This window comes from Frankia casuarinae, assembly GCF_000013345.1.
Classification (GTDB): Bacteria; Actinomycetota; Actinomycetes; order Frankiales; family Frankiaceae; genus Frankia; species Frankia casuarinae.
The window spans coordinates 230,687-343,903 of sequence record NC_007777.1; the positions used below are offsets into that span (position 1 = coordinate 230,687).

Sequence of the window (113,217 nt, forward strand, 5' to 3'; positions counted from 1 at the left end):
AGCTCTCCGGGGTCACCGCCGTGCAGACGCTCTCCCGGCTCAACCGCACCCACCGCACCGCGGGCGGGGAGATCAAGCGCACGACGTTCGTCCTCGACTTCGTGAACACGCCCGACGACATCCGGGCCGCGTTCGAGCCGTACTTCACCGGTGCGACCCTGGAGACCGAGACCGACCCGTACGTCGTCGCCCACCTCGCCGCCAAGCTCGCCCAGACGGGGATCTACACCGCCGACCAGGTACGGAACGTCGCCGAGTTGTGGGTGAAGCGGAAGGGTAACAACGCGCTCTCGGCCGCGATCGCTCCGGCGAAGCACGAGTTCGCGAGCCGCTACGCCGCCGCGATCGAGGCCGATGACAAGGTCACGCTCAGCACCCTCGACCTGTTCCGTCAGGACGTCTCCACCTACGTCCGGCTCTACGACTTCATGAGCCAGATCGTCGACTACGGCGACCCGCACCTGGAGATGCTCTCCATCTTCCTACGCCTCCTGGAGAAGGTCATCGCCGACTCCTCCTGGGCCGCCGAGGTCGACCTCTCCGACGTCGTCCTGGTCGGGGTCAGACACGAGAAGCGGATCGCCGTCGACATCTCGCTGACCGGCGACGGCGAGCTCAAGGGAATCAGCGCCGCCGGAACCGGCGCCCGCAAGGAGCCCAGGTACGTCGCGCTCCAGGTCGTGATCGACAAGATGAACGACCTCTTCGGCGCCGAGTCCTTCACCGAGTCGCAGATCCGCGAGTTCGTCGACGGCCTGGTCCAGCGACTCCTCGCCTACCCCGACCTCGTCAGGCAGACCCAGGTCAACTCGAAGAAGCAGTTCATGGACTCCGACGACTTCAAGGCCGTCGTCACCGAGGCCGTCCTCGACAACCAGGAAGCCCACAACACCATGGCCGACTACTTCTTCAGCGACGGCCCTGGGATCAACAGCGTCATCCTTGCCCTCGCGGACGCCTTCTACGAGGTCGCCACGTCACAGGAGACCGACTGACAGAATGTCCGGTCAGGGGCGCTTTCGTCCCTCGGGAAATCGGCCTGCTCCGAGCCACCGGCATCAGTCGGGTCACGGCGTCCAAAGCGTCGGCATGGCCGTCGCGAGATGACCGAACGCCGCCTACAGAAACCCGATCACCGGATCCTGGCCCTCTGCCTCCGAAGACCGTGACCTACCGAAACCGGTCCCTCACCGCGCCAGTATAGCGGCGCTCCAGAGCCCATAGGCGCGGGTCTCGCGCCGGATCCGCCAGCACCCGTCGTGACCGGCCACCGAGCCCTGGGCGCGCTGCGTCGATCATGCGTGCCTGAGCAAGGGCGTACTCGGCGGGGCGCCACCGGAACCGGTCATGTTCAGCCCGAGGCCGAGCTCGCCTTGCCCGGCCGAGAGTGGTTGGTCCGTGACGGGGCAGGGCGCTGGCTTGGACCATCTCAGGGTGGGTAGGAGACTCATGCCAGCGTGATGGCTACTCAAGATCCACGGTCACGCGGCGCAGGCGCTCGGGTGTGCACCTCGTGAACCCGGACGACGAACCAGCACCCGGCAGCCGCCGGCACCCCGGGACACACAGAGTGCCCGTGACCTGCACGAACACACACATGACGGCACTATGCGATACTAGACGGCAGGCTGTCCTACGGGCTTTTAACCGGCGGGTTTCCCGCCCTGCAGCTGCCGCGAACCTTGAACGATATTGGTTTGGCCTGCATCGTTCGAAAAATTGACCCTCCGGCGCGGGTCCGTCGGGCCGCGCGTGTGCTCGATGTGTGCTCATTGTGTCGTCACCCGCTAAACGATCTCCGTTTGTCGCGCTGCGTCGCGGGCGAACCCGGCCGCCGGGAGAGGCGGGCTCGCGGCGATGTACCAGATGATTTTGATCGCTATGGCGGGCCAGTGCTGCTATGTCGGAGATCAACAAGCCGAGAAGTCCTGATATCTGACTATGCCTGCGGTCGCGCGGTCGGCTCCGACGCACGAGTCTTGTCAACGGTTTCCGAAAACTGGATCTGGATCTGGCTCAGCCACCCCGGGCGCGCTGGACGCCCCGGCCCCCGGCACCGCCACCGCCCCCACCCGCGCCGAACAGCCCGCCCCCGCCGCTCAGAGCTCCGCCTCTGGTGGACGATGAGTTCGTGCGTGCCGACGGCAGCGCCGCGTGCAGGTCGGCGAGGATGACCTGGTTACCGGCGGTGAGGCCGGACGTCACCTCGGTCCGGTCGGCCCCCACCGCCCCGGTGGTCACCCGGACGGTCACCGCCTTGCCCTTCCGCAGGACCGAGACCGTGCTCAGCCCGCCGACCCGGTGCACCGCCGAGGTCGGCACGGTCAGCATGTTCCGGACCTCCCGTACCACGATCGACACGGTCGCGCCGGTGCCGTCGAAGAGCTTCGTCCGCGTCGCCGCCAGTGCGATCTTGACGGGGTAGGTCGTGGTCGACCCGGTTGTGCTGTTCAGGACGCCGATCGAGGAGACGGTGCCGGTCAGCGGCGTCGACACGCCGTCGACGGTGACGTCGGCCCGGTCGCCGGGCCGCACCAGGTCCACGGCGGACAGCGGGACCGTGGTGACGACCTGCTTGCCACCGGCGCCGAGCACGGTGATGGCGTTGGTGCTGGAGAACGCGCCGACGGTCATCCCGGGTGAGATCGAGACGGCGGCCACCGTCCCGGTGACGGGGCTGGTCAGGGTCGTCTCCGCCAGGTTCTGCTGGGCCAGCGCCACCTGCGCGACAGCCGCGTCGATGGCGGCCTGGTCGGCCGCGAGCTGCTCGGCGGTGACGACCCTGGCCGCCCGGCTGGACGTACCGCCGCTGGACGTACCGCCGCTGGACGTACCGCCGCTGGACGTACCGCCGCCCACGCTGCGGGACGATCCCGCCGAGCTTCCGGAGCGGACGGTCGATCCTCCACCGGAGGAGCTGGGGGCGGGACCGTGGCTGGGGGCGGGAGCCGGCCCACCCGTCGCACCTGGCACCCACGGGGCCGGCGCGCTCAGCGGACGGGCGCTCGAAGTGGCTGGTTGGGTTGGTTGGGTTGGTTGGGTTGGTTGGGCTGGTTCGGTCGGGATGGCCGAGGCGGCCGGAGCTGTCGGAACGCCGGCTGTCGGAACGCCGGCCGTGCCGAGGTCGCGGACCGCAGCGTCCAGGTTCAGTTTGGCGGCGGCGAGTTGGGACACCAGCGTGGCCAGGTCCGACGGCTGTGACGGCCCTGGCGATGTGCTGTACCTGGCGACGAGGGCACCGATCGCGTGCTGGCACTGGAGGGCGTCAACGGAACCGGTCGGGTCGGGATCCTCGATCTTCACCGTGTACGGCGTGCCCGCGTCTAGACCGGTGAAGGCATAGGAACCGGTCACGGAGGCGACCACGGCGCCGTCCCGGAGCAGAGTGATCGCGTCGTCGGCGCCGGCGGTCCCGCTGATCTTCCCGGTGGCGTCCGACGGGGCGGCGAGGACCGGCGTCGTCGTGTACGTGATCGGCGCGCGGGGCGGCCCGGCGACCACCACGCAGCCTCCGCCGGGGGACGTCAGCTTCCCGAGATCGGCGCCGAGGCCGGCCAGCACGCTGTCGAGGGACGACTGGGCATTCTCGACGTCCTGCTGCGCTGTGGTGACCGCCGTCAGGAGGGTGCCCGGCTCCGTCGTCCCGTTGTCCGTCGTCCCGGCTGGAGCCGCCGCCGGGGTCGGCGCCGGGGAGCGTCCGGTCGAGGAACTGATCAGTTCGATGCCGGCGGACGACGAGCCGCCCCGGAACGAGCTGCCCGTCACGTCTGCCAGGGAGGTGGCCACGGCCCCCGCCGCTGTGAACGTGCCCGGGCCCGTCCCCGAAGCGGTCGCCGACGAGGTCTGGCCCGACTCGTCCGCGGTCAGTGCCAGCCGCGCGTTCGCCAGCGTCGCGTTCGCCGCGTCCAGGGCTCGCCGCAGCGGCCCCGGGTCCAGGCCGGCCAGCGTCTGCCCGGCCGTGACCTGGTCACCGATCGCCACCGGCACGGCGGTCACCGTTCCGGCGACCGGAAACGCCAGTGTCGCCTTGTTGACTGTGGCCACCGTTCCGACCGAGGTGAGGGCCTGGGTCACCGACGCCATGCTGGCGGTGGCCAGCCGGTAGGAGGGCCCCGGGCCCGCCGTGACCGCGAGCCCCGTTCCGACGCCGGTACCAGCCAACAGCACCGCTGCCGTGCCGCCCACCACGACCTTGCGGGGCCGACCCAACCGGCGGCGCGACGGCCGCGGCTTCTCCTCAGGCGCTGCCTTCTCGGACACTGCCCCTTCAGGCATTTGTGGACCCGGTGCGACCGGAGCCGGTGGCGCCGGAGCCCGCACTGCCGCCCCCCTGGCCGCCGAAGCCGCCGCCGCCGAAGCCGCCGCCGCCGAAGCCGCCGCCGCCGAAGCCGCCGCCGCCGAAGCCGGCGGTGCAGCGGCCGTTCGTCTTCGGGCTCAGCGTGATGTGGGTCGCCGTGACGGCGCCAGTGTCGTCGGTCTGGCCGTTCGCGGTCGCGCACTGCCCGACGGCCAGTGCCTTGGCCGCCGCGGTGACCGACTGGGTGTACCTGGTGTCCCCGTTGACCTGCGCAGTGTAGGTGATGGCTGCCCCGCTGCCGCTGCCGCTGCCGCTGCCGCTGCCGGTGACGGTGATGGTCGAGCCGGACACCGAGGCCACCTTGCCCTCCGCGCGCGCGCCGAATTCGTCTCGGAAGCCTCCCGGCCCTCGGGTGCCCAGCGAGCGCGGACGCGGGCTGCCGCTCGGCCGGGGCTGGCCGGTCGGCCGTCGCCCGGCGGTCGGCTGTGTGCAGGCGTCCCCGACCGGCTGGCTGATCAGCACCGTCGTGGCGGTGAACGAGGTGGGCCTCGGCCTGGGGCTGGGCGCCGCCGAGTCCGGCGTGCCACCGGTGCCGCCCGCGCCGCCGGCCGGCGAACCGGATGCCCCGTTCCCGGTCGGCACGTCGGCGGCGAAGACGCACACCCCTGGCCTGACGTCGGCGAGGGTCGCGGCGATGATCTGGGTGAACGTGGTCGTCCCGGTGAACTTCACCGTCACCTGCCCCGACGGCTGGCTCTGGACCTCGATGCTGCCGGAGCTGGCGCTGGCGGCGTCGACCTCGGCGATGGTGCCGAACGCGGCCGGGCCGCCGGCGCCGGATCCACGGCCCCCCTGACTGGGCGGGCCGCCCGGCTGGCCGGTGCTCGGACTGCCCTGTGCCGACGCCGCGGTCGAAGAGCCACCGCAGCCGGCGAGCGCCGCGACCAGCATGGTCGTGGCGGCGGCGAGGGCGAGCCGCGTCGGGCGGCCGCCGGTCAGGGACCTGGTGAGCGGTGCTTGACCAGTCAAGATCTCGATCCTCGTCCTGGGATGGCTACTCGCTGCGGAGTGCGTCGATGGGAGCCAGCCGGGCGGCCCGGCTAGCGGGGTAGACGCCGAAGGCGATACCGATGGCGACGGCCACGGCGATCGCGCCGAGCACCGCCCACCACACGATCGCCACCGGGTTGTCGATGAAGTGCGGCAGCACCAGGGCGCCGGTGATGCCCAACAGCGCGCCGACCACCCCGCCGGCGAAGCTGAGCACGGACGCCTCGGCCAGGAACTGGCGTCGGATCGCCGCCGGTGGTGCGCCCAACGCCTTGCGCAGCCCGATCTCGCGGGTGCGCTCGGTCACCGAGACCAGCATGATGTTCATCACGCCGATCCCGCCGACCAGCAGGGACAGTGCCGCGATGCCGGCCAGCAGCACGGTGAGGGTCTTGCTCACCGAGGTCGCGGTGTCCAGCAGCGACTGCTGGCTGATGATCGTGAAGTCGGCGCTGGCCGGGTTGGCGATGCCGTGCTGGTTCAGCAGCAGGTCGGTCGCCTCCTGATAGGCCGCTGAGAGCGTGGACGACGAACGTGCCTCGATGTAGATCGAGGAGACCGAGGTGCGGGTCGTCCCGCCGAACAGTCGGCTCGCCGCGGTGGACAGCGGCACGACCGCCTGGTCGTCGAGGTTGCTCGTGGTGTTCGAACCGGCCGGATCGAGCACCCCGACCACCGTGAACGGAATGTTGTTGATCGTCACGCTCTGGTCGACCGGGTCGCGTCGGCCGAACAACTGCTCGGCGGTGTCCGAGGCGAGGACGGTCACCGCCGCCGACTGGGCGTCGTCCGTGGTGGTGAGGAAACGGCCCTCGGCGAGGGTGCGGTTGCGCACCGGGCGCCAGGCCGCAGTCGTGCCGACCACCGTCGTCGTCCAGTTCGTGGCCCCGTTCACCAGCGTCAGTTGGCCCTGCTTGACCGGGGCGACCCCGACGATGTCCGGTGTGGAGACCGGTGACGACAATGCGGCCGCGTCCGTCATGGTCAGCGTCGAGGCGGAGCCGAACCCGCCGCGCAGGCCGGTGGTGGGGCTCGTCGAGCTGCCTGGCGAGACGATGAGCAGGTTGCTGCCCAGGGCACTGATCTGCGATCCGACCTTGTTCTGCGTGCCGACGCCGAGGCCCACGGTGAGCACCACCGCGGCGATCCCGATCAGGATGCCCAGCACAGTCAGCCCGGAGCGCAGCCGGTGCGTGCGGATCGCGTCCCACCCGGTGCGCAGCGTCTCCAGCCAGCCCATCAGGATGCCGCCGTGTCGGACTCGACCAGGCCGTCCCGGATCCGCACGACCCGGTGCGCCCGGGCCGCCACGTCCAGCTCATGAGTGATCAGGACGATCGTCCGGCCCTGCTGGTGCAGCTCGTCGAGGAGGTCCAGCACGTCACCGGTGGCGGTGGAGTCCAGGTTTCCGGTCGGCTCGTCGGCCAGGATGAGCGACGGGTCGCCGACCAGCGCCCGGGCCATCGCGACGCGTTGCTGCTGGCCGCCGGACAGCTCGCCCGGCCGGTGCTCAACCCGGTCGGCGAGGCCGACCCGGTCGAGTGCCGCGACGGCCCGCGCCCGGCGGACCTCGCGGCGCATCCCCCGGTAGGTCAGGGGCAGCTCGACGTTGCGCCACGCGGACAGCGACGGCAACAGGTTGAACTGCTGGAACACGAAGCCGATCCGGCGGTTGCGGATCTCGGCCAGGTCGGCCTCGCTCATCCCGCCGACGTCCTCCCCAGAGAGCCGGTAGCTGCCCGAGGTGAGCACGTCGAGGCAGCCGATGATGTGCATCAGCGTCGACTTCCCGGACCCGGACGGCCCGACGATCGCGACGTACTCGCCGGTTCCGATCCGGGCCGAGACACCACGCAGCGCCGTGACGTCCAGCGATCCCGCCCGGTAGGACTTGGTCACCTGGTCCAGCTCGATGACAGGGGCGTTGACGACGAGGGTGTCGTTGTCCGAATACGGCGGGAGCGGCGTCGCCGGACCCGCCGTCCCTCCCGACCTTGCCTGCTCTTGCCCTGCCTGCTCTTGCCCTGCCTGCTCTTGTCCTGTCTGCTCTTGTCCTGCCGGTTCCTCCGGCGTCCAGGCCAGTTCGTTTTCCGTTGTCCCGACCACCTCAGCCACCCCCGCCGAAGCCGCCGCCCCGACCAGCGGAGCCGCCACCCCCGCCTCCGGGGAAACCGCCTCCGCCGCCGAACCCGGCACCGCCCCCGAACCTGCCCGTACCGCCCTGGCCCGTGGCCCGGCCCGGGCCGGTTCCGGACCCGCTCCGGGTGGCCACCTGCGGGGTGTCGACCACGACCTTGTCGCCTTCCGACAGCCCGGAGACGACCTGCGTGAAGCCGCCTCCGGTGGGTCCGGTCGTCACGGTCGTGGCGGTCTTCCTGCCGTTGGACAGGACGTAGACCGTGGGCTTGCCGTCGGCCTGAGTGATCGCCGCTGTCGGGACGACCAGAACGTCGCCGAGCTGCTTGTAGGTCAACGAGACTGTCGCGGTGTCACCCGCGTGCATCCCGCCGGGGCTGCCGGTCACCTTGATCATAACCGGGAAGGCTGCCGTCCCTCCGGAGCTCGACGCGATGAGGCCGACCGACGACATCGTCCCGTAGACCGTGTTCCTGCCGGCGTCGGAGGTGCCCGCACCGCCCTGGCTCGCGGGACCGGAACCGGCTCCCGGCCCGCCGCTACCGCCAGTTCCACCGCCACCGCCGCCACCGCCGCCACCGGGGAGCCGGCCGATCGGCACGCCTCCGGTGCCACCCGTGCCCGGCACGATCGTCGCCTGGTCGCCCTTCGCGATCAGACCGACCCCGCTGGAGTCCACGGTGGCGTTTACGATCCACGAGTCGGTGCTGATCACCAGGATCTGTGCGCCGGACGACGAGCCGGACGAGCCCGACCCCGAGCCCGACCCCGAGCCCGACCCCGACCCGGCGGCCGACCCCAGGCCGGACGAGGCGGCGCCGCCCGATCCGGACCCGCCTGCCGAGCTCGCGGATCCGCCGGACTGGCCTGATCCGCTCCCGCCGGAGGATGCCGCCACCTGCTGGCCGACCACCAGGGACAGGCTCGCCACGACACCCTTGACCGGTGCGGTGAGAGTCGCGCCGTCCAGCGCGGCCTGCGCGGTCGACACCCCGTCGGTCGCGGTCGTCACCGAGGCCTGATCGACGGCGAGCTGTGTGCTGGACGCCCCGGAGTCCTGGTCGGAGGCTAGCTTGGCCTGGCTGTTCGCCAGCGTTAGCTTGGCTTGGACGAGACTCGCGGTCAACGACGCCGAGTCGATGGTCGCCAGCGGCTGGCCGGCGTTCACCGGGTCGCCCTCGCCCACCAGGACGCTGGTGACCTTCCCCGCCGCCGTGAAGTTCAGGGCTGCCTCGGTGGCTGGTTCGATCGTTCCGGTCGTCGTGATCGACTGTTTGATGGTCCCGATGCTGGCGGCGACGGTCCGCGACGAGGGGGCGGCCGGCCCGGACGAACCGCCGCGGGTGAACACGTAGGTCGTGACCGCCGCGGCGACGACGACTGCCGTGACCGTGGCGACCACCCACCGGTGGCGCGCGATCAGCCGGACTGGAGAGATCATGAGCCGCCGTTCGCGGATGGCAACTGATTCTGCACGGCGGCAAGCATCGCGGGGATAGCTGAACCTGGCCTTTACGGCACCTGTGCGTCAGCTATGAGTTCACCGGCCCATCGTCGCGGTTGGCGGTCGGGTCGAATGCTGGTGATTGATTGATGTGAATCCGGGGTTTGTGTTGTCGTGCCGTTCCGGCGGTGGTTCGCTGCCGGTGCCATTGCTGCTGGAGGCGATGGTCGACGCGCTGCTGGCCGGAGTGACGTCAGACCTCGACGAGCGCCAGCCCTGGCACGACCAGGTCGCCCAACTCGCTCATCGTCTGCACGAGGCACGGCTGTCTCGCCGCGACGGTGCTCGGCTGTTCGCGGGCGTCTTCTTTCCCCTGCCCGACGCGCTGGCGTACGGCGAACAATTGGTCTCCGCTCTCCGCGTGGGGGGACTGTCCAGCCGAGATGCCGCGTGGTCGACGGACACGATCACTTACTACGTGGTCAGTCACAGCACTGAGGAACAACTGAGGAACAACTCGCCGCCGCTCTGCCCGATCCGTCCGCGAGCGCCGCACGGCTCATTGGCCCGGTCGGTCCACGACGTCACCCGCAGCTGTTCGCTGCGCTCGACCATCTCCCTGCTCCGCACCAGAAGGAGCACTTCGACTTCGGCCTGCGTCTTGTCATCGGCGGCATCCGCCGTGCCGTCGGGTAAACAGGATCATGGGCGGCCGGTGCCTACCCGCGGCGATCCGAGTACCGTCGCCCAGGCCATGAGATGGCCCTCGGCCACGCGCCACGCGCCACGCGCAAGCCGTCCAACACGATCGCGATCCGCGTGGTGCGGTGCTCCCTGCTGGCGGTCGGATTGGCAGACCTGACGGCCTGCTGCTATTGGGAGATCAGGGTATCTGTCATTGGTAGAGTAGAGACACGGTCGACGCCGGCTCGCCGGCCGGTCATTTCATCATCGCGGGCAGCTCCGCACCGCGAGGGGCAGTGGTCCACTCGGGCGCGGGACGTATCGTGCCGCTGCGGACGCGCCCGCTGAGCATGGCCGAGCAGGACGTCGACAAGCCGACTGTGAGCCTCGCCGCGCCACGCCCCCGACGATGTGGCGCTGCAGGAGCAGGCAGAACACGAAGACCGGCAGGCAGGCCAGGTCGCTGCCGGCCCCCAGGCCGCGGCGATCCCGAGCACCGTCGGCACGAAGCCGATGGTGATCCGCACCTGGATGCACAGAGGGATGGCCTTGCTCGGGTGGTAGGCGGCCCGGGTGAGGCCGGTGACCACAGTAGTCGTTGGGGACGGGGCTTCTCGTAGGTCAACTCCTGTACCGGTGTGCCGGAATTTCCTAGAAACCGCGGTCCGTCGCCACCACGATGGTCCCATGATCTTGATTACTGGTGCGACCGGCACCGTCGGTCGCGAGGTGCTGCGCCTCCTAGTCGGCCGGGGCGCCCGGATTCGGGCGATGACGCGAGAACCAGCCCGTCTCCGTCTTCCTGATGGCGCGCTGATCGATGTCGTGCAGGCCGACTTCGAACGTGCTGACTCGCTCCACAGCGCGGTCGCTGGTGTGGACAGCGTCTTCCTGCTGACCGCTCCGAGCCCCACCGGCTCGGTCGCCGAGCATGACCTGGCCATGATTCAGGCGGCCCGTGCCTACGGCGTCCGGAAGGTTGTCAAGCTGTCCGCCATCGGCGGGAAAGCCGATGACGCCGACAATCTGCCCTCGCCCAGGCACCGTGCCGGCGAACAGGCGCTGGTCGCCAGCGGACTGACCTGGTCCGCGCCGGATTCGATCCGTCCATCGCGGACTCCGCCGTCGACGGCTACCAGCTCGTCCGGGACGGCGGTAACGCAGTCATCACCGACGATGTCGACCTGTTCGATATCAGGCCCCCGGCCAGCGCGGCTTCGTACGCGCCGAGTCCTGATGCGCCCAGCGGGCCGGCTCGGGCAGGGCAGATCCCGCCGGATCGGAACCGGGCCATGGCGAGGGCGGCGGCGCTTGAGGATCGGCTGTTCGCGACCGCGCCGCCACCGACGCGGGGCCGGGAACATGGTGCCTTCGGCCGGACCGTGCGCGGGGAGTGGGTGACCGCGGATCTGGTCGGCCCTTCCAACCTGCGCCTTTTCCTCGGCGTCCTCGACCGGCCGCTGGAACCCGCGCAGCTGGGCGCCTACCGCCGGCAGCGTGGCGCCGCCAGCCGCGACTTCGATCGGCTCCAGGTTGCCGTCGGGCGGCGGTTGATGGTCGTCGTGGCCCGTGGCACGGACCGTGAGCCCGACTGGGTGGAAGTGACCGGCCATCTCGGGCCCCCGCAGGCTGGCGAGGTCTGACGCCGGGACCCATCGACGAAGTCTCCCTACGGCGGCGCGCACGGCGACGCTAGAAGGTGTCACAGGGCGGACCCTGAGCGTAGGAGCCGGGGATGGTCAGGGCGTAGCCGATCAAGGTGATGGGCGGGACCGAGGACGGCTTGCCGGGCGGCAGTCGCGAGGATGGCCTGTGCGCGGGCGGGGAGGCCGAGCCGGTTCCAGTGGAAGATCACGTGTAGTGCGATGATGGCACGTATCCAACGGGTAAGCTGGCCCTCTTCGCGGAGCTTCCGGAGCGTTCCGCCCGCGTCCTCGAACGCGTCGAGCCAGCTGCCGAGGAGGTCTGCGCGGGCTTCGCCGACGAGGAGACGGTGGACGTCGCCTGTGAAGGAGGCCCAGACCTGCGGGTCCGACGGCGGGTTGGCGAAGACCGAGCGCTGCTCTGCGATCCGTGCCCAGACATCTCCTTGCTCGTTGAAGTCGAGTCCTGCGGTGCGCATGAGCGCCGTGCACAGCACGAGGGAGTGTTCGCGCCGGTCGGTCGGGTTGGTGGCGAGGAACGACAGCAGGTGGTTGCTGTCGTGGTGGAACAGCTCGTGGGCGGCCGTTCATGCTGGCGGGGCCGCCGAAGGCGTGGACCTCTGGCTCGTAGATGTCGGCGGTCCAGCGGACTCCATCGGTGAGCAGCGCGTGGGGGCGGTCGGTGGTCGTGTCGTACTGGCCGTCCGTGTCCTGCGCGGTCAGGTAGCGGATGCGCCAGGCGCCCTTGCGGATGAAGAACCAGGAGGTGATGAGCCCGTCCGCCTCGGCGCGGGGCAGGATGCGCGCCAGGTGACCGATGGCTTGGTCTTCCCGCCCGCGGGGCTGCGGGCCGGGGTAGCGGATGTTCAGCTGTTTCCATGGGGTCTCGTGCATGTCGGGCCTTCCGGTCAGCAAAGCAGGAGGCAGGCGTCCCAAGACGTCGTGGTCCCGGCCACGGCGAGCTCGGCCCCGGCCGACCCGTCGAGGAAGCCAGGGGATGCGTCCGCCGCAGCGGCGGTGTCCTGGTGCAGACGCAGCAGCGGTGCGAGGGCGATAGGGGTTCGCGCGTCGGCCGCGATCCGGCGTGCGGTGGCGAGTAGCCCGGCGGTCCCGTGGCAGAGGCCGGGTTCAGTGAGCCGGGCCAGTTGGGCCGGGTCGCGGATGCAGGCGGCGAACGCCGTTTCAGCGAGGTGCTCGCGGGTGGTGTCGCCGAGGGCGCGGGCGGCGAGCTGTTGGGTGCGGGCGATACCCGGAGCGCCGTAGCACCACGATGGCCGCAGCGGGCCGCGTTGGCGGGGCTCGCCGCAGTCGAGGTCGTCGAGCGTGACGAACTCCGGCCACCACGATCCTTCGCTGGCTGGCCGCCGCCAGGTATCGAGCCACTGGCAGATCGTCCTGAGCGCCTGTTCCTGTCCGTCGACTCGGACGCCGTCGAGCAGGGCGAGGGCCAGAAGCGCGGCGGGGCCCGTGATGCCGTGGGCGATCCCGTGGTTGCCATGCCCACCGGGCGGGCCGGCCTTCGTGCGGCTGGGGCCGTGGGGGCACCACCAGCCGGGCAGGCCGTCGATCGGCTCCGTGAGAAGCACCAGGTAGGCGAGGACCTCGCGGAGCAGGTCAAGATCGTCGAGGCGGCGGGCTACGACGCCGAGCCCGGTCACCCCGCCGGGCCGGGCGGCCACATGACGGCGCCCGCAGCCGCACACGACCCGGTAGAGATCATGCTGGGTCACGGTCGACCCGGGCCGGTTCGACATCGTGGGACTGGTGCGAACGGGCGACCCCCGCCGGCCTCGCCCCGGCCAGCGACACCCCACAGTCACACACCCCGACCGGAAAATGCGCCTCGACCCGGTCCGGGTCCTCCCGCCAAGCCAGCGTCCACCCGTCCTGCCCGGCTGCTTACCACGTTTCTTCTTCCCGCCCCCGGCGGCACGGCGCTCAGCCCGGTTCGGCCCCACCCGGCCCGGCAGCACCCCGTCCGACGACGGCGGCAACGACGGGTTCCCCGAGTTCCGCGAGCCCGCCCGCCTCAACCGGTCGACCTCCGCCGCCAGCTCCTCGACCCGACGTTCCTGCCCAGCCAGCCGCTCCTCCCGCTCGGCGATCCCGGCCCGCAGCTGTTCGATCAGCCCCGCCCGCGCCACCACGAGAGCAACCAGCTCCTCACGCGACATCTCCTCCGGCGGCGGCACCCCACCACATCACCACACGCACCAGATCCGATGCGCCACACATCAGCCAACAGTCGGACCCGGAACGAGCGCCAACCACTCACAGCAACATCAACAATGAAGCTGAATGTTTACGACGGGCCATGGTGCGGATCATGGCCCAGTGGACGAAGGTGGCAGAGCTGGCCGGGTCGCGTTCGTAGTCCCGAGCGAGGCGGCGGTGGCCGGCGATCCAGGCCAGGGTGCGGTTCCACCACCCACCGCTTCGGAAGCGGCTGGAAGCCTTTCTGTCCTTCCTTCTTCCGGACGATCTCCACGGTGGTCTTCATGACGGTGGCGGCCCAGGTCACGAACCGGCCGGCGAACCCGCCGTATGCTCGGACTACTACGAGACCTCCGTCCCGCTCCACGGCCCTCGGCCGGCCACGAACCTGCCCGCCACCAGACAGGACAGAGGTTGTCGAGGAACGTGAGCAGGCTGTCCGGTGGCCGGTAGCGTTGGGCCTACGACTCTCGGACGCGAAGACCCGCGTACGTCAGGACTGCTCCCGCCCTTCCCGGCATGCCCCGGTCAAGGCTGTCCTCAGCTACGTCGTCCACGAACAGGAACCGGCAGCTGGGGGCGGTGAAGTAGTGGTCGACCAGCAGTTGGCGGGCGCCGTCGCGGTCCTGACGGTTCGTTCGTTCGGGCGCTGACGCATGGTCGGCGGCCGGTGGCGATCACCACCGATAAGGCACCTGTCTACCCGAGGCTCCTCGACGAGCTGTTGCCTGGGATGCCTGCCATGTCGACGCCGCCCGGGAGAACAACCGGATCGAAGCCGACCACGGCCGACTCAAAGCACGACGCCGCGCGGGCTGAAATGGCTGCGCTCGGTCCAAACTCTCAGCGCCGGACACGCCTTAGTCCAGAACGTCCGCCGCGGCCACTTCCGAACTCGGGATCGACAGCAACCCACAGCTGAGGCTGGCCGCCGCGTTCACCGAACTCGCTACCGCTATCTGACCGACAGACGCCCCGGCCCGCTGGCATGCCCAGCTTCCCCGTAACGCAACAGAGCCCCCGGGGATCACCCTCGGCTTGCTGGCAGGCGGACACGTCGCCGACGGCCACGTCCGCGCCGGCGCCGCCGTCAGTCCTTTCCGAACAGGCCGAGATAGCGGCGGGAGCTGTTCGGGCTCAGGTTCGGGTTGTGCAGGGAGGATTGCACGTTGTCAGCTTCCGCGTTGTTGTAGTAGGCCTCGTAGGCGAGGAGTCCGGCGTTCGCCGCGAAGAACTCGTGCATCTTCTCGATGTAGAACGGGTTGTCGCCGCCACCGCCGGTCGAGCGCACCAGTCCCCATTCGGGGACGGCGAACCGCTTGCCGTGGGCGCGGGCGAAGGCGGCGACGGTGCACAGCCCGGAACGCTGCTGGCATTGCCGGGTCCAGACCTGCTCCGTCGTGGACGCCGGATAGGAGTCGTAGGAGTCGATGCTGACGACGTCGACGTAGGCGTCGCCGGGGTAGGCGGACCAGACGTCCGCGCCGCTGCCGGGCAGGCTGTCGCGGTGCGCGGTCATGTTCCAGTCGATCTTCACGTGCGGAGCGGTCGACCGGATCGCGGTGGCGGCGTGTTGGAAGCAGCTTTTCCACGCCTGCGGATCCCGGACGTGCCACCAGAACCAGTCCCCGTTGAACTCCCAGCCGAGGCGCACGTAGGCGTCGCCGCGGCCGTACTTCGACAGAGTCTGCCCGAACTGGGCCCAGTAGCCGTCGTACTCACCGCGAGCGCACGCCTGTTCATTGCCGTTCTGCGGGTACAGCGGTTGCGCCACCGACAGCTCCCCGGGAAAGGCTGCCCGGGTGAACGCCCCGACCGGCCAGGACGCCGTGGTGATGCTCGGCCAGTTGGCGCGGTCCGTGAAAACGATCGCGAGGTCGACGGGACGGCGGGTCCACGCCGCCCACGCGGTCACGTCTGCCGGGAAGTTTCCATTGGCGCCGGATACCCAGCCCAGCCCGGACGGTGCCGGCTCCACGGCGGAGGGGGGCGTGGTGGTTGGTGACGGCCGCGGAGCGCGGGGACGCTCGGGCTGATCCGAGCAGGCCGCCACGCCCAGCACAACAGCCATCACCATCGTCAGTGCGGTCAGCGGCATCCATAACGGCCTGCCCGGGCGAGCCCGGTACCCGGCCCGACCTCGCTGCCGGGCCGTCACGCTGCACGTTCCATCGGGTCCCTCGGTCCTTCCTGGCGCTCCGGTACCACGAAAACCAACCATACCGTTACGTCAGTGTCGTATCGGACAGTCGTCGCGGATGTGGCGGGCGAGCCCAGGATCGATCATGCTGGCAGGTCGGTCGATCGCGGCGATCAGATGCCGGAGAACACCGAGCCCCCGCGGGTACTGCTCCACGGGGACACCTGGACCTGCTTGACTTCGATAAGAGTGGCGGCGTGCCGCCATATTTGCTCAGTTGACGGCACGCAGGCTGGTACCGCCCCTCCTGCGCAACCGGTTCAACGTGTCGGCGGTCGTGTCGTCGGCGGGAAGGAATACCACCAGCTGCTGAGCATCGGCGGGTGGGAGCTCCAGGACCTCGCGGTCAAGCCGCAGTTCACCAACCACGGGGTGTGTCCACCGCAGCGGACCGCGCCGTGGTAGCGCGTGCCGGTTCAGTCGCTGGGTGAAGTCGTCGCCGGCGACCGGAGCGAGTTCCGCCCTGAATTGGGCCGAGCGCTCGGCCGACGGGCCGTGCCACAGGTCGAAGGCTCGTTCGTCGGCGATCTGATCCCATTCCGGGAAGACCTCGCGGGCGCGCCTGTCGGTGAAGACGAAGCGCGTGAGGTTGGGCCTGTCGGTATCGAGCAGCCCCGACGGTCGGGCGACCAGGTCGAAGCCACTGGTGTACGCGAGGATGTCACCCAGGCGGTTGGTGACCAGTGCGATCCCTGGCTCGAGCTGGTCGAGCAGCTTGAGCACTGTCTGCCTGACCTCCAGCCGAGGTTGGGTGAGCGGGCCGATACACACGCCAGCGGCGATCTTGGCCAGGTAGCGCAGGTGCTCCCGCTCGGAGACGTCGAGGCGCAGCGCGTCGGCGAGCGCGTTGACGACGGAGGCCGATGGGTTGCGGTCGCTCCCCTGCTCGATCCGGACGAGATACTCAACGCTGATTCCTGCCAGCGAAGCCAGCTCCGACCGCCGTAGCCCCGGGACGCGGCGCCGGGGGCCTGCCGGCAGGCCGAGCGTCTCGGGCCGGGTGGCATCGCGCCTGGCGCGGAGGAAGTCACCCAGCGGCGTACTCACGCTCTTCACTGTAAGACCGGCACGGCCTCGGTACGCCGTCCGAGGCTGGCCCTATCAGGGCCAGCCTGCGCTCGGTCTGGCTGCCGCTGCCGGCGCGACCGAACATGTGACGCATGAGCGAAACCAGCAAACTTGTCATCGTCGTCGGCAGCGTGCGCGAGGCGAGGTTCGGACCGGTCGTGGCCTCATGGGTCGCCGAACAGGCCTCCGCGCATGGGAGCTTCGACGTAGAGGTCGTCGACCTCGCCGACTTTGAGATCCCCCTATCCCTGCCCGCCGCGTCGCCGAAGTACGCCGGAGACTCATACCCGCGCCCGGCGGGCATGGCACCCCTGACCGCGCGACTCGACGCCGCGGACGCGTTCGTCCTAGTAACCCCCGAATACAACCATAGTTACCCGGCGTCACTGAAGGCTGCCATCGACTGGCACTTCACCCAGTGGACCGCGAAGCCGGTCGCTTTTGTCAGCTACGGCGGCGCGGCGGGTGGTCGGCACGCGGTCCTGCACCTGGAGAACGTCCTCACCGAGCTGCACGCGGTGACCATTCGCGACGGGCTGGCATTCCCGAACTACTTCGTGAACTGGGATGCTGGCCGGCCAGCTGATCCCGACGCTCCCGGCTACGCCAAGACGTTGTTCAACCAGCTTGCCTGGTGGGCCGCCGCACTCCAGAAGGCACGCGCCGAGGTGCCCTACCCTGACTAGTGTCTCGTGATGATGGGCCCGCAGGCCCCCTCCTCGCGCAGCTGATCGGTGAGCTGTCGACAACGGACCCCGCGGGCGTGCCGTCGGGCAGGCCGACCGCGGCGCTGTGGACGTTGACGTGCATGACCCGGTTGGCCCCGTTCGGTGTTACCGGCCGCCCGCGGCGCCGCGGCGGGCGAACTCCTCCTGGGTGAGGTGTTCCGGGCAGTCGACCCGGATGTCGGACGGTCCGAGGCGGTAGTCGAAGAACGCGCAGCGGTGAACAGTGGGTTGGGCGTGGCGGGCGGGTCGGGCGTGGCGGGGTGCGGGTTCGAAGTGCCGGCAGGTGGTGCACGCGCGCGTCACGCTGATCAGATGTTCGGCGTGCAGGCATTCCAGCAGGTCCAGGAGGGTTGCGAGCAGGTGCTCGCCGTCCGGGCGGGGGATCCTGGAGGTCGCTACCTCGACCGGGGCGGTCCACCGGGAGACCGCGTGCGCGGTCCGTTGGCCGTCGGCGGTGAGGTGTAGCCGGTAGTGACGCCGGTCGGCGGGGTCCTGCTGGCGGCCTACGAGCCCTTTGCGGCGCAGGGCCGCCACGGCGTCGCTGACGGTGGGGTCGGCCACGTCGAGTTCACGTGCCAGCGCGCTGGTTCGGGCCGGCGGGGGTGGTCCCGCATAGATGCGGGCGAGGACCCGAAGCTGGGTGGGGGACAGGTCGTGCGCCTCGGCCAGGCGGCGGGCGAGCACCTGCAGGGCCTCGCCGATCCGGTCGAGGGCGGCCACGATCTTCGCGTCGAGTCCGGGGTGGCGTTCCTCGGGGGTGCCGGGCGGTCTCACGCGCACGGTCCGAACGCCGCGTGTATCGCCAGCACCGCTGCCTCCTGCCGTTGGGACTTTCCCGGGTTCGCGACGGCCGACCCGCCGCGAGGGTCGTAACGGGGAAGGTCGGAACCCGCGAGTGGACCTTAGCAATCCGATCCGCCCGGACCGGATCGTTAGGAGTCCTTGACATCAAAGGTCGTCCCGCACATAGTTCTCCTTGTCGACTGAAATTGTCGAGATAGCGGCCGATGCCGGGTTGGGCCGTGCGGCGCGGGAGCGTCGCCGGACCGGGCGGGTTCGGTCCGCGTCCGTGGGGGAACACCAAGGAGGCGAGCATGCCGAAGCTTGCCCGCAGTGACTGGTACGACCTTGCCCGCGACACCAACTGGTCGTTTGGCTATGTGTCCGAGCAGGACGTCTTCCCAGAGGAGCTGTCGGGGACGGGCCGGGTCCCAGCCGAGGGGTGGCTGGCCTGGGACGAGCCATACAAGATCACTTATCGGGAGTACGTGCACAACCAGGTGACGAAGGACACCACGACGTACTCGGTCAAGAACGCGATCGCCCGCTCGGCGCTGTTCGAGAAGCTCGACCCGGGATGGAAGTCGGTGATCCTGGCGCACTACGGCGCGATCACGATGCCGGAGTACCTCGCCTCCATCGGTGAGGCGCGGATGGGCCGGTTCGGGCGGGCGGCGGCGTGGCGCAATACGGCGACGTTCGGCACGCTCGACGAGGTCCGGCACGGCCAGATCCAGGCGTTCTTCCCCTATGGGTTGATCGGGAAGGAGCCGCGGGCCGACTGGGCGCTCAAGGCGTTCCACACGAACGACTGGATCGTGCTCGCGGTCCGGCAGCTGTTCGACGACATGTTCGTCGCCAACGACGCGCTGTCGATCGCGCTGCAGCTCACCTTCACCCTTGAGACCGGTTTCACGAACCTGCAGTTCCTCGGCATGGCGGCCGACGCGATCAAGGTGGGCGACCTGGAGTTCGGATCGCTGATCTCCAGTATCCAGACGGACGAGGCCCGCCATGCCCAGCAGGGCGAGCCGACCATCAAGATCCTTGCCGAGGGCGGCCACAAGGACTGGGGCCAGTTCCTCATCGATCACATGTTCTGGCGGTCATGGCGGGTGTTCGCGCTGCTGACCGGCCTGTCGATGGACTACTACACCCCGCTCGAGCATCGGACGATGTCGTTCAAGGAATTCATCGAAGAGTGGGTGATCAAGCAGTTCTCCGACCAGTTCCGGGACTTTGGCCTGGAGTATCCGTGGTACTGGGAGGAGTTCGTCAACGAACTCACCTGGTACCACCACGCGATTCACCTCGGGGTGTGGAACTGGCGGCCGACGGTCTGGTGGAACCCGGACGCCGGCGTCTCGGCGGACGAGCGGGTGTGGCTGGAGGAGAAGTACCCGGGCTGGAACCGCACGTTCGGCAAGTACTGGGATGCCATCGGCGACAACATCCGCGCGGGGAAGGTCGAGGCCACCTTCCCGGAGACGCTGCCGTTGGTGTGCAATCTGTGCCAGCTGCCGATCGTGCGGGCCGCCGGCGTGGAGGCCGGCGCGCTGGCCTCGGCCGCTCCGCTGCGCCACACCCACGGGGGCCGTGACTACCTGTTCTGCTCGGAACCCTGCAAGTGGATCTTCGCGCGGCGTCCGGAGCGGTTCGCCGGGCACCGGTCGCTGGTGGACCGGTTCCTCGCCGGCGAGATCAGCCCGCCCGACCTCGGCGGCGTGCTCGCCTACATGGGGCTGTCGCCGGCCGAGCAGGGACAGGATGCCACCGGCTACGCCTGGGCGCAGGCCGCGGCGGCGGGCGCAACCGGCGCCAGGGCGGCACGGCGATGACGTCTTGGGCACAGGTGACCCCCGGAGCGCGGGAGCACTGCCACGAGTACGTCCACGAGTACGTCCACGAGTACGTCCACGAGTACGTCCACGAGCACTCCGAGGGGGCCCGATGGCTCTGCTGCCGCTGAGCGCGGTTTTCGAACACGACTTCGTGTCGCTGCTGGTGGCGGTGGACGACGCCGACACCGTCGAGGTCGTCGGCCAAAAGATCGCTCACCACGTTGTGGGCCGGCGTCTGCCGGCCAGCGACGCGCCGGTGGGGATCCGCCACAACGGTCAGGTGCTCGCCCGCGAGGCGCGCATCGGCGAGGCCGGCGTCGGCCCGCTCGACCATGTCGAAGCCTTCTTCGATGAGTAGCGCGTCGGCGGGTGGTGCGTCGGCGGGTGGCACCACAGTGGCGTGGACCGACGTCGCCTCGCTGGACGAGGTGTGGGAAGGCGATGTGCTCGAGGTGACCGCGGGCGCCGAGCAGGTGCTGCTGGCACACCTGCCCGGCGGGGCGCTACGGGCGTACCAGGCGGTGTGCCCGCACTCGCGGTTCCCGCTGGTCAACGGCGCCGTCGAGGACGGGGTGCTCACCTGCGCCGCGCATCATTGGGAGTTCGACCTGGCGACCGGCGAGAGCCTCAACCCGAGCGACTGCCGGCTGTACAGCTTCCCGGTGCGCGCCGACGGCGAGCGGATCATTGTCGGGATCCCACCCGACGGCCGACGTCACTACCACCGCTGCCGTGGCGATGCGACCGCGGCCCCGACGGGGAGACGATTTTCATGACCGCCGACTCCAGCCGCCTGGTAGGCCCCATCGTCCGCGGATTCGATCCGGACGTCGTCGAGGCACTGCACGCCGCGATCGAGAAGGACAACCCCGACCAGACGCTGGTCGTGGAGGACCGCAACGGCTACGTGCGCATCAACGCGCCCCGCTTCCTGCGGGTCACCCGCACCAGCCTGGAGGAGGCCGCCGGCCGGTCCGTCCCGCTCGCCACCCTCGAACCCGCCCTCGCCGGCTTTGCCGGGCGGATGCGGTACGTGAGCGACGACGAACTCGTCTGGTACCTGGACCGGAAGGACTGAGGATGACCACCTCCCCCACGGCGAGGCCTCTGCGCACCTGGAGTGTGTTCGACGGGGCCCGCCGCAAGCCCAACGAGTACGAGACCGTCACCGGCCACTTCCACTACCACTTCGGGCGGCAGCCGGCCCCGTTCGACCTTGATCCCAACAGTCCGATCAACCGGTGGTACCTGCGCTACCGCGAGGGCTCGCCGCTGCGGGGCGTGGACTGGGAGGAGTTCCGCGACCCCGCCCAGCTCAACTACCGCCGCTACATCGCCCTGCAGCACGACCGGGAGATCTACGCCGAAGGTGTCGTCGACCACTTCGAGGCCCTCGATGCGGATGCCGGCCTGGACCCGGTCTGGGTGGGCGTCCTCGCGCGGCTTTACCTGCCCGCCCGCTACCTGTTCCACGTGCTGCAGATCACCAGCCTGTACGTCGGCCAACTCGGACCCAGCGCCTACGTCAGCAACGCCGCGTTCTTCCAGGCCGCCGACGAACTGCGCGCTCTGCAGTGGATCGCCTACCGGGCCAAGGCGCTGTCGTTGGTCCACGGCGCCGACCTCGCCGACAGCCGGGTCACCCGACGGTTCTGGGAAGACGACCCGGCCTGGCAACCCGCCCGAGAGGCGCTGGAGCGGTTGCTGGTCGCCTACGACTGGGCGGAGGCCTTCACGGCACTGAACCTCGTCGTCAAGCCGGCGCTCGACACCCTGCTCAAGACCGCCCTCGCCGATCTCGCGGACGCCAACGGCGACGGCCTGACCGCCCAGCTGCTGCGCGAGTCCGGCGTCGACGGCGCCCGCAGCCGGGCGTGGAGCGCGGCCCTGGCCCGCCACGCCATCGCCGGACGCCCCGACAACGCCGCGGTTCTCGCCGCCTGGGAAGAAAACTGGCGCCCCCGCGCGGAGAAGGCCGTCGCGGGCTTGGCGGCCCTGTTCGACAATGCCCCGAACCCGGCCAGCCCGGCCGAGGTCGCCACCACCGTCGCCGCGACCACCGCGGCGTTCCGTGCCTCCTGGACCGGCACGGCGGATCCTGCCTGAACCGGCGGATCCCGCCTGAACCTCCGGCCTCCACCACCGATCCGCCCCCGGGAAGGACCCATGTCCGTCACCGACGACTACCTGACCAACAACGCCGCCTACGCGAAGACCTTCGCCGGGCCGCTTCCGCTGCCGCCGTCCAAGCACATCGCCGCCGTCGCCTGCATGGACGCACGGCTCAACGTCTACGCGATCCTTGGCCTGGGCGACGGCGAGGCTCACGTCATCCGCAACGCCGGCGGCGTCGTCACCGACGACGAGATCCGTTCCCTCGCGATCAGCCAGCGCCTGCTCGGCACCCGCGAGATCATCCTGATCCACCACACCGACTGCGGCATGCTGACCTTCACCGACGACGATTTTAAACGCTCGATCCAGGACGAGACCGGGATCAAACCAGAATGGGCCGTGGAGTCGTTTACCGACCTGGCCGAAGACATACGCCAGTCGATTGCGCGGATCAAGGCGAGCCCGTTCATCCCGCATACCGACGCCATCCGCGGCTTCATCTTCGATGTTGCCACCGGACTGCTCACCGAAGTCGCGTGATATCCGCCTGCCGCACCCTGCTGTTCAGCGCCTTCGAGTATCGACTCACCATTACCGGCATCATCATCGGTTCTTTCTGACGGCACCGTATTTCTGACGATGCCGTATTTCTGGCGGCACCGGGCTTCGCCCGCCGTCGGGGTGCTTCGGGGATCCGTACCGTCGATCCGCGAAGCACCCTGGGGGCCAGGTGGGTGGGGTCGGTGGGCGGCACCGGAGCCGGTGATTCCCACCGGCCCGACCCACCGGCCCCACCCGTCACCTGGTCAGTGGGTCAGCCGCGCTTGCGGCCGGACTCACCGAGAGTGATCTGGTCGCCGTTGACGATGCCGGCCCGGCGCAGCGCCTCGGCGATCGCGCCGTCCGGCACGCTGGATCCACCGCGGCCACCGGAACCGTTCCTGCCACCGGCACCGCGCCCGCCGGCACCACCGGCACCGCGCCCGCCGGCACCACCGCGTTCGCCACTCGCGGTGCCCCGGCCGCCATTCCGCCGATCACCATGATCACGGCTTCCGCCGCGTCCGGCGCCCGCACTCGCGGTGCCCCGGCCGCCATTCCGCCGATCACCATGATCACGGCTTCCGCCGCGTCCGGCGCCCGCACCCGCGGCTCCCCGCCGGTCACCCTCGCCGTCCCGGCGGCCCGGGCCCCCGGCACCGGCCTCGTCGTCCAGCCGCAGCGTCAGCGAGATCCGCTTGCGGGGGATGTCGACGTCGAGAACCTTCACCGTCACGATGTCGCCGGGCTTGACGACCTCGCGCGGATCGCTGACGAAGTTCTTCGACATCGCCGACACGTGCACCAGGCCGTCCTGGTGAACGCCGATGTCGACGAAGGCCCCGAACGCGGCGACGTTCGTGACGGTCCCCTCCAGGGTCATGCCGGGGACCAGGTCCGCGAGCGTCTCGATCCCCTCGGTGAATGCCGCCGTCCTGAAGGCCGGCCGCGGGTCACGGCCGGGCTTCTCCAACTCGGCGAGGATGTCGGTGACGGTCGGCAGGCCGAAGGTGTCGTCGACGAACTCGCTCGGCTTCAGGGCTCGCAGGACCGCCCCGTTGCCGATGAGGGAGCCGAGGTCGCCGCTGGTCGCCGCGAGGATGCGCCGCACCACCGGGTAGGACTCGGGGTGCACGCTGGAGGCATCCAGCGGGTCGTCCCCGTCGGGGATGCGCAGGAAGCCGGCGCACTGCTCGAACGCCTTCGGCCCGAGGCGGGGGACGTCCTTCAGGGCGGCCCTGGTCTGGAACGGCCCGTGCGTGTCGCGGTGGCGCACCACGCTCTCCGCGAGGCTCGCCCCGATTCCGGACACCCGGGTCAGCAGCGGGGCGGACGCGGTGTTGACGTCCACCCCCACCGCGTTCACGCAGTCCTCGACCACCGCGTCCAGGGACGACGACAGCCGGGACTCGGACAGGTCGTGCTGGTACTGCCCAACCCCGATCGATTTCGGGTCGATCTTCACCAGCTCCGCGAGCGGGTCCTGCAGCCGCCGGGCGATCGACACGGCCCCGCGCAGTGAGACGTCGAGCCCCGGAAGCTCCGCCGCGGCGTAGGCGGACGCCGAGTACACCGACGCCCCCGCCTCCGAGACCGTCACCTTCGTCAGCGACAGCTCCGAGTGCCGGCGGATGAGGTCCTCGGCGAGCTTGTCGGTCTCCCGGGAGGCCGTCCCGTTCCCGATCGAGATCAGGTCGACGCGATGCTCCCGGGCGAGCCGGGCCAGGGTGGCGATCGACTCGTCCCACCGCCGCGCCGGGACGTGCGGATGAATGGTGTCGGTGGCGACCACCTTGCCGGTCGGGTCGACCACGGCGACCTTCACTCCGGTGCGGTACCCCGGGTCGAGACCCATGGTCGCCCGGGTTCCGGCCGGCGCCGCGAGCAGCAGGTCACGCAGGTTCGCCGCGAACACCCGCACGGCGGTGTCCTCGGCGGCCGTCCACAGCCGCATCCGTAGATCGATGCCGAGGTGCACGAGGATGCGGGTGCGCCAGGCCCAGCGGACCGTGTCGAGGAGCCACCGGTCCGCCGGTCGGCCCGCGTCGGAGATCCCGAACGCCTCGGCGATCCGCGTCTCGTAGTCGGTCGGCCCGGGCGGCGGGGCGGCGTCCGGCTCCGCCGGCACGTCCGGTTCGAGGGTCAGGTCGAGGATCTCCTCCTTTTCCCCCCGGAACGCCGCGAGGATGCGGTGCGACGGCAACGAGGTGAACGGCTCCGAGAAGTCGAAGTAGTCCGAGAACTTCGCCCCCGCCTCCTCCTTGCCCTCCCGGACCCGGGATACCAGGACACCACGCGACCACATCCGCTCGCGCAGCGTGCCGATCAGGTCGGCGTCCTCGGCGAACCGTTCGACGAGGATCGCCCGCGCCCCCTCCAGCGCGGCACCCGCGTCGGCCACACCCTTCTCCGGATCGACGTAGGCCGTCGCCGTGGCGTACGGGTCGAGCGAGGGGTCGCCCAGCAGGCTCTCCGCCAGCGGTTCGAGGCCGGCCTCCCGGGCGATCTGCGCCCTGGTCCGCCGCTTCGGCTTGAAGGGCAGGTAGATGTCCTCCAACCGGGCCTTGGAGTCGGCGGCGAGGATCTGCGCCTCCAGGGCGTCGTCCAGCTTGCCCTGCGACCGGATCGATTCGAGGATCGCGGCGCGCCGATCCTCCAGCTCCCGCAGGTAACGCAGCCGTTCCTCCAGCGTGCGCAGCTGCGTGTCGTCGAGGGTGCCGGTCGCCTCCTTGCGGTAGCGGGCGATGAAGGGCACGGTGGCACCACCGTCGAGCAGGTCGACCGCCGCCGTCACCTGCCCCTGGCGCACGCCGAGCTCCTCGGCGATCCGCTGATGGATGGAACGCTGCGGGACAGATGTCGTCGTCACAATCCCTGATCCGCCTTCTCGTCGATCTTCGGTCGCCGGGCCGGGGTCGGCCGCGTCGTCGCTCGGGCGCCGCGCGGTGAGACCCGCGCCGACGCCCTGACTGCGAGACTACGGGTGATCACGAGGTTTTCCGCCCGCGGGCGGCGGTCCCGGTGCGCGTTCCCGCGTTCCCGCGTTCCCGCGGCCTCCTGGTCTCGAGCGCCGGCCTCCTGGTCTCGGGCATCGTCCCCGCGTGGCGCGGTCACGGCGGCGACCGGCCCGGCCCGGCGTGGTCCGCCCGGCCGGAGAACCGGTTCCGGGCTGGTCGGGTCGTTTCCGCTACCAGCTCTGACGAGCTGGGCGGTCTGATTGCGTTGCGGGGTATATCCCATTGGTTCGGCATGACCTACGATGTGCCCGTGCACACTGGGGACGGGGCTGCCGGCGCGGGCCGCGTGTATTCTCGGCATTCCGCCGCCGAGGTCGCGGTGAGTGGGCGGGTGGGTTCCCACGGGGGCGACCCGCGTTTTGCCGCGCCGGGGTGTGAAGTGAGCCACGGGAGCACCCTGGGCTCCATCTGTGGCCCGGTCACCGGTGGAAGTGGGGCCGACGGGATTCGGCACGAGGCTTTCCTGTATCAGGGCGACGCCGGTTTCCTCAGCGCAACGCGCGATTTCGTGCTCGCCGGACTCGCGGTCGACGAGGCCGTCCTGGTAGCCGTGACACAGCCGCGGATACGCCAGTTACGCGCAGCCCTCGGTCGGGCCGCGCAGCGCGTCTCTTTTCTCGATATGGCCGAGCTTGGTCGTAACCCGGCCCGGGTTATTCCGGCCTGGCAGGATTTTCTGGATCTCGGTGTCGAGCGCGGTCGGCTGGTACGGGGGATCGGCGAGCCGACATGGCTGGCCCGGTCCGGCCCGGAGCGGCGGGAATCCATGCTGCACGAGGCGTTGCTCAACGAGGCGTTCGCCGCGCCGCCGGCGTGGCGGCTGCGGTGCCTCTATGACGTGGGCCAGATCGGCCCGGCGCTCGTTGACGAGATCTGGCGCACCCATCCCGCGGTGGTGGAGGGCGGGCTGGGCCGGATCAGTTCCCGGTATCGACCGCCCGGGTCCGCCGTCGCGAGTCCGGGCCCCGACCCGCTGGCCGAGGCCCTGCCGGACCTCGGCGTTCCCCGCGTCGAGTTCGCCTTCGGCCCGCGCGACTTGGGGCACGTCCGCGCCGAGGTGATCCGGGTCGCCCTGGCCTGGGGCCTGGGCGCCGAGCGGACCGGCGAGTTCGAGCTGGCCGTGCACGAGGTCGCCACGAACAGCGTGCACCACGGCGGGGGCCACGGAGCGGTCCGCCTCTGGACGGACGACGCCTGCCTGATCTGCGAGGTCCGCGACGGCGGCCGGCTGTACGACCGGTTGGCCGGACGCCGCCGCCCGGACCTGTCCCTGGGCGGCGGCCGCGGGCTGTGGCTCGTCAACCAGCTGTGCGATCTCGTCCAGCTCCGGTCGACCCGGGTTGGCACGACCGTGCGGATGTACATGTACGTCTAACGGGGCTTCGCCCCAGCCCGGCCGGGTCCGGCTCGCCGGCCGGGTTCGGTGGGCCGGGCAGGTTTGATGGGCCGGGCAGGTTTGATGGCGGCGGGGCCGACGCGGGAAGTATGGCCGACCCTGCACCGCTCGGCGGCCGGATCCTAGCCCCCGGACTGTCCGGCAACCTTGTCCAGGACCGCGGTGTGCAGCTTGCGGACGCCGATGGGGGCGAACGCGCGCTCGAAGAAGCCGCCGACACCGCCCGCACCGTCCCAGGTCGTCGTCGCCGTGACCAGGCTCTGGTCCGGCCCGGAGCCGTGGACGATGTGCCAGCGGGTGCACAGCGAGGAGTTCTGGTCCGCCTCGACGAGAGTGCTCGCATCGGGGACGGAGACGGTCGCGTCGATCTGACGCACCCGCTTGCGGGTTGCCTGGAGCCGATAGGCGATGCGGGTCCCGGCACCGTGGCCCCCCGCCAACACCCGGTACTCGGAAACGTTCTCTGGCCAGGCTCGGGCGCGGGCGCCCTGGTAGTCTGCGAGCTTCGCGACAACCTGCTCGGGGGTGCCCGGCACGACCCGCCTGACGACGACCTCGATCTGTCCCACCAGCTCCTCCTTCCTCGCTCCGGCCGGCTCTCGGCCGAAGTCCGCGTTCCTCCCGGCAGCCGTGCTCGTCCGGGAGGGAACCCGTGGCGCCACGGGCGGGCCGCCAGGCTCGCGTGCCCCTGACCGTCTCATCTGACCCGTAGTCCGTCGCCCTCGCCCGTCGCGCTTCCCGGCTTGACGGGCGCCGAGCGGCGCAGTTGATTACTTGGAGTTACAGTCGGCGAGCAGGTGGACGCCCACCAGAGCGGCCAGATCGCGCGCCGCCGGGCCGAGTGTGGCGAGCGCCGCCGAGAGCGTCGGGGACCGCTACCCCGGGTCGATCCCGCAATGCCGCCGGAGCCGGAGGATGAACAGCAGAATCACGAGCAGAGCCGCCAGCCCGGCGGCGGACCCCGCCGCCCGCGGGTTGTCGGCGGCCTTCTGCCGGCCGGCCGTGAGGGCGCTGCCCGCGGTGTCGCGCACCTGGCCGGCCTTCGCCGCCACCTGCGGGTGCGCCTCGAGCTGCTTGTGCACGGTCTGCGTGGCCGTACCCGCGGCGCTGCCGGCCGTCGCGCGGGCCTTCTGTGCGGTCACGGCGAGCTGCGGGTGGGCGTCAAGCTGCCGGCGTACGGTGGCCTTCGCCTGATCCGCCGTGTCCCGGGCCTTTTCGGCCGCGATCTCCGTCGTCGCCGCGACCTTCGGGCGGACCGCCTCGGTCGCCGTGGTCACCCGGCGTTTGATGTCCTGTGCGGTGCGACCGGCGACCTTCTGCGGGCTGACCCGGTCGGAGAGCTGGTCGAGGTCGCTGCCGAGCCGCGCCCGGGTCGCCTCGATGTCGGACCGGATCTTATCCGGACTCGTGCTTGTCACTGCGAACCTGACCTTTCTGATGCTTCTGCCGGTGGTTCCGCGGAAACACGGGGTGGTGGGCGGCACGGGAGTGGCGACACGGGGTGGTGGGCGGGTGGACGAACCCGAGGGTGGTGGGGGACGAACTACCCGCGGCGGCCCTGCGCCCACTGGACGTCCTCGCGCAGCGTCTCCACGGTCTGCGCCGGAGTGGGGTGGACCGTGCGCACGGTGGAACGACCCCTCATGGCCAGCACGGCCGCGACGACGCCGAGGACGACAGTGATGATGAGGGCGGCCCAGCCCAGCGCCATCACCTCCCCCAAGCCGAACATGACGGCCAACAAGGCGAAAAGCAGGGTGAAGTAACCGGCGCCGCCCGCTACGGCGAACATGCGGGCGCCCTTGCCGGCCTTCTCCACCTCCTCGCGCATCTCGGCCTTGGCGAGGGCGAGCTCCTGGCGGAACAGTGTGGAGATGTCCGAGACGACGTCGGACACCAGCTCCCCGGTTGATTCGTGGTTGCCGGTTGATTCGCGGTCACCGGTCGATCCGTGGTTGCCGGTCGATCCGTGGTTGCCGGTCGATCCGCGGTCCCCGCTCGTGCTCCCGGCAGCCGGCGGGCCCGGCGCGGCCCGGAGAGCCTGGGTGGCATCCGATGAGGTCCGCACCCGTGCACCAGCCACGTATGGGGCGCTATCGTCCGGGTAGGGAATACCGATCGTTCCCGACTGCCGCCGGTGCGCACTCCTCATGGGTTCTCCTTGCGGCTTCTCCTGGCGGGGCGTCCGCGTAGCCGTACCCGCGGAACAACGTACGATCTGCGGATTCCCTAGGATCGGCGGCTTAACCCCGGCAGTCGCGCCACCTGGGACGAATTACCGTCTCGTCCGCTTTCCGCCGGGCTCCCGCGCCCGCGGCCGGCGCACCCGGTCGTCAGTCCACCCGTTCCTGCGGGGAGGAGTGCTCCCAGTCGGCGAGGATCGTCCGGATCCCGGTGACCAGTAGCAACGGCTGATCGAGCATGACGTGATGGCCGGCGAGCGGGATCTCGATCACCGGTGCCACCCGCCCGAGCAGGTTGTACATCTGGACACCGATGTCGGGGGTGAGCAGGCCCTTCTCGGCCCGAAAGAGCGCGACCCGGCAGTGCACCTTGCGTAGTACCTCGGGCGACGGGGTCCGGTTGCCGAACACCTTCGGGTCGAACTTCCACGTCCAGCCGCCCTGGACCGACCCGATCGAACCCCGGGCGACGTGATCGATGATGAACGGCAGCACGTAGGGCTGCTCCGGCACCGCCCGGAACCGGGCCAGCGCGTCGGTCGCTGTCGGATACACCCGCAGCGGGCCGAACGCCGTCCGGTCCCGGGCCGCCCGTTCCTCCGGGGTGAACTCCTGCACGGGGGAGTCGACGACGACGATGCCGGCGACCCGGTCCGGGTACTGGGCTGCGGTGGTGATCGTCACCCAGCCGCCCATGCTGTGCCCGATGATGATCGGGGGCGAGGCGACCTTGGCGTGGTCGATGACACCGATCACCTCGGCCGCCCAGGTACTGAGCGAGTAGTCCTCGCGCCGGTCGCTGTCACCGTGGCCGGACAGATCCAGTGCGATGACGCGGTACTCCCGCGGAATCATCGGCGCGATGTGGTCCCACCAGCCCGCGTGGGCGGCACCACCGTGGACCAGCACGATCGCCGGCCGGCCGCCCCTGCCCCAGCAGCGGTAACTGATAGTCGCGCCCGCCACCTCGGTCTCGTGCCGCTCCGGTCGGTGGTCAAGGGCGGCCTCGAACCAGGCCGGTGCTTCGTCATCCATCCCAGGTCTCTGCCGTTCGGTTCGTCGGGCGGGTGGTTCCATCGTCGCCGGCCGCGGCGACGTGTCCCACCCCTGATACAACACCGCCAGGCCTGCGTTCAGGCCGTTCGCGGCCGTGTTGTCGGATTGGCGATGAGACGGCCACCGCGGGGCGGCGATCATGTAATGCTGGACCGGCCTGCGTAGATGCGTCGGCGGTCGACCCGCCTCGGCCGATGCGCAGGACGCCCGACGCCGCCGGGTGCGAACAGCGCGTGTGCACTCGGTCCGGCGAGGTGACCGGTCCGGTACCGGAGCCCGGCGGCCCCGTGCGGCGTCACACCCGTTCCCGGGAATACGCGTCGTGTGCCACGGGCATCCCACCGCCGCGGATATTCCCGTGACCGCCGCCACTCCCTTCGCCGCACGGGGTGCAGCGAAGCATTCTGATGTTTCCCATGTGCAACAGAACCGGTAATCTAGCCCGAAATTTCGACCTTTCGGGGACTGCCGTCCGGCCCGGGCGAGCCGCCCGCCCCGTTGCCGACCCCGCCGGCCCTGGTGCCCGAGTCGTCCGTCTCCGGAGGTGCGGGGGACGTCGCCAGAACCCTGGCGATCAAAATCGGGCTGGCGTGGAGGCGGCCGTCCCACTGGCCGCCCTACGGCACACGCCGGTGCAAGATCGGTTTCCGGGAGACGGCATCGTGACCATTCTCGCCCCACGAGGCACACTGCGGCGCTCTTTGGCAAGAGTCGAGGGTGCGGAAACCGTTAGGGACCTTGGTCCCGTCGCGCCCGACAGATGGGGGTCGTACACTTTCACCAAGTCCCGACGAGGCCGTATACCTGCGTTCCCCCCGTACGTTGGGTGAGATGGTCTCGTCGGGACTACTTGTGTCCGGTTGCATCCAGACCGTTCCCGAGCGAACGGCCCTGGTTCGACCGTTGAGGATCTTTTCCTGGTCGCCCACTCCGACCGGGTGATTTCTCGACAGCCGGTCAGCCCCGGCCGGCCGCGTCATCCATCCGGTTCATCCGTCTTCAACTGATCGTCGTCCGCGTGCCCACGGGCGTGGTTCGCGTGGCGATCAGTGTCTGCCGCAGTGTCTGCTCGTTCCCGCCCTGCGTCCTCGGTCGAGGTCGCGGTTCATCGACAGGAACGGACAGCGGGGTGGCGTCCGCTGCCTCCGTGGCTACCTGGGAGAGTATTACTCGGAGTGATTGAGCGTTGCGCTGGGTATCGGAGGCGCGACGATGCAGGTCTCCCGGCCTTGGCCGTGCCCGGGAAGCGGCTGGTCGGGACCGGTGTCGTAACGGCGGTGCCGTAACGGCGGTGCCGTAACGACGAGGTCCGGACGGCTGCGGTGCTGGAGGAGCAGGTCTGGGTCGCCGTGGGCGGCCCCGTGGTCGTCGCGGTGAGTGGCGTCGCCGTCGATCACCACGTGTTGCGGGTTGGCGGTTTTTAGTGACGGATGCCTTTCCCCTCTTGCGGGAATATCGCCTTGCTGACAGGTCTGGCTACGTTCGGACAGATATGAGATGTTTCGTGGGGAGTGGCCATGGGCTGCGGACATGCCGGCGATCGGGATCGATAGCCTGTTTTGGGCATGTACCGACAAAGCCGATGGTTGCCTCCGTAGGGGTCGGAGGGAGCGCGGTAGGTCGCTGGCGGGAGGCCGGCGGAATTCGGAGTCGGTGATGCCGCGAAGGCCGCGGCTCGTCCCGACCGGGTCCTTCGTCGCGGCGCAGCCGCTATGGGGGCTGGCCGGCTCGCTCGCACGGGAATGACTCGGAAGGTAGGGGTGAACAGGTGCATGTCCCTGCGGCGCGTATCGTCTTCTCACCGGAGGATCGCGCGGAGATCGCATCGGCCGCGACCGAGATCCTGGCCACCGGTGCGCTGACCTTGGGCGTCCATACCGCTGAATTCGAGGCGGCATTCGCCGCGGCTCACGAGGCCCCGTTCGCGGTCGCCGTGAGCAGTGGAACAGCCGCATTGGAGATCATCCTTCGCAGTCACGGTGTCGAAGGCGCGGATGTCGTCGTGCCGACGAACACGTTTGCGGCGACCGCTTTCGCGGTGCTGCGGGCCGGTGCCATGCCGGTTTTCGCGGATGTGAGTTCGGACACCTTTGCCCTGACCGCCCGCAGTGTCGAGGCCGCGGTGACGCCGCGGACCCGCGCCGTTGTCCTGGTCCATATCGGTGGGCTGATCCCGCCGGACGTGGCCGAGTTGCGGGCCTTCTGTGACGATCGAGGCATCGCGCTGGTCGAGGACGCGGCACATGCCCACGGCAGCCGCCACGGCGACGGCCACGCTGGGTCGTTCGGGATCGCGGGAGCGTTCTCGTTCTATCCAACCAAGGTCATCACGAGCGGTGAGGGCGGAATGATCCTCACGTCCGATCCCGCCATTCACGAAGCCGCTCGGATCTATCGTGACCAGGGCAAAGCCGGTTTTCTCGGGAACGTCCATATCAAGCAGGGGTACGCCTGGCGGCTCAGCGAGATTCATGCGGTCACCGGCCGGGTGCATCTGCGGCATCTCGCTGACTTCCTGGCGACCCGCGCCGCCGTAGCCGCGCGGTACGACGCCGCGCTGGACACCCTGGGTACCGTCACCCGCCTGCAGGTGCCGCCGGATGGTCTCTGCAACTACTACAAGTACATCGTCCTGCCCCGCCCCGGAATCGACCGCGGCCGGCTGAAGAAGGAGCTGAAGGAACGCCACGGCGTCTCCCTGAGCGGTGAGGTTTACGAGTCGCCGCTGCACCGGCAGCCGGTCTTCGGCGACTATGCGCTCCGGTCCCTTCCGGTCGCCGAGGACATCTGCGCCCGGCACGTGTGCCTGCCCATCCATTCGGACATGACCGAGGCGGAGGCCGACCATGTGGTCGCGTCCTTCGCCGCCGCGCTGCAGAGCCTGAGCCTGGACGGATGACGATGAAGATCGCGGTAACCGGAGGGTCGGGTTTCATCGGCAGCCATGTGGTCGACCGTCTGCTTGACGCCGGTCACGACGTTCTCTCACTGGACGTCGAACACCGGCCGGTCGACCCCCGGGCTAGTTACCAGCACCTCGACGTGCTTGATCTGCCGGCGGTCACCGCCGCGCTGAGGGGCGTCGAGGCCGTCTTCCACATCGCGGGGATGTCCAATGTGGACTTCGCGTTCGCCGACCCGGTGCGCACCGTGCGGCTCAACGTCGAGGGCACCGGGAACATCTGCGAGGCGGCGCGGCAGGTCGGGGTTCGCCGGGTGCTGTTCGCCAGCACCGTCTGGGTGTACGGGGCGGTCGGTGACCGGGCCGGTTCGGCGCCGCTGACGGAGGACGCCGAGATCACGCTGGGCCGCGCCGGGCATGTCTACACCTCGACGAAACTGGCCGCCGAACTGCTGCTGCACAGCTATCAGCAGACCTACGGGCTGCCGTTCACGATCCTGCGTTACGGCATCCCCTACGGCCCCGGAATGCGTGACGAGCTGGTGCTGGCCCGCTTTGTCCGCAAGGCTCTGAACGGCGAGTCGCTGACGGTGGCCGGCGACGGTCTGCAGTTCCGCAACTACGTTTTCGTCCGGGACCTGGCCGAGGCGCACGTGCTGGCTCTGACCCCCGACGCGGCCAACACTACGCTCGCCCTCGAGGGCAGCGAATCGGTCAGTGTGCTGGAGATGGCACGGGCCGTCCAGGAGTACTTCCCCGGCACCGCCATCGAACACATGCCTGCGCGCCCCGGGGACTTCCGCGGTCGGGAGATCTCCGCGCAGCGGGCCGCGGAGGTGCTCGGATGGCGACCGACCACACCCTTCTCGGAGGGTGTCCGGCAGTACATCGAGTGGTATCTGGCAAATCGACGGCCTCCGGCTCAGGCGCTCCCGCCTGTCGGCGACCTCGATATCTCCGCGGCCTCCTCGGAGTGACCATGGCGCAGATCGGCGGTAGCACGGTGAATGGACCATCCGAAGATGATGTTGAGGCGGGGGTCGGCGGCCCGCCAGCCGCCGGCGAACCGGGGGTCACGGAACCTGTCCTGCCAGGGCCGGCCGCAGCGGGGGGACCGGTCGCCGGCGCCCTCCCCGCCGATCCGCGCACGCACGGCGTCGATGTCCGGCCCGCCGGGACGCCGACGCGACGCGGCGGCGCGCTGCTGCTGTCGGGCTCGCTCGGGATGGGCCACGACGTGATGGCACAGGCGTGCGGCGCGTCGCTCACCCGGCGCGGGTTCACCACCCGGACCGCCGACAGCCTGCGCATGCTCGGTGGGCGCAACGGCTCCCGGGGGGAGAAGGTCTTCCGTGGCATGATCGCCGTTCCGGGCCTGTATGATGCCGTGCACTTCTCACAGATGAGAACCGGTGGCCGGCTCGCCCAGGCCATCGAGAGGACCTCGAGCCGGTTCGTCGTCCCGGCATTGCGCGAGGAACTGGCCGCCCAGCCGACCGATCTCGTGATCTCGATCTTCGCTACCGGAGCCGCGGCGGCCAGCCGGGTCAAGGCCGAGTTCCCCGGCCTGGTGACGGCGGTGTTCTCCACCGACTGCTGCGTGCACCGGCTGTGGGTACACGACAACACCGACCTCTACCTGGTCACCTCGCAGACCGCCGCCCGGTACGTGCGGCGGTTCTCGCCGAACGCGCTGATCTCGGTGGTCCCGACCCCGGTCCGGGAACCCTTCTACGACCCGCCCACCCAGGAGGAGGCGCGGGCCGCGCTCGGCATCCCCGCGGACGCTCCCTGCGTGCTGCTGATGTCCGGCTCCTGGGGGCTGGGACCGTTGGTAGAGGGTGCCGCGGCCATGGCCGCGGCGGGCATCTACGTGCTTGCGGTGGCCGGCCGCAACCAGCGGTTGGCCGCGCGGTTGGCGTCTCTGTCGGAACAGCAGCACAAGGTCATCCCGTTCGGCTTCACCGATCGCGTCCCGGCGCTGATGGCGGCGAGCGACCTGGTCGTCACGTCGTCCGGGGACACCTGCAGCGAGGCTCGGGTGATCGGCCGGGACCTGCTGCTCATCGACGTGGTGCCGGGGCATGGCCGGGATAACCTTCAGAAGGAGCTCGAGCGAGGTCATGCCGAGGTGACGAACACCGACCCGGTGTCGTTGACCAGATCCGCGCTCGCGTGCCTTGACCGGGTCAAGCCACCGTCGGACCGGGTGGCGATCGGCCCGCACGCGTGGGAGCGGGCATTCGGGGCGGCTCTGGCGCAGATCGGTTTCGGCGCGGACTGGTGAGGCGAACCCACGGTTCGGGACGGATCCCGAGGGCCACGATGTTGGACGGGACATGAGCAGAGCCCTGGTGATCGGTCTGCCGACCGCGGTCGTCTCGGCGGCTCTCTACGGGATCGCGCCGCTCGTCCAGGCCCGCGCTGCCCGCCGGGAGGAGGAGAGCTCGGGGCTGGGGCTTGCGCTGCTGGCCCGACTGGTGCTGCGCCCCCTGTGGCTGATCGGCCTCGCCGTGGAGGCGGGCTCGTTCCTGCTGGAGGTGTATGCGCTGTCCGTGGCCCCGGTGGCGATGGTCGCCCCGGTGATGGCCCTCGACATGATCGTCTTCACCCTGCTGGCGCAGCGGGTGCTCGGCGAGAACATCAGCCTGACCGGCTGGCTGGGCGTGGTCGCGATGGTCGGCGGTATCGGCCTGCTCGCCTTCGCCTTCACGCGCCGAGCGGAGGTCGGCAGCTCGGCCAGCACCGATGTCCTGCTGGCCTTCCTGGTCCTCGGTCTGGTCTTCGCGCTGCTCTGCGCGTCCCTCGCCAACCTGGCCGCGGTGCGGGAGATGGTCGCGGGCGCCGCGTTCGGATTCGGGGCCGCGGCCGGGGTCAGCTACGCCATCGCCACGCTGGCGACCCGCCAGATCGGCCTGGCGGTGAACGAACGACGTGAGGGGCAGTCCACGCTGGTGGACCTGCTCACCACTCCGACGCCCTACGTCCTCGTGCTGTTCTCCGTGCTGGCGCTCGGTCTTCAGCAGCGTGGCCTGCAAGGGCGCGCCGCCGTCATCGCCTTCCCGGTGACCAGCGGGGTCTCCGCCTTCCTGCCGGTGACTCTGGGCCTGACGCTGTTCAGCGAGCCGGCGCCCGACGGCGTCCGCCGCGCGGCGTTCATCGTCGCGATGGTCCTGGTCGCGGCCGGAATCGCCGCTCTCGGCCGTGATCGGATGGCGGCAGACCGGTCCGTGGACGAACTTGAGAGCGTGCTGCGACCCACCCCCGACGACCGCGGGTTGGGGGACGGCGTCGCGCCCCTGGACGGCCGGCCGGAGGTGGTCGAGCCATCGGAGGCGGAGCCGGGGCAGCCGGCAAGGGCCCGGGACGAAGCGGCTTCTAACGCTCGTACCGGCACGGTTGCTCACCGCAGCGGCATGTCGAAGAACTTATAGTGATGCGCCGTGTGCTTTCGGTGAGATAGTCGTCGTGGCCGGCCGCTCGGGTTCACCCCCCGATCGCCCGGGCGCCCGGCCGTCTCCCGCTTGCCCGCCTCGCACGTTTCCCGCTCGCACGTTTCCCGCTCGCACGTTTCCCGCGTATCCCCGCCGCCCAGGTTTGCTGCCCGGCCCGGAGCAGAGCAGGCGCGGACCGGGCGATCAGGGTTTCCTCTCCGGCCGGGTCGTCGAGGCGCCGCCAGCCGCATCTCGACGACCCGGCTGGCTCGTCAGACCCCGAATCGCTGAAGGGCCTTGCGCACCCGCAGGTTCGCCTGCGCGAAGGAGATCTTTCCGTCCACGTAGGCCGACAGCGCCGCGCGGCGGACACGCTCGACGCGCTGATCTTCGATCGGAGTGTTGAGCAGGTTGGTCGTGGCGGTGGCCACGGCAATCACCTCCCAGTGGCAGGGAAACAGGGCATTGCAACTCGCGGGTGACCTCGGACGGCACACCGGACCGGAAGGCGGGGAACGAGGCGACGATGCCTCGGCCGATCCTTTCGACACGAGGTCGATCCGAGATCGGAGATGAGCAGATGGACCCGGAGAGCGGGCGGACGCTGCGCTGCGCCGCCTCGCTAGGAGGGCGACGGGATGGCGACTCTGCGCTCCGCCCGCCCCGGCTGACCGAGGATCCGGGCAGGTGCGTTATGGCGCCGCACGCGGGTAGCCGTATTATCACATATGGTCACAACGACTGCCCTCCTCCGCGTTGGGCGGGCGCTTGACGCCCGCGTGGCCTGTTCCGGTCGGGTGCAAGGTGGCCAGACGCCGACCTGCCGGGCTGTGACGGGAGACCGCAGGAGCCTTGTCACCCGATCGCCTCGCGGCGAGTGACGCGCTGCCGTATCCACATCACGTTACAATCATGTAACAACCGCGACAAGACGAACGTCCAGGCAACGAAGCTCGACCGAACATCTACAAGAGTGCGCGACCGGGAGGCATTGCGCAAGAGCCAACCGGCTCGTGGCGAGACTTCCTGAACAGGTATCTCGGCCCCCAGGCCGATGGAACGATGCCGTTGATCGAATCGTCTCCGCATGGCGGGTCCGGCCCGGCGCCGGTCCCGCTCTGAAACACCAGGGCCTGAAACACCAGGGCGGTGCATCCTGGCCCGGGCATCCCGGCCCGGGTAGGGGTTGACCGAGGATCACCCGGTTACCGGCGTGATCGGCGGGGTTACGGTCACCGGAGCGATGCGCATCGAACCGTGGGGGAGAGCCGAAAGCGGACGGCCCGGTTCCGGTCGCGACGTGCCGGAGCGACCGGAACCGGGCCGAGGCCGACCAGCGGCGATCTCGCTTTTTCCGATGGGATTTTTCGGTGGGAACAGGACATCCCACCCCATTCCCCCGGATCAGGGCTGGGTGGTGGTTCAGCCCGGGATGATCCGGCTCCGGTCGAACTCGCCGTCCCGCGCGCCGGCCAGGAACGCGTCCCACTCGGCCGCCGAGAAGGCGAGCACCGGCCCGGTCGGGTTCTTCGAGTCACGGACGGCGACGCCCCCGCCGAGCGCCGCGACCTCCACACACATACCGCCCGCGCCGTTGCTGTAGCTGCTCTTGCGCCAAGCCGCCTCGATGGCATTGTCGGTGATCGGCTTCATATATCTGATCATTTCATTTCCTCTGCGACCGAGAGTATCATCTGGATGGACTCTTCCGGCCGCAGGGCTGCCGCCAGAAGATGATCCAGCTTCACTCTATAGCGCCTGACTTCGGAGGGGCGCTCAATATAGAGACTTCCGGCCGCTTCCTCTATATAGACCACTTCGTTGTCTCCCGACTCGGGGAATCCGAGTATCGAGAATGTGCTTCCCAGGCTGGCATGCGCGCCCACGGAGAAGGGAAGTACCTGAATTGTCACGTTCGGCAGCTCGGACTGTTTGGCGAGGAACTCAAGTTGGCTTCGCATGACGGCTCTGCCGCCGATTGTCCGGCGTAGGACCGCCTCGTCCAGAATCACCCAGAGGCGAGGATGATCGGCGGCGGTGAGCCGGCGCTGCCGGTCCAGCCTGAGCGCGATCTTGCGTTCGACCTCGTCCTCGCTCACCTCCGGATCGTCGGCCCGGATGACGGGCCGGGCGTAGTCGCTGGTCTGCAGCAGCCCATGGACGAGCTGCGATTCGTAGACCGAGATCGAGGCGGCGTCGCCCTCCAGGCCGATATAGATCTCGAACCAGGCGGGGACCACGTCGTGGTAGGTGTGCCACCAGCCGTGGCGCCGGGACTCGCGGGCCAGGGCCAGCAACGCGTCCCGGCGTTCGTCGTCGGTCACGCCGTAGAGAGCCAGCAGGTCGGACACGTCCCGGGTGCGGACCGGCACGCGGCCGTTCTCCATCCGACTGACCTTGGAAACCGAACAGCGCAGCAGTTGGCAGACCTCGTCGACGGAGATGCCCGCCCCCTCGCGAAGTCGTCGTAACTCGGCGCCCAGGCGCCTTCGCCGCACGGTCGGACCGCCGCTCGTGGCCATCGCTCGTCCTTCGGGCTCTTCGGGGTGATGGATGCATCCTGCCACTTGTTCGCCACTCCTCACCCAGGGCGCGCATCGCTGGGTAGCGAAACTCTTACAGAAGCTCTTGCAGAAGAGGCGTGCAGGGGTCATGCTTACCTTGAGTAGCGATGATGCACCTCAAGGTGAGAGTGTGGGGCAGAGCTGGTTGCGGGGAGACGTCGATGGTCATCGCGCAGGGTCCGGGATGTCGGTAGGGAGACCGCGCCGAGACACGGCGCCCCGCACCTGTGGTGCCTCCATGCCCGGCGGCCGCGTCGCCGGTCCCGCATGTGTCGACGCCGGCGGCTGTCAGGCGTCACCCCTCAGGCGTCAACCGTCAACCGCCGGTTCCGGCTGAGTGGATGACGATCCTCGCCCGGAGCCGGCCATCTCGCCGTTGTCCGCCGCGCTGTCCCCGTCGCGCGGCTCTCCGTCGTGCGGCTCTCCGTCGCGCGGCTGTGCGTCGCGCGGCTGTGCGCGGAGGGGATTTCTTCCGCGGCGGCTCCGGCGGGCAGATCCACGATCATCATTATCGGACAATCACCGAAAGGCGCGACAATGACGACTCGCCAATTCCAGGTTTATGACGGCGATGGCGAACTGGTGGCCACCTTCCCGGAATGGGAGGCGGCGCACAACTGGGCTCATCTGCGCGCGAACGAGCCGGTGACCTCGCGGCCCGTGCAGATCGAGGATCGGGTCGAACGCCGTACCTGGACGATCGAGGCGGACCGCTGCCGGCTGACCGTGTGGCGGCGACGGGTCGAGTACGGATACTGCGGGAGTGGCGACCTGCGGCATGCCGCTAACGCTCGTAAGCACGCCCGGGCGTCCTGAGCCGGTCCACTCGTGGCTGCTGGTGACTCCCGCCTGCGGGTTGGCGTGGCCCCCGGCCCGTGACGGCTCCGGGGAAGTCCCGGCAAGTTCCGAGGCTTCTCTCAGGTAGTCCACAGCCTCTCCGGACATCGTCCGTCCCATGAGTTCGACGCGGCACCCGGCCCGATGGTCTCCCCACCTCGTGGTGCGTCTCGCCCTGGTGGCCTGGGGGATCGCCGTGGTGGCCCTGTGGTGGTTCGACACCTCCGCGTCCAGCGTCCACGGCGCCGGGCCCGCCATGACCGCGGTCGGTCGGGTCTGCGGCCTGCTGGCGGCCTATCTGGTGCTCGTGCAACTGCTGCTCATGGCACGGATACCGGCCTTCGAACGCGCCGTCGGTCTCGACCGGCTGGCCGCGTGGCACCGCGGCCTGGGCACGAACGTCATCCTGCTCATCGTCGTCCACATCCTGCTGACGGTGTGGGGTTACGGCTTGGCCGGGCATCATCAGCCGCTCGCCGAGCTCGTCACGGTGATCATGACATACCCGGAGATGTGGAAGGCCACCGTCGGCACCCTGCTGTTCGTGGCCGTCGGGGTCGCGAGTGCCCGGGCGGCCCGGCCGCGCATCTCGTACGAAGTCTGGTACGCGCTGCATCTCACCACCTACCTCGCCGTGTTCCTGGTCTTCTTCCACCAGACGGAGACCGGTGGGGACTTCGTCGGTCACCCGGTTAACCGGCTGCTGTGGACCGCGATGTACGTCTCCGTCGCCGCCTGTCTCGTCGTCTGGCGCCTGATCCTGCCGATCGCGGCCGTGGCCCGGCACCGGATGACGGTCGATCGGGTGGTGGAGGAGGCACCCGGCGTCGTCTCGGTGTGGATCCGCGGTCACGACCTGCACCGGCTCGGTGCGCGTCCGGGGCAGTTCCTGCTGTGGCGGTTCGCCGCCCGCGGGCATCTCGTGACCGCGCACCCCTACTCGCTGTCGGCCCCGCCGACAGCGCATCAGCTGCGTATCACGGTCAAGGCCGCCGGCGACCACTCCCGGGCGGTCGCCCTGCTGCGACCGGGCACACCGGTCGTGGCGGAAGGTCCCTTCGGACATTTCACCGCCGCGCGGGCCCACCGGGGCCGGGCGCTGCTCGTCGGCGGGGGCAGCGGAATCGGACCGGTTCGGGCGCTGGCAGAGGATCTTGCCGGTCGTGGCGACGACGTCGTGGTTGTGCACCGGGTGAGCCGGCCGAGCGATCTCGCGCTGGGACGGGAGTTTGAGGCGCTCGCCGAGAGCAGTCGAATGATCGTCCACCGGGTGATCGGTTCCCGGCGTGAGCTCGGATACGACCCGCTGGAGGCCCGCTTCCTCGATGCCGCCATCCCGGACGCCGCCGACCGCGACGTCTTCGTCTGTGGCCCTCGTGGGATGACCACCACGGTCGTCCGGGCGCTTCGCGGTCTCGGCGTTTCCCGTGACCAGATTCACACCGAGGAGTTCGATCTCCGTTGAACGACAACAACGACAACAACGACAACGCCGAAAAACCCTACCGGGGAAGGCTCGGTTTCGTGGCGCTGATGGGAGCCGCCATCCTCGTGGTCGGTGCGAAGGCCGCGAGCGGACACGGGGAGCGGCTGGTGGCACTCGCCGCGTCGCCGACCGCCGCCGGGGCGACCCCTCAGCCCTCCGCCGGGGCGACCCCTCAGCCCTCCGCTCAGCCCGCTCAGCCCTCCGCGTCGGCGGGCACACCGGCCCCGTCCTTCTCCGCCACCGCGGGGTCCACAGGTTCGGGCTCCGCCGGAACGGTTACCACCCGGACGGTGACCGGGGACGCCATCGATACCCGCTACGGGCCGGTGCAGGTCCAGCTTGTCCTGGTCGGGAAGAAGATCACCGATGTGGTTGTCCTGCAGATGCCGGACCGGGAGCGGCGGGACATCGAGATCAACGAACGGGCCGTGCCGATCCTGCGCCAGGAGGTGCTCGACGCCCAGAACGCCCGGATCGACACCGTCTCCGGCGCCTCGTACACCAGCAACGGGTACGCGTGGTCCGTCCAGTCCGCCCTGGACAAGGCCGGTGCCTAGCCTGCCGGTGTCGGGCGGGCCGGTGCCGGTTCGGCCCGGACGGGTCCGCGCCGAACCGGTGATGGGCACCGTCGTCAGCATCGACGTCCGCACCCCGCTCGCCCCAGCGGATCTGGCGGCGGCGATCGAGGCGGCGGCTGCGGTCCTGCACCGGGCGGACGAGGATTTCAGCACGTTCCTGCCCGGGTCCTGGGTCTCTCGAATCCGGCGCGGCGAGGTCGACCTCGGTGCCTGTCCCGACCACGTCCGCGAGGTCTACCGGGTGGCCCGCGCCTGCCGGGAGCGGACCGGCGGCAGGTTCGACCCGGCGTGGCGGGGCGACGGCACGCTGGACCCCACCGGTCTGGTCAAGGGCTGGGCGGCCGAGGCGGCCTCCCGGGTGCTGACTGACGCCGGAGCCGCGGACCACTGCGTCAATGCGGCGGGGGACCTGCGGGCCAGGGGAGTCGCCTCGGCGCCGGGGCGACCCTGGCGGGTGGGGGTGTCGGATCCCTTCGACCGGAGCCGACTCGTCGCGGTGGTCGAGGGCACCGAGCTGGCCGTCGCCACCTCGGGGGTGTTGGAGCGGGGCGCGCACGTGATCGACCCGCGCACCGGCATCCCGGCGACCGAGCTCGTCGCGGTCACCCTCGTTGGACCGGACCTCACCCTGGCGGACGCCTACGCCACGGCCGCCCTCGCCGCCGGCCGGGACGCGTGGACCCTGCTTGTCGATCTTGCTCGGGAGGGATGGGCCTGGCTGATCGTCGACGCCGTCGGTCGGCTGGACCATTCGGGGGGATTCCCCGGCCAGGTGGCCGCCGCCGCGTCCGCACCCCCCGCATCACCCCCCGCATCGGACGGGTCCCGTTCCGCGTCCGCCGGATCCCGATGACCGGTCTTCCCGGCGAGCAGGACGAGACTGGGTGGGTGGACCGTCCGATCAGGGTCCTCGTCGTCGACGACGAGGAGGCGATCACCGACCTCGTGACCATGGCACTGCGCTACGAGGGCTTCGACGTACGCGCCGCGCACTCCGGGCAGGCGGCGTTGACACAGGCCGCCCTGTCCCCGCCGGACCTGCTCGTGCTGGACGTCATGCTCCCCGACATCGACGGGTTCGCGGTCTGCGAGCGGCTGCGGCGATCGGGGCAGGGCGTGCCCACCCTGTTCCTGACGGCCCGGGACGCCACCGAGGACAAGGTGCACGGACTGACCCTCGGCGGGGACGACTACGTGACGAAACCGTTCGCGGTCAGCGAGCTGATCGCCCGGGTCCGGGCGATCCTGCGCCGGGCCGGGGCCGCCGACGGCGCGCCCACGCCGCTGCGTTTCGCCGATCTCGAGCTCGACCCGGAGACCCGCGAGGTGCGGCGCGCCGGGCGGCACGTCGACCTCACCGCCACCGAGTATCGCCTGCTGCACTACCTGCTCGCGAACGCCCGCAAGGTGCTCACCCGGGCCCAACTCCTCGACCACGTCTGGGGACATGACTTCGGCGGTGACGCGCGGGTCCTGGAGACCTACGTCAGCTATCTGCGGCGCAAGATCGACGACGTGCCACCCCCGCTGATCCACACGGTGCGCGGCGTCGGCTACGTGCTGCGCCTGCCGCGTTGAGCCGGCCGGTCCTGTCCCTGCGGGCCCGGCTGCTGCTGGCCCTGGTGGGCCTGCTGGCCGTCGGGATGGCTCTCGGCGCCGTCGGCACGCGAGGGGCTCTGGGGGCCTACCTGCGTGGCCGGCTGGACCAGCAGGTCCGGGACGCCCATCCGCTGATGGAGCAGTTGCTCCTGCGGGCCGGCGGGGACGGGGACGGGGATGACCACTACCCAGGTTTCGGCACCACGTTCCTGGTGGGCACCTACGGCGCGTTGTACGACGGCGCCGGCCGCCGGCTCGCCGAGGCCAGCCCCGGCCCGGGTGGCCCGGGTGGTCCGGGTGGCCCGGCGGCGCCGACGCAGCGTCCGGCGGTGTCGGCACGCCTGCTCGCCACCGCCCGGCTGCATCCGGACCTCGCGACCGTCCCGCTGTGCACGGTGGGCGCCGAGGACCATGGCGGCCGGTTCAGGATGCTCGCGGAGCGCTTCGACAACGGGTATGTGCTGATCGTCGCCGTGCCCTTCGCGGAGGTGAACGCCACCCTTGACCGGGTCACCAGGATCGAGGTCGTGGCGACCTCGGTGGTCACGGCCGCGCTGGCCGTGCTGGCATACGTCATCATCCGGCTTGGGCTGCGTCCCCTGACCCGGATCGAGCAGACCGCGGACCTGATCGCCCACGGCGACCTGACCAGGCGGGTCGCCGACGCGGACCGCCGGACCGAGGTGGGTCGGCTCGGGCTCGCCTTCAACGCGATGCTCACCCGGATCGAGGCGGCGTTCCGGGCGCGTGAGGTCTCCGAAGGGCGTCTGCGCCGCTTCGTCGGGGACGCGAGCCACGAGCTGCGGACCCCGTTGACATCGATCCGCGGGTACGCCGAGATGTTCCACCGCGGCGCCGCGGAGCGGCCCGAGGACCTGGCGATGGTCATGCGCCGCATCGAGGAGGAGTCCGCGCGCATGAGCGAGCTGGTGGATGACCTGCTGCTGCTCGCCCGGCTGGACCAGCGACCGGTGCTGGAGCGCCAGCCGGTCGACGTCGCGGCGATGGTCCGTGACATCGTCACCGACGCCCGTGTGGTGAGCCCGGGACGGACGATCGAGGTCGACGTGCCGCCGATCCTCGAGGTGCTCGGCGATGAGGGCCGGCTGCGGCAGGCCGTCGGCAACCTCGTCCGCAACGCCGTCGTCCACACCCCGCCCGACGCCGGGATCTCCGTCTCCGTGGGCCCCCTCGAAGCCGGCTCCCCGGGGCCGACGGGCGATGGTCCCACCGACGGGATCGTGGTCTCGGTGGTCGACCACGGCCCGGGCGTCCCCGAGGATGCCGTGGCCCACCTCTTCGAACGCTTCTTCCGGGCCGATGCCGGGCGGTCCCGGGACGCCGGCGGGACCGGTCTGGGCCTGTCCATCGTCGACGCCGTCGCCACCGCGCACGGCGGGCGGGTCGAGTACCGGCCGACCCCGGGCGGCGGGGCGACGTTCCGTCTCGTCCTGCCCGGTCCGTCGCAGCCCGACTGACCTGTTCACCTTCGCCGGAAACGGGCCCGGAGACGTGGCGGGCGCGCGCTAGGCGGCGAAGGGGCGGAGTTCTGGTTCATCACCTCGGTCGTGCTGGCCGGCGCCCTGGGCCCGCGGCGATCCGGATCAGATAGCTCGGGTAAGATGGCCGTCACCACAGGTGATCGTCTTGAGGGGGTGAGACCCATTTCCGCTGTGTCAGGGTGGGTGCTCTCCTCCCGCGGTCGCGCGGTTCGCTCGAGGTAGGCGATCGGGAGGGTGCCCTTCGGCATCCCGAAAGGCTTCCCGTGTCGACATCCGGCCCTTCTCCTTCCTTTCTCTCCCCTTCTCGTCCGTCCTTTCCCTCCTCTTCTCGTCCGTCTTCCTCACCGTTTTCGTCCCTGCCGCGGTCCGTCGTCGTCACGCGGCTGCGGGCCGCCGGCTGCGTCTTCGCCGAGGACGAGGCACGGCTGCTCGTCAATGCGGCCCGGACCCCGGGCGAACTCGCCGCGATGGTGCGGCGGCGCGTCGCCGGTCTGCCCCTGGAACACGTGCTCGGCTGGGCGGAGTTCCACGGCCTGCGGATAGCCGTGGACCCCGGGGTCTTCGTGCCCCGCCGCCGCACGGAGTTCCTTGTCGATCAGGCGGTCGAACGGGTTGCCGGCCGGTCCCGGCCGGTCACTGTCGTCGATCTGTGCTGTGGCTCGGGGGCGATGGGGGTCGCGCTGGTGGCAGCCCTGCCCGGGATCGAAGTACACGCCGCCGACATCGAACCGGCCGCGGTGCGGTGCGCCCGCCGCAACCTCGCCTCCGCCGGTGGCCAGGTCTACGATGGTGATCTTTACGAGCCGCTGCCAGCCGTCCTACGGGGCCACGTGGACCTGCTGGCCGCGAACGCCCCCTATGTACCCACCGACGCGATCGAGCTGATGCCGCCGGAGGCTCGCGAGCACGAGCCGCGGGTGGCGCTCGACGGCGGGGCGGACGGGCTCGATGTTCTGCGGCGGGTGGCCGCCGAGGCGCCGCGGTGGCTGGCCCCGGGCGGTCACCTGCTGGTCGAGACCGGCGAGCGGCAGGCGGCATCGATCGTCGAAGCCAGCGCCCAGGCCGGTCTGATCCCCACGGTCGCCAGTTCCGCCGACCTGAACGCCACCGTCGTCATCGCCACCAGGCCGGCCGCGGCTCCCGTGTCCGCGGTGGGCGCGGCAGCTGGACAGCTGCCGCCAGTCGGGTAGGCCCAGCCCTTATCCGCGGCTGCCCGCGGAAAGGCCGCGGGCAGCCGGATGCGGCCGGATGCAATGGATGCGGATGGACCGAAGCCGTCCTCGGTGAATCCCCGGGACCTGCTCGTCAGCCAACAGGAGATGTTTCAGGGCAGGACGTCGTAGGTGTAGGTGTCGGTCATGTCGAGCACGCTGCGGGGGGTCGCCGGGGTGCTCGGCGTGCTCGACGTGCTCGACGGGGCGAACGGGGAGACCAGCGGGTCGTCGATCCGATGGCCGAGGAGGCTTGCCGGGGCGGTCATGTCCGGCTGGTACACGCGGCCGTGACGCCGCATCCAACCCTCCCAGACACGGTCGACGTTGCAGTGGTGCACGAAGAAGACCGGGTCGTTGGGGGACGACGCCAGCGACATGTCCCTGCCCCCGCCAACCCAGCGGTGGACCTGGTTGTGCAGTCCGGTGCCGATGAAGCCTTCGAGACGGTTGCGGAACCCCCGCGAACTCACGTTGAAGGGAGCCTCGTCGTAGCTCGCGAGTGTCGGATCGGCGACGGTGTCGAAGGCTGCGGTGATATCGGCGTTGCTCGGCAGGATCGACGATCCGAACGTGGCGCTGCCGAATCTACGCCGCACGCCGCGTTCGACGACCTGCTGGAGCGCGCCGCTGCTGCTGGTGGAGATCCGTACCCGGAAGCTGGTCGGGTCGGCGGGGTCGAAGAAGAACGCACCGCCGGGGATCGGGGTGCCCTGGCCCCCGAAACCGTCCGGGGTGTTCCGCCACAGTGCCGAAGCAGCGGGGTTCGGCGCCGTGGCGGGGGCGGAGGGTGTCCCGTCGCGCGCCCAGTCCCAGTAGGGCAGCCCGAAGTTCGGGTCGCCGAGAACGCGCTGGAGGTGCACTTCCAGCCAGCCAAGCATGACCCGGTGCCAGGGCAGGAAGACGGGGCCGGCGTGCGCGGCGTTGCGGTTGCTCGGTGACCCTCCCGGGGGGACGGGGGTGTTCATCGCGATGACATGCCAGATGACGAACAGGTCGTAGGTCCGTACCGGTCGGCTCGGACCGGGGATGCCGAACTGATTCGTGCGCAGCGTCGTAGGTTCGTGTTTGAGGAGCTTGATTCCGCGGATATAGGCCTTTCTCGCGTCGTCGTCGAGAAGGATGTCGCGCCGGACGACCGCCATGTCATGCCCCTTCCGGGAGCTCGTCGTGGGCGTCGTGGGCGTCGTGGTGATGGTGCTCGCCCGGATCGCCGTGCGGGCCATGGTCGTCGCCAGAGGCCCCGGGGGAGAACTCCTCGGGGAAGGCGGTGATGATCAGGCGTACCAGGTCGACGACCGAGGGGATCTGATAGTTGGGCAGGCCGTGGCAGTGTGCCGTGCCGTCGTTGGAAACCCCAATGTGGACGTTCAATGGTTGGCCGTCGACGGTGATCTCGTAGGTGGTCGTGATGACGACGTGGTGACCGTCGAAGTCGTCCTCGCGGACACTGCGGGCCGGGTCGCCATGTACGTGTTCCGGCCGGGGAAGGCTAGCAAGATAGTTGGCGAGAAAGGCGGGATGAGTGACGTCTGTCGGGTCCGGTGGCATGTAGTTCCCCCGAATTCCAGGCGGTGCGGTGAGGTGGTGAGGCGGTGAGGTGACCAAGAATCTACCGACGGTACGGGTCTGGCAACGAGGTGTCGTCCAGGCGTCTGTGCGTCACGTGGGCCGGCGACGCCGCGGCGCCGCCGGTGCCGGGGATGCGTCAACCTGCCGACCGAGGTGTTATCGGATGGTCGACAGCGCCTTGTTCACGTCTTCGGCGTCGAACTCGACCGGGTCGAACTCGTCTGCGTCCCGCAGGCCCAGCCATTCCAGGCGTTCGTCGTGTTCCGGATGGCCGGGGTCGCCGAGGACCTCGACGAGCTCGCCGATGCGGGCTGCTGATCGCGAGATCGTTGAGGTCCGCCTTGACCTGGGCCTCCGCCGTCGCTTGGAGAGGGCCGGGTAGCCGCCGCGCGGGATGATGTCATCACCGCGGCGGTCGCTCAGCTCGAGCCGATGCCCAACGTCCCGCCGGCTGCCGAGGTTCGGTCGATGAGAGCGGCGATGCCGTCGAGGATCCGGTCCACGCCGAAGAGAAACTCCTCGGTCTCCTCGAAGCCCGCCGGGCCGTCGCCGATCTCGCCCGCCCAGGCGATGCGGTGCAGCCGCGGATAGGTCCGCTCGTCGACGAGCTCGCGCAGCAACGCCTCGAAGCCCCAGACAGGCGGCGCGTCGCCCCCAGCCGGCCCTGCCTCCGCGTCAGCTCCAGCCCCAGCGCAAGGAGCCACAGCCGTCCGGGCCTGGGCGGCAGCCCGGGCGGCATTGTGGGCCATTCGGGCCTCGCTGAGGGCGTACGAGCTGAGCAGGCCGATCACGCGGAGTTTGTCGGCGTCAGACAGGCTGGTGCCGTCGAGGGTCTCCAGCCCCTTTTCGACGAAGGTCAGCGAATTCGGCGCAAGCGGGGGCGCGGCCATCGGCATCTGGGTGATCCAGGGATGGCGGTCGATCATCTGGCGCTGGACGATCACCCAGGCTCGCAGCCGGGCCCGCCAACCATCGCCCTCGATGACGAGGCTTTCGGCGCCCTGGGCGCTGGCGTTCCACATCATCTGGAGCAGCTCGTCCTTGGTGGCCAAGTGCCGGTAGAGCGACATCGTCGTGTAGCCGAGCTCCTTCGCCACGCGGGCCATCGACACCGCGTCCAAGCCCTCGGCGTCGGCGATCCGGGTCGCCGTCGCCACGATCGCGTCTACCGACAGCTCCGGCCGCGGCCCGCGCTGACCACGCTCGCGGCGGCCCCAGAGCAGGTCGAGGCCCGGCGGTAGCGGCGGTGACTTCTCGCTGACCATCGACCTCCCTCCTTGACTGCGAGAATACGGCTTGACGTCAACTGTATATGGCGCATACCTTTCATGTATGCCATACACAGTAATCGCGGACGGGATCCGCAAGTCCTACGATGGCCGGGCGGTGCTCGACGGCGTCGACCTGGCTATCGAGCAGGGTTCCGTCTTCGCGCTTCTCGGTCCGAACGGGGCGGGCAAGACGACGATGGTGCGCATCCTGGCAACCCTGGTCGCCCCTGACGCGGGGACGGCCGTGATCGCGGGCTGTGATCTGCTTCGCGACCCGGTCGGCGTCAAGGGCGCGATCAGCCTGACTGGCCAGTACGCCGCGATCGACGATCTGCTTACCGGCCGGGAGAACCTCGAGATGATGGCGCGGCTGCGCCACCTGCCCAGGCGCGTGGTCCGGTCCCGGGTCGACGACCTGCTGGCCGAGTTCGACCTGGCCGACGCCCGGGACCGCCGGGTGAAGACGTACTCCGGCGGGATGCGCCGGCGCCTCGACCTGGCGGCCAGCATGGTCAAGCGGCCCCTCCTGTGCCAGCGCGGGCACAGGCACCGCGGGCAGCGGACCTGCTCGCGTGACCGGGTGCCACCCTCAGAATGATTGTTCTCGATACCAATGTCATCTCCGAGCTCATGCGCGCAGCACCAGCCGACCGCGTCGTAAGGTGGGTAACCAGCCGACCCGGTGACGCCTTGAACACGACCTCGATCACCGTGGCTGAGGTCCGTTACAGCCTCGTCCGACTGCCATCCGGTCGCCGCCGTGAGTTGCTGATGGCAGCCGCGGACGATGTCTTCTCGGCGTTCCAGGACAGAGTCCTGCCCTTCGCGCCACGGCGGCCCGTCACTACGCCAGCCTCGTGGTCGAGCGTGAACAAGCCGGGACTCCGATCAGCGGCTTCGACGCCCAGATCGCGGCTATCTGTCGAGCCCGCAACGCCGTCCTGGCTACCCGCAACACCAGCGACTTCACCGGCCTGGGCTTGGAACTGGTCGACCCCTGGGAGGCCGAGGTGCTGCCCGCCGAACTGCAGGTTGCGTTCCGCCTCAAGCGCCGTCAGCAGGGCTAGCATCGGGCCGCCCACCGGCTGGTCCGTCGGCGGAGGTTCGTGGACGCCCGATATGATACGGGCTGCCCGTTCCGCTGCGTGCCCGAGGCGTCGCTGGGCGCTGGCCGTCACGCGCGGGACCGGGTAGCCGTCGTGCAGTCTGCTCGTGTCCGCATGGAGGAGCCCCGTGAGCACCCGGGTCGAGACGCTGGAGTTTCAGGCCGAGGCGCGTCAGCTTCTGCAGCTGATGGTCCATTCGATCTACTCGAACAAGGACATCTTCCTGCGGGAGCTGATCTCTAACGCGTCCGATGCCCTGGACAAGCTGCGCATCGCGTCGTTGGTCAAGGACGGCCCGCGGGTCGACAGCGCCGACCTGCGCATCGAGATCGAGGCCGACGTCAACGCTCGCACTCTGACCGTCCGCGACAACGGCATCGGGATGTCCCGCGACGAGGTCGTCGGGCTCATCGGCACCATCGCGAAGTCCGGCACGGCCGAGCTGCTGCGCAAGCTGCGGGAATCCGAGGACGGCGCGGCGTCATCCGATCTGATCGGGCAGTTCGGCGTCGGCTTCTACTCCACCTTCATGGTGGCCGACAAGGTCACCCTGCTGACTGGGAAGGCCGGTGAGAGCGGCGGCACCCGGTGGGAGTCCGACGGCGCGGGCACCTACGTCATCGAGACGGTGGACGACGCGCCGCGGGGAACCGCGGTCACGGTCCACCTGAAGCCCGAGGACAGCGAGGACCGTCTCTACGACTACACCGACGAGAACAAGATCCGGGAGATCGTCAAGCGGTACTCCGACTTCATCGCCTGGCCCATCCGGCTGGTGTCGGCCCCCGCCGCGAAGGACCGAGACTCGAACGACGACGGGACAGCCGAGTCCGGCGCCGGCGCCGAGAATGCCGGCGACCGGCCGCTCAACTCGATGAAGGCGCTGTGGGCCCGGCCGCAGAGCGAGGTCGACAAGGCCGAGTACGACCAGTTCTACCAGCACCTCAGCCATGACTGGACCGGCCCGCTCGAGGTCATCCACATGAAGGGCGAGGGGACGTTCGAGTACGAGGCCCTGTTGTTCATCCCGTCGCGAGCGCCGCTCGACCTGTTCACCCGGGATGCACGCCGCGGCGTCCAGCTGTATGTGAAGCGCGTGTTCATCATGGATGACTGTGCGGAGCTCCTGCCGAACTATCTGCGCTTCGTCCGGGGCGTCGTCGACACGCACGACCTGTCGCTCAACATCTCCCGAGAGATCCTCCAGCAGGACCGCCGGATCCAACTTGTGCGGCGCCGGCTGGTCAAGAAGATACTGGCCTCCATCAGGGCTCTTCAGGAGAACGACGCCGAGCGCTACCGCACGCTGTGGAAGGAGTTCGGCGCCGCCCTCAAGGAGGGCCTCCTCGAGGATGCCGACAACCAGGATGCGATCCTCGGCCTCGTCTCGGTGGACTCGACGCACGACGCCGATCGGCCGACCACGCTGCGCGAGTACATCGAGCGTATGAAGGACGCCCAGAACGAGATCTACTACCTGACCGGCGATTCGCGCGGAATGATCGAGAACTCGCCGCACATGGAGGCGTTCCGGGCCAAGGGCTACGAGGTCCTGATCCTGACCGACCCGGTTGACGAGGTCTGGGTCGAACGGGTGGCGGAGTTCGACGGCAAGCCGCTGAAGTCGATCGCGAAGGGCGAAGTCGACCTCGACACCGACGACGAGAAGAAGAGCAGCGAGGCCGAGCGGGAACAGCTGCGCAAGGACTTCGCCGCCCTACTGCCCTGGCTGGCGGCCAAGCTTGAGGACGACGTCAAGGAGGTCCGGCTGTCCAGCCGCCTCACCACGTCGCCGGCCTGCCTCGTCGGCGACACGTTCGACATGACGCCCGCGCTGGAGAAGATGTACCGGGCGATGGGGCACGAGATGCCACGCCCCAAGCGCATCCTCGAACTCAACCCGACGCACGCGCTGGTCATGGGCCTGCGCGCCGCACACGAACGGGACGCGGATTCCGCCGCCCTCGGCGACACCGCGGAGCTGCTGTACGGCATGGCGCTGCTCGCCGAAGGCGGAGAACTGCGCGATCCCGCGCGATTCACCCGCCTCCTCGCCGAACGCCTGGCGGAGGCGCTGTAGCGGCCGCCAACCGAGCGGGCCGTGTTTGTGCCGCGCGACGTATTCGACTTCGAGTGCGCCGAAGTGGCGCAGGCTGTCGACAGGAATCCTGCCGCGGTCCGTCAGCATGCAGGCGACCGCACACCGTAATGAGATTCGAACTCACTGTGAGGCGACAGCCCTGGCCGCGGGGCCGCGCCAAGTGCTGCGGGAAAATCCGAGCGCGACCCGTCAGCGACACCGGCGGGCGTTGAGCCGGGCGGCCTGGCGCGTCAGGTAATCGCGCTCGGCGAGGTTGGGTGCCTTGTGGGCCGCCTCGGCGTACAGCCGTGCCGCCGTCGCCAGGTCGCCGTCGCGCTCGTGGAGGTACGCCGCCACCGCGGCGTGGCGGGGCAGTGAGTCGTTCAGCGCCGCGAGCGCCGCCAGCCCGGCGCGCGGTCCGTCGGCCTCGCCGACGGCCACTGCGCGGTTGAGCCGGACGACCGGGCTGTCGGTCAGACGCGCGAGCTCGTCGTACCACTCGACGATCTGGACCCAGTCAGTCTCCTCGGCGGTGGGCGCGTCAGCGTGGAGTGCCGCGATGGCGGCCTGGGCCTGGAACTCGCCCAGCCGGTCGCGGGCGAGGGCCGCCTGCAGGATCTTGACGCCCTCGGCGATCAGCTCAGTGTCCCACCGGCTGCGGTCCTGCTCGGCGAGCGGCACCAGGCTGCCGTTGGGCGCGGTCCGGGTGACGCGCCGGGCGTGGTGGAGCAGCATGAGGGCGAGCAGCCCCGCCACCTCGGGATGGTCGACCGCGGCCGCGAGCTGCCGGGTGAGCCGGATGGACTCGGCGGCAAGGTCGACGTCGCCGGAGTAGCCCTCGTTGAAGACCAAGTAGAGGACGCGCAGCACGGTGGCGACGTCGCCGGGCTGGCCGAACCGCACGCCGGAGATGGTGCGCTTGGCACGGCTGATGCGCTGCGCCATGGTCGCCTCGGGCACCAGGTAGGCCTGGGCGATCTGGCGGGTGGTCAGCCCGCCGACGGCGCGCAGCGTGAGCGCGACCGCGGACGACGGCGTCAGCGAGGGGTGGGCGCACAGGAAGTAGAGCTGGAGCGTGTCGTCCACCGTGGGCGCGGGCCCGGGCGCCGGCTCCTCGTTGACGAGGTCCTCACGCCGGCGGCGGGCGGCGTCCGCCCGGGTCGCGTCGAGGAACCGGCGCCAGGCCACGGTGACCAGCCAGCCCTTCGGGTCCCGCGGCGGGTCGGCCGGCCAGACGCGGACCGCCTCGACCAGCGCGTCCTGCATGGCGTCCTCGGCCGCCGCGAAGTCGGCTCCGCGGCGGACGAGGATCCCTAGCACGCTCGGGGTGAGGCTCCGGAGCAGGGCCTCGTTTATCTGAGAGGTCACTCTGTGATGGTGGGCGGTGAGGTCAGGAACGGGCGCACCTCGAGCCACTCGTGGATCGGCTTCCCGCCCGCCCCAGGGGCGGCCGACAGGTCCCCGGCCAGCTCGATGGCGCGCTCGTAGCTGTCGACGTCGATCACCATCCAGCCGGCGATGAGATCCTTGGTCTCGGCGAACGGGCCGTCGGTGACCGGTGGGCGCCCCTCACCGTCGTACCGGACGAACGTCCCCTCGGGGGCAAGCGCCTGGCCATCGACGAACTCGCCGGTCCCCTCGAGCCGGGCCGCGAAGTCGTGCATGTACTGCATATGCGCCGAGATCTCCTCCGGGGTCCACTGGTCCATGGGCACGTTGTTGACCGGAGCCGGAGCGCCGCGGTAGTGCTTGAGCAGCAAGTACTTAGCCATCGTGTTTCTCCTCGGTGCTGGTGCTACCCATTTTGGTCACGTTCACCGCGGGGACGGAGCCAGTCGCGGGTTCTCGACATCGCCGGTTGCATCCCGAGCGCCGGAGTCTCAGCCGGTAAGACCCAACGGACGGCGGGTACCTTGGTGGAAGGACCCGCCTCCATGGTGGACGGAGCCTTGACGGTGTTGAACATCAAAAATGAGGAAGCCCAGCGTCTGAGCCGCGAGCTTGCGGAGCTGACGGGGGAGACCGTCACGACGGCCGTGCTCGTCGCTGTCCGGGAACGCCTGGAGCGGATGCGCGCCGACCGCGACGAAGGTGAGCAGCGAGCGGCCCGCATCGTTGCCCTGGGTCGTCAGACAGCGGCCGCGGTGCCCCCGCCCGGCCTGAGCATCGAGGATCTCTACGATGAGCATGGGTTGCCAGCGTGATCGTAGACTCGTCGGCACTCGTCGGCACTCGTCGGCTCAAGGGTGAGGACTTCGTCCACACTGATCTGATCGCCGCGGAGCTGGACGACGAATAGGCACACCGACGAATGACCGGCTGAGTAGGCATTCCGTTGGCTTCTGACGCACCAGGCTTTGCGGGCCAGCGCCGCTTCTCCCTTCGTTTTGGCTGGGGACTTGAGGATCTTGCCGTTCTTGCGCCAACAAGCGACATCCACGTCGTCGTGGACGTGTTGTCATTCAGTATGGCGGTGTCGGTCGCGGTCGGGCACGGGGCGCGCGTCTTTCCATACTTCAGCGAGAGTTTCTGGCCGCCGGGGGTTCTCGACGGCACGCTGTCCCTGCCCACCAGCGTGGTGGTGCTCACCAGCGCGGTGATGCCCACCAGGCCCGGCCTTCTTCCGCTTGATCGTGACAGCCTGCCGCATGTCCCCTTGGCTAGGGCCAGTCGTCGCTGCGGCCCGGGACGCCCGCATCGATCACTTGCACCTCGTCGGTCACTCGCTCGGCGCCGTCGTGGCCACGGCCACCGCAGGGCTGTACCCGACAGGGTACGGTCCCTGACGGCGCATGCCGGATGGATCAGCGCGGACCCGAGGATGGCGTTCCAGTTCGAGCTGTGGAAGCGGTTGGTGTTCGTCGACCCCGCGGCGATCGCGCAGCTGCTGTTGCTCACCGCGATGGGCAGGGAAACCCTGGACGCCTGGGAGCGGACCGATTTCGAGCGGGCGAGGGAGGCCTTCGTCGGCCTGTTGGACGGTGCCGCGGCCGGTTTCGCCCGGCAGTGTGATGCCGACACGACCATTGAGCCTTTCCGCGTAACCGATCGTCACGTTTAGTGATCACGTCGTTCGATCATGCTCGATGTGCAGGAGCACGAGAGCGGCGGCGACAATCTTCCCGATCTTCCACGGGCAGACGCTGACGTTGCGCAGCGCCTTGAACGTCATCTTCAAGAGCGAGTTCCCGCGTTCGCCGACGGCCCGTTGGGCGTTGTGCGCCTTGTTGGATGCTTTCTGGTCGTCGGTGAGCGAGCCACCCTTGGGCTTCAGCCACCCTTGGGCTTCTTGATCGCGACGGTCACGGTGTCGCGTTCGCCTTCGTAGCCCAGATCGCCCAGGACCGGCAGGCCTGCGGCGATCCAGACCGCCAGCGCCGGCAAGATCTGCGGGTGCGCGCGCAGCGCGGTGGTGTCGTGTTCGCGGCCGGGGCGCACCTCGGAAGTCCACAGCGGCCAGCCATCGGGCGCGGTGACGACCTGGATGTTCCCGCCGTGATTGGCATGCTTGCCCGACCACCACAGGTCCACTCCCGCGGTCGGGCCCGGGGTGGCGTTCCGGTCGGTCTCGATCAGCGTGCCATCGACACTGACGTGGCTGTGACCGGCGGCTTTCGCGGCGAGCAGGGCGGATTCCAGCTTCGGGGCGCGCTCGGCCAGCACGGCGATCCCTTCGTGGAGGTAGTCGTAGCCGGTCGACTTCTTGATCCCATGGTCGACGATCAGTTGGGCGACCCGGGTGGCGTCGGCGAACCAGCGCAGCACGAGCACCGCCTGCTCACGACTGGTGAGCTTCCGTGTCCCCTTCCGGGTGCCGCGGCGGACACGTTCCGCTTCCAGCAGTCCGGTGACGAACTCGACCGTGTGGTCCTGGAACGGCAGTACGGCCGTGTATGTCGCACTCATGGCGCGCGGGACTCCCTGAAGCTGATCTTTGGTCGGAACAGACTTCTACCGGGGTCCCGCGTTTCTTCTTGCACCGCCCCCTTCGGACCGCCCTACCGCCTACCGTCCGTGATGCTCACGCAGAGCTATCGATCGTTGCGCGGAAAGGCTCAATGACTGATCCGTCCAGACGTGCCCGGCGGGAGACGATCCGAGCCGAGCACGCGGCCGAGGATGCCGAAGCCGCCGAGGCGGAGGCGGTGGAGTCCGAGCAGGCCGTCCTCGGTACGGGTGCCCACATCGTCGGCGGACGGGCTGCGCGTCCGCGAGGCGGCGGCAGGTCAATGATCGCCTTCGGCGAGTTCGTCGACGCCGAGCTCGGCCAGCAGCGTGGAACGCAGCCGGTCGAAGGCGGGGTCGGTCCGTCGCCGAGGGGACGCCACATCGACTGGAACGTCGAGGGAGAGCCGTCCCTCGGTGAGGACAAGCACCCGGTCCGCGAGCAGGATCGCCTCGTCAACGTCGTGCGTGACGAACAGTACCGCCGGCCGGTGGCGACGGCACAGCTGCTGGAGCAGGGCGTGCATCCTGATCCGGGTCAGGGCGTCGAGGGCCCCGAACGGTTCGTCGAGCATGACAAGGTCCGGCTCCCGAACCAGCGCCCGGGCGAGCGCGACCCGCTGTGCCTCACCGCCGGACAGCGCCACCGGCCAGGACCGTTCCCGCCCGGCCAGCCCGACCTCTGCGAGCGCCACCCGTCCGCGTTCGGCGACGTCGCGGCCGGACAGACCGATCGTCACGTTGGCCAGGGTCCGCGTCCATGGAAGCAGCCGGGCCTCCTGGAAGACGACCGAACGCTGCCGGGTGGCCAGAACCTCGCCGGAGATGCCGCCGTCGAAGCCGCCGAGGATGCGGATCAGCGTGCTCTTCCCTGACCCGCTGCGGCCCAGCAGGGCGACGAACTCCCCGGAGGCGACCGTGAGGTCGAGGCCGTCGAGGACCGTGTGATTCCCGAAGGTGCGACGCAGGCCGCGGATCCGGATGGCGGCGCCGTCGGCACCGCGGGTTTCGGCGGTTTCGGCGGTGTGCTGAGCGTCGGCGGTGTGCTGAGCGTCGGCGGTGTGCTGAGCGTCGGCGGTGTGCTGAGCGTCGGCGGTGGCCGGGCGCTCCAGGGTGGCGACGGCCGTGGCCGCCGCCGTGGTGTTGGTGTCGGTGTCGGTGCTCAGGTTCCGTCGAAGCCGCGGCGCCATGACAGCAGCGTCCTTTCCAGGATGCGGACCATTCCGTCGCTGACGAGTCCCAGGATTCCGTAGATGACCAGGCAGAGGACCATGATGTCGGTCCGATTCCAGGACTGCGCGCTGTTGAGCAGGTAGCCGATGCCCTTGTCGGTGTTGACCTGCTCGGCGAAGACCAGCAGTAGCCAGGCGACTCCCAGAGCCCAGCGCAGACCGACGAGGAAGCCCGGGAGCGCGCCGGGAACGATGACTCGCCGGATGAGCCCGAACCGGCCGAGGCCGAAGGTCTGGCCGGCCTCCACCAGTTTGATGTCGACCCCGCGGATGGCGGAGTAGGTGTTCATATAGATGGGGAAGGAGACCCCCACGGTAATCAGGAATATTTTTGCTTCCTCGCCGATGCCGATCCATACGATGATGAGCGGCAGCAACGCGATGACGGGGATCGTCCGTAGGAAGTTCATCGCGGAGTCGACGACGTCCTGGCCGGCGCGGAAGAAACCGGCGATCACCGCGAGAGTCAGCCCGATGGTGACTCCGAGGATCAGGCCGACCCCGCACCGGTAGAGCGAGATGCCGAGGCTGTCCAGCAGCTCGCCGCTGTTCCACAGCTCCCGTCCCGCGCCGAACACCGCGGCCGGGGAGGCCAAGGACTGGTCGCTGACGAGGCCGAATCCCGTGACCGTCCACCAGGCGGCGAACAACAGCGCGGGACCGGTGAACCGGCGGACCTCCGGCGGAATCCACCGGCGCCCGCCGGAGCCGCGCGGCCCGGCCTCGGTCCGGCCGTCAGCGATGACGCCGTCGGGTAAGATGAGTTCGTTCACGTTTATCATCCCCTCGGATGGAACGTCCCGGTGCCCTGAGGTTCAGGTGGCCAGCGAGGCCTTGGTGAACGCGGCGGTCAGCTCGGCATTGAAACCCTTGTCGATCTCGTCGTTGACGTTCAGGGTCTTCGGCAGTTGGTCGACGTCGATCAGCAGTCGGGCCTGCACGCGCTGGCTCTCGATGAAGCTTTCGGAGACCGGCTTGTAGAGTGCCCGCGGCAGCGAGTCGAAGTACTTCCTCGCCGTCTGCGGGTTCTGCTTGAGCTGGCCCACGTAGTACTTCTTGATCCACTCGTCCTCATGGGCCTTCGGCCAGGCGGATGCCCGGGACAGGCGGATCAGGAAGTCCTGCACCGCCGTGCGCTTCGCCGGATCCTTGAGGGTGTTCTTCGATGCCAGCACGACCGAGAAGACCGGGAGCGGCTTGGTCTCGATCTCATAGGAACCGGGAGCCTGCTGGCCGACCGCGGCGACGTACTGCTTGGCGTACACGATGGCGTCGACCCGACCGGAGGCGAGTGTCGCTCCGAGGCTCGTGATGGGCACGTTCACCGGGGTGATGTCGCTCTGCTTCAGACCGGCGGACGCGAGCTGGTTGAGCAGATAACCGTGCAGGGAGGTACCGAGGGTGAGGGCGATGCGCCTGCCCTTGAGGTCGGCTGGCTTGTGAATCCCGGAGCCGGCCTTGACGATGATCGTCTGGGTGTTCACCGGGTTCTCCGCGACAGCGACCGCGGTCACGCCGGCGTGCGCCCCGTTCGCGAACAGTACCGGTGTATCGCCCATGAAGCCCACGTCGATCTTGCTCGCGCTGAACGCGGCGTTCATGTGCGGACCGTCGGCGAAGGTGTTCCAGCTCAACCCGTAGGAAGTGCCCCGCGCCTCGCCGGAGAGCGTGAGCGGCAGTTCCAAATACTTGCCCTGGTCGCCGATCCGCAGCGTCACCTGGCCACCCGTAGCGGCCGAACCCGCGCTGCCGCTGCCGCCGTCGTTCCCACAGGCGGCCAGGGTCACCGCGACGGCTGCGGCAAGTCCGGCGGCCAGGAGGGAAAGACGCCGCCCGCGCGGTCGTCGATGCTGCATCGGAAATCTCCCTATCGGGTCGTTCGGTCGTGATCCGGCGGACAGACGGTGGCCGTTCGGGGTGGCTTGTCGTTCGAGGTGGATCGTTGGTCGGGGTGCCGACAGCCGCGAGGGACTTGGCCCTCGCGGCTGTCAGCGGATTGCCGGCTCCGGTATTCGTGGTGTCCGCGGATATCGGCGGACAGCGGATCAGGAGCCGAGGAACGGTTCCCCGGCGACCAGTTCGGATTCCTTGCCGTCGACGCCGACCGGAATGTCGCCCTCGATGGTCACCCGGTACAGCACCCGGTCGAAGTCGAGGTGGCCCAGGTCCGACGGGCCGAGGTGGGAGGTCGCGCGGTTGTCCCAGAAGGCGATGTCACCGGGGTTCCACTTGAACCGCACCGTGAACTCGGGCCGGGAGATCTGCTCGTAGAACAGGTCGAGGATCCGGCGGCTCTGTTTCGGCGAGAAACCGATGATCTCGCTGTCCTTGGAGGTGAAGCTCGGGCTGACGAACAGCGCCCGCTCGCCGGTCTCCGGATGGACGCGCACCACCGGGTGGATCGCGACCAGCGGGTTTGCGGCGACCTTCCGCCCGTACTCGCTCTCGCTGGGGAAGTTTCCGAAGCTATGCCGGGCGCGCAGGCCGTTGGCCAGGTCCCGAAGCTGCTCGGGCAGCTCCTGGTAGGCGGCGACCAGGTTGGTCCACGCAGTGTCGCCGCCGTATGGCGGGACGATGCCGGCCCGCAGGATCGACGCGGCGGGCGGGTTCACCAGCGCGGTGACGTCGGTGTGCCAGCCATTGTCGTAGGTGACCTTCTTCTTCGTTCCGAAGAACCTGGCGTACCGCCGGCTGTCGATCGGCAGGATCTCCGGGAAGCCCGCCGGCGGCGCGTCCTCGTGCGGGTGGGCCGGGGTCAGCTTGCCGAAGCGTCGGCCGAAGGCGACCTGCTGGGCGTGGTCGATGTTCTGGCCGGGGAAGAAGACAACCTTCCACTGGTGCAGCGTGGAGCGGATCTCGGCGATGGTCGCGTCGTCCAGGTCCTCGCGCAGGTCCACTCCGTGAATCTCGGCCCCGATATAGCCGGAAAGCGGGCGGACGTCGAGTCCCAGAAGAGGGGTCGTGGTTGTCATCCTGTGTTCCTCCAGAGGTTGGGAAAAGATGCGAAGACGGCGGGGAGGGCAGCCGGAATTCCGGGTGACGGACCGGTGGGACGCGTTCTCGGGGAGTGCCGGGAACGCCTGCGCTATCGTGATCGGCACTATTGCGATCGACTACGGATTCTGTCGCGACGGACAGCGGAACGTGACGCCGGGCGGCAACATCGGCGACAACGAGCGCTGGCTGCGGGAAATCTTCCCGTACCGCCGTTCCTGGAGTCGCTCACCGGTCAATCTTCGGTCTCGCCCTTCCGGGCCGTCAACGTTTTGTGTTCTGGTGGAATTAATACCTCCGGCGGGCGGCTGCGGCGACTGTCGGTGTCCGTGATGGTGTCCGTGATGGTGTCCGCGACGGCATCGGGGCGGGCAGCGGGACGGGCAGACTGTGCGGGCGGCGGTGGACCGCGTCGAGGACGGTCGCTCCCGCCGCGACGGCCAGCACGTTCATGCCGAAGCTGCTCGGCAGCACCATCCGCTCGGGATCGGTGCACACACGTGAGTGCGCGGCGATCTCCTCGTGCAGGTCGACCAACAGATCCGGCAGGCAGAGCGCGGCGGCCTCGGTGAGAACGACGATTTCCGGGTCCATCATGTCCACGAGCAGGCTGATCATCCGACCCACCAGCCGGAGCCTGGCGCGCAACAGCGACAGCGCGCGCGGGTCGCCGGCGAGCCCGGCGTGCAGCAGCACCTGCAGGTCCGGACGGGAGATGATCCCGTCCTGGGTCGCCCGCAGCAGCATGGTCCGTTCCGACAGCGCCGCCTGCGCGCAGCCCGACCGGCCGCAGCGGCACGGGACGTCGCTGTCGGCGAGCCGCAGGTGAGCGATGCCGCCCGCAGCGGAATGCGGTCCGATGTGCACCGATCCGTCGGTGGCGAACGCGGCGTCGACCACGTTGCCGACGAACAGCTGCAGCAGGCTGCGCCGGGCGCGCGGGTCGCCGAAGAGGATCTCCGCCTGGGCCAGGGCGCGGGCGTGCCCGTCGACGTGCACCGGCATGCCCATGGCCGCCGCCAGCACCTCCCGGACCGGCACGTCATGCCAGTCCAGGGGCTCGTGTTCGATCACCACGCCGAGGTCGGGGTCGACCCGGCCGCCGGTGACGACGCCGAGGCCGAGGACACGGTTGCCCTGGGCGCGCCGGGCGAGGAAGTCGGGCAGATGTCGGGCGATCATCCGAAGGACGTCCGCCGGGCCCCCCTCCCGCGGCAACTGCTCCCGCGTCACCACCTGTCCACGCAGGTCGACAAGGCTGAAGGTGACGAACGGGACGGCGATGTGCACCCCGCAGGCCAGATGAAGGTCGGTGTCCACGTCCAGGGGCACGTGCGGCCGCCCGGCCCGGGGAGCCAGCGAGGAGGCGGGAAGCTCTCGGAGCAGACCCAGGGAGATCAGCCCGGCTGTCTGCCGGGAGACCGCCGCCGGGCTGAGCCCTGTTGCCCTCCCGATGGCGGTGCGGGCGACCGGACCGTGGTCGAGGACCGCCCGCAGGATCGCCGCCGCGGAGCCCGCGGGGCCGCCCGGGGCACCGTAACCACTGGGGGCGCCGGAGCCGCCGGAGCCGCCTGGGCTGCCTGGGCTGCCTGGGCCGCCGGCAGTGGTTCTCCCGGCTCCAAGCCTGGAGACGACCCCCGCCGCGGCCCGCGGCCTTCCCTGCGCCGGCAGCGTTTCCCGCGCCGACATCTTGTCGCGTACTGGCGCCTTGTCGCGTACGGGCACGGAGAACCTCCTCGCGATGCGACCACGCGGCCGACGGGGCCTCTCGTCGCCGCGCACGCGCAAGGCGTGCAAACACAGGGCAGGTGGAACGCACGGAAAAGTCAGGACCGGGGGCCCGGCTGACCACAGGGACGGTGGACCGGAGGGAGGGGCCCACCCTTCGCTGACATCAGGTCGGCGGCCGTTGGCCGGCTCGGGTACGAGGCGGCAGGTGCCGTCACCGGGCGCCGGGGGCTTACGGTGACGGATGCCAGTCGGCGGAACGGGGCCTGATGATCAGCGGGATCGATGGTAAGGGTGACAGAGCGCGCTCGCGACGCGATGAAAGTCAATGTGTGCACGGCAGACCAGAAGCGGGCGCCGGCTCATGACGCTGACAGTAGATATCATTCCGCCGCTTGTCAATAAAAAAAGTAGAGATTATCGCCTTCCACTCAGCCGACTAGGAGAATAAGCGGGGGCGCGGCGAGCACGATGATCGCCCCGAAGTAGGCGCACGGCGGCATCCACCATGGCACTTCCGGCGGGTCGAGGAGCCGGGTGATCCGCGAGATGACCGGATTGGCCGTGCCGCGCCGGGGGCCGCCGCCGACCGGTCGTGTCTGGCCGGGCGCCGCATCGCCGGGGTCTGGCCCGCCGGCGTCTGGGTTGCCCGGGCCGGGCGGGCCGGAATCGCGGACGCCGACCGCCGTAGGCTCGTGGGAGCCGAGTGCGGGCAGCACAGCGGCCGGAGAATCGATGATCCCCAGCGCCCCGGCGGGGACCGGTGCCCTTGCCCCGCCCAGCCGGGCCAAGGCCCGCGCGAGCGATCGGCGGCTTGTCTGCCGGGCCGCCGCGTCGTCGGCGAGCATCTCGACGAGGAGCGAGACGGCCGCGGTCGCCTCCCTGGCCGGGTCCAGGAACGGGAAGGTCCGCTCCCACGCGACGAACGGCTGGATGACGAGGTCGTGACGACCGGCGACGTGGGCCGCCTCGTGGGCGAGCACGGCGTCCAGTTCGGTGGCGTCGAGGGTGTTCAGTAGCCCGCGGGAGACCACAACCCGGGCGTGCCGCACCCCCGGCACGCAGTAGGCGACCGCGACGGGATGATCGAGGATACGCAGTAGAATGCCGGCCCGGTCCCGGTGTTCGCACAGGCAGCAGCCGGTTGCGCCCCCGCCGTCGGCGGTTGTGCCAGGGTCGGTGGCCGCACCAGAGTCCGCGGCTGTGCCGGAATGATGGGACGCATGGCCGGGCGGGACGCAGGTCTCATGCCGGCGATGCCGACGGCCAGCCAGATCGACCAGGTCGCGGTGTCGGTGACGCTCGCGAAGGGTGGCGGCGCTGGAGGTGCCGAGCACCCCGAACAGCCGGGAGGCCAAGGCCGCCGCCACAGCGAGGCCGATGAGGTTGATCAGGCCCAGGCCCGTCAGCGGCGCGCCGGCCGCGATGTTGTCGAGATGGTCGACGATGGCGGTCGGGGTGTCGCCGGACAGCGGTGAGACGGTGAACGCGATCGCCGCGAGTAGCGCCGACACTCCGCCGGCCAGACCGACCGCCTGCCAGAGCACGATCGCCGCCCGTGGACATCGGTAGGGCCAGCGCGCGGCGGCCAGCAGGCGTGGGACCGGCCAGGCCAACACGCCCGCGAACAGGGCGAGAAGTGCCGCGGTCGTCATGTCCCGGCTAACGCTACCGGTGGTCGGGCGGAATCTGGGCCGTTCGATCCGGGTCGGTGGCTACCGTGACGATCTGCTCCGGGTCGTCGCGGGGCGGGTCTCCGATCGCCGGACCGCGCCGGGCCTCGGCGTGCCGGACCTCCGTGTGCGGATCCTCGGCCTGCGGATCCTCGGCGCGCGGGGCCTCGGCGCCAGGCACGAAGATGCCGGGTGCCCCGGAACCGACGGGTTCCAGGGCACGGCGAAGGATCTCGGCCTCCTCCGCGGACACCGACCCCACGAAGCGGACCAGGGCGGAACCACGATCGTCCGCCGTGCCGAGCGCCTCCATCATCGCCTCGGCCACGACGGCCTCGCGACTGTCGCTGGCCGCGTAGCGATGCGCGCGCGCCGAACGCTGACGCCGCACGAATCCCTTCCGTTCCAACCGTTCGAGCACGGTCAGCACGGTGGTGTACGCGAGATCGCGTTCATGCTGGAGACGGCCGGCGACCTCGCGGGCGGTCAGCCAGTCGTCGCTCGCCCACAACACGTCCATGACCGACCGTTCGAGGTCACCCAGGCGCGCCATGGTGCCAATCCTACGTGGCGTAGAACATTCGTGGAACCGAACGGGGTGCTTCGTTGAGGCCTGTTGCGTCACAGCCACGCGGCAACGGTGCCGGCCGTCGGGGAGGAACCGGGGAGGAACCGGCCTTCCAGCCCCCGATCTGCCTCCCGGCTCCCGATCGGCGCCCGGCTCCGGACCAGTGCGAACCCGCCGGCTGACTGATCCGCCGCCGTTCACGCGGCCCGAATTCCTTTACAAGGAAACATCTTCATGACTTAGGGGACTATCTATCCGCCGAACGGGCTATCCGCCGAACGGGCTATCCATCGAACGGGCTATCCATCGAACGGGCTATCCGCCGAACGGGCTATCCATCAAACAGGATGACGGCCGCAATGGAGGTATCTTTCGGTCCCGCCCCGTGCCGTCGACCGTGGCGCACGTCTCGACAGCGCCGTCGGTAGTGCCGTCGGTCTTGACCATGTCATCGAGCTCACTGCGCTTTGCTCGTCGCCAGGAGAATTGGCTACATACCGTAGAAACCTCTATGCCTCGTAGAGGATCGGTTGGCTCTCGGCCGATTTTTCCCCTCGCGGCCCACCGAAGGAGCTGTGCGCATGGTTCTCGCCGCTGATGCCGTCGACCTTGCCCGCGCCCAGACAGCGTTCTCCCTCGCGTTTCACATCTGTTTCGCCGTGTTCGGGGTCGGCATGCCGTGGCTGCTGATCTACACCGAGGGGCGTTGGGTGCGGACCGGTGACGAGACCTGGCTGGCGCTCACGAAGAAGTGGTCGCGGGCATTCGCCGTGCTGTTCGCGGTCGGGGCCGTCTCGGGAACGGTGCTCTCGTTCGAGTTCGGCCTGCTCTGGCCCGCGTTCATGTCGAAGTACGGCAGTGCGCTCGGACTGTCGTTCTCCCTGGAGGGCTTCGCGTTCTTCACCGAGGCGATCTTTGTCGGGATGTACCTGTACGGCTGGAAGCGCTTGTCGCCGCGCGCGCACTGGCTCACGCTATGGCCGATCGCGATCTCCGGCACCCTGTCGACGTTGTTCATCATCACGGTGAACGCCTGGATGAACGTGCCACGGGGGATCACCGAGGTGAACGGCAAGGTCGTCGCCGCCGAGCCGTTCGCGCCCTTTCTGAGCCCGGGGACTCCGCCCCAGGTGGTCCACATGCTGCTGGCCGCGCTGATGTGCACCGGCGGGGCCGTCTCCAGCATTTACGCGGTCGGCATGCTGCGCGGTCGCCGGGACGCCTACCACCAGCGCGGGCTGCGGATCGGCCTGGCGGTGGTGCTGGTCTGTGCGCCGCTTCAGCTGATCGTGGGGGACTGGGCGGCCCGGATCGCCGGGGCCAACCAGCCGTTCAAGCTGGCCGCGATGGAAGGGCTTTACCACACCAGGTCGCACGCGCCGCTGACCCTCGGCGGGTTCTACGACGACAAGAGCGGCGAGGTCCGCTACGGGCTGGAGATCCCCGGTCTGCTCTCGCTGATGGAGGGATTCAGTACAGATCACGTGATCACCGGTCTGGACGCCGCGCCGCCGGACGAGCGCCCGAACGGCCTGCTGGTGCACGGGTCGTTCGCGACGATGGTCGGGTTCGGTTCCGCGCTGATCGGACTGTCCGCTCTGACTGGTGCCGCCGTCGTCCGCCGGCGCCGTCGCGGCGAGAAGACGCTGCTGCCCACCGGACGGCCGTGGCTGTTCGCCGCGGCGGCCACGGGACCGGCGTCCGCGCTGTCGATGATGGCCGGCTGGGAGGTCACCGAGGGTAGTCGTCAACCGTGGATCGTGGGCGGTCACATGCGGGTTCACGACGCGGTGACGGGCGCCGACGGGGTCGCGCCGATGTTCGCCGGCTCCCTGGTCTTGTACCTGGGGCTCGCGGGTGCGCTGATCCTCATCCTGCGCCGGATGGCCACCGGCGGCCCGGCCGTCGCGGAGATCCGGTCCGGGCGGCCCGCCGCGGGCGTCCACCGCACGGCCGTCCACGGCGCGGGGCAGGCGAGCCCGGCCAGGCCCGGACGGACAACCGATTCCGATTCGCCATCCATCCCGAAGCCGCGACCCGAACCGGCGGCGGTTGAACCGGCGGCGGTTGAACCGGCGGTTGAACCGCCGGTCGAACTGCCGGTCGAACTGCCGGTCGAACCGCCGGTGGCCGGCAGGCGGCGCACCGGCGGCGGTCCCGAGGGATCCCGCGGTTCGGCGCACCCGGGTGAGACAACGGGAACGGGATCCGACGGCACCACCGGTTTCGGCGGGCGGGGAGAAGACTGATGACCAGCGCTGACCTCCTTCTGATCATCATGGTGGTAGGGCTCACCGCCTACGCGCTGCTCGGTGGCGCGGACTTTGGTGGCGGGGTGTGGGACCTACTGGCACGCGGACGGCACGCCGGCGACCAGCGGAAACTGATCTCGGCGTCACTCGGCCCGGTGTGGGAGGCCAACCATGTCTGGCTGATCTTCATCGTGGTGGCGATGTTCAGCGGGTTTCCCGAGGCCTACGGGGTGATCGGCTCCTCTCTGGAGGTGCCGCTGTCCGTGGCCCTCGTCGGCATCGTGCTGCGTGGCGCCGCGTACGTGTACCGGTCCTACGGGGCGGGTGGGGCCGGTCCCGACCACTGGTGGGGGCACGTCTTCGCGGTCTCCTCGACGATCGCCCCGTTCGCGCTCGGGGTGGCCGGTGCGGCTCTGGCCAGCGGTGATCTGTCGACCGACGACCCGTTCGCGCCGGTGCGCAGCCCGTTCGGGCTCGTCTGCGGGGCCTTCGCGGTCGCCGCGACGGCCTTCCTCGCCGCCGTCTACCTCTGCCGGGACGCCGCCTCTTCCCCGGCCACCGCGCACCTGGTGGCCGACTTCCGCCGGCGGGCCATCGGCGGCGCCGTGCTCTGCGGTGCACTCGCCGCGATCCTGCTGCCCCTGCTGTGGGCGGACGCCCCGCAGGTCGCCGGCCGGTTCAGGGACCGCTCGCTTCCCCTGGTAGCCCTGTCCACCCTCGGCGGGATCGGCGCCCTCGTCGCGCTCTGGCGCGAGCAGTTCGGTGCCGCCCGCATCGCGGCCGGTCTCGCCGTCGGCGCGATGCTCTGGGGCTGGGCGGTGGCCCAGTACCCGGACCTGGTGGTCGGGCAGGCCACGGTGGACACGGCCGCGGCGCCGACGACGAACATCCGGGCCATGCTGTTCGCCATCGCCGGCGGTCTGGTGGTGCTTGTGCCGTCCCTGATGATGCTGTTCCGGCTGTTCTCCCGGCCGGAACCGGCGGAGTGATCGGGCCGGTGCAGTGATCGGGCCGGTGCAGTGATCGGGCTGGTGCAGTGATCGGGCTGGTGCAGTGATCGGGCCGGTGCAGTGATCGGGCCGGCCCGCCGCGGCGGTGGGCTACGGTCATCGCGTGACCTCTGCCCCCGCTCAGGCGCCGGTCATCGCGGGTGAGTCGCTCACCCGCCGGCAGCTCGTCGTCGAGGTCTGGCTCGTGCTCGGGGTCTCCTTCGCCACCTCGGCGCTGTTCGCGGTCATCCGCTACGTCGGGGTGCTGACCCGGCCGGGCCCCGTCCGTTCCCAGGTGGCCCGGCTGAACACCTCGGCGGCGCCGGGACGGCCTTGGCTCGACCTTGCGCTCCAACTCGCCGACCTGGTCACCGGGCTGGTGCCAGCGCTGCTCGCCGTATACCTGCTGACGAGGCACGGAGGCGGACCGCGGGCGATCGGCCTGGACGGTCGGCACACCGGTCGCGACGCCGGCCGGGGAGCGGCGATCGCGGCCGGGGTCGGCGGGCTCGGCCTGGGCCTCTACCTGCTGGCGTGGCACAGCGGGGCGAACCTCACCGTCGCGCCCTCGGGCCTGCCGGACGTGTGGTGGCGTGTACCGGTCCTGGTCCTCAGCGCGGCGCAGAACGGCCTCGCCGAGGAGGTCATCGTCACCGGGTACCTGCTGGTGCGGCTGCGTGAACTTGGTGTCGCGGCCAACCGGGCGCTGGCGGCCAGCGCCCTGCTCCGCGGTTCCTATCACCTCTACCAGGGGCTCGGTGGGTTCACCGGTAACCTCGCGATGGGCCTGCTGTTCGGCCGGATGTTCCAGCGGACCGGCCGGGTGCTGCCGCTCGTCATCGCCCACGCACTCATCGACACCGTCGCGTTCGTCGGATACGTAGCGTTGGTCGGAAAGATCTCCTGGATCCCGGCGCCGCGCTAAGGTTACGGGTGGGGAAATAGAGATCGTCTGATGGGCATACGATGCGTATCTCAACGGTGTATCGCGGAGGCGGTGGATCGTTCGAGGACGTCAACGTCGGCGGGTTCGGGGCGCCGGAAGGCCATGGGGCGCCGGAAGGCATAGCCGTCGAGTGCCTGCCGCGGTACGGCTGGTCGGGGAGGACCGATGGTCAACGGAATCCGCGAGATCGAGCGCAAGTTCTCGGTCGAACCGACCTTTGTGCTCCCGAAGTTGGGGGAGGTTGCGGGCGTCGCCACCGCGCGCACCCGCAAGACCGTCAGCCTGGAGGCCGTCTACTACGACAGCGACGATCTCCGATTGGCCCGTAACAAGATCACGATACGGCGTCGGACCGGTGGGGCGGACGCCGGATGGCACCTCAAGCTGCCCGTCCGGGTGGGGGAGCGGGACGAGCTCCAGCTCCCGCTCGACGCGGGCGTGGGCGTGGGCGTGGGGGCGGAGGGCCCGCGGTACAGCCCTCCCGCGGAGTTCGTCGATCTGGTGTCGGTCCATCTGCGCGGCGCCGAGCCGCGGCCGGTCGCCAGGCTGCGGACACTGCGGACAGCGCGCCGACTGCGGGACACGGTCGGAGTCGACCTGGCCGAGGTCGTCGATGACCAGGTCTCCGCGCAGACCCTGGGGGAGACGACGGTACTGAGCAGCTGGCGGGAGATCGAGGTCGAACTCGTCAACGGCGGGCCCGAGGTGCTCGACGAGGTCGCCGGTCTGCTCACGGCCGCGGGCGCCACCCCGGCGGCGGACTCCTCGAAGCTCGCGCGGGTCCTGGGTGAGGCGCTGGCCGCCGGCCCCGGGCCGGACGTTCCTTCGCCGCCGCGCAAGCCACGACGCGGGACGCCGGCGGGCGAGGTGGTACGGGCCTACCTGATCGAACAGGCACGTGCCCTGCTCGCGGCCGATCCGCGGGTGCGGCTCGACGAGCCCGAGGCGGTCCACAAGATGCGCGTCGCCTGCCGTCGGGCCCGCAGCACCCTGCGGACGTTCGCGCCGCTGTTCCCGCCCGAGAGAGCGCTCTTCCTGGACGGCGAGCTGCGGGACCTCGCCGGCGCGCTCTCCGGCGCCCGCGACGCCGAGGTCCAGGCCGCCTATTTCGAGACCCGCCTGGCGGAGCTGCCCACCGAGCTGGTCGCGGGGCCCGTGCGCAAGACGGTCACCGCGCACCTCGGCGCCGGCACGGCCAACGGCCGGGCGGAGGCGTTGGCCATGTTGCGCAGTGACCGGTACTTCGCGCTCGTCTCCAACCTGCTCACCCTACTGCGGGGCCCGCTCACCCCCGCGGCGGCCCGTCCGGCCGGCAAGGCCCTCCCCGATCTGCTGCTCGGCGCCGACCGGAAGCTGGCGAAGAAGGTCCGTGCCGCGAGCGCCCTGAAGGCCGGCTCGGAACGGGACGAACTGCTGCATTCCGCCCGCAAGCAGGCCAAGCGGTTACGGTACGCGGCGGAAGCCGTCGCACCGCTGTACGGGAATGACGCGGCGCGGCTGGTCGAGCAGGCCCAGATCGCGCAGGAGCTGCTCGGAACCCATCAGGACGCCACCATCGCGCGCAGGCTGCTGGGGGACTGGGGGACGGCAGCGCAGGCCCAGGGCGCCCCCACCGCGTTTACTCTGGGTGTCCTGCTGGGCCTGGAGGAGTGCCGGGCACGCATGGCGGAACGAGACTTCTTCGATGCGTGGCCCGCGATCTCGGCAGCCCGGCACCGTCGCTGGATCCGCTGACCTGAGGCCGTGCCGGGTGGGCTCTGCCGTGGTCTGACCGATTACCTCCTCCGCGTCACCCATTCGTGCGCCACATCCGGGCCATCGGGCGCACGACCATCCGCCACGGGTCGGCGCGCTCGGGAAATCCCTGTCAGCTCGACGGATTGCGGGACGGGACGGGTGGAGCTGCCGGCGGCCGGACCTGCTGCGTTGTTCTGTGACCGGGGTATGAAGTGGACTTCCTTGCCCGGAGGACTCCCGCGAAGGCCTCCGTCCGTGTAGCGTCGTCCCTGGCCGGAGTTCGGCGGTTCGCGTCTCAACCGAGGCGCGGCGGAACAACGTCAGGGGCTCTTGCAGCTTCCTGATGTTCGGCCCGGGGCCCGCGCGGTGCGGGTCCTGACTGCACCAGCAGGGAGAACGGCACGTGGCTCAGGGCACGGTGAAGTGGTTCAACTCGGAGAAGGGCTTCGGCTTCATCTCCGTGGACGGCGGCGGTTCCGACGTCTTCGTTCACTACAGCGCGATTCAGATGGACGGTTACAAGGCACTTGAGGAGGGCCAGCGGGTCGAGTTCCAGGTGACCCAGGGTCAGAAGGGTCCGCAGGCCGACGCCGTCCGCGTCGTCTGAGCCACGAGAGACTTCAACGGTCAGCCCGCCCAAGGGTCCTCCTGGGGCGGGCTGACCGCTTCTCGACTTCTCGATCAGTTCGATATCCGACAGTTCGGTGGAAGGTATGTTTTTTCCGGCTGATCTCGATCGTTTTCTCGGGCCGGAAAGCGCGGGGCGTTCATCGGTTCCCGGATGGCGTGGTTCGCGGCCAAAAGCTTAACGCCTGATTAAAGGTACAGCCAATCCTGCACGAGAAGTTCGGCGATCTGCAGGGTGTTCAACGCGGCGCCCTTGCGCAGGTTGTCCCCGCAGAGGAACAGCGCGACCTCGTGCGGGTCGTCCGGCGACTGCCGGATTCGGCCGACCCAGGTCGGGTCCGTTCCGACGACGTCGGCCGGGGTCGGGAACTCGCCGGCTGACGGATCGTCGACGACGGCGACGCCGGGAGCGTTCAGCAGCACCGTGCGCGCCTCGTCCGCGGTCACCGGCCGGGTGAAGCGGGCGTGCACCGCGACCGCGTGCGTGGTGATGACCGGCACCCGCACACAGGTAGCCGACACCCGCAGATCCGGGATACCCAGGATCTTGCGGGACTCGTTGCGGACCTTGAACTCTTCCGAGGACCAGCCGCCGTCCTTCAGTGAACCGGCCCAGGGCACGACGTTGAGCGCCAGCGGCGCCGGGAAGGGGCCGAGGCCGTCCTCACCGATGGCCTTACGCACGTCACCGGCGGTCCGCCCCAGCTCGCGGGTGCCACCGACGACGGTGAGCTGGTCGTAGAGGGCGTCGATGCCGGCCTGCCCGGCGCCGCTCGCGGCCTGGTAGGAGGCCGCGAACATCGACTCCAGCCCAAACGCCCGGTGCAGAGCGCCGACCGCAACGATCATCGACAGGGTGGTGCAGTTCGGGTTCGCGATGATGCCCCGCGGCCGCGTGGGGATCTGGTCGGCGTTCACCTCCGGCACGACCAGCGGCACGTCGGCGTCCATCCGGAACGCGCCGGAGTTGTCGACCGCGACCGCGCCGTGGGCCGCCGCTACCGGTGCCCACCGGGCGGAGACCTCGTCGGGAACGTCGAACACGGCCACGTCCACGCCGTCGAAGACCTCCGGTGCCAGGGCCTGGACGACGACGTCCGCGCCGCGCACCCGTACCGTCCGTCCCGCGGATCGGGCCGAGGCGATCGGCCGGATCTCTCCCCAGATGCCGGGGCGTTCGTCGAGCAGCGACAGCATCACCGTGCCGACCGCGCCGGTCGCCCCCACCACTGCGAGCGTCGGTCGCCGGCCCGCCTCGTTGCTCGTCACGATCCATCCTCCTGATTCGCCACTGTGCCGCCGCGGCGTGTCCAGCTGCCGCGGCGTGTCCAGCTGCCGCGGCGTGTCCAGCTGCCGCGGTGTGCCGCCGTCTCGAGGACCCACGACGTCGCCAACGTCATCGTCCGGTTCCCGCGTACACGATCGCCCCGCCGTTCGGGTCACCCAGGTCGAAGGCGCCGTGCACGGCCCGCACGGCGAGCGGGAGGTCGGTGTCGCGCACCACTACTGAGATGCGAATCTCAGAGGTGGAGATGATCTCGACGTTGACCCCCGCGTCGGCGAGGGAGCCGAAGAACCGGGCGGACACCCCCGGGTGCGACTTCATCCCCGCGCCGATCAGCGACAGCTTGCCGATGTGGTCGTCGTAGAGGGTGCGCTCGAAGCCGATCTCGCTTTGGACCTTCGTGAGCGCGGTGAGCGCGGTACGTCCATCCGCCTTGGGCAGGGTGAACGAGATATCCGTCCGCCCCGACCCGGCGACCGAGCCGACCTGAACGATCATGTCCAGGTTGACGTCGGTGTCCGCCACGGCCCGGAACACCGCCGCCGCCACCCCGGGCTTGTCCGGGCATCCGACGACCGTCACCTTCGCCTCGCTGAGGTCGTGCGCGACCCCACGGATGATGGCCTGTTCCACGAGCTGTTCCTCCGGAATCTCGGTGACCCACGTGCCCGGCTTCGCAGAGAAGGACGATCGGACATGCACGGGGACGCTGTAACGGCGGGCGTACTCGACGCACCTCAGCATGAGGACCTTCGCGCCGCACGCCGCCATCTCCAGCATCTCCTCATAAGAGATCGTGTCGATGCGGCGGGCGTCGGGGACGATGCGCGGGTCGGCGGTGAACACGCCGTCTACATCGGTGTAGATCTCGCAGGCGTCCGCTCCCAGCGCGGCAGCGAGCGCCACCGCGGTCGTGTCCGAGCCGCCTCGACCGAGCGTGGTGATGTCCTTCGTGTCCTGGCTCACACCCTGGAAGCCCGCGACGATCGCGATGGCGCCGGAGTCCAGGGCGGCGCGGATCCGCCCGGGGGTAACGTCGATGATGCGCGCCTTGCCGTGCACCGAGTCGGTGATGACTCCGGCCTGGGAGCCGGTGAACGAGCGGGCTTCGGCGCCGAGGGTGGTGATCGCCATGGCCAGCAGCGCCATCGAGATTCGCTCACCGGCGGTGAGCAGCATGTCGAGCTCCCGGGCGGGCGGAAGCGGCGAGACCTGTTCGGCCAGATCGAGAAGTTCGTCGGTGGTGTCACCCATCGCGCTGACCACCACGACGACGTCGTTGCCGGCCCGCCGGTTCTCCACGATTCGCTCAGCGACTCGTTTGATGCGGTCCGCGTCGGCAACGGAGGACCCACCGAACTTCGCGACCAAGAGCGCCATGGCAGCCAGGTTACCGAGCGCGGCCGCTGACCGAGCGCGGCCGCCCGTCGCCCTTGCTCGGCGGCCTTGCCCGGATCTGGTCCGGTGTCCCTTTTCCGCCGCCGGGACGATGTCGCCCCGGCGACGGGGTGCTGGGCGTATTCCTTCCGGTGTGCCAGGGTGATGACATCCGCACGACCGGCTCACCCGTATGACCGACTCACCCGTACGACCGGCTCACCCGTATGACCGACTGCGACGCACGCGGTCCACGCGATGGTCCCCGACGCCGAGGACCAGCTCAGGAAGGACGATCCTCAATGGCAGTCAGCCTTGCCAAGGGCGGCAACGTCAGCCTCACGAAGCAGGCCGCCGAGGCCGGCACCCCCCAGCTCACCGCGTTGAACGTCGGGCTCGGATGGGACGCCCGCACGACCACCGGGACCGATTTCGACCTGGACGCCTCTGCCATCGGCGTCCGGGCGGACGGCAAGGTCCTCAACGACGGCTACTTCGTCTTCTTCAACAACCTCGCGTCCCCCGAGGGGGCGATCACGCTCACCGGTGACAACCTGACCGGACAGGGAGAGGGGGACGACGAGTCCGTTATCATCAACCTTGCACTGGTTCCAGTCGACATTGACCGGATTATCGTTCCGGTTTCCATCTACGACGCGGTGAACCGGAACCAGAACTTCGGCCAGGTGCGCAACGCCTACATCCGCGTGGTCGACCAGGGCGGAAACGAGCTGGTCCGCTACGATTTGTCCGAGGACTACTCCACCGAAACCGTCGTCATCTTCGGTGAGGTCTACCGCAACGGCGCCGACTGGAAGTTCCGCGCCGTCGGCCAGGGCCACAATGACCTTGGTGGTCTGGCTCGTGATCATGGCGTCAACATCTGAGCTACCCGAGCGGATGCGTGCCTGGCAAGTAGTCGCTCCCGGGCCGATGAGCACCCGCCCGCTGCGCCCGGCCGAGCTGCCCGTGCCCCGGCCAGGGCCGGGCCAGGTTCGGGTCCACGTCGACGCCTGCGGAGTCTGCCGTACCGATCTGCACCTCGCCGAGGGTGATCTCCCGCCGCACCGACCGCGCACCGTGCCCGGACATGAGGTCGTCGGACGGGTCGACGCGGTTGGCGAGGGGGTGAGCGGCGTGCGCACCGGGGACCGGCTGGGCATCGCCTGGCTGGCCTCGACCGACGGGACCTGCGGGTACTGTCGGCGCGGAGCGGAGAACCTCTGCCCGGCCTCGACCTACACCGGATGGGATGTCGACGGCGGATACGCCGAGTACGCCTGCGTGCGCGCCGACTATGCCTACCGGCTGCCCGACGGCTACAGCGATGCGGAGCTTGCCCCGCTGCTGTGCGCCGGCATCGTCGGCTACCGGGCGCTGCGCCGGGCGGAGCTGCCGCCCGGCGGGAGGCTCGGCATCTACGGGTTCGGCGCGTCCGCCCATCTCGCCGCCCAGGTGGCGATCGCACAGGGCGCCACCGTCCACGTGATGACGCGCTCGGCGCGGGCCCGCGAGCTTGCTCTGGAACTCGGCGCCGCCTCGGCGGGCGAGGCGTATGCCGCACCGCCCGAGCCGCTGGACGCGGCCGTGCTCTTCGCCCCGGTGGGTGACCTGGTGCCGGTGGCGCTCGCCGCGCTCGACCGTGGCGGCACGCTGTCCATCGCGGGCATCCACCTCAGCGACATCCCGCCGCTCGTTTACTCCGACCATCTGTTCCAGGAACGGTCCGTACGCAGCACGACCGCCAACACTCGCGCCGACGGTGAGGAGTTCCTGGCGATCGCCGCCGAGCACCGGCTCGCGGTGACCGTGTCGCCCTACCCGCTGTCCGCGGCCGACCGGGCCCTCGCCGACCTCGCCGCCGACCGGGTCACCGGCGCGGCCGTGCTGCTGCCCTGACCGTTTTGCCTGTCCTGTCGGTGCCGGGCCTTCCTGCCGATGCCGGCCCTTCCGGATCTGGTTCGTAGATCCGGAAGGGCCCGGGATCCGGAAGGGCCCGGAGGTTTGGCGACCTTGCCGGGGGATGCGCGCTGAGCTTCCGCGTTCAGTCGCCGCGGGTCGCGAGTCGGCGCAGGAGCAGGGTGCCCGCGGTGGTCAGTACGGCGGCCGTCGCAATCTCGCGCGGCAGGCGGTGTCGGGCCTCGTTCTGGATCGCTTCGTGGAAACGGTCGAACCGGCTCGGCCAGGGACTCACCCCGACGAAGTACCGGCCCACCTTGTCGGTGTCCGGTAGGCAGGCACCGGTCATGCCGGCGAGGACGGCGAGTCGGCGCCCGGCGGGGGCGGACGCCGTCAACAAGGCCATGGCCGCGAGTCCCGCCACGCCGTCCTTGCGTGCGATCGGCAACCATTCCGGCTCGGTGTTCGGACCCGTTCCCCAGTGGGGCAACGCGTCCATGACCAGGTGTGAGACGAAGCCGGCGGCGAGGGCGGACACCGGGTGCCGGATCGCCATGCCCACGAAAGCGCCCGCCCCGACATGTGAACTGATGATCATGCTTCAGGACCTCCTGGTGGCAGACGGACGGCAGAGCGTTCGCCGGGTACCCCCTACCCTGACGTCCCGATTGGAGGATGCGTACCGCGGGGTGATGGTGGGGCCTTTCGGTGGTCACCATCAGTGGTCGCCCGGTGGTCTCCGTGTTTGGGGGCGCGGGTACCACCGCTCCCGGGATCGGATCCGGGTGTCCGATGCTCGCGCGAAGGTGCGCGCGGACGCCGTCCCACCTTTCTCTGGATGCTCTTGCTGCCGCCCGTCTCGATGCGTTCGTCGATGCTCCGGCCGATTCCCACGCCGACGCGCGAGCCGACGAATTCGTCGAATGCCCGCGCAGATGCTCGGGCGAATGCGCATCATGGGTAGATCGGCGCGCCTCGTAGCATCTGGGCGCGTAGCGGAGCGACTCGGCGGCAATCCATGGATGAAGGGCTGCTGTAGCGTGAAGGAGATAACTCAGAGTGATCAATTTTGAGGTTTGGGTGGCGTTGGTGCGGGAAGCTACCGGGATGTCCTCCGGTGAGGATGGCGGTTCGCCGGGCGGTCCGGGGCACCGCGGCGGCGTGGGTCCGGGGCACCGCGGCGCTGGAGACCTGAGCGGTGTGGATGGATAGGCGCGTCCGTGATCTACGCATGTGCCACCTACCAGCCGTCTGCGACCTGGCCACGCCGGTGCCGTCGGGGGTGGTCGTCTCCGTCGCGTGGCGGCTGGAAGGGGCCGGGCGGATCATCGGCGGCATGGTGCCCCGCGGCCATCCGGGGGCTGGCCCGCAGGGTAAACGGGTCCTGCACGGTGAGGGGATCTGGGCGGCCGAGATGTATCCGCGGGACCGGGAGATCGCGGCGGAGGCCGACCTCGTCGAGCCGGGTTCGGCGGCCCGGCCGGTCCGGCTGGTGGTGCACGGCTCCGACCGGGACATCATCGGCTATCTGGATCAGCCCTGCCTGCCGGCCACCCGACTCGCCCGGCTCACGACCGGGCTGCGCCGGGACGCCCGTCAGGTCAGGGTCCGGGCGGCCGGGCGGGTCTGGTGGCTACGGGCGACGAACGTCTTCGGAGTACAGGTCGTCCGGGATCCCGAGGTACGGATCTACCGCACCAGAGGATTACACGCCGTGTTCAGTGCCGAGGCCGACCACCTTGACGTCAGCGTGGTCCTGCTGGCCCTGGCCTCGATTCCCAGCTCGGCTTATGCCCCCATCCTGGGGTTCTAGCGGCTGCAGCGGCCCCGGCGGACCCGGTGGCGGACCGGCGGACCCGGTGGCGGACCGGTGGAGCCGGGTGGCTTCGGGGTGGGACCGGGTGACAGCAGGCCGGGGTGTCAGGCGCTGACGACGCGGCGTCCCTCGAAGGCGCGTCCCAGGGTCACTTCGTCCGCCCATTCGAGGTCACCGCCCATGGGCAGGCCGCTGGCGAGGCGGGTGACCTTCAGGCCCATCGGAGCGATCTGCCGGGCCAGGTAGGATGCGGTGACCTCACCCTCGGTATTCGGATCGGTGGCGAGGATCAGTTCGGTCACCGTGCCGTCCGCCAGGCGGGCGACGAGTTCCCGGATGTGCAGGTCGTCGGGACCGACACCGCCGATGGGATTGATCGCGCCCCCGAGCACGTGGTACCGCCCCCGGAACTCGCGGGTGCGTTCGATCGCCACGACGTCCTTGGGTTCCTCGACCACACAGATCGAGCTCGGATCGCGGCGGGGATCGGAGCAGATCCGACACAGTTCCGACTGCGCCACGTTGAAGCAACTCCGACAGAACTGGACCTTCTCCTTGACCTCGGTCAGGGCGGTGGCCAGCCTGCGGACGTCCACGGGGTCGGCGGCCAGCAGATGAAACGCGATCCGCTGGGCACTTTTGGGACCGATGCCGGGCAGCCGCCCGAGCTCGTCGATCAGATCCTGGACGATGCCCTCGTACACCGGTGCCGCCGGTTGTCAGCCGAGCCCGGGAAGGCCCGGGCCACCCGGAGGGGGGCCTCCGAGGCCGCCACCGGACAGCAGGCCACCGAGTCCACCGAGTCCACCGAGTCCACCGAGTCCGTCGGCGCCACCCGGACCTGCCGGGCCGCCCGCGCCGAGGCCACCGGTGATCGCGTCCATCCGGTCGGCGGCGAGCTTGTGGGCATTCGTGGTCGCGTCACGGACCGCCGCGAGGATCAGATCCGCGAGCGTCTCAGTGTCCTCGGGGTCGACCGCCTCGGGGCTGATCGTCAGATCGACCAGTTCCCCGCCGCCGTTGACGGTGGCGCGGACCAGGCCGCCGCCGGCCGTCCCGTCCACCCGGGCGGTGGCGAGGTCCTCCTGGGTGGCGAGGATCGCGGCCTGCATCTTCTGCGCCTGTTCGAAGAGCTGCCCCAGCGCCCCGCCCCCGGCGGAGGCCCCACTCCCGGCGCGGTTCTGTGGGTTAGACATGTCGATGAGCCTACGTCTCCTTCAACCGGACGAGATCTGTTCCTTCAGCCGGACGAGATCAGCCGGACGAGATCTGTTCGATGATCGTGGCACCCAGTCCGCTCCGTAGCAGGGACACGGCGGCCTCCTCGCCCCCGCGGGCCCCGCCGGGACCGGACGGGACGGCCTCGTCGTCGAGGGACGGCTCGTCCTCGCGCCGCGGACCCGGCTCGTCCCCGGCGGGAGGTGCGCTGGCAGCGGCGGCGACCCCGTTCGCCGGTCCGGGCGACGAGCCGTCCCGGCCCGTGGCGGACCAGGGCCTGTCGCCCTCGGGGCCGGGGCCGCCCTCGGGGCCGGGGCCCGGGCCGGTGGAACCGTGCCCGGCGCCGTGGGAGTCGCCGTGTTCGCGGGGGTCGCCGTGTTCGCGGGGGTCGCCGTGTTCGCGGGGGTCGCCGTAGCCGTCCGGGCCGCGGCCGGGGTCTGTCGTGCCGCCTTCGGTTCCGTCGGTGGAGCCGCCGTAGCCGTTCCCGGTGTCGGGGGACAACCCCGCCGGTCCGCGCATCTGGCCGGGCATGGCTCGGGGGGATCCCGGCGAGACGGCGCGGTTCTCGGCGCCGACGGGCGGATCCAGCCGCGGGCCCCAGGAGGGGCCGGAGGATTGTCCTGCCGGGCCGGCGGCCCGTGCCGGCGCCGGTGCTGGTGCCGGTGAGCGGGATGCTCCCGCCTGGCCGGTGGGCCCGGGGGCTCCGCCCGAGCCGGCGAACCCCGAGGCCTTGGAGGGACCGGGCGGGCCGGAGTAGCCACCGCCGCCCGGACCGGGACCCGCTGCGGGCCGCCCGCTGCCGCGACCAGATCCGCCCGCGGGAGCGACGGTGACCCGCCAGGTCCCGCCGAGTCTCTCCGCCAGTACCGTACAGAACAGCTCGGCGTTGTTCCCCTGCCCGAACATCCGGCCCATCGTCGGGGTGGCGAAGGCCAGCACGACCTCGTCGCCCCGAACGTCGGCAACGGTCGCGTGATCCTTCAGGATCGCATGCGTCTTCCGGCTGTGGCGGCCGGCGAGCGCGAGAAGCTCGTCCCACAGCATCCGCAGGCCGGCGGCGTCGATCCGCCCGGTCCCGGGCGTGCCGGCCGTGCCCGGAACACCTGCCGGGCCCGAGGGGCGATCACCCGACGTGAACGCGGGACCCGGCGAACCAGGCTGGGGGCCCGCCGCCGGTCGAGACACCGGTCCGGTCCGAGCGGATGCCCGGACTGCCAGCGGCATGGGCTCCGGGTCCGCGGCGGGCGGGTGGACCGGCGCGGGAGCCCGGCCGACCGGCAGCGGGGCCGGGGGGCCCGGCTCCGGTTCTTCCCCGCCGAGCACGGCCCGCCGTTCCAGCCGCTCCAACCGGGTGAGCAGCGCGGCCGGGTCGGTCGACGCCGTGGGCAGCAACGCACGGGCCATGATCAGTTCCAGTATCAGCCGTGGGCTCGCCGTCCCCCGCATCTCGACCAGGCCGTTGTGCAGGACGTCCGCCGTCCGGGACAGCTCGGCGGGGCCCATCCGGGTGGTCTGCGCCCGCATCCGGTCGATCTGGTCGGGGGAGAAGGATTCCAGCAGGCCGCGGGCGTCCGCGTCCGGAACGGCCGCCATCACGATCAGGTCGCGGAACCGGTCGAGGAGATCGGTCGCGAACCGGCGCGGGTCGTGACCGGCGGAGACGACCTTGTCGACCACGGTGAACAGGGCCGCGCCGTCGCGGTCGGCCAGCGCGTCGACGGTCTCGTCCAGCAAGACGCCGTCGGTCATGCCGAGCAGCGCCACCGCCCGGTCGTAGCGCAGGCCGTCGTCGTCCGCGCCGGCCAGCAGCTGGTCGAGAACGGACAGCGAGTCGCGAACCGATCCGGCGCCCGCCCGCACGATCAGCGGCAACACGGCTGGATCGACGACGACCCCCTCCCGGGCGCAGACCGACGCCAGATGTTCGCGCAGCACGCCCGGCGGAACCAGCCGGAAGGCATAGTGGTGCGTCCGGGACCGGATGGTCGGGATGACCTTGTCCGGTTCGGTGGTGGCGAAGACGAACTTGAGGTACGGCGGGGGCTCCTCGACGACCTTCAGCAGCGCGTTGAACGCCGCCGCGGTCACCATGTGCGCCTCGTCCACCACGAAGACCTTGAACCGGGCCGACGCAGGGGCGAAGAACGCCCGCTCGCGCAGGTCACGGGCGTCGTCAACGAGACCGTGCGACGCGGCGTCGATCTCCGTGACGTCCATCGAGGCGCCCGTCCGGATGCCCACGCACTCGTCGCACACCCCGCAGGGTTCAGGGGTCGGGCCCTGGACGCAGTTCAGCGAGGCGGCGAGGATCCGGGCGGAGGAGGTCTTGCCGCAGCCCCGGGGGCCGCTGAAGAGATAGGCGTGGTGCAGCCGACCGGTGCGCAGGGCCTTGCGCAGCGCGTCGGTCACGTGCTCCTGGCCGACGACCTGAGCGAACGTCGCGGGACGGTAGCGGTTGTACAACGCTGTGCTCACTGACCTGCTCCGCGTGCTCGACGAGACGATCGGCGAAACGAGAGGACCCCCCGCACACCCGCCAGAGCCCGCTTACCCTTGCTGCCTTCCGGCCCTGGGGGGGTTCACGAGGGTAACGCCGCACGAGGGGTCTGCTGTGCAGTCTAGCCCGTGATGGACGATCATGAATTCCGAGGTCTGCCGGGCGGCACGGCGGCAGGCCCGGCGCCCGGCCCCGCAACGATCAGATAGTCTCATCCACGGAGGATTCGCCTAGTGGCCTAGGGCGCACGCTTGGAAAGCGTGTTGGGGGCAACCCCTCGCGAGTTCGAATCTCGCATCCTCCGCCGTTTCGCTGTATTCCGGCAATTATGATCAAGGCTCCTGACCTGGGCGGATTCCGGGTCGGACACAGGGTCACCATCCTCCGATGATCGTTGTGAGAGTCCCGTGAGAGTCCGGCGTGTGCGGGGCACCGCGGTAGCCACCGCCTCGGCGGCCCGCTGGCCGGACGACCGCATCAGGTGGACGTAGAGGTTGCCGGTGATCGCGGTGGAGCTGTGCCCGTGCCGCTTGGACACCAGCGTGATGTCGACACCGTTGCATGTGAGCGTCCAATGGTGCTCTCATGCCGCCTTGCCTCTCGGCGAGGCGCCCCGAGTCTGATCGGCCGAAGCCGCGCTCGGTTCCCGCTTCTTAGCCACCTGCCCGCTTGCGCGGGTCTTACGGTCGTCTCCACGGGCGTTTACCGTCTCCGACGCACTGGCGGCGACGAGGTTGTGCAGGTTGATTGCGGCGTTGTGGTCGCGGTCGAGTACCAGTCCGCAGGACTGGCAGGTGAACGTGCGCTCGGACAGCGTCCGCAGGCGCGCCCCGCGCGGCGATCGCGGAGGGAGGCCGGTGGTCTCCAACGTCGACCGCGCTCGACCGGTACACCCGGCAGACCGACCTCCGCAGGAACCACCCGCTCCGCAACGTGGCGATCCGACCTGCCCCTGCACGACGTCCAGGACGCCGCCGGCCACGCCGACCCGCGCACCACTCAGCGGTACAACCGCGCCCGGCACCCCGCCTACGCCCTCGCTGGACACCGCGCCGGCTGACGGTCACCGCTGCCGTGACACTCTCTGAGCTCGCGGTGCTGGATATGCCCGTCCGTAGGCTCTGAGGAGGGCTTCCCGCTCCGCCGGAGTCGCGCCGCGAAGCACCACGATCAGCCCCAGCAGCCAGACACCGCGGTACAGCGCCTCGGGTACCGCGGTCATCAGAACGATCAGAAACACGGGGTTCCTCCCTTTAGCCAGACCACTCCCTTGTGGAGCGGACCGACCGAGGGCGACCCACATCCGTTCATATCGACGATCATCCGGCTACGGCAAATTATTGATCTTGAAACATCAAGATCTATGATCTTCTATTGATTGACCCGCTATGTGACTGAGATCACGCGATTGGGGGCCGGGGCTGCGGGTTCCGGGCCGGATTCCGGTTCGGGACGGAGCGGCGAATACGCCTTCCCGTCCGTGTCCATCGCAGCGAACACGTTGACCTTGTGACGGATCAGCCCGGCGCGGGCGTACAGGTCATCCATGGCTGTTGCCTTCCTGGAGGATCGCGATCAGGCGCGCTAGGTCATCGCGGGACATGTGCTTACGGAGAGCGGCAGCGACCGCGGTAGGCGAGGAGACGACGATCCGCGGGTGCCGCCAGCCCATTTCCCGCGCGGCGGCATTTGCGGACATCTGGCCACCGACGACCCTCGCGGCCAGATCTGCGGCCTCGGGATCCGTTACTGCATCTGCGCGTCGCACACCGACGCCGTGACGCTGCCCGCCCGCTATGGGCAGAACGGGCGCCGCCGCGGTCCCTATGGCCGCGGAGCACGCGGTAGGCATGCAGAAAGGCGCGGCTCAGACGTTCGTTCCGGACGTCAGTGCCGGGCGTTGCGCTGCCGCGACCGGTTCGCCGAGTTCCCGGACCGCCGGCATCGTTCCCCAGCGGGCATCCAGGGTGCGCCAGGTCTTCGCGGCTGGTCCGACGACCCACGAAGTCCGCTGGTCTCCGACCGCCTCCAACGCACTGCGCGTCGCAGCGGTGGCCCGTTCCGGGTCCGGTTCGGCCCGGTGCAGGTAGCTGCGGGCGAGGGCGTTGTAGGAGCCGCCGAGGTTCGCCGACCGGCCGCTTCCGAGGTAGGCGTCGACGGCGCGCTGCGCGAACTTCTCGGAGGCCGGGTCCCGCAGGGTGGCGAGGATCGCCGCTGTCTGAGCCACGGCCTGGCCTTCATCGATGCGGACCTCACCGGGCATGACGGGTCCGTTCCACAGGTGGTCCCACATGTCGTCTAGCGCGGCTCGCGCGGTCGACTCGTCGCCCCCGCGGGCGGCGGACCGCGATTCGCAGGCGGCCAGCATGGGCCGCGCGTAGGGGTGCGCGTCACGGCGCCGCTCCGCGGCCACGCTCCGCGCGCGATGCGGATCATTCCGGAAGTAGGCGAACGAGCTGTCCGACCGCGGCGACGCAGTCGGACAGGAGCCGGTCGCCGGCTTCCTGGGCGTGCTGACCGGCAAGATCGAGATAGGTGTCGGAATCCTCCTGCGCGCCGAGGTCGTTGGCGGTCAACGCGAGATAGATCGCGTACTGGCCGGCGCGGAGGTCCAACGTGGTCCGGGTCTTCCCTCGCACCCGGCGATCGAGCATCTGCTCGACGGCCATCCACTCCCGTTCGGCTTCGGCGGCGAGCTCGGCCGGCGGGGTGACGATGTAGGCGCGGGCGATGCGGTTGATGTTCGCCTCGATCTCCCGCAGCGTCGGGGGGCGATGGCGGCGGCGGCCGCGATCCGTCCGGAGATCTGGGCGGCAACGGCAGCGGCTCCGAGCAGGCCGACTGTTCGGCCAGGACGTCGAGCACCGCGAGGCCCTGAACCTCAGCGACGAGCAGGTGAAGATCCTCACCGAGGAGTGCACCCGCTACCAGGGCACCGCCGACACCAACGTCCGCCAGATGGCGCGGACCGTCGCGCTCGTCCACCACCTCCTGTACGGCGGCACGCTGCCCGCGACCGAGCAGATGGAGGAGATCGACCGCCAGCTCGTCCAGTGGGCGGCGCTCGCGCTCGAACTCGCCCGCGCCCAGGTCGCCGGCACCTACCACGGGATGAAGGCCCTCACCCCCGACCAGCTCACGCAGCGCGCCGCCCTCCACCAGGGCGGCGAGCTCCATCCCCCGCGAGCCCTCACCGCCCACTGATCCCCACCGCATCCACCCGCAAGGAGAACAAGTGACCACCACCCTTGCCCCACCGCCGATCGACCGGCTGTCGCTGGAGCTCACCGGCCGCTGCCAGCTTTCCTGTTCCCACTGCTACGCCGACTCGGGCCCGGCCGGCGGGCACGGGCCGATGACCGCGGCCGACTGGGCGGAGGTCATCGACGCTGCCGCCGAGCTCGGGGTCCGCCTGGTGTCGATGATCGGCGGTGAGCCGACGTTGCACCCGGCGCTGCCCGAGTTTGTCGGCCGGGCGCTCGACACCGGCATGACGGTGGAGATCTTCACCAATCTGGTCCGGATCCCGGATGGCCTCTGGCCGACACTGACGCGGCCTGGGGTACGGATGTCCACCAGCTACTACACCGCGGGGCGGCGCCGTCGAGGTGCACCGGGGGCGGATGTGGCGGGGCATGGCGGAGCAGCGCCAGTTCCTGCTCGACGCGTCCCGCGGCCGATATGTGCTCTACCTCGACGACGATGTGCTCTGCGAGCCGGCCCTCGTGGACCGGCTGCTCGCCGCCATCCGCATCCTGCGCTGCGGCTTCGTCGGCACCCCACCGCAGGGGCTGAGCCACGTCACGGACGTGCGGCCGCACGAGCAGAAACCCTTCGAGACCGTTACCGACGCCGCGGACGTCCGGCCGGAGCGGGTGCGCAAGGGCACTCCCGGCTGGGAACGCTGGCGGTTGCACAACGCGGCGAACCTCACCCACATCACCGCCGACCTCGCCCGTCGCGGCCGGCTGCCGGCGGGCGGCTGCCACGACCGCACTGAGGCTCCGCCGGTGCAAAAGTCACGGCTAGTGACCTGCGCCGGGTCGACCGGTGCCGCCGTGGGACGCCGTGGGCCGTGGCCCGCAGGCCGCGGGAGACCACGTTGTGCTGGGTGTTTCCGCTTCCGGCGGGCGGCCGCCCCGGCTAGCGTCCAGCGAGTGTGCAGTCGGACCGGCAGACGGGGCATGATCATGGAAGACGGGGCGTGACCATGGACGATGACCCGTTTCTCGACTGCCCACGGACGGATCATGGTCATGGGAGGCGGGCGACATCCCGAAGCGCAGGTGCGGCATGGGCGACGAGTCCGATCGACGGCGGTTCCTCCGGCTGGCGGCGGGGGCATCCCTGCCACCCGGGCTGTTCATGGTCCGGAGCGGGCGAGTGATCCCGAGAGTGATCGCGTCCGAGGACGTCCTGAACCACATCGACGTCCGCATCGAGCAGATCACCGGGGCGTACGAGCGGACTCCGATCGGCGCGACGAGCGTGTACCTACGCCGGCATCTGCCGGCCGTCCGCTCCCTGCTCGCCGAGGGCGGGCACCCGACCGCCGTCGACGCCCGCCTGCACCGCGCCGCCGGCCGCCTGGCCGCCCTGTGGGCCACCACCCGCCACGACCTCGGTGATATCCCCGGGGCGACGGCCGCGTTCGCCGAGGCGTTCGGCCACGCCGAGGAGGCGCGGGACCGGACACTTCAGTGCTGGGTTCGGCTGTGGCAGAGCTCCCTGGCCCGCAAGTCCGGCCGCCTGACCTCCGCCCTCGCGCTGGCCCGCGCCGCCACGTCCCACGTCGGTGCGGGCTCGCCGGCCGCCAGCCGCGCCGCGGCGATAGAGGCCCGTACCCTGGGCGCGCTCGGTGAACGGGCGGGCGTGCACGAAGCGATCAATCGTGCCTGGCGCATCCAGGGGACGCTGAGTCGCGCGCAGTCGGGTAACCCCGGGTTCTCGATCGACACCCTGCACATGCTGACGCTCGCCGAACTGTCCGCGGCAGCGTACGTCGAACTCGGCCAGCCGGACGCGGCATCGGTCTATACCGACGCCTCGGTGCACCATCTCGATGTCGCCGGGGCGACCGGCCTGCGGTCGATGGCGAGGATCGCCGCGGCTACAGCGGCCCTGTACCGCCACCACGTCGACGAGGCTGAAGCGCTCGTCACCGAGGCACTGGACATCTCCGAGCACCGGCCGAACGCCGTGATGGTCACGCGGACCCACCGGTTCCTCGCGGACGCCCGGCGGATCGCCGGGCGGCGCCAGGGCACGAACAACATCGCCGAACGCCTCGACACCTGGACGTTGCCGTCGTTGCCGTCGTTGCCGTCGTTGCCGAGGTAGCCGTCGTTGCCGAGGTAGCCGCCGGTGCCGCCGGCGGTCACCCCGCGCAGGTGTCCTGGTAGGGCAGGCCGGGAATGTGGAAGCTCCACGCCGACCGGTCGAGCCCGCCCTGGGCCTCGTGGCAGGCGTACTCGACGACGCCGTTGCGGCGGAACGCGTCGATCGCGGCGAGCCGCCACAGCCGGACGGTGCCATCGTTGCCGCCGGAGGCCAGCGTCCCGCCGTCCGGGGAAAACGCCAGCGACAGGACGGAGCGGGTGTGCCCGGTCAGCGGCTGCCCGATCTGCCGCGGCGGGGTGACGCTGGTATCCCAGAGCCATACCCTCCGGCCAGATCCGACCGCGGCCAGGACCTGCCCGTGCGGGGAGAAGGCCACGGCCCGGACCGGTCCGGGGTCGGCGAGAAGGATGCTGGGCGGCCGGGGCCGATCCGGGGCGGTGACATCCGCCAGCATGATTGATCCGTCCTGGCCGGTGGCTCTGAGGCGCCCGTCCGGGGAGAACGCATCCCACGGCGTGGGGAGGGCCGCGGCGGCGTTCACACGCCCCCGCAATTGTGGCCGGTCTGGGTCGGTGACGTCCCACCGCAGCACCGTCCCGTCGACGCCGGTCGCGTCGAGGTTCCGGCTGTCCGGCGAGAACGTCACCGACGTGATCCCGCTGTGCTGGCCGGTGAGGGGCGGGTCGATCCGACGATGTTGACCCTCCGTCACATCCCACAGCACGACCGTTGCGTTCGCGCCGCCGACGGCCAGGATGCGTCCATCCGGGGAAAACGCCACCGAGGTGACGGGATCGCCGCGGCTGGCGAGTGGGTTCGGGTCCTCGGCGAGGGTTTGCAGCAAGTTCGCCCGGCTGTCGGCGCCCCTGTCGGCCTTACCGCCGGCCTCACCACTGGCGGCCTCACCACTGGCGGCCTTACCGCCGGCCGCACCACCGGTACCGGGGTCGATGTCCTCGGCGGCGATGGCGAGTCGTAACGCGCGCACCTGGTCCGTCGCCCGCGCGGCGTCGGCGTCGGCGAGCAGGGTGTGAGTGATCAGGGCGTGCCGCGCCCGTTCGGTGGTGCGCTGCGCCCGTTCCGCGGTGCGCTGCGCCTGCCGGGCGGTGAGGGACTGCCAGGTGGCGACCGCGGCCCCGACGACGGTGAAGACGAGGAGCACGGAAAGGACAGCGATGACCTGCTGGCGGCGTTGACGTTCGTGACGTTCCCGGCGGCGGGCCGCCTCGACGCGCGTACGTTCCTGGCGACGGGCTTCCTCGATCCGCTGGTCGCACGCGTCAATGAACCTCCGCCCGGCCGGTTTGAGATGGACCACCGGCTCCTCACCGGCGCGGAAACGCTCATAGGACTGCCACAGCGTCGTGATGGCGGTGGTCAGCCGGTCCTCGTCCCAGAGCGGGCCGTCGTTGTGCTCCCACTCGGCGGCGGCGCGCTCGACCTTGCCCTCACTGAGCAGGGCGGCTTCCCGTTCCCGGATGACGGCATCCAGTGGCTTCCAGGCGGTCAGCAACGCCTCGTGGACGACCCCGACGGCGGTCCCCAGGCTGTCGCTGGGGGTGGACAGCAGCCATTGGTTCACGAAGACCTGGAAGGTTCTCCGCAACGCGTCGGACGGCAGGTCCTTGAGGTCGATGCGTCGGCGGGTCCGCCGACCGGCCTCGTCGAGCGTGGCGAGCTCGGCCATGCCGACCAGGATCTCCTCCCGGCCCAGCCCGCTCGTCTCCACGGCGTCGTCGAGGACGGCGTCGGCGCGGCGGGCCAGCGCCCCCCGCACGCCACCCAGCTCGTGGTACCGGTCCATCGACAGGGTGCCGCCGCGGGTCTGGTCCTTGGCCAGCTCATGGAGCGTGAACGCCAGCAGCGGCAGCGCCTCGCCGTCCTCGGTGTCCGCGACCATCCTGGCGACCAGCTCCGGCTCCACGTGCAGGCCGGCTACCCGGGCCGGCTCGGTGATGACGACCGGCAGCATGTCCCGGGCCAGCGGGCGGAGGGGGAAGACGTGCAGGTTGACCCCGCCCTGTTCGGGGGGGCCGCTCAGTTCGGGCAGGGCGAAGACCTGGTCCTGGAACTCGGAGCGAAGCGCCATGACCACCCGCACGGGACCGGTGACCCCATGCCGCAACAGGGTCGCCAACCGGGCCCGTTCCTCTTCGTCCGATCGGGTGAACAGCTCCTCGCCCTGATCGATGATCAGTAGCAGCAGGCTGTCCCGCACCGGGCCGGAGCCGGCCGTCAGAAGTTCCTCGGCCAGCCCCATCAGGGCCAGGTCGTCCTCCCTGAGCTGCCGGTCGATGTCGGTGACCGCCCACTGCTGGCCGACACGCCTCGCAGCCTGGGTCAGGGTGTGGGCGAGCTTGCGGACCGGGTCCCGGCCCGGCCAGAAGGGGTCGGCCACCTCCCAGCCGGGCTCGCCCGCCAGCTGGGCCGGCAGGCCGGCGGTGACCAGCGACGACTTGCCGCATCCGGAGGCGCCGACCACCAGTAGCAGACGCTGTTCACCGAGGGAGCGTAGCCGGTGGGTGAGTCGCCGCAGCTCGTTGCCGCGCCCGTAGAACACCTTGGCCATGTCCCGGGTGAACGGCCGCAGACCCGGGAACGGGGACCGGTCGTCCGCCCAGCCCAGCCCGCCGCCGGCCTCGACGCGCCGCAGCCCAATGTTCAGGTTGTCGGCCCACCCCGGATTCTCGTGCAGGTGAACGTGCTGCCGGTCCTCCAGAAGCGGGGAGGTGACCGTCGGCTCCACGCGCAGCGGCAGCAGCAGGCTGCCGACCTCGTAGGCGATTCCCAGTTCGTAGGCGCACCACGGGGAGGCGTTGTAGGCGTTGGTGATGACACAGACCACGGCGTCGGCGGCTCGCAGCTCGCGGTGCAACCGATCCTTCCACATGTCGCCGGGCTGGACGCCCACCCGGATGTTCTGAGCGAGGAACACCCGGTGGCCAAGAAGGGTCAGCGTCTGATGCACTCTGTCGGCCAGCTCCGCGTCGGAGCCCGCATGGCTGACGAAGACTCGTGCCACCATCGCCCCCAGGACTCGCCGCATTTGCCGCGCACATTCTCGCGGACATTCTATGCGCCGCTTGTCCTACCTCCGGCAGGCGGCATGGATACTCGTCGGCGCCCGGTCGCAACCGGTCCCGTCGGCGCCCTGGAACGATCCCGCCGCATCGCCGCGAGATATCACCAGAAGGGCCGGGACGGCAACCTCGTCGCGTCGAAAAAATGTACTTTACCCGTTATCAAATTTCCGGTGTACGGAAAGTAAAGGGGGAATGGCTGGATGGTTGTGGCTGCCCCCTTTTGCGCTGTTCCCGTGCCTCCGGCACGTTTCTTACTGCAACGATCACACGATTAACGATCGTACGGTTGTAAGAGTTCGGTGATGGCGTGGGTGGGCGGGCCGAAGGCCCGGCCGGTGTTGCCGGTCGGGTGGTTTTCGGCTTGTGGGTGGGGTTAGGGCTCGGGCCCGTCGGGTGGGCCGTCCTGGGGTGGGTCGGTGCTGGGAGGGCTGCCGGTCTGGGTGGTGGTCTGCCAGGTGAGGAAGGGTTCGAGGGCGGGGCCGGCGGGTGCTTTCCCGCCGGCTGTGGCGCAGGCGTTCAGGTAGCCGGTCAGGAACGCGAGGGGTTCACGGCCGTTACGCTCCGCGGTGGCGACGATGGTCCAGACCCGGGCGGCGAGGTGCGCGGCCCACTCAGCGTGTGCGCCGTAGTAGTTCTTCCGCCCGACGACCGGGGTCCGTAGCGCTCTCTCGGCAGCATTGTTGTCAAGATCCAGGTCGGGGAAGTCCTGGTGGCGGGCCAGCCCGTCCCATTCCCGGTCCAGGGTCGCCAGGACCTTCTTCGCCGCCGGGTGCAGGCTGTGGATCGCCGCCTCCGCGCGCCGCGCCGTGTCGATCGCCCTCAGCGCGGCCTCGAACGCGCCGGCGGCCTCGCGGTAGCCGCCGGTTGTGGGCTGCTCGGCGGCGAGGGCGCGGTGAGCGAGGTAGAGCATCCCGATCCGGGCGACCCACTGGTCGGCCCAGTACCGCAGTTGGGGGTGGGCGTCCCCGGCCCGGATGAAGTACCGGCGGATGTGTGCCCAGCACCAGAGCGGGTCGACTCCGTCGACGCGGCCCAGGGACTGGTAGACGGTGTAGAAGTCCGACGAGACGACGAGGCGACGTCCGTCGGACAGCGCCCCGGCGGCCCGGTCGATCCCGAAGTGCTTCTCGACCGGGGCAGCCGAGCGGGTCGGGTCCATCCGGAACACCACCGTGTCGGCGGCGACGAACACCCACAGCCACCAGCGGGTCCCGTCCTTGCCCTCGACCCGCTCGAACACCCGCCACGTCGTCTCGTCCGCGTGGACATGACCGGCGGCGGCGTTACGCGCCACGATCTGCTCATCGAGCCCGCCGAGCAGTCCATGCACGTCCTTCAACGCCCCACACAGAGTGCCCTCGGCAACACCGAGCCCGGCGGCGGCCAGCGCCCGAGCGATCCGGTGCAACGGCAGGCCCAGGACATACTTCTCGTAGAGAAGGCGGGCGAGGAACCCCGCGGTGAACCGGCCCTTGGGAATCGGTTTGGGTGGCACCGGCGCGGTCACTGTCCGCGGCCCCGGACATGTGCAGCACCGCCGATACCGCCGCCGCCGATGCACGATCCGGGTGATCACGACCTGCCAGTCGACCTGTTCGCTGTCGTCGGTCCCCAACGGCGTGAACGCCACCCCACACCCGGGGCAGGCACGGTCGACCTCGGGCACATCATGGATCTCCTCGCGGGTCTGCAGATGCGAGTAGTCCCGCCGGCCATGCCCCCGGCTCCCCGGCCGCTGCCCGCGTTGACGCGCCGGCCGGCCGGCATCCCCACCGCCCGAATCCTGCCGATCTTCTGGTTTCTCATCCACAGCCGACGACGGGCCGGTCTTCTCCGAGGAACGACCGAACAGCATCCGGGACAGCACCGCGACCTGCTCGCTCAACTCCTCGACCCGCAGCTGCAGCTGCCCGACACGGGCCTCGGCTTTCTCCGCACACTCCTCGGCCCGCTCGGCACGCCCACGCCAGTACGCCACCTCGGTGACATCATCGGTGACAGACAGAACAGACACACCACCCAGGACACATCACCAGCGTCCTCGGTATCAGGAACTACACCCGACGTATCACGAAGAGCCCACAACCCCCCACCAGCATCCCGCGGACACTCCGCCCGACTCCCGCCACAGCCACGACACCGCCACACGGCGGAACCAGCCCCTCCACGCCATCGCCGAATACTTACGTACGGTTATTGTGTGGTTATTGCACAGAGATTGCTTGTTTATTGGGGTGGCGTTGAATCGGGTCCGCCGAACGTGGACCGTCCACTGGTTCCCGGGCCCGATGTGGCTCCTCTGGTACGTGGATCGGCGGTGAGGTGGCCTGATCGGCACGGACAGCCGGCCCGGTCCGCGCCGATCGGTTGCGAACCCCGTGCGGGGGGATGGTGGTGTCCGTACCATCCACGCACGCCATTCTCACCGACGATCTGGATCTCACCGACGATCCGGGCGAGTTGGGCGGCGCCAGGGATGTCGTCGAGCTGGGAGGCCTCCGATGATGACCGTCGCACAGTCCCATGTCCGGCTCTCCCGCGCCGCCGGGTGGCGCAGGCCCGACGACGTGGTCGTGGTCGCCCGGCCGACCCGATGGGGCAATCCCTTCGACCAGCGCGAGTGGGGGCGGTCCGCGGCGGTAGAGCTGTACGCGGCGTGGATGACCGGCAGTGGGCCGGATGTCCGGTACGACCGGTCCGGTCGCCGCTACTCGCGGTCGGAGCGGCTCGCCGAGTTGCCCGACCTGGCTGGTAAGCGGTTGGCCTGCTGGTGCCCGCCGGGCGAGCCCTGCCATGCCGACATCCTCGCAGCCCTTGTCGCCGAACGGGTGCGATGAGGGCGACTGTGAAAGCACCGTCCAAACGCCGGGCCGCGTGAAGATTGCCCCGCGATACGACACGTGTCCATCGTGCTGTCGTAGGACGCGTCGGCTTGTCCGGCGGTCCGGTCGCACGCCTGGGACCACTTCATGGCATGCTCGGTTTCGATGGCATGAGGATGTGTCAGCCGTTCGTCCCCCGGGACGGCGGGTCTGGGCACCTTCCGCGGCGTCCATGGGGTATATGGATGGACGCCCGGGCATGTCGTCCCGTAGGCCGGGTCCTCATCGTGGAGGTTTGTTGTGAAGCGTGTCGGAGCGATTGTTCTGTTGGTTGCCCTGGTTGGTGGCGGGTTCCTCTTCCGTCGTCAGCGCGGCAAGCAGGACGCGTAGCCTCGCGTCGTCCCTCGGGTCGCGGGAGATCACCCGACCCGGGCGACTTGTGACGGTCCGCGACGAGCCGGTGTGAACTCGGGGTTGACCCGGAAACGCCGGTGTTGCGGCGGGGTGAGCTGCCCGATGTCCGGGCATGGCCGACCCTAGACTCCGCCTGTGCATCGGTTTGACGCGCAGGCTGCCGACCTCGTCCGCGCGATATGTGACTTTGCCCGCGTCCGGCTCGGATTCGATCCGGTACCGCTGGACGCGCCATTGTCATGGGACGAGTTGGCGGCGGCGGTGGGATCCACGATCACCGCCGAGGGCATCGGTGGCCGTCGCGCTCTCGAGGTGTTCGACGAGGAGCTGTCCCGCGCCTGTATCTCGACGGATCATCCCCGCAATCTCGCCTTCATCCCGGCCGCTCCGACTAAGGCGGCTGTATTGTTCGATCTGGTGGTCGGGGCGTCGTCCATCTACGCGGGCAGCTGGATGGAGGGCGCGGGCGCGGTCTTCGCGGAGAACGAGGCGCTGCGATGGCTGTCGGACCTCGCGGGCTTCCCCGCCTGCGCCGGTGGGCTGTTCGTACCGGGGGGCACCGTCGGCAACCTGTCGGCGCTGGCCGCCGCCCGGCATGCCGCCCGGAGCCGGTTGACCGCCGCCGGTCGGCCGACTCCACCGCGATGGCGGTTCGTCTGTGGGGCCGAAGCGCACTCCTCCCTCTACCAGGCCGCCACGGTGCTCGACACCGAGGTCGTCGTCGTGCCGACGGATGACGCCGGACGACTGACCGGTCCGCTGTTGGCCGAGGCGCTGGACCGGCTCGCCGAGCAGGACGGCGCCCAGGCCGTCGACGGCGTGTTCGCGGTGGTGGCGACCGCAGGGACCACCCAGTTCGGCACCGTCGATGACATCCGCGGGGTGGTGGACGTCTGTCAGGCCCGCGGGCTGTGGGTACATGTGGACGGCGCCTACGGGCTGGCCGCGCTCGCCGCCGCATCGACCCACTCTCTCTTCGACGGGATCGCCGAGACCGACTCGTTCATCGTCGATCCGCACAAGTGGCTGTTCGCGCCGTTCGATGCCTGCGCGCTGGTGTATCGCGATCCGGCGGTGGCCCGGGCGGCGCACGGCCCGCAGCGGGCCGGCTACCTCGAGGTCCTGGATTCGGCGGGGGCCTGGAACCCGTCGGACTACGCCATCGGGCTGTCCCGGCGGGCCCGCGGGCTGCCGTTCTGGTTCTCGCTGGCGACGCATGGCACCTTGGCCTACGGCCGGGCCATCGAGTCCACGCTGGCGACCGCCCGGGCGGCCGCGCTCCAGATCGCCGCGCTGCCTTACGTCGAGCTGGTGCGGGAACCGCAGCTGTCGATCGTGGTGTTCCGTCGGCTGGGTTGGCAGGCCGCGGACTACCAGCGGTGGAGCGAGAACCTGCTGCGGGACGGTTTCGCGTTTGTTCCGCCCACCGTGCACGAGGGCGAGACCGTCGCCCGGTTCGCCATCGTCAACCCGCGGACCACCGTTGACGACATCGGCGCGATCCTCGCCACGATGGCCTGATCCTCGCCGCGATGGGCTCCCTCTCCCCGCCGTCCGGTCTCCCCGCCGGCCCGGTGCCCGGGCTTGATCCTCCGGGACCGCTGTGCGGGCCCGGCCAGCACGCGAAGAGCGAGACGTGCCGCTAGGGCGGTGGAGGTGGGATTTGAACCCACGGAGGGGTTGCCCCCTCACACGCTTTCGAGGCGTGCGCCCTCGGCCACTAGGCGACTCCACCGCGGACTAGCCTACCGGACGTCGCGAGAGTCCGGTTCGCCGGGGTGTGTAGGGGTCCGACGGCGCCGAGGCTGCGGCCCGTCGCCCCGAACCGGGCGAGCGTGGCGGCGGTGTGCCGGCTAGCGCCCCGCCGGGCGCCGGCGCGCGGCGAAGAACTCCGCCAGGAGGGCGCCACACTCGTCGGCGCGGATCCCGGCGACCACTTCGGGTCGATGATTGAGCCGCCGGTCCCGCACCACGTCCCAGAGCGAGCCGACCGCCCCGGCCTTCTCGTCAACCGCGCCGTAGACGAGGCGGTCCACCCGGGCGAGCACGAGGGCCCCCGCGCACATGGTGCAGGGCTCCAGCGTGACCACGAGGGTGGCTCCCGGTAGCCGCCAGGAACCCGTCCGGCGCGCGGCCGCCCGCAGGGCGATCATCTCGGCGTGGGCGGTGGGATCGGCGCCGCGTTCCCGCTCGTTGTGCCCGAGCCCGAGCACCGTGCCGTCCTCGGTCACCACCAGGGCACCCACCGGGACGTCGGCGTGGTCCGGGGCCAGGCGGGCCTCGCGCAGGGCGAGCCCCATCGCCTCGTGGAAGCGGTCCGGTCCGGGCGGACCGCTCAGCCGGGCGGGAGCGCCCGCCCGGGGGTACTCGTCGGGATCGGTCATCCCGGATCAGCGGGCCGGCGGCGCGGGACCGAAGCGGTGGGCTCAGCCACGTGCGTCATCGAGGATCTCCCCCGCCCCGGCCCGTTCGCTGAGCGCGCTGATCACATCGCCTGGCAGCATCCCCTCCTCGCCGATCAGTTCCAACAACGCCTCCGCGGGGGTGCCCAGATCGCCGAGTAGATCGAGATCGCCCACGGGGGCGGCATGGGTGACGGCGGACGCGTCATCCTCGTCGTCCGGGGTGGTCAGCCCCGCCATCGAGGGCAGCGCGTCGGCGAACAGGCGTTCGGCGAGGTCGGAGGTCACCAGGACCCGGCGATCGGAGAGGAAGACCTGCGGATCCGGGTCGTCGGGACACACCCGGACCACCGCGAGGTACTCGTCGTCCTCCTCGAGGAAGGCGACGACGGGGCCATCACCCAGATCCCGCATCATGTCGGTGAGGGCGTCGAGGTCGTCGACGTCGGCCGGGTCGAGATCGTGCACCGACCAGTGGCCGTGTACCCGCGCGATCGCGATTGCCTTCGTGGTCACTGTGCGCCCTCACGTCCCTTCTGCAACCGCGCGGCGGACCCGGGCCGGCCGTGCCGGTCCGGGATGCCCGCCCGGCGCGGCCCCCGGTGGCCAAACCGGCGCACCCGCGCCGACCAGCCGTGTTCCGCCTGTGATTCTCACCTGTGGGGGCGGCCGTGGGTATTCCGGTTCACCCTGTCAGGTGAGTTCTACCGCGATGCCGCGTCGATTCCGCGACGGTGGTCCGGTCGACACCTTCCCCAACGGACTATGGGTAACGCCAGCTCACGTGAGGTAATGTCCGGGCTGGAACAAACCCCCGTCCGGGGGCGCTACCGGGTGGTACCGGGCCGATGACCGGGGACTGGACCGGGATCTATCGGAACAGAAGACGGGGCGGGCTTCGCCGCCCGGTGCCGTCGTGGCACTGTAGAAACCGCGATGACGACATCAATCCCCCGCCGGTTCACCGCCAGGACCCAGGCCGCGCTCGCCGTTGAACGCCTGGCGGCCGAGGCGTCACGCCGGCTCGGCCGTGGTTCCGGCGAGATGATCGGTGGCAAGCTCGCGCTGCGGGTATCCCCGGCGGCGCTCGCCGAGGTCGGCTCCCACCGGATGACCGCCTGCGTGTCGGGCACCAACGGCAAGACCACCACCACGAGGCTGCTTGCCCGGGCCCTGGGCACCCTGGGGCCGGTCAAGTCGAACAGCGGCGGGGCGAACATGGCGCCCGGGGTGCTGGCCGCGCTGTCCCGGCCGCCGTTTGACGCGGCGGCGGCTCTCGAGGTGGACGAGATCTGGCTGCCGAAGGTGGCCAGGGAGATCTCGCCGCGGGTGGTCCTGCTGCTGAACATCAGCCGTGACCAGCTCGACCGGTCCAACGAGACGCGGCGCATCGCCGCCATGTGGCGCGAGCTCGGCTCGGAGCTGCGCGACACGACGGTGGTCGCGAACGTCGATGATCCCCTGGTGGCCTGGGCGGCGGCGGGCTGGCACCGGCAGGTCTGGGTGTCGGCGGGGCAGAACTGGACGGCGGACGCGATGGTCTGCCCGCAGTGCGCCCGGCTGCTACACCGCAACAGCAGCGGCTGGTGGTCCGAGTGCGGGCTGGCCAGGCCCGAGCCGATCGTCGCGGTCACCGGCTCCCGGGAACTACTCTGGTACGGCCGCACCATCGAGGCCCGGCTCGATCTGCCCGGACGGGTGAACCTCGGCAACGCGGCGATGGCCGCCGCCGCGGCCCGGGAGTTCGGCGTCGAGATCGAGGATGCGCTTGCGGCCATGACCGGCCTGGGCGATGTGCAGGGTCGCTATCAGGAGGTGGCGCTCGGCGAGGAGGGCCATCGAGGCCGGCTGCTGCTGGCGAAGAACCCCGCTGGCTGGGTGGAGATGATGGAGCTGTTGGCGGACGCGCCGCCGCGGCCTGTCGTCATCGACTTCAACTCCCAGACCGCTGACGGGCGGGATCCGTCCTGGATCTGGGACGTGCCGTTCGAACGGCTCGCCGGCCGGCAGGTGCTGGTCACCGGGGAGCGCAAGGAGGACATGAGCGTGCGGCTGGCCTATGCGGAGGTGCCGCACAGCGTGTATGCCAGTGCGCGGGACGCGGCCCTGGCCGCCAACGAGAAGGTGGTCGACGTCGTCGCCAACTACACGGCGTTCCGCGATCTGCTGGTGAGGTCCACGCAGTGAGGTTGTGCGCGTGGCTAGGTTGTGCACGCGGCGAGGTTGTGCACGCAGTGAGGTTGTGCGCGAGATGAGGGGATCCACGCGATGACGGGCGGCTCTGCGACCAGGATCGCGCTGATCTACCCCGAGCTGCTTGGTACCTACGGCGACGGCGGTAACGCGATCGTGCTGTCCCAGCGCCTGCGCTGGCGTGGTTTGCCGGTCGAGGTGGTGAACGTTCCCGCGGGGTCGGCGGTGCCCGAGAGCTGTGATATCTACCTGCTCGGCGGCGGCGAGGACGCACCGCAGGTCCTCGCCGCGGACGGCATCCGGCAGAACCGGGCGATCCGGCGAGCGGTGAGCTCGGGAGCGGCGGTGCTCGCCGTGTGCGCCGGCTACCAGGTGATCGGCGCGACCTTCCCATCCGGTGGGGAGATCCACGAGGGGCTGAATCTCGTCGACGTGGAGACCCGTCGCTCCTTCGGCCCGTCGGACGCGCCGCCGGCGCGTGCGGTCGGGGACATCGTGGTGGAACCGGACGCACGGCTCGGCCTGCCCACCCTGTACGGGTATGAGAATCACGCCGGGCGGACGAGGCGGTTGCCCGGCGCGAGCGGCATCCCGCTCGGTACGGTCCGGCTCGGGATCGGTGACGGTGACGGCGGAACGGACGGCATCGTGGATGGCCGGGTCATCGGCACCTACCTGCACGGGCCGGTGCTCGCGCAGAATCCCGCCCTCGCCGATCTCCTGCTGAGCTGGGTCCATGGTCCGCTGCCGCCGTTGGACGCGCCCCGCGAGGTGGAGGTGCTGCGCCAGGCCCGGCGCCGCGCGTTGGCCGTCACCTGACGCGTCCCCTGGCTTTTTTTGGGGGGACAAGTGGGGGGACAAGGCGGACAGGCCCCGGTCTGACCCCGGTCTTGTCGTCATCTGCTGCCAGGTTTGCGGCGTTTCCCGGCCAGCGGTGTGGTTCGGTTGGACCGTGGTGTCGAATCCCCTCGCCGGATGGTGGGGCAAAAACAAGAGAACCGTGCTCATCGTCGGTGTCGTGATCGTGGTCGTCTGGGGCTACCTCGGGACCCGTGACCGCCCGAAGACCCAGCGGGTCAGCCTGCCCGGCGACTACGCGTCGGCGGGCCGCGAGCTGCTCGTCCAGGCCCCGTCCGATCCCGCCAACCCGCTTCCGCTGGTGTTGATCCTGCACGACGACAACGCGGACGCGAAGTCACTTGACCGGCAGAGTGACGCCGGCAAGCTCGCGAACTCCCGCGACTTCGCGGTGGCCTTCCCGGAAGCCGTGGGCGGCACGTGGCGGATCGACGGACCCGAGGGGGCCGACGTGCGCTATCTGCGCGACGTGGTCCGCTTCGTCTCCACGAAACGGACCAAGGTGGATCCGAACCGGGTCTACGTGTGGGGGATCGGCGAGGGTGCCCGGCTGGCCCTGACCGCCGCCTGCGCCCCGGGTAAGCCGGAGTTCGCCGCGGTCGGCGTCGTCGGGCAGTTCGACCCGGAGCCCGGGCCGACCTGCCAGGACCGTGTCCCGGAGGGCCGGGCCCCGGAGGCCTCCTGGGACCGGAAGGTCAGCGAGACCCTGTGGAAGTTCTCGTCTGGTCACCGGCTGGGGGCCTGACCGCGGCGCCCGCGAGCGGGCCGGGCGGTTTCCGCACCGGGCAGAGACCGAGGGCTGAAGTCCGCCGATGCCGCCGGGAGGGGGGTAGCGGCATCGGCGGACCTGGTCGGCCGGGGCCCGAGGCCCGCCGGCCTTCCCGTGCGGATGGGGGGGGAATCCGAGGGAAGGCCGGCGGAATCGGGGGCCTTCCGGCCGGACGGACGTCAGATGGGGGGGAGATCTGACGTCCGTCCCACCGGAAGGAGGGCCCGTCCGGAGAGCTGGAAAGGAACCACATAGGCGGGTTGTCGGGCGGTGACAGGGCCCGCTTGCTGGTCTGTCCGCGGCTTCGCCGGTGGGTGGGAGTCCCGGGTCCGGCTTCCACGGCTTCGGGTCGGCGCCTGGAGAGGGGCTCGGTAGCCGGCCGCTCGTGGACTGGCAGGGCTCGTGTGGTCCGCGCCCCAGCCGCGAAGGCGATCCACCGGAGCCGGGTGAGCCGTTGCGTCGGCATGAGGGCGGTGCGCCGGCTCCGACCGGCCGCTAGAGGATCCGACCGACGTAGTAGGAGGTGGTATAGATCTTCTTGAGCGACACGACGTCGCCGGTGTGCGGCGCCGCCCACATCATGCCGTCGCCCGCGTAGATGCCGACGTGGTAAATGTTCCCGGGTGTCCCGAAGAAGATCAGGTCGCCGGGCTGTTTGTTGTACTGCGACACCCGGGTGGCGGCGGCGAACTGGGCGTCGGTCGTCCGCGGCACGCTCCTGCCGAGCTGCTTGAAGATGTACTGGATGAGGCCGGAGCAGTCGAACGAGCTCGGGCCCTCCGCACCGTAGACGTAGGGCTTGCCGGCCTGCAGGGAGGCCAGGTAGACGGCCTTCTCCCCGAGGGAGCTCGACGGGACCGGAACCGACGCCTGGTCCGCGGCGTCCCCTGTCGTGAGGAGATCCGACCAGGCGGCGTTGCGGACGAGCCGGGGGGTGGGCGCCGGCCGTACGCGCAGGGTGGCGTCGTTCGCCGAGCGGGCGGACTGCAGGGCGTCCGTGCCGTCGAAGACCGCGGTGACATTCGTGGTGGTGAGCACCCGGGCCGTGTAGGAGGCGTAGCCCTGGGCGTTGGTGTAAAGGTGCTTGAAGGTGGCCCACCCGGTGGGGAGCTTCACCTGCACCTTGACCAGCTGGTTCGCCAGCGGTTCGTGGGTCTGCTCGTTGTAGAGCGAGAAGCCGATGTCGATCGGCTGGTCCGCGCTGACGCTCACGTCGGGGTTGGTCACCCGGAGACCGACCTGAACCTTGCCGGCCAGGGGCGGGGCGTCGACACCGCCCGTCGAGCCGAGCAGGGAGGTGGAGCCGTGGGTGCTGACCGCCGCGGCGGCGATGCTGCCCCCCAGGGCGGCCTGGGAGCCGATCTGCGCGGCGAGGGTGATCGGAGCGGTGTTCGGCTGCTCGTCCTTCGCGGCGTCGGCGTTGATGTCGGTGGCGCAGCCGGCGAGAGCCACTCCGGAGACCGCGACGGTCCCGGTGGTCACGGCGGCGAAGGCGCGGGCCCGGGCCCGGCTGCGGGCGGCCGGGGGCGCGGAGGGTGCGCGGTGACGGCCGCGACCGGCGCCTCGCGTTTCTTCGTCGAGCTGCACGCTTTGCGCGGACAACGGTGTATTCCTTCCCGTGCGCCTGCGAAGTGAGCTGTCGGGTTCGGGCTGGGCTGCCCGGCTCTCGCGTGACCTTCACGCGTCGAGCTTCACCCCTAGGTCGACACCGCGGATCGGCGCCGGCCGGTGGAGGTGGGTCCCCCGCTCCTGCCCCTGATGACGACTCGGAGGGGACACCGGGGCCGGGGGCAGGACTCGGCGTTCGGCCCGGTGTTGTCGTGACGTCGGCGTGAGACTAGTCCACTTGGATGGGGTGGGTAAACACTAGTCCTTCCCAACTACAGCGAGTGCGCGTTGAAGTTCCCGTCGCGCGGCGTCGGCGGCCCGCGCGGTCGGCCGGGCTGACCGGGCGGCCCTAAGGCCCTTCGCGCCCCGTTTGTCCTGCTGGTTTTTCGTTGCGTGTGGGGTCCGCGGCGGCGGCCGGTCCGGGTGAGAGGCGGGCGGGCGGGTAGCCCTCCCGCGGCCCGTGGGCGATTTTGACTACTTAAAGTAGTCGACGGGTGAGGCCGGGTGTGCACCCCCCTCAGCGGGACCGGGAGCCGCGGCGGGTGAGGAATCCCGCCGCATCGAGCACTTGGAGCTCGACCGCGAGCTCGTGGACCTCACGGGGCAGCGAGCGGTGGTGCGCCAGCGCCTCGACCGCGGCGCGGGCGTGGTCGGCGAGCTCGTCGAGGGCGTGCTGGCGCTGGCGCATCCGAGCCCGCTCCTCCTGGATGGTCCGGACCGTGTCCTCCTGCCACCGGCGGGTCCGGATGAGATGCTCGCTGGCGTCGGCGGCCTGCCGCTCGGCATCCTCCAGCCGGTTGAGGAGCGCGTCGAGGGCCTCCAGCCGGCCGGCGAGCTCCGCGATGAGATCGCCCCGATCGGGCAGGATGGCCGTTTTACGACTCTTGGGGTCAGGCGAGGTCATGGAGTCCCCCGAGGGGTGGGGGGTCGGCGGGGACCGCGCCGAGCGGCTGGCGCGAGACCCGGTTGCTCCGACACGGTTGGTAACGGTAACCGACGTGGCGGGCCAGGGGTAACCCATCGTACGGATACGTCGCGTCAGCCAACTTATAGTAAAAAGGGACTATGGATCTGCCGTCATTGTCGTGGTCTATGCGCGCATAGCATGCAGGTCGGTGTCAGAGCCAGCCGTTGCGCTTGAACGCACGGTAGAGAAACAGACAGATCGTCGTAATGACGGCCAGGACGGCCGGGTAGCCCCACGTCTGACGAAGCTCCGGCATGTGGTCGAAGTTCATGCCGTAGATCCCGGCGACGGCGGTCGGGACGGCGCCGATCGCCACCCAGGCACTGATCCGTCGCATGTCCTCGTTCTGCGCGATCGTCACCTGCGTCAGCGTCGCCTGGAGCACGGAGGAAAGCAGCTCGTCGAAGTGAGCTATTCGCTCGCTGACCTGCTCGAGGTGGTCGGCGACGTCCCGGAAGTAACGGCGCATCGCCACGTCGACCATCGTGGGGGCGTCCATGGTGAGGGTACGCAACGGGCCCGCGAGCGGCAGCACCGCGTGCTTGAGCTCCAGAAGCTCGCGTTTCATCTGGTAGGCGCTTTCCGTCGACGGCTTCTGATCCCGATGGAAGACGCCCGTCTCGATCTGGTCGACGTCGGCCTGGATGCTTTCCACGGTGCGGACGTAGTCGTCCACAATGCTGTCGCAGATGGCGTGCAGCACGGCCGTCGGGCCGTGCCGGAGCATCTCCGGGTTGGCCTCCAGCCGGCCGCGCAGCTTCGTCATCTCCCCGTGCCTGCCGTGCCGCACGGTCACGACGAAGTCCTCGCCGAGGAAGATCATGATTTCGCCGGTGGTGACTACCTCGGAGGTGCCCGTTACCTGGGTGTGCTCCACGTAACTGGTCGTCTTGAGCACCATGAACAGGTGGTTCTCGTATTGCTCGAGCTTGGGGCGCTGGTGGCCGGTGACCGCGTCCTCCACCGCGAGCTTGTCCAGCCTGTACTCCTCGGCGATCGCGGTGAGCTGCTCGTAGCTCGGCTCGAACAGGCCGAGCCAGGCGAACCCGTTGCGTTCGGACCGCGCCAACCGCAGCGCGTCGGCCTGGTCGATGTCCATGGTGACCCGCCGGCCATGGCTGTACACGCCGCAGGCCATGACGCGCCCGTCCGGTGTCCGCGGTAGCTCGGAGCGGGGCGCCCCGCGTCGTTTGCGACCCACCCGGACCAGGGAGACCGGACGGGTCAGCGCGCCGGCGAGCTTATGGGCGTTGGCCGACGCCTGCTCCAGGGCGTCCCCCAGCACCTCCCGAACGGGATGCTGGCTGCCGTGGTCGCCGCCGTCCGGGCGCGCGCCATCAACGTCGCGTCCCCGGGTCTCGCGTACCGTCTCGTCGCGTACCCTTTCGCCCGGCACCGCGTCGTCCCGCATCACTGCCTTCTTCCCTGCCGCCGATCCATGTCCAGGTCCACCTGTCGGCATCTCCCACGCCCTTCCCCGCTGGTGAACCTTCATGGTGACAAGTCGGTGCCGGCCGTCCGGAGGCGATCCGGGCTTCACCGTGGACGCGGATGCCTGGCAACTGTGCCGGCGTGGTGTGGCACGAAGGGTGAGATACACGTCCGGCGCATGGGATACGTCACAGGGAGGATCGAGTGATCGGGATCGAGGTACGCACGCTTCGGGTGTTCGCCGACGAGACGGGCGCCGGCGGCAGCCTGCTCGCCGTGGTGCTGGATGCCGCGAAGCTGCTGCCCGACGCGCGGGAGCGGTCCGTCGTCGCGCGCCGACTGGGCTGCCCCGCCACGGTCTTCGTCGACGACCCGGAGTTGGCGGAGCTGGCCACCTTTACGCCCACCGGGGAGCTGCCCATGGCGGGGCACGCCTTGGTGGGGTCGGCCTGGCTGTTGGGTCGGCTGCTCGGTGGCCATCCGGAGATCCTCCGCCCGGCCGGCGGCGAGGCGGTCAGCTGGCAGGAGCAGGGCCGGGTCTGGGTCCGCGGCGCCCTGGCCGCCGTGCCCTGCTGGTGGCATGAGATGCTCGCGGACCCGGGCCAGGTCGACGCGCTCGACCTGCCCCGTCCACCCGCCGAGGACCTGACCCAGCTCTGGGCGTGGGAGGATGAGCCGGGCGGGGTCGTGCGGGCCCGGGCCTTCGCCAGCAGGCACGGCGTCACCGAGGACGAGGCCTGCGGGTCGGCTTCCATGCGACTGGCCGCGATGCTCGGGCGGCGGCTCACCATCCGGCACGGCGCCGGTTCGATTGTGCTCGCGCAGCCGGGTCCGCCCGGCCACGCCGATGTCGGCGGCCTGGTGGTCGAGGACGAGACGAGGTTCCTCGCCGATCTCGACGAGTTCCTCGCCCGGTGACGGTGCCGTTCGGCGCGGCCACGGCCGGACACCACGGGGACCAAGCCTGAGAGTGTAGGTGCCGAGCGAGGCGACTGGCACCCTTTGTGGGTACCGGGTTACGGCTGCGTGGTGGCTGCCGAGATGCGGACCGGGTCGGATAGGCGTAGCTTTGGATCCCGGTAGCTCTCCGCTGGGTATCCGCCCATGGGCTGCGAGGTGGTCATGGCCGAGACGTTGGTGACCTTGGTGGAGGCCGCGCATCAGGATGCCGTCCGTCTGATCGAGCTCTCGCGCGACGTCGGTGCCCACGGTGACGTGGATGGTCCGTCGACCGACCCGCGGCAGGCGCTGCGCGCCAGCGACGCGGCCGTGGCCGCCGTCTCCGCGCACCTGAGCGCGATGGAGTCGGTGGTCTACCCGGAGATGGCCCGCCGGGTCGTGGGCGGCCGGGCGCGGGTGGCGGACCTGGGCCGCTTGGCGCGGCGCTGCTCCTCGGTGATGCGCGGCATTGAACAGTACGTCCAGGGGGACCTCAACCGGCCCGCGGAGCCGGTCGCGAACCTGCGCCGGGATCTGGCCGCGTTGATGGTCGAACATGCGACGCTGGAGGACGAACTTCTGCGTGAGCTGATGGCCGAGCTGTCCGACGACGAGCGCCGGGATCTCCTCGACCGCTTCTCCGACGCGATGCGCCACGCTCCGACCCGACCGCATCCGCACCTTCTGCACAGCAGGCTGTTCGGTGGAAGCCTGGCGGCCCGCCTGACGGGCTACTGGGATCACCTGCTCGACGTGATGGACGCCCGGGAGGTGCCCGGCGCGCCGAGGCGGGCCCCGGTGCCCGCCGGGCTGTGGGGCTGGTACCTGCTGGGCCGTCCCACGGCGCCGGCTGCGGGTGAGACCCCGTCAGGGAAGGAAGGCGCGCAGGGCGACACCACCGCTGGTAGCCACAACGTCACTGGTGGCCACATCGCCGCTCATTGATCCGTCCTTGCGACTGCCGTCGTTTCCGTAGGCCCACCATGTCTTCCTGAGCCCGGTCTTCCGGAGCCCGTCGCGCTCTGTCTTCCTGACGGTCTTCCTGGCCGCGGTCCACTCCGGTTCGGCGTTCCGATGCGCACGGGCGCCGTGGTCGTGCCATGCTTCGAGTCCGGGTTGGGCCGGTATGGCCTCGTGTCGTGCAATGCCGAGGAGATGTGTCAGGAACCGAGGGCACCGCGATGCGGGCGCCGAACGCTGATCCCGTAAAAGTGATCTGGCCGGTGCTGTTGGTCGAGGATGATGATGCCGACGCCTATCTGGTGTCCGAGCTCCTCGACGAGGTCTCCGCTCCGGTCGAGCTGACCCGGGTGCGCACGGTGGCCGAAGCCGCCCGTCGCAGCGAGCACGTCGCGTGCGTGCTGCTGGATCTCGGGCTGCCGGACAGCGAGGGCCTGTCGGCGCTACGCCGGTTGCTCACGGTCGAGGCGGGAGCGCCGGTCGTGGTGCTCACCGGTCTGGTTGACGAGTACCGGGGGGCGCAGGCGGTCGCCGCGGGCGCGCAGGACTATCTCGTCAAGGGTCAGGTCGACGGGCGGGACCTGGTCCGGGCCGTCCGGTACGCGATTGAGCGCAAGCGGGCCGACACCGCCGCGCAGGCGCTGCGGGAGTCGGAGCTGCTGGCGGACGAGCGGGCCCGCCTCGAACGCGGCCTGTTACCCCGGCCACTCATCGACGACGGCCGGTTGCATCACGACGCCCGGTACCGCCCCGGCCGGCAGCAGTCCCTGCTCGGCGGGGACTTCTACGACATGGTGTCCACCGCGGACGGCACGCTCCACGTCCTGCTCGGCGACGTCTGCGGGCACGGCCCGGACGAGGCGGCGCTCGGGGTGAGCCTGCGGATCGCGTGGCGCACGTTGGTCCTCGCCGGTGTTCCGGAACCCGACCGGCTCGGGTATCTCCAACGCGTGCTGGTGAGCGAGCGGGAACAGGATGAGATCTTCGCGACGGTGTGCACCCTCGCGATCGCTCCCGACCGGACCTCGGCGCGGATGCGGCTGGCCGGTCATCCGCCGCCGGCGCTGTTGCATCCGCGGCTGTCGGCGCTGCCGGGCGACGTCGTCGGTCCGGCTCTTGGCATCGTCGACGACGACCTCTCCGAGGAGGTGCGGATCGAGCTCGGGCCGCACTGGGCGCTCCTGCTCGCCACGGACGGCCTGCTGGAGGGGCGGGAGGGACCGGGCGGGGAACCGCTGGGCTGGGAGGGCGTGCTGCCCGAGATCGCCAAACTCTGGCCCGCCGACGACCCCGACGGGCTGCTCGACAACCTGATCGACCGGGTGGAGGCGCGCAATGGCGGCCCGCTGACCGACGACGTCGCGCTCCTGCTGCTGATCTGGGGTGCCGGCTGATGCCGGAGCGCACCCACCCGAACGTCACCCACCCGAACGTCACCGACGGGGGAGCGGGCGACGCGGGGCCGAGCGGAGCGGTGGAGCGCGGCCGGGTCGGGTCCGTCTGGCGCCTGCGCCGTCGACTCGAGGTGACCTACGCGGTGGCGGCGATGGTGCTGATGATCGTCGCTGGTCTCGTCGTCTCGTCGTTGGTCCGGCTTGATGACGCCCTCCACACGCGCAGCGACGTCCTCGCCCCGGCTCTGCTGAGCTCCACCGAACTGGTCTCCAGCCTGGTCGACCAGGAGACCGGGATGCGGGGCTACCTGCTTCAGGGCAGCGAGGACTTCCTGGAGCCCTACAACGAAGGGCGCAGGGCCGAGCGCACGCTGCTCGCGGACCTGCACCGACGGCTCGTGGAGCGCCCCGACCTGCTGGCGAGGCTCGCCGTGCTGGAGGACCGGATCCGGGCCTGGCACGGCGACTACGCCGATCCGGCCATCAACGCGGTGCGGGTGGGCGGTCCCGCGGCGGCCCGCCTGTTGTCACCGGAGTTCGGCAAGACCCGCTTCGAGGCGGTCCGCGCCGCGGCCGGGGACCTCGAGGCGGACCTGCGGGCCAGGGAAGTCCGGGCCCGCCAGCACGTCACGGCGGCGCTCCGTTTCCTGATCTTCGCGCTGGTGACCGGCGCGGCCGTCATGGCCGTACTCCTGGCGGTCATCGCGCGGGCGCTACGGTCCTGGGTCACCCGCCCGCTCGAGCGGGTGAGCGACGATGCGCGAACCGTCGCCTCCGGACATCTCGATCACGTGGTCGAGCCGACCGGTCCCCCGGACATCGCCTCGCTCGCCGCCGACGTGGAGTCGATGCGACGCCAGCTGATCGGGGAGCTCGGGGTCGCGCGGGCGGCGCGGTCCGCGGTGGAGGCGCAGGCCGAGGCGCTGCGGCGCTCCAATCGTGACCTGGAACAGTTCGCCTATGTCGCCTCGCACGACCTGCAGGAGCCGCTGCGGAAGGTGGCGAGTTTCTGCCAGCTCCTGGAGCGACGCTACGGTGACAGGCTCGACGAGCGGGGCAGCCAGTACATCGCTTTCGCGGTGGACGGCGCGAAGCGGATGCAGCAGCTCATCAACGATCTGCTGGCCTTCTCCCGGGTGGGGCGGACTACTGACGGTTTCGTCGATGTGTCCCTGGGGGAGATCTTCGACCGGGCGGTGGGAGCGCTGTCCATCGCGATCGAGAGCGCCCGGGCCGAGGTCACCGCGGATGATCTGCCGGTCGTGCGCGGGGACCCCGTCCTGCTCACCCAGCTGTTCGCGAACCTGATCGGGAACGCGCTGAAGTTCCGGGCCGAGACGGTTCCCGCCGTGCATGTCGGTGTCGTCGACCGGGCGGACGAGTGGGAGCTGTACTGCGCCGACAACGGGATCGGAATCGATCCGGAGTACGCCGAGAAGATTTTCGTGATCTTCCAGCGGCTGCACGGCCGGGATGTCTACGAGGGCACGGGCATCGGGCTGGCGTTGTGTCGCAAGATCGTCGAGTTCCACGGCGGCCGGATCTGGCTGGACGGCGCGGTGAAGGACGGAACCACCTTCCGGTTCACTTTCCCTAACCGGAGACTTCTAACGGCCAGAGACCCGCCGTGAGTCGCCTCATCGCCTAGAGTGCCGCACATGATGGGGTCAGGAGCGGTTCTCACCCGGCCAGGGGCCCGTGCGCAGCGGCGGGAGCTCGCGGACCTGCTGGCCGAGCGTGGCCCGGCGGCGTCCACCCTCTGCGCCGGATGGACGAACCATGATCTGGTGGCGCACCTGGTCACCCGCGAGCGGGTGCCGTGGGCCGCTCCCGGGCTCATCGTCGGTCGGCTGCACGGCATCACGGAGCGGGCCGAGCGGGCCACCATGCGGGCCCACACCTTTCCCGAGTTGGTCGAGACGTTCCGTGCCGGGCCGCCGTGGTGGCAGCCGACCCGCATCGGCCTGATCGACGATGCCATGAACCTGGTCGAGTTCTTCGTGCACGCCGAGGACATCCGCCGCGCCGCCCCTGGCTGGGAGCCTCGCGAGCTTGACACCAGAAGCCGTGACGCGATGTGGACCGCTCTGCTGCTGATCGGGTTCGCCGGGTTCCGGCGAGCCGGCCTGGGTGTCGTGGCGGAGCGTACGGACGCTCCTGGCCGGCGCGCCTTGCACGGCGGCGAGCCGGTGGTGGAGATCGTCGGGCCACCTGAGGAGATCGTGCTGTACGCGTTCGGGCGGGGCCAGGTCGCCCGGGTCGAGCTGCGCGGTTCCGACGCCGACATCGAGCGGTTCCGCGCGGCTCCCACCGGTCCCTAGCTCCCGGCGGCTGCGATCCGGTCGGAGCCGTGCCGCTATCGGGGCGGGGCGTTACCAGAGCAAGGCGCTACCAGAGCGAGGCGTAGGTGGCCGCGCCAGCGGGATGCTCTGTCGGGTTCACCAGGGAGGAGTGCACGTTCCCGGGTGACGAATCGCTGAAGTACGTCTCGTAGGCGAGGATGTCGCGGTTCGCGGCGAACGTCTGGTACATGTTGCGGATGTACACCGGGTTGTCGCCGCCGGCCTGGCCGGCGCGGCCCGCCCCGGTATCACTCTTCCCGACGAGTCCCCATTCTGGGACCGAGAACTGCTTGCCGTGCTGGCGGGCGAACGCGATCGTCGAGCAGAGCCCGGCTTCGGCGTGACACTGACTGGCGAAGGCAGCGTCGTCCGTGCTCGCCGGCCATTGGTCGTAGCTGTCGATGCCGATGATGTCGACGTACTGGTCACCGGGGTAGACGGCCCAGGCTCCGCTGCTGTGCGCATTCAGCGCCCAGTCGATGCGGGCCTGCGGATCCGTCGAGCGGATCGCGCTGACAACCTGGCGGAAGCAGTTCACCCAGGTGGTGGGGTTGGTCTTGGAGACCGACCACGGGAACCAGTCGCCGTTGAACTCCCAGGCGAGCCGGATGACGCTCGCCGGGCGGCCCTTCGCCACCAGCCACCGGCCGAAGTCCGCCCAGTGGCCGTTGTAGGCGCCGCTCGCGCAGGAGTTCATGTCCCCACCGCCCGTGGGGTAGAAGGACTGCGAGATGACCCAGGTGCCGGCGAAGGTCGAGAACTTCTCCGGGCCCGAGCCGAGCCACGGGTTCGTCATGGTCTGCCAGCTCGACCTGTCGGTGAAGGTGAGCACGACGTTGACCGGCGAGCCGCGGAAGCTCTCCCAGGCCCGCACCTGCGTCATCGTCCCCGCGGCGACGCCGCTCATGCCGCCGGGCACCGAACCGCCCCCACCACCGACGGGGATAACGGGCACTTGTACCGCAGGCTTCGTGACCCGGGCCGCGGCGCCGGGGGTCGTCGGCCTGGCGGTGGTCCGTGGGGCCGTACCGGCCGGGGTGCCCGCGGGCACCGGGGCGGGCGACGGCGAGCCGACGGTCGCGCGGGAGTTTCCGCCGGTCGTGCCCGCCGAGGCGCTGCCCGCCGAGAGGCTGGGTTGCACCCGGAGGTCATCGCCGTGTCGGGGCTTCCCGTGCTGGATGGCGGTGGCCTCGACTGTCGCCGAGCCCTCGCCCCCGGTGTCGCGTTCGGGGACGAGGGTCCACCCGACTACGGCGGCGACCAGAGCCATCACGCCTAGCGACGCGATCCAGGCAGGGTGACGCGGACGGCGGCGCCCGCGCCGGGAACCGGATCGGACTCTCGGCGGGCTGGGATTGCCCTCCGCTCGGTGCTTCACCGCGGGTATCCCTCCGTGCGTGGCAGTGTCGTCAGGACCCCCCGGGTCCCGGCTTCGGCATCGAAGCGGATGACCTCCATGTCGCACAGCAGCCTGAGACGGACCGGACCGGCCTCCGGTCGCCCCCTCGACGCCGGCTGCCGTGTCTAGATAGTTCGGACGAGACACTACACCGACGTGCTAGGCCGACTTGTCGGAACTCGGGGGTTTCGGGCGGTGAGGCTCTCGGGTGGCGTGGAGCCCGGTTGGTCGGCACGCCGGTTGGTCGACACGCTGGCTGTGCCACAATGTGCGCGCGCGGAGCCTGGGATGTGCCTGGTGGTCAACCCACCTCGCGTCACGGATTCCGCGCACGGGTCGGGGATCACGCGCCGGTGGAGTGTCCGCGGTGCCTGGTCGAGCGCCCCGGGGGTTATGCGGCCAGGCGCGGTGGCGGGGCCGTTCACCGGCTCGCCCGCCACGACGACAACAGGAGAGCACCCAATGTCCCAGCCACCCGAGTACCCTCCCGCCGGCGGTCACGGTCAAGGGGGTTATGACCAGGGCGGCTACGGCCAGGGTGGTTACGGTGGCCAGGGCGGTTATGACCAGGGCGGTTACGGCCAGGGTGGTTACGGTGGCCAGGGCGGTTATGACCAGGGCGGCTACGGCCCTCCACCGCCCGGCTATGGACCCCCGCCCGGTGGGTACGGCGCGCCGCAGGGCTACGGTGCCCCGCTGGGATACGGCGGCCCGGGTGGGTTCGGCCCACCTCCGCCCTACAACCAGCCGATCCCGACCTACCTGTGGCAGTCGATCGTGGTCACCCTGCTGTGCTGTCTGCCCGCCGGTGTGGTGGCAATCGTCTATGCCACCAAGGTGCAGAGCCGCCAGCAGATCGGCGACATCAACGGCGCGCTGGACGCCTCCAAGAAGGCCAGGATGTGGTGCATCATCTCGGCCATCTCGATCATCGTGGTGTTCCTGGTCATCCTCGTCATCGGCTTGGCCGGCGGCTTCGAGACCGATTCCAGCACGTCGTATTCGACGCTCCCACCCGCTCGCACCTGAAGGAGCGTGGCCTGACCGAGAGTCAGGCTCTCGTCGTAACGGCCGTCGGCTTGGCTCGCTTGTCGGCTCGTCAGCCGATGGAGCTCCCGCCGCAGAGCCCCGCCATCACCGAGAGAGACGCGAGGAAGAGGAGGCCGAACACGAGTCCGGCCAGGCACCAGGCCAGGCTGCGACGCGATGCCCGGCGCGCCCCGGCGACGTCGTGGGCAAGGAGTCGATTCGACGCGCGCGAGGAGTTGATGATCCCCATCACGCCGAGCGGTGCGCACAGGAATGTCGTCAGGATCGCGAGAGCCAGGTAATTGCCGACCTTTGGCGTCGCCTCGGTCCCCGGCCGCTGCCGCGTCCGCGCGTGCCGTGGTGTCTGCGCGTGCCGTGGTGTCTGCGCGTGCCGCCGGAGCGTCTGGTGGGGTTCGGCGGGTCGGTGGGCCTGTGTTCCGGGCCAGCCCGGATGGGGGCCGGTGTCGTTGTGTCGATTCCGTGGGTAGCCGGTCGAGTAGTGATGTCCGCTCGAGTAGTAGTGACCGCCGGTGTCCCCTGGCCCAGGCCACCGCACGTTGTGCGTGTTCCACCGCAATGGTTCGGTCGGAGGCGGGCGGAACTCCTCCTCCCAGCGGCTGCGGGGCCGATCGGTCCTCGGGCGACGCTGGGTGGTGCCGGTGGTGCCGGTGGTGCCGGTGGTGCGGGATGACGGGTCGCTGATGCGTGAGCCCGACCGCGGGCCGGTGTCGGCCGCGGTCCAGGGATCCCAGCGGGCACCGGTGTCCGTCCGGCAACCGGCGTTCGTGCGGGCGCCGGTATTCGTCCGGCCGGTGTGGTTCGTCGATCCCGGGCCGCCCGCGTCCGGTGCCGGGGACGAGGGCGACCCGGTGAGGCGGGCGTCGTACTCGTCCCGCCACCTGTCGAGGATTTCGTGGGACACGGTGAGGAGCTGCATCGTGCGCATGGACTGTGCGTCCCGGCTGGCGGGATTGTCGGGGTGATGAGCCCGGACGCGGGCCCGGTACGCCCGGCGGATCTCCGCCCGGTCGGCGGTGCGCGCTACCCCGAGCACGGCGTAGGCGTCGACGCCACCGAGTTCGCGAACCAGCCGGTTGAGCGGGGTCAACGTCCGATCCGCTTGACGACGTCGCCGCGGTTCCGATCGGAAGGCACCATGCGAACCGCCATTCCCCGTCGTCGGCCGGGCGCCATCAGCGGTGATGATAGGCGATCCGTCCGCCATCAGTCCGCCATTCGTCTGCCTTTGGCAGATTCGTGCTGTCAGGCCGTGACGTCCCGGCGGGCCAGGCTCACCGCCCCGACCACCGCCGCACCGGCGGCATACAGACCTCCGACCAGCAGCGCCGACCCGTAGCCGCAATGCCACTTCCACTAAGTCGATCAAGCTGCTACCTGGGGTTTCGTGGGGTTGGCGAGCCTGATCGTGGGCGGGGCGTGGTGGCGGAGGCCGCGCTGGCCGGGTTTCTTGACCGGATACTGGTTGTGGCGCGCCCGGCGGACGACGCGGGGGTAGGTGCGTTCGCGGCGGGTGTTGAGCCGGGTCGGTCGGGTGATGTCGGTGGCGGTCTCACCCTGAGTGCGTGCCCGCTGGTCAGGGGGAAAAAGCCGGGTCGGTGACGACCCGGTCCCGGATGATCCTCACAGCGCGTTTGAACTTGATCCGGTCGGGGTCGATCCCGGCGGCGGTCGCGGCCTGGCAGGTCAGCGCACTGATCGCGTGGTGGGTGAGCAGGTAGCCGTAGATCTCCTGGTAGACGGTGTCGGGGTGCTTCGAGCGCAGGACCTTCCCCGGGCCACGTAGGTAGGTCTTGAGCTGCTTGTTGCCGATCTCGTGTTCCCATCTTTGCCGATACGCCCCGGCCAGGGCGGTCGCGGTCGCCTCCCGCGGGTCACAGATCGTGGTGAGCAGGCCGATGATCTCGTGTTTCCCGTCGCCGTCGCGGTCGG

Annotated in this window: 99 protein-coding genes, 2 tRNA genes, 1 other RNA gene, 9 pseudogenes and 1 riboswitch (2 of these 112 only partly in view); of the genes and pseudogenes, 56 read left to right on the top strand and 55 right to left on the bottom strand. The window is 70.2% G+C overall.

The window, feature by feature from the left end:
- On the top strand, nt 1-995 hold the 3' portion of the coding sequence (locus FRANCCI3_RS00990; protein WP_011434665.1) for a type I restriction endonuclease subunit R. It extends 2,131 nt beyond the left edge of the window; the window shows 995 of its 3,126 coding nt (coding positions 2,132-3,126); the start codon falls outside the window, past its left edge; it ends in the stop codon at nt 993-995.
- 1,021 nt (nt 996-2,016) lie between these two features.
- Here FRANCCI3_RS00990 and FRANCCI3_RS00995 read toward each other — a convergent pair.
- From FRANCCI3_RS00995 to FRANCCI3_RS01015, 5 genes are read right to left on the bottom strand one after another with little or no spacing between them, the layout of a single operon-like run.
- Complete coding sequence (locus FRANCCI3_RS00995) at nt 2,017-4,260, bottom strand: biotin/lipoyl-binding protein (protein ID WP_162238918.1); 2,244 nt, start codon at nt 4,258-4,260, stop codon at nt 2,017-2,019.
- Between the two features lie 7 nt (nt 4,261-4,267).
- Nucleotides 4,268-5,326, bottom strand: a complete 1,059-nt coding sequence (locus FRANCCI3_RS26575; protein ID WP_011434667.1) for a DUF5666 domain-containing protein — start codon at nt 5,324-5,326, stop codon at nt 4,268-4,270.
- Nucleotides 5,327-5,351: 25 nt separating this feature from the next.
- Entirely contained in the window at nt 5,352-6,587 is a 1,236-nt protein-coding gene (locus FRANCCI3_RS01005; protein ID WP_011434668.1) for an ABC transporter permease, read from the bottom strand.
- A complete protein-coding gene (locus FRANCCI3_RS01010) occupies nt 6,587-7,501 on the bottom strand; it encodes an ABC transporter ATP-binding protein (protein ID WP_023840162.1) in 915 nt (304 codons plus the stop codon). The genes FRANCCI3_RS01005 and FRANCCI3_RS01010 overlap by 1 nt, the downstream gene beginning before the upstream one ends.
- Entirely contained in the window at nt 7,455-8,924 is a 1,470-nt protein-coding gene (locus tag FRANCCI3_RS01015; protein ID WP_011434670.1) for an efflux RND transporter periplasmic adaptor subunit, read from the bottom strand. The genes FRANCCI3_RS01010 and FRANCCI3_RS01015 overlap by 47 nt, the downstream gene beginning before the upstream one ends.
- A 226-nt stretch (nt 8,925-9,150) precedes the next feature.
- Between FRANCCI3_RS01015 and FRANCCI3_RS28855 the strand changes: the two are divergent.
- A pseudogene (locus FRANCCI3_RS28855) lies at nt 9,151-9,384 on the top strand (TetR/AcrR family transcriptional regulator C-terminal domain-containing protein); the annotation flags it as partial.
- A 29-nt stretch (nt 9,385-9,413) separates the two neighbouring features.
- On the opposite strand, the gene FRANCCI3_RS28495 reads toward FRANCCI3_RS28855, so the two are convergent.
- Entirely contained in the window at nt 9,414-9,542 is a 129-nt protein-coding gene (locus FRANCCI3_RS28495; RefSeq protein ID WP_255361092.1) for a hypothetical protein, read from the bottom strand.
- Nucleotides 9,543-10,298: 756 nt separating this feature from the next.
- Here FRANCCI3_RS28495 and FRANCCI3_RS28860 point away from each other — a divergent pair.
- Both FRANCCI3_RS28860 and FRANCCI3_RS01025 read left to right on the top strand, forming a co-directional pair.
- Nucleotides 10,299-11,012 carry an SDR family oxidoreductase gene (locus FRANCCI3_RS28860; RefSeq protein ID WP_011434673.1) on the top strand — a complete coding sequence of 238 codons (714 nt, stop codon included), beginning with the start codon at nt 10,299-10,301 and terminating at the stop codon, nt 11,010-11,012.
- Nucleotides 10,904-11,254, top strand: coding sequence for a hypothetical protein (locus FRANCCI3_RS01025; protein WP_023840158.1), 351 nt, complete (start codon nt 10,904-10,906; stop codon nt 11,252-11,254). The genes FRANCCI3_RS28860 and FRANCCI3_RS01025 overlap by 109 nt, the downstream gene beginning before the upstream one ends.
- Before the next feature lie 59 nt (nt 11,255-11,313).
- Here FRANCCI3_RS01025 and FRANCCI3_RS28865 read toward each other — a convergent pair.
- From FRANCCI3_RS28865 to FRANCCI3_RS27665, 3 genes and pseudogenes are all read right to left on the bottom strand, one after another.
- Nucleotides 11,314-12,148, bottom strand: a pseudogene (locus FRANCCI3_RS28865) (thiopeptide-type bacteriocin biosynthesis protein).
- Between the two features lie 14 nt (nt 12,149-12,162).
- Nucleotides 12,163-13,446 carry a lanthionine synthetase C family protein gene (locus tag FRANCCI3_RS01035; RefSeq protein ID WP_236701427.1) on the bottom strand — a complete coding sequence of 428 codons (1,284 nt, stop codon included), beginning with the start codon at nt 13,444-13,446 and terminating at the stop codon, nt 12,163-12,165.
- Nucleotides 13,447-13,630: 184 nt separating this feature from the next.
- Nucleotides 13,631-13,802, bottom strand: a pseudogene (locus FRANCCI3_RS27665) (IS5/IS1182 family transposase); the annotation flags it as partial.
- 303 nt (nt 13,803-14,105) lie between these two features.
- On the opposite strand from FRANCCI3_RS27665, the pseudogene FRANCCI3_RS23860 reads away from it, so the two are divergent.
- Nucleotides 14,106-14,431, top strand: a pseudogene (locus FRANCCI3_RS23860) (DDE-type integrase/transposase/recombinase); the annotation flags it as partial.
- Between the two features lie 127 nt (nt 14,432-14,558).
- Here FRANCCI3_RS23860 and FRANCCI3_RS01040 read toward each other — a convergent pair.
- Together FRANCCI3_RS01040 and FRANCCI3_RS01045 are read right to left on the bottom strand one after the other, a co-directional pair.
- Nucleotides 14,559-15,539 carry a glycoside hydrolase family 26 protein gene (locus tag FRANCCI3_RS01040; RefSeq protein WP_308726837.1) on the bottom strand — a complete coding sequence of 327 codons (981 nt, stop codon included), beginning with the start codon at nt 15,537-15,539 and terminating at the stop codon, nt 14,559-14,561.
- Nucleotides 15,540-15,881: 342 nt separating this feature from the next.
- A complete protein-coding gene (locus FRANCCI3_RS01045; protein WP_011434677.1) occupies nt 15,882-16,715 on the bottom strand; it encodes a helix-turn-helix domain-containing protein in 834 nt (277 codons plus the stop codon).
- Between the two features lie 113 nt (nt 16,716-16,828).
- Between FRANCCI3_RS01045 and FRANCCI3_RS01050 the strand changes: the two genes are divergently transcribed.
- Nucleotides 16,829-17,422 carry an NADPH-dependent FMN reductase gene (locus FRANCCI3_RS01050; protein ID WP_011434678.1) on the top strand — a complete coding sequence of 198 codons (594 nt, stop codon included), beginning with the start codon at nt 16,829-16,831 and terminating at the stop codon, nt 17,420-17,422.
- A gap of 147 nt (nt 17,423-17,569) precedes the next feature.
- Here FRANCCI3_RS01050 and FRANCCI3_RS23055 read toward each other — a convergent pair whose 3' ends face one another.
- The gene (locus FRANCCI3_RS23055; protein ID WP_011434679.1) at nt 17,570-18,244 is read right to left on the bottom strand and encodes a MarR family winged helix-turn-helix transcriptional regulator; all 675 of its coding nucleotides are present in this window, start codon (nt 18,242-18,244) and stop codon (nt 17,570-17,572) included.
- 314 nt (nt 18,245-18,558) lie between these two features.
- Here FRANCCI3_RS23055 and FRANCCI3_RS01060 point away from each other — a divergent pair, with 314 nt between their 5' ends.
- The 6 genes from FRANCCI3_RS01060 (at nt 18,559) to FRANCCI3_RS01085 (ending at nt 22,740) form a co-directional block, all read left to right on the top strand.
- Nucleotides 18,559-20,082: an aromatic/alkene/methane monooxygenase hydroxylase/oxygenase subunit alpha gene (locus FRANCCI3_RS01060; RefSeq protein WP_023840151.1), complete on the top strand. Its 1,524-nt coding sequence runs from the start codon at nt 18,559-18,561 to the stop codon at nt 20,080-20,082.
- A 112-nt stretch (nt 20,083-20,194) separates the two neighbouring features.
- The gene (locus tag FRANCCI3_RS01065) at nt 20,195-20,443 is read left to right on the top strand and encodes a toluene-4-monooxygenase system B family protein (protein WP_011434681.1); all 249 of its coding nucleotides are present in this window, start codon (nt 20,195-20,197) and stop codon (nt 20,441-20,443) included.
- A complete protein-coding gene (locus tag FRANCCI3_RS01070) occupies nt 20,436-20,861 on the top strand; it encodes a Rieske 2Fe-2S domain-containing protein (protein ID WP_023840149.1) in 426 nt (141 codons plus the stop codon). The genes FRANCCI3_RS01065 and FRANCCI3_RS01070 overlap by 8 nt, the downstream gene beginning before the upstream one ends.
- Nucleotides 20,858-21,163: an MmoB/DmpM family protein gene (locus FRANCCI3_RS01075; RefSeq protein ID WP_011434683.1), complete on the top strand. Its 306-nt coding sequence runs from the start codon at nt 20,858-20,860 to the stop codon at nt 21,161-21,163. Before FRANCCI3_RS01070 ends, FRANCCI3_RS01075 begins: the two co-directional genes overlap by 4 nt.
- Nucleotides 21,164-21,165: 2 nt before the next feature.
- The gene (locus FRANCCI3_RS01080) at nt 21,166-22,191 is read left to right on the top strand and encodes an aromatic/alkene monooxygenase hydroxylase subunit beta (protein ID WP_011434684.1); all 1,026 of its coding nucleotides are present in this window, start codon (nt 21,166-21,168) and stop codon (nt 22,189-22,191) included.
- A 60-nt stretch (nt 22,192-22,251) separates the two neighbouring features.
- A complete protein-coding gene (locus tag FRANCCI3_RS01085) occupies nt 22,252-22,740 on the top strand; it encodes a beta-class carbonic anhydrase (RefSeq protein WP_011434685.1) in 489 nt (162 codons plus the stop codon).
- A gap of 274 nt (nt 22,741-23,014) precedes the next feature.
- Here the strand turns inward: FRANCCI3_RS01085 and FRANCCI3_RS01090 are convergent, their stop codons facing one another.
- On the bottom strand, nt 23,015-25,609 hold the full coding sequence (locus tag FRANCCI3_RS01090; protein WP_011434686.1) for a Tex family protein: 2,595 nt from the start codon (nt 25,607-25,609) through the stop codon (nt 23,015-23,017).
- Between the two features lie 152 nt (nt 25,610-25,761).
- On the opposite strand from FRANCCI3_RS01090, the gene FRANCCI3_RS01095 reads away from it, so the two are divergent.
- Nucleotides 25,762-27,132, top strand: coding sequence for a sensor histidine kinase (locus FRANCCI3_RS01095; protein ID WP_236701428.1), 1,371 nt, complete (start codon nt 25,762-25,764; stop codon nt 27,130-27,132).
- A 143-nt stretch (nt 27,133-27,275) separates the two neighbouring features.
- Here the strand turns inward: FRANCCI3_RS01095 and FRANCCI3_RS01100 are convergent, their stop codons facing one another.
- The 5 genes from FRANCCI3_RS01100 to FRANCCI3_RS26580 form a co-directional block, all read right to left on the bottom strand.
- Nucleotides 27,276-27,722, bottom strand: coding sequence for an SRPBCC family protein (locus tag FRANCCI3_RS01100; RefSeq protein ID WP_011434688.1), 447 nt, complete (start codon nt 27,720-27,722; stop codon nt 27,276-27,278).
- Nucleotides 27,723-28,028: 306 nt separating this feature from the next.
- Nucleotides 28,029-28,571, bottom strand: coding sequence for a DUF3618 domain-containing protein (locus tag FRANCCI3_RS01105; protein WP_023840147.1), 543 nt, complete (start codon nt 28,569-28,571; stop codon nt 28,029-28,031).
- 125 nt (nt 28,572-28,696) lie between these two features.
- Nucleotides 28,697-29,236, bottom strand: a complete 540-nt coding sequence (locus FRANCCI3_RS01110; protein ID WP_237704557.1) for a phage holin family protein — start codon at nt 29,234-29,236, stop codon at nt 28,697-28,699.
- A 250-nt stretch (nt 29,237-29,486) separates the two neighbouring features.
- The gene (locus FRANCCI3_RS01115) at nt 29,487-30,371 is read right to left on the bottom strand and encodes an alpha/beta fold hydrolase (protein ID WP_023840146.1); all 885 of its coding nucleotides are present in this window, start codon (nt 30,369-30,371) and stop codon (nt 29,487-29,489) included.
- 1,187 nt (nt 30,372-31,558) lie between these two features.
- On the bottom strand, nt 31,559-31,792 hold the full coding sequence (locus FRANCCI3_RS26580; RefSeq protein ID WP_035909122.1) for a hypothetical protein: 234 nt from the start codon (nt 31,790-31,792) through the stop codon (nt 31,559-31,561).
- A 368-nt stretch (nt 31,793-32,160) separates the two neighbouring features.
- Here FRANCCI3_RS26580 and FRANCCI3_RS01125 point away from each other — a divergent pair, with 368 nt between their 5' ends.
- The 4 genes from FRANCCI3_RS01125 to FRANCCI3_RS01140 are packed head-to-tail and all read left to right on the top strand — an operon-like array spanning nt 32,161 to nt 36,728.
- A complete protein-coding gene (locus FRANCCI3_RS01125; RefSeq protein WP_011434692.1) occupies nt 32,161-33,291 on the top strand; it encodes a DegT/DnrJ/EryC1/StrS family aminotransferase in 1,131 nt (376 codons plus the stop codon).
- A gap of 2 nt (nt 33,292-33,293) precedes the next feature.
- Complete coding sequence (locus FRANCCI3_RS01130; protein ID WP_035731106.1) at nt 33,294-34,271, top strand: NAD-dependent epimerase/dehydratase family protein; 978 nt, start codon at nt 33,294-33,296, stop codon at nt 34,269-34,271.
- A gap of 2 nt (nt 34,272-34,273) precedes the next feature.
- The gene (locus tag FRANCCI3_RS01135; RefSeq protein ID WP_011434694.1) at nt 34,274-35,581 is read left to right on the top strand and encodes an MGDG synthase family glycosyltransferase; all 1,308 of its coding nucleotides are present in this window, start codon (nt 34,274-34,276) and stop codon (nt 35,579-35,581) included.
- 52 nt (nt 35,582-35,633) lie between these two features.
- Nucleotides 35,634-36,728, top strand: a complete 1,095-nt coding sequence (locus FRANCCI3_RS01140; RefSeq protein WP_011434695.1) for a DMT family transporter — start codon at nt 35,634-35,636, stop codon at nt 36,726-36,728.
- 272 nt (nt 36,729-37,000) lie between these two features.
- Here FRANCCI3_RS01140 and FRANCCI3_RS26585 read toward each other — a convergent pair whose 3' ends face one another.
- The 3 genes from FRANCCI3_RS26585 to FRANCCI3_RS01150 form a co-directional block, all read right to left on the bottom strand.
- Nucleotides 37,001-37,159 carry a hypothetical protein gene (locus FRANCCI3_RS26585; protein ID WP_023840144.1) on the bottom strand — a complete coding sequence of 53 codons (159 nt, stop codon included), beginning with the start codon at nt 37,157-37,159 and terminating at the stop codon, nt 37,001-37,003.
- A gap of 991 nt (nt 37,160-38,150) precedes the next feature.
- Nucleotides 38,151-38,393: a DUF397 domain-containing protein gene (locus tag FRANCCI3_RS01145; RefSeq protein WP_011434697.1), complete on the bottom strand. Its 243-nt coding sequence runs from the start codon at nt 38,391-38,393 to the stop codon at nt 38,151-38,153.
- On the bottom strand, nt 38,390-39,250 hold the full coding sequence (locus tag FRANCCI3_RS01150) for a helix-turn-helix domain-containing protein (RefSeq protein ID WP_023840143.1): 861 nt from the start codon (nt 39,248-39,250) through the stop codon (nt 38,390-38,392). The genes FRANCCI3_RS01145 and FRANCCI3_RS01150 overlap by 4 nt, the downstream gene beginning before the upstream one ends.
- A 579-nt stretch (nt 39,251-39,829) precedes the next feature.
- Here FRANCCI3_RS01150 and FRANCCI3_RS01155 point away from each other — a divergent pair.
- The 7 genes from FRANCCI3_RS01155 (at nt 39,830) to FRANCCI3_RS01185 (ending at nt 46,484) form a co-directional block, all read left to right on the top strand.
- Entirely contained in the window at nt 39,830-40,108 is a 279-nt protein-coding gene (locus FRANCCI3_RS01155) for a hypothetical protein (protein WP_011434699.1), read from the top strand.
- Between the two features lie 139 nt (nt 40,109-40,247).
- A complete protein-coding gene (locus tag FRANCCI3_RS01160; RefSeq protein ID WP_011434700.1) occupies nt 40,248-41,594 on the top strand; it encodes a ferredoxin reductase family protein in 1,347 nt (448 codons plus the stop codon).
- Nucleotides 41,591-42,172 carry an FMN-binding protein gene (locus FRANCCI3_RS26590; RefSeq protein ID WP_236701429.1) on the top strand — a complete coding sequence of 194 codons (582 nt, stop codon included), beginning with the start codon at nt 41,591-41,593 and terminating at the stop codon, nt 42,170-42,172. The genes FRANCCI3_RS01160 and FRANCCI3_RS26590 overlap by 4 nt, the downstream gene beginning before the upstream one ends.
- Entirely contained in the window at nt 42,165-43,046 is an 882-nt protein-coding gene (locus tag FRANCCI3_RS01170; protein ID WP_011434702.1) for an FAD:protein FMN transferase, read from the top strand. Before FRANCCI3_RS26590 ends, FRANCCI3_RS01170 begins: the two co-directional genes overlap by 8 nt.
- Nucleotides 43,043-43,771 carry a response regulator transcription factor gene (locus FRANCCI3_RS01175; protein WP_011434703.1) on the top strand — a complete coding sequence of 243 codons (729 nt, stop codon included), beginning with the start codon at nt 43,043-43,045 and terminating at the stop codon, nt 43,769-43,771. The genes FRANCCI3_RS01170 and FRANCCI3_RS01175 overlap by 4 nt, the downstream gene beginning before the upstream one ends.
- Nucleotides 43,772-43,836: 65 nt before the next feature.
- Nucleotides 43,837-45,270: a sensor histidine kinase gene (locus FRANCCI3_RS01180; RefSeq protein WP_232234996.1), complete on the top strand. Its 1,434-nt coding sequence runs from the start codon at nt 43,837-43,839 to the stop codon at nt 45,268-45,270.
- Between the two features lie 287 nt (nt 45,271-45,557).
- Nucleotides 45,558-46,484, top strand: a complete 927-nt coding sequence (locus tag FRANCCI3_RS01185) for a putative protein N(5)-glutamine methyltransferase (RefSeq protein WP_023840139.1) — start codon at nt 45,558-45,560, stop codon at nt 46,482-46,484.
- Nucleotides 46,485-46,618: 134 nt separating this feature from the next.
- Here the strand turns inward: FRANCCI3_RS01185 and FRANCCI3_RS01190 are convergent, their stop codons facing one another.
- Nucleotides 46,619-47,650, bottom strand: a complete 1,032-nt coding sequence (locus FRANCCI3_RS01190) for a tyrosinase family protein (protein WP_011434706.1) — start codon at nt 47,648-47,650, stop codon at nt 46,619-46,621.
- A gap of 1 nt (nt 47,651) precedes the next feature.
- The gene (locus FRANCCI3_RS01195; protein ID WP_011434707.1) at nt 47,652-48,056 is read right to left on the bottom strand and encodes a hypothetical protein; all 405 of its coding nucleotides are present in this window, start codon (nt 48,054-48,056) and stop codon (nt 47,652-47,654) included.
- 174 nt (nt 48,057-48,230) lie between these two features.
- On the opposite strand from FRANCCI3_RS01195, the gene FRANCCI3_RS26595 reads away from it, so the two are divergent.
- Nucleotides 48,231-48,395 (top strand): hypothetical protein, encoded by a 165-nt coding sequence (locus FRANCCI3_RS26595; protein ID WP_011434708.1) that lies wholly within the window; start codon nt 48,231-48,233, stop codon nt 48,393-48,395.
- A gap of 101 nt (nt 48,396-48,496) precedes the next feature.
- On the opposite strand, the gene FRANCCI3_RS01200 is transcribed toward FRANCCI3_RS26595, so the two are convergent.
- A complete protein-coding gene (locus FRANCCI3_RS01200; RefSeq protein ID WP_011434709.1) occupies nt 48,497-49,342 on the bottom strand; it encodes a TetR/AcrR family transcriptional regulator in 846 nt (281 codons plus the stop codon).
- Between the two features lie 67 nt (nt 49,343-49,409).
- On the opposite strand from FRANCCI3_RS01200, the gene FRANCCI3_RS01205 reads away from it, so the two are divergent.
- The 5 genes and pseudogenes from FRANCCI3_RS01205 to FRANCCI3_RS28875 form a co-directional block, all read left to right on the top strand.
- Nucleotides 49,410-49,946 carry an ABC transporter ATP-binding protein gene (locus tag FRANCCI3_RS01205; RefSeq protein ID WP_011434710.1) on the top strand — a complete coding sequence of 179 codons (537 nt, stop codon included), beginning with the start codon at nt 49,410-49,412 and terminating at the stop codon, nt 49,944-49,946.
- Between the two features lie 32 nt (nt 49,947-49,978).
- Nucleotides 49,979-50,059, top strand: a pseudogene (locus tag FRANCCI3_RS28870) (hypothetical protein); the annotation flags it as partial.
- A 146-nt stretch (nt 50,060-50,205) separates the two neighbouring features.
- Nucleotides 50,206-50,415, top strand: a complete 210-nt coding sequence (locus FRANCCI3_RS27380; RefSeq protein WP_023840136.1) for a hypothetical protein — start codon at nt 50,206-50,208, stop codon at nt 50,413-50,415.
- 166 nt (nt 50,416-50,581) lie between these two features.
- On the top strand, nt 50,582-52,534 hold the full coding sequence (gene htpG / locus FRANCCI3_RS01215; protein ID WP_011434711.1) for a molecular chaperone HtpG: 1,953 nt from the start codon (nt 50,582-50,584) through the stop codon (nt 52,532-52,534).
- 6 nt (nt 52,535-52,540) lie between these two features.
- A pseudogene (locus FRANCCI3_RS28875) lies at nt 52,541-52,645 on the top strand (RNA polymerase subunit sigma-24); the annotation flags it as partial.
- A gap of 99 nt (nt 52,646-52,744) precedes the next feature.
- Here FRANCCI3_RS28875 and FRANCCI3_RS01220 read toward each other — a convergent pair.
- Nucleotides 52,745-53,890: an RNA polymerase sigma factor gene (locus FRANCCI3_RS01220; protein WP_035731191.1), complete on the bottom strand. Its 1,146-nt coding sequence runs from the start codon at nt 53,888-53,890 to the stop codon at nt 52,745-52,747.
- 8 nt (nt 53,891-53,898) lie between these two features.
- The gene (locus FRANCCI3_RS01225) at nt 53,899-54,306 is read right to left on the bottom strand and encodes a YciI family protein (RefSeq protein ID WP_011434713.1); all 408 of its coding nucleotides are present in this window, start codon (nt 54,304-54,306) and stop codon (nt 53,899-53,901) included.
- A 162-nt stretch (nt 54,307-54,468) separates the two neighbouring features.
- Between FRANCCI3_RS01225 and FRANCCI3_RS01230 the strand changes: the two genes are divergently transcribed.
- Together FRANCCI3_RS01230 and FRANCCI3_RS26600 are read left to right on the top strand one after the other, a co-directional pair.
- Nucleotides 54,469-54,738, top strand: a complete 270-nt coding sequence (locus tag FRANCCI3_RS01230) for a type II toxin-antitoxin system VapB family antitoxin (RefSeq protein ID WP_011434714.1) — start codon at nt 54,469-54,471, stop codon at nt 54,736-54,738.
- Between the two features lie 617 nt (nt 54,739-55,355).
- On the top strand, nt 55,356-55,595 hold the full coding sequence (locus FRANCCI3_RS26600) for a hypothetical protein (RefSeq protein ID WP_023840133.1): 240 nt from the start codon (nt 55,356-55,358) through the stop codon (nt 55,593-55,595).
- 3 nt (nt 55,596-55,598) lie between these two features.
- Here the strand turns inward: FRANCCI3_RS26600 and FRANCCI3_RS01240 are convergent.
- From FRANCCI3_RS01240 to FRANCCI3_RS23875, 8 genes and pseudogenes are all read right to left on the bottom strand, one after another.
- Nucleotides 55,599-56,440, bottom strand: a pseudogene (locus tag FRANCCI3_RS01240) (transposase family protein).
- 320 nt (nt 56,441-56,760) lie between these two features.
- Nucleotides 56,761-57,669, bottom strand: coding sequence for an ABC transporter ATP-binding protein (locus FRANCCI3_RS01245; protein ID WP_011434717.1), 909 nt, complete (start codon nt 57,667-57,669; stop codon nt 56,761-56,763).
- On the bottom strand, nt 57,642-58,484 hold the full coding sequence (locus FRANCCI3_RS01250) for an ABC transporter permease (protein ID WP_011434718.1): 843 nt from the start codon (nt 58,482-58,484) through the stop codon (nt 57,642-57,644). Before FRANCCI3_RS01250 ends, FRANCCI3_RS01245 begins: the two co-directional genes overlap by 28 nt.
- Nucleotides 58,485-58,526: 42 nt before the next feature.
- Complete coding sequence (locus FRANCCI3_RS01255) at nt 58,527-59,567, bottom strand: ABC transporter substrate-binding protein (RefSeq protein WP_011434719.1); 1,041 nt, start codon at nt 59,565-59,567, stop codon at nt 58,527-58,529.
- 189 nt (nt 59,568-59,756) lie between these two features.
- Complete coding sequence (locus tag FRANCCI3_RS01260) at nt 59,757-60,683, bottom strand: TauD/TfdA dioxygenase family protein (protein ID WP_011434720.1); 927 nt, start codon at nt 60,681-60,683, stop codon at nt 59,757-59,759.
- Nucleotides 60,684-60,993: 310 nt separating this feature from the next.
- Nucleotides 60,994-62,394, bottom strand: coding sequence for an ROK family transcriptional regulator (locus tag FRANCCI3_RS01265; protein WP_011434721.1), 1,401 nt, complete (start codon nt 62,392-62,394; stop codon nt 60,994-60,996).
- 470 nt (nt 62,395-62,864) lie between these two features.
- Nucleotides 62,865-64,088 carry a M56 family metallopeptidase gene (locus FRANCCI3_RS01270; protein WP_011434722.1) on the bottom strand — a complete coding sequence of 408 codons (1,224 nt, stop codon included), beginning with the start codon at nt 64,086-64,088 and terminating at the stop codon, nt 62,865-62,867.
- A gap of 13 nt (nt 64,089-64,101) precedes the next feature.
- Complete coding sequence (locus tag FRANCCI3_RS23875) at nt 64,102-64,659, bottom strand: BlaI/MecI/CopY family transcriptional regulator (RefSeq protein ID WP_011434723.1); 558 nt, start codon at nt 64,657-64,659, stop codon at nt 64,102-64,104.
- A 596-nt stretch (nt 64,660-65,255) separates the two neighbouring features.
- Here FRANCCI3_RS23875 and FRANCCI3_RS01280 point away from each other — a divergent pair.
- From FRANCCI3_RS01280 to FRANCCI3_RS01300, 5 genes are all read left to right on the top strand, one after another.
- Complete coding sequence (locus tag FRANCCI3_RS01280; protein ID WP_011434724.1) at nt 65,256-66,923, top strand: cytochrome ubiquinol oxidase subunit I; 1,668 nt, start codon at nt 65,256-65,258, stop codon at nt 66,921-66,923.
- Complete coding sequence (locus tag FRANCCI3_RS01285) at nt 66,923-67,915, top strand: cytochrome d ubiquinol oxidase subunit II (RefSeq protein ID WP_011434725.1); 993 nt, start codon at nt 66,923-66,925, stop codon at nt 67,913-67,915. Before FRANCCI3_RS01280 ends, FRANCCI3_RS01285 begins: the two co-directional genes overlap by 1 nt.
- 124 nt (nt 67,916-68,039) lie before the next feature.
- Nucleotides 68,040-68,840, top strand: a complete 801-nt coding sequence (locus FRANCCI3_RS01290; RefSeq protein ID WP_232234979.1) for a CPBP family intramembrane glutamic endopeptidase — start codon at nt 68,040-68,042, stop codon at nt 68,838-68,840.
- Between the two features lie 186 nt (nt 68,841-69,026).
- Nucleotides 69,027-70,595, top strand: coding sequence for a CYTH and CHAD domain-containing protein (locus FRANCCI3_RS01295; protein WP_011434727.1), 1,569 nt, complete (start codon nt 69,027-69,029; stop codon nt 70,593-70,595).
- A gap of 406 nt (nt 70,596-71,001) precedes the next feature.
- Nucleotides 71,002-71,205: a cold-shock protein gene (locus FRANCCI3_RS01300; protein WP_009740954.1), complete on the top strand. Its 204-nt coding sequence runs from the start codon at nt 71,002-71,004 to the stop codon at nt 71,203-71,205.
- Between the two features lie 209 nt (nt 71,206-71,414).
- Here FRANCCI3_RS01300 and FRANCCI3_RS01305 read toward each other — a convergent pair whose 3' ends face one another.
- Together FRANCCI3_RS01305 and FRANCCI3_RS01310 are read right to left on the bottom strand one after the other, a co-directional pair.
- Entirely contained in the window at nt 71,415-72,494 is a 1,080-nt protein-coding gene (locus FRANCCI3_RS01305) for an aspartate-semialdehyde dehydrogenase (RefSeq protein WP_011434728.1), read from the bottom strand.
- A 127-nt stretch (nt 72,495-72,621) separates the two neighbouring features.
- Nucleotides 72,622-73,890, bottom strand: coding sequence for an aspartate kinase (locus FRANCCI3_RS01310; protein ID WP_011434729.1), 1,269 nt, complete (start codon nt 73,888-73,890; stop codon nt 72,622-72,624).
- A 299-nt stretch (nt 73,891-74,189) separates the two neighbouring features.
- Between FRANCCI3_RS01310 and FRANCCI3_RS01315 the strand changes: the two genes are divergently transcribed.
- Nucleotides 74,190-74,774, top strand: coding sequence for a TerD family protein (locus FRANCCI3_RS01315; RefSeq protein WP_011434730.1), 585 nt, complete (start codon nt 74,190-74,192; stop codon nt 74,772-74,774).
- Between the two features lie 13 nt (nt 74,775-74,787).
- Nucleotides 74,788-75,786 (top strand): zinc-dependent alcohol dehydrogenase family protein, encoded by a 999-nt coding sequence (locus FRANCCI3_RS01320; RefSeq protein WP_011434731.1) that lies wholly within the window; start codon nt 74,788-74,790, stop codon nt 75,784-75,786.
- 145 nt (nt 75,787-75,931) lie between these two features.
- On the opposite strand, the gene FRANCCI3_RS01325 is transcribed toward FRANCCI3_RS01320, so the two are convergent.
- Nucleotides 75,932-76,384 (bottom strand): hypothetical protein, encoded by a 453-nt coding sequence (locus FRANCCI3_RS01325; protein ID WP_011434732.1) that lies wholly within the window; start codon nt 76,382-76,384, stop codon nt 75,932-75,934.
- 606 nt (nt 76,385-76,990) lie between these two features.
- Here FRANCCI3_RS01325 and FRANCCI3_RS01330 point away from each other — a divergent pair.
- Nucleotides 76,991-77,599, top strand: coding sequence for a hypothetical protein (locus FRANCCI3_RS01330; protein WP_023840124.1), 609 nt, complete (start codon nt 76,991-76,993; stop codon nt 77,597-77,599).
- A gap of 107 nt (nt 77,600-77,706) precedes the next feature.
- Here FRANCCI3_RS01330 and recR read toward each other — a convergent pair whose 3' ends face one another.
- The 4 genes from recR to ffs all read right to left on the bottom strand — a co-directional run bounded on the left by recR (nt 77,707) and on the right by ffs (nt 81,430).
- The gene (gene recR, locus FRANCCI3_RS01335; protein WP_011434735.1) at nt 77,707-78,306 is read right to left on the bottom strand and encodes a recombination mediator RecR; all 600 of its coding nucleotides are present in this window, start codon (nt 78,304-78,306) and stop codon (nt 77,707-77,709) included.
- Between the two features lie 15 nt (nt 78,307-78,321).
- The gene (locus FRANCCI3_RS01340) at nt 78,322-78,798 is read right to left on the bottom strand and encodes a YbaB/EbfC family nucleoid-associated protein (RefSeq protein ID WP_011434736.1); all 477 of its coding nucleotides are present in this window, start codon (nt 78,796-78,798) and stop codon (nt 78,322-78,324) included.
- A gap of 58 nt (nt 78,799-78,856) precedes the next feature.
- Complete coding sequence (locus FRANCCI3_RS01345) at nt 78,857-81,295, bottom strand: DNA polymerase III subunit gamma and tau (protein ID WP_011434737.1); 2,439 nt, start codon at nt 81,293-81,295, stop codon at nt 78,857-78,859.
- A 38-nt stretch (nt 81,296-81,333) separates the two neighbouring features.
- An RNA gene (ffs, locus tag FRANCCI3_RS23750) (signal recognition particle sRNA small type) lies at nt 81,334-81,430 on the bottom strand.
- Between the two features lie 106 nt (nt 81,431-81,536).
- Here ffs and FRANCCI3_RS01350 point away from each other — a divergent pair.
- A tRNA-Ser gene (locus FRANCCI3_RS01350) sits at nt 81,537-81,621 on the top strand.
- Nucleotides 81,622-81,900: 279 nt separating this feature from the next.
- Here the strand turns inward: FRANCCI3_RS01350 and FRANCCI3_RS25490 are convergent.
- The 3 genes and pseudogenes from FRANCCI3_RS25490 to FRANCCI3_RS27235 form a co-directional block, all read right to left on the bottom strand.
- Nucleotides 81,901-82,134: pseudogene (locus FRANCCI3_RS25490) on the bottom strand (zinc ribbon domain-containing protein); the annotation flags it as partial.
- A gap of 1,050 nt (nt 82,135-83,184) precedes the next feature.
- The gene (locus FRANCCI3_RS27230; protein WP_023840119.1) at nt 83,185-83,730 is read right to left on the bottom strand and encodes a hypothetical protein; all 546 of its coding nucleotides are present in this window, start codon (nt 83,728-83,730) and stop codon (nt 83,185-83,187) included.
- A gap of 19 nt (nt 83,731-83,749) precedes the next feature.
- On the bottom strand, nt 83,750-83,986 hold the full coding sequence (locus FRANCCI3_RS27235; protein WP_023840118.1) for a hypothetical protein: 237 nt from the start codon (nt 83,984-83,986) through the stop codon (nt 83,750-83,752).
- A 61-nt stretch (nt 83,987-84,047) separates the two neighbouring features.
- On the opposite strand from FRANCCI3_RS27235, the gene FRANCCI3_RS01365 reads away from it, so the two are divergent.
- The 4 genes and pseudogenes from FRANCCI3_RS01365 to FRANCCI3_RS27240 all read left to right on the top strand — a co-directional run bounded on the left by FRANCCI3_RS01365 (nt 84,048) and on the right by FRANCCI3_RS27240 (nt 86,657).
- The gene (locus FRANCCI3_RS01365) at nt 84,048-84,521 is read left to right on the top strand and encodes a hypothetical protein (RefSeq protein ID WP_011434739.1); all 474 of its coding nucleotides are present in this window, start codon (nt 84,048-84,050) and stop codon (nt 84,519-84,521) included.
- Between the two features lie 31 nt (nt 84,522-84,552).
- A pseudogene (locus FRANCCI3_RS27675) lies at nt 84,553-84,786 on the top strand (radical SAM protein); the annotation flags it as partial.
- A gap of 154 nt (nt 84,787-84,940) precedes the next feature.
- On the top strand, nt 84,941-85,525 hold the full coding sequence (locus tag FRANCCI3_RS25805; RefSeq protein WP_011434740.1) for a glycosyltransferase: 585 nt from the start codon (nt 84,941-84,943) through the stop codon (nt 85,523-85,525).
- Between the two features lie 85 nt (nt 85,526-85,610).
- On the top strand, nt 85,611-86,657 hold the full coding sequence (locus FRANCCI3_RS27240) for a hypothetical protein (protein WP_011434741.1): 1,047 nt from the start codon (nt 85,611-85,613) through the stop codon (nt 86,655-86,657).
- A gap of 37 nt (nt 86,658-86,694) precedes the next feature.
- On the opposite strand, the gene FRANCCI3_RS01385 is transcribed toward FRANCCI3_RS27240, so the two are convergent.
- A complete protein-coding gene (locus FRANCCI3_RS01385) occupies nt 86,695-89,703 on the bottom strand; it encodes a TIR domain-containing protein (protein WP_236701431.1) in 3,009 nt (1,002 codons plus the stop codon).
- 410 nt (nt 89,704-90,113) lie between these two features.
- Nucleotides 90,114-91,754 (bottom strand): IS66 family transposase, encoded by a 1,641-nt coding sequence (locus FRANCCI3_RS01390; RefSeq protein ID WP_011434743.1) that lies wholly within the window; start codon nt 91,752-91,754, stop codon nt 90,114-90,116.
- 487 nt (nt 91,755-92,241) lie between these two features.
- On the opposite strand from FRANCCI3_RS01390, the gene FRANCCI3_RS01395 reads away from it, so the two are divergent.
- Nucleotides 92,242-92,577, top strand: coding sequence for a DUF4326 domain-containing protein (locus FRANCCI3_RS01395; protein WP_023840114.1), 336 nt, complete (start codon nt 92,242-92,244; stop codon nt 92,575-92,577).
- A 534-nt stretch (nt 92,578-93,111) separates the two neighbouring features.
- A complete protein-coding gene (locus FRANCCI3_RS01400) occupies nt 93,112-94,497 on the top strand; it encodes a pyridoxal phosphate-dependent decarboxylase family protein (protein WP_011434745.1) in 1,386 nt (461 codons plus the stop codon).
- A 127-nt stretch (nt 94,498-94,624) separates the two neighbouring features.
- Here the strand turns inward: FRANCCI3_RS01400 and FRANCCI3_RS01405 are convergent.
- The 3 genes from FRANCCI3_RS01405 to FRANCCI3_RS01415 all read right to left on the bottom strand — a co-directional run bounded on the left by FRANCCI3_RS01405 (nt 94,625) and on the right by FRANCCI3_RS01415 (nt 95,894).
- Nucleotides 94,625-94,711, bottom strand: a tRNA-Ser gene (locus FRANCCI3_RS01405).
- Between the two features lie 118 nt (nt 94,712-94,829).
- A complete protein-coding gene (gene tadA, locus FRANCCI3_RS01410) occupies nt 94,830-95,360 on the bottom strand; it encodes a tRNA adenosine(34) deaminase TadA (protein ID WP_011434746.1) in 531 nt (176 codons plus the stop codon).
- 42 nt (nt 95,361-95,402) lie between these two features.
- On the bottom strand, nt 95,403-95,894 hold the full coding sequence (locus tag FRANCCI3_RS01415; RefSeq protein ID WP_011434747.1) for a tRNA adenosine deaminase-associated protein: 492 nt from the start codon (nt 95,892-95,894) through the stop codon (nt 95,403-95,405).
- Between the two features lie 420 nt (nt 95,895-96,314).
- Between FRANCCI3_RS01415 and FRANCCI3_RS01420 the strand changes: the two genes are divergently transcribed.
- From FRANCCI3_RS01420 to FRANCCI3_RS01430, 3 genes are all read left to right on the top strand, one after another.
- Entirely contained in the window at nt 96,315-97,565 is a 1,251-nt protein-coding gene (locus tag FRANCCI3_RS01420; protein WP_011434748.1) for a MurT ligase domain-containing protein, read from the top strand.
- 81 nt (nt 97,566-97,646) lie between these two features.
- Nucleotides 97,647-98,390, top strand: a complete 744-nt coding sequence (locus tag FRANCCI3_RS01425; protein ID WP_011434749.1) for a type 1 glutamine amidotransferase — start codon at nt 97,647-97,649, stop codon at nt 98,388-98,390.
- 115 nt (nt 98,391-98,505) lie between these two features.
- Nucleotides 98,506-99,174: a PHB depolymerase family esterase gene (locus tag FRANCCI3_RS01430; RefSeq protein ID WP_023840113.1), complete on the top strand. Its 669-nt coding sequence runs from the start codon at nt 98,506-98,508 to the stop codon at nt 99,172-99,174.
- A gap of 519 nt (nt 99,175-99,693) precedes the next feature.
- On the opposite strand, the gene FRANCCI3_RS01435 is transcribed toward FRANCCI3_RS01430, so the two are convergent.
- The 3 genes from FRANCCI3_RS01435 to corA all read right to left on the bottom strand — a co-directional run bounded on the left by FRANCCI3_RS01435 (nt 99,694) and on the right by corA (nt 103,184).
- Entirely contained in the window at nt 99,694-100,800 is a 1,107-nt protein-coding gene (locus tag FRANCCI3_RS01435) for a C40 family peptidase (RefSeq protein WP_011434751.1), read from the bottom strand.
- Nucleotides 100,801-100,805: 5 nt separating this feature from the next.
- Nucleotides 100,806-100,972, bottom strand: a riboswitch (cyclic di-AMP (ydaO/yuaA leader).
- 351 nt (nt 100,973-101,323) lie between these two features.
- On the bottom strand, nt 101,324-101,710 hold the full coding sequence (locus FRANCCI3_RS01440) for a hypothetical protein (RefSeq protein WP_011434752.1): 387 nt from the start codon (nt 101,708-101,710) through the stop codon (nt 101,324-101,326).
- Nucleotides 101,711-101,924: 214 nt separating this feature from the next.
- Nucleotides 101,925-103,184 carry a magnesium/cobalt transporter CorA gene (gene corA / locus FRANCCI3_RS01445; RefSeq protein ID WP_023840111.1) on the bottom strand — a complete coding sequence of 420 codons (1,260 nt, stop codon included), beginning with the start codon at nt 103,182-103,184 and terminating at the stop codon, nt 101,925-101,927.
- A 224-nt stretch (nt 103,185-103,408) separates the two neighbouring features.
- Between corA and FRANCCI3_RS01450 the strand changes: the two genes are divergently transcribed.
- The 5 genes from FRANCCI3_RS01450 to FRANCCI3_RS01470 all read left to right on the top strand — a co-directional run bounded on the left by FRANCCI3_RS01450 (nt 103,409) and on the right by FRANCCI3_RS01470 (nt 108,818).
- Nucleotides 103,409-104,122, top strand: coding sequence for a PhzF family phenazine biosynthesis protein (locus tag FRANCCI3_RS01450; protein WP_011434754.1), 714 nt, complete (start codon nt 103,409-103,411; stop codon nt 104,120-104,122).
- A gap of 204 nt (nt 104,123-104,326) precedes the next feature.
- Nucleotides 104,327-105,088: a hemerythrin domain-containing protein gene (locus FRANCCI3_RS01455; protein ID WP_108913358.1), complete on the top strand. Its 762-nt coding sequence runs from the start codon at nt 104,327-104,329 to the stop codon at nt 105,086-105,088.
- A gap of 236 nt (nt 105,089-105,324) precedes the next feature.
- Nucleotides 105,325-106,497: a PP2C family protein-serine/threonine phosphatase gene (locus FRANCCI3_RS01460; RefSeq protein WP_011434756.1), complete on the top strand. Its 1,173-nt coding sequence runs from the start codon at nt 105,325-105,327 to the stop codon at nt 106,495-106,497.
- Complete coding sequence (locus FRANCCI3_RS01465; protein WP_011434757.1) at nt 106,497-108,128, top strand: sensor histidine kinase; 1,632 nt, start codon at nt 106,497-106,499, stop codon at nt 108,126-108,128. The genes FRANCCI3_RS01460 and FRANCCI3_RS01465 overlap by 1 nt, the downstream gene beginning before the upstream one ends.
- A gap of 27 nt (nt 108,129-108,155) precedes the next feature.
- Entirely contained in the window at nt 108,156-108,818 is a 663-nt protein-coding gene (locus tag FRANCCI3_RS01470; protein ID WP_011434758.1) for a TIGR03085 family metal-binding protein, read from the top strand.
- Nucleotides 108,819-108,885: 67 nt separating this feature from the next.
- Here the strand turns inward: FRANCCI3_RS01470 and FRANCCI3_RS01475 are convergent, their stop codons facing one another.
- On the bottom strand, nt 108,886-110,217 hold the full coding sequence (locus FRANCCI3_RS01475; RefSeq protein ID WP_011434759.1) for a glycoside hydrolase family 26 protein: 1,332 nt from the start codon (nt 110,215-110,217) through the stop codon (nt 108,886-108,888).
- Between the two features lie 483 nt (nt 110,218-110,700).
- Here FRANCCI3_RS01475 and FRANCCI3_RS01480 point away from each other — a divergent pair, with 483 nt between their 5' ends.
- Nucleotides 110,701-111,267 carry a CD225/dispanin family protein gene (locus tag FRANCCI3_RS01480; RefSeq protein ID WP_011434760.1) on the top strand — a complete coding sequence of 189 codons (567 nt, stop codon included), beginning with the start codon at nt 110,701-110,703 and terminating at the stop codon, nt 111,265-111,267.
- 70 nt (nt 111,268-111,337) lie between these two features.
- Here the strand turns inward: FRANCCI3_RS01480 and FRANCCI3_RS23075 are convergent, their stop codons facing one another.
- A complete protein-coding gene (locus FRANCCI3_RS23075; protein ID WP_049760811.1) occupies nt 111,338-112,375 on the bottom strand; it encodes a CD225/dispanin family protein in 1,038 nt (345 codons plus the stop codon).
- A 486-nt stretch (nt 112,376-112,861) separates the two neighbouring features.
- A protein-coding gene (locus tag FRANCCI3_RS01495) for an IS4 family transposase (RefSeq protein WP_011434762.1) crosses the window boundary here: on the bottom strand, nt 112,862-113,217 show its 3' portion. 892 nt of this gene lie beyond the right edge of the window; 356 of the gene's 1,248 nt are visible here — the last part of the coding sequence; its start codon lies off the right edge, out of view — the gene reads right to left on this strand; it ends in the stop codon at nt 112,862-112,864.

Bases quoted from the DNA above. Each gene is read 5' to 3' on its own strand.
- FRANCCI3_RS01470 (WP_011434758.1), top strand. From the start codon at position 108,156: ATGATGGGGTCAGGAGCGGTTCTCACCCGGCCAGGGGCCCGTGCGCAG.
- FRANCCI3_RS01385 (WP_236701431.1), bottom strand. From the start codon at position 89,703: ATGCGGCGAGTCCTGGGGGCGATGGTGGCACGAGTCTTCGTCAGCCAT.
- FRANCCI3_RS01455 (WP_108913358.1), top strand. From the start codon at position 104,327: ATGGCCGAGACGTTGGTGACCTTGGTGGAGGCCGCGCATCAGGATGCC.
- FRANCCI3_RS27235 (WP_023840118.1), bottom strand. From the start codon at position 83,986: ATGGCCGTCGAGCAGATGCTCGATCGCCGGGTGCGAGGGAAGACCCGG.
- FRANCCI3_RS01180 (WP_232234996.1), top strand. From the start codon at position 43,837: ATGGCTCTCGGCGCCGTCGGCACGCGAGGGGCTCTGGGGGCCTACCTG.
- FRANCCI3_RS01460 (WP_011434756.1), top strand. From the start codon at position 105,325: ATGCGGGCGCCGAACGCTGATCCCGTAAAAGTGATCTGGCCGGTGCTG.
- FRANCCI3_RS01420 (WP_011434748.1), top strand. From the start codon at position 96,315: ATGACGACATCAATCCCCCGCCGGTTCACCGCCAGGACCCAGGCCGCG.
- FRANCCI3_RS28860 (WP_011434673.1), top strand. From the start codon at position 10,299: ATGATCTTGATTACTGGTGCGACCGGCACCGTCGGTCGCGAGGTGCTG.
- FRANCCI3_RS01040 (WP_308726837.1), bottom strand. From the start codon at position 15,539: ATGGCTGTTGTGCTGGGCGTGGCGGCCTGCTCGGATCAGCCCGAGCGT.
- FRANCCI3_RS01050 (WP_011434678.1), top strand. From the start codon at position 16,829: ATGAGCGAAACCAGCAAACTTGTCATCGTCGTCGGCAGCGTGCGCGAG.
- FRANCCI3_RS01025 (WP_023840158.1), top strand. From the start codon at position 10,904: ATGGCGAGGGCGGCGGCGCTTGAGGATCGGCTGTTCGCGACCGCGCCG.
- FRANCCI3_RS01225 (WP_011434713.1), bottom strand. From the start codon at position 54,306: ATGGCTAAGTACTTGCTGCTCAAGCACTACCGCGGCGCTCCGGCTCCG.
- FRANCCI3_RS01295 (WP_011434727.1), top strand. From the start codon at position 69,027: ATGGTCAACGGAATCCGCGAGATCGAGCGCAAGTTCTCGGTCGAACCG.
- FRANCCI3_RS26600 (WP_023840133.1), top strand. From the start codon at position 55,356: ATGGCGTTCCAGTTCGAGCTGTGGAAGCGGTTGGTGTTCGTCGACCCC.
- FRANCCI3_RS01270 (WP_011434722.1), bottom strand. From the start codon at position 64,088: ATGACGACCGCGGCACTTCTCGCCCTGTTCGCGGGCGTGTTGGCCTGG.
- FRANCCI3_RS01150 (WP_023840143.1), bottom strand. From the start codon at position 39,250: ATGGCCACGAGCGGCGGTCCGACCGTGCGGCGAAGGCGCCTGGGCGCC.
- FRANCCI3_RS01085 (WP_011434685.1), top strand. From the start codon at position 22,252: ATGTCCGTCACCGACGACTACCTGACCAACAACGCCGCCTACGCGAAG.
- corA (WP_023840111.1), bottom strand. From the start codon at position 103,184: ATGCGGGACGACGCGGTGCCGGGCGAAAGGGTACGCGACGAGACGGTA.
- FRANCCI3_RS01365 (WP_011434739.1), top strand. From the start codon at position 84,048: ATGCGGTTGATGTTCGCCTCGATCTCCCGCAGCGTCGGGGGGCGATGG.
- FRANCCI3_RS01075 (WP_011434683.1), top strand. From the start codon at position 20,858: ATGACCGCCGACTCCAGCCGCCTGGTAGGCCCCATCGTCCGCGGATTC.
- FRANCCI3_RS01135 (WP_011434694.1), top strand. From the start codon at position 34,274: ATGGCGCAGATCGGCGGTAGCACGGTGAATGGACCATCCGAAGATGAT.
- FRANCCI3_RS01265 (WP_011434721.1), bottom strand. From the start codon at position 62,394: ATGTCGGCGCGGGAAACGCTGCCGGCGCAGGGAAGGCCGCGGGCCGCG.
- FRANCCI3_RS01320 (WP_011434731.1), top strand. From the start codon at position 74,788: ATGCGTGCCTGGCAAGTAGTCGCTCCCGGGCCGATGAGCACCCGCCCG.
- FRANCCI3_RS01245 (WP_011434717.1), bottom strand. From the start codon at position 57,669: ATGGCGCCGCGGCTTCGACGGAACCTGAGCACCGACACCGACACCAAC.
- FRANCCI3_RS01155 (WP_011434699.1), top strand. From the start codon at position 39,830: ATGACGACTCGCCAATTCCAGGTTTATGACGGCGATGGCGAACTGGTG.
- FRANCCI3_RS01060 (WP_023840151.1), top strand. From the start codon at position 18,559: ATGCCGAAGCTTGCCCGCAGTGACTGGTACGACCTTGCCCGCGACACC.
- FRANCCI3_RS01080 (WP_011434684.1), top strand. From the start codon at position 21,166: ATGACCACCTCCCCCACGGCGAGGCCTCTGCGCACCTGGAGTGTGTTC.
- FRANCCI3_RS01395 (WP_023840114.1), top strand. From the start codon at position 92,242: ATGATGACCGTCGCACAGTCCCATGTCCGGCTCTCCCGCGCCGCCGGG.
- FRANCCI3_RS01425 (WP_011434749.1), top strand. From the start codon at position 97,647: ATGACGGGCGGCTCTGCGACCAGGATCGCGCTGATCTACCCCGAGCTG.
- FRANCCI3_RS01330 (WP_023840124.1), top strand. From the start codon at position 76,991: ATGGATAGGCGCGTCCGTGATCTACGCATGTGCCACCTACCAGCCGTC.
- FRANCCI3_RS01340 (WP_011434736.1), bottom strand. From the start codon at position 78,798: ATGTCTAACCCACAGAACCGCGCCGGGAGTGGGGCCTCCGCCGGGGGC.
- FRANCCI3_RS01070 (WP_023840149.1), top strand. From the start codon at position 20,436: ATGAGTAGCGCGTCGGCGGGTGGTGCGTCGGCGGGTGGCACCACAGTG.
- FRANCCI3_RS01015 (WP_011434670.1), bottom strand. From the start codon at position 8,924: ATGATCTCTCCAGTCCGGCTGATCGCGCGCCACCGGTGGGTGGTCGCC.
- FRANCCI3_RS01310 (WP_011434729.1), bottom strand. From the start codon at position 73,890: ATGGCGCTCTTGGTCGCGAAGTTCGGTGGGTCCTCCGTTGCCGACGCG.
- FRANCCI3_RS01195 (WP_011434707.1), bottom strand. From the start codon at position 48,056: ATGCCACCGGACCCGACAGACGTCACTCATCCCGCCTTTCTCGCCAAC.
- FRANCCI3_RS01140 (WP_011434695.1), top strand. From the start codon at position 35,634: ATGAGCAGAGCCCTGGTGATCGGTCTGCCGACCGCGGTCGTCTCGGCG.
- FRANCCI3_RS01230 (WP_011434714.1), top strand. From the start codon at position 54,469: ATGGTGGACGGAGCCTTGACGGTGTTGAACATCAAAAATGAGGAAGCC.
- FRANCCI3_RS01175 (WP_011434703.1), top strand. From the start codon at position 43,043: ATGACCGGTCTTCCCGGCGAGCAGGACGAGACTGGGTGGGTGGACCGT.
- FRANCCI3_RS01315 (WP_011434730.1), top strand. From the start codon at position 74,190: ATGGCAGTCAGCCTTGCCAAGGGCGGCAACGTCAGCCTCACGAAGCAG.
- FRANCCI3_RS01190 (WP_011434706.1), bottom strand. From the start codon at position 47,650: ATGGCGGTCGTCCGGCGCGACATCCTTCTCGACGACGACGCGAGAAAG.
- FRANCCI3_RS01325 (WP_011434732.1), bottom strand. From the start codon at position 76,384: ATGATCATCAGTTCACATGTCGGGGCGGGCGCTTTCGTGGGCATGGCG.
- FRANCCI3_RS01160 (WP_011434700.1), top strand. From the start codon at position 40,248: ATGAGTTCGACGCGGCACCCGGCCCGATGGTCTCCCCACCTCGTGGTG.
- FRANCCI3_RS01480 (WP_011434760.1), top strand. From the start codon at position 110,701: ATGTCCCAGCCACCCGAGTACCCTCCCGCCGGCGGTCACGGTCAAGGG.
- FRANCCI3_RS01205 (WP_011434710.1), top strand. From the start codon at position 49,410: ATGCCATACACAGTAATCGCGGACGGGATCCGCAAGTCCTACGATGGC.
- FRANCCI3_RS01115 (WP_023840146.1), bottom strand. From the start codon at position 30,371: ATGGATGACGAAGCACCGGCCTGGTTCGAGGCCGCCCTTGACCACCGA.
- tadA (WP_011434746.1), bottom strand. From the start codon at position 95,360: ATGACCGATCCCGACGAGTACCCCCGGGCGGGCGCTCCCGCCCGGCTG.
- FRANCCI3_RS01145 (WP_011434697.1), bottom strand. From the start codon at position 38,393: ATGATCAGATATATGAAGCCGATCACCGACAATGCCATCGAGGCGGCT.
- FRANCCI3_RS23875 (WP_011434723.1), bottom strand. From the start codon at position 64,659: ATGGCGCGCCTGGGTGACCTCGAACGGTCGGTCATGGACGTGTTGTGG.
- FRANCCI3_RS01280 (WP_011434724.1), top strand. From the start codon at position 65,256: ATGGTTCTCGCCGCTGATGCCGTCGACCTTGCCCGCGCCCAGACAGCG.
- FRANCCI3_RS01260 (WP_011434720.1), bottom strand. From the start codon at position 60,683: ATGACAACCACGACCCCTCTTCTGGGACTCGACGTCCGCCCGCTTTCC.
- FRANCCI3_RS28495 (WP_255361092.1), bottom strand. From the start codon at position 9,542: ATGGTCGAGCGCAGCGAACAGCTGCGGGTGACGTCGTGGACCGACCGG.
- FRANCCI3_RS27240 (WP_011434741.1), top strand. From the start codon at position 85,611: ATGGGCGACGAGTCCGATCGACGGCGGTTCCTCCGGCTGGCGGCGGGG.
- FRANCCI3_RS01285 (WP_011434725.1), top strand. From the start codon at position 66,923: ATGACCAGCGCTGACCTCCTTCTGATCATCATGGTGGTAGGGCTCACC.
- FRANCCI3_RS01200 (WP_011434709.1), bottom strand. From the start codon at position 49,342: ATGGTCAGCGAGAAGTCACCGCCGCTACCGCCGGGCCTCGACCTGCTC.
- FRANCCI3_RS01005 (WP_011434668.1), bottom strand. From the start codon at position 6,587: ATGGGCTGGCTGGAGACGCTGCGCACCGGGTGGGACGCGATCCGCACG.
- FRANCCI3_RS01465 (WP_011434757.1), top strand. From the start codon at position 106,497: ATGCCGGAGCGCACCCACCCGAACGTCACCCACCCGAACGTCACCGAC.
- FRANCCI3_RS25805 (WP_011434740.1), top strand. From the start codon at position 84,941: ATGTGGCGGGGCATGGCGGAGCAGCGCCAGTTCCTGCTCGACGCGTCC.
- FRANCCI3_RS01255 (WP_011434719.1), bottom strand. From the start codon at position 59,567: ATGCAGCATCGACGACCGCGCGGGCGGCGTCTTTCCCTCCTGGCCGCC.
- FRANCCI3_RS01130 (WP_035731106.1), top strand. From the start codon at position 33,294: ATGAAGATCGCGGTAACCGGAGGGTCGGGTTTCATCGGCAGCCATGTG.
- FRANCCI3_RS01440 (WP_011434752.1), bottom strand. From the start codon at position 101,710: ATGACCTCGCCTGACCCCAAGAGTCGTAAAACGGCCATCCTGCCCGAT.
- FRANCCI3_RS01065 (WP_011434681.1), top strand. From the start codon at position 20,195: ATGGCTCTGCTGCCGCTGAGCGCGGTTTTCGAACACGACTTCGTGTCG.